The organism is Paenibacillus sp. ALE3 (assembly GCF_054113405.1).
On record NZ_CM134214.1, the window covers coordinates 1,276,030 to 1,391,372 of the forward strand.

The 115,343-nt window shown below is 43.9% G+C and carries 104 protein-coding genes, 3 pseudogenes and 1 other annotated feature (2 of these 108 only partly in view); of the genes and pseudogenes, 85 read left to right on the top strand and 22 right to left on the bottom strand.

Features of this window, described 5'->3' with window-relative positions; all coding sequences use genetic code 11:
• From ACXHJ2_RS05835 to ACXHJ2_RS05880, 10 genes and pseudogenes are all read left to right on the top strand, one after another.
• Positions 1-481, top strand: partial view of a hypothetical protein gene (locus ACXHJ2_RS05835; protein WP_238791060.1) — the 3' portion only. The gene continues 29 nt to the left of window position 1, outside the view; 481 of the gene's 510 nt are visible here — the last part of the coding sequence; the start codon falls outside the window, past its left edge; the stop codon is at positions 479-481.
• 618 nt (positions 482-1,099) lie between these two features.
• On the top strand, positions 1,100-2,140 hold the full coding sequence (locus ACXHJ2_RS05840; RefSeq protein WP_165081969.1) for an ABC transporter substrate-binding protein: 1,041 nt from the start codon (positions 1,100-1,102) through the stop codon (positions 2,138-2,140).
• Position 2,141: 1 nt separating this feature from the next.
• The gene (locus ACXHJ2_RS05845; protein WP_058829969.1) at positions 2,142-2,918 is read left to right on the top strand and encodes a (2Fe-2S)-binding protein; all 777 of its coding nucleotides are present in this window, start codon (positions 2,142-2,144) and stop codon (positions 2,916-2,918) included.
• 109 nt (positions 2,919-3,027) lie between these two features.
• Positions 3,028-4,749 carry a helix-turn-helix domain-containing protein gene (locus tag ACXHJ2_RS05850; RefSeq protein WP_165081971.1) on the top strand — a complete coding sequence of 574 codons (1,722 nt, stop codon included), beginning with the start codon at positions 3,028-3,030 and terminating at the stop codon, positions 4,747-4,749.
• Between the two features lie 771 nt (positions 4,750-5,520).
• Positions 5,521-5,871: a hypothetical protein gene (locus tag ACXHJ2_RS05855; RefSeq protein ID WP_165081973.1), complete on the top strand. Its 351-nt coding sequence runs from the start codon at positions 5,521-5,523 to the stop codon at positions 5,869-5,871.
• 221 nt (positions 5,872-6,092) lie between these two features.
• Complete coding sequence (locus ACXHJ2_RS05860; protein ID WP_165081975.1) at positions 6,093-6,461, top strand: hypothetical protein; 369 nt, start codon at positions 6,093-6,095, stop codon at positions 6,459-6,461.
• Between the two features lie 247 nt (positions 6,462-6,708).
• Entirely contained in the window at positions 6,709-6,969 is a 261-nt protein-coding gene (locus ACXHJ2_RS05865; RefSeq protein WP_064962032.1) for a hypothetical protein, read from the top strand.
• Between the two features lie 163 nt (positions 6,970-7,132).
• Complete coding sequence (locus tag ACXHJ2_RS05870) at positions 7,133-8,188, top strand: ankyrin repeat domain-containing protein (RefSeq protein ID WP_165081977.1); 1,056 nt, start codon at positions 7,133-7,135, stop codon at positions 8,186-8,188.
• Positions 8,189-8,579: 391 nt separating this feature from the next.
• A pseudogene (locus tag ACXHJ2_RS05875) lies at positions 8,580-9,025 on the top strand (GNAT family N-acetyltransferase).
• A gap of 114 nt (positions 9,026-9,139) precedes the next feature.
• Complete coding sequence (locus ACXHJ2_RS05880; RefSeq protein ID WP_058830142.1) at positions 9,140-9,595, top strand: NUDIX hydrolase; 456 nt, start codon at positions 9,140-9,142, stop codon at positions 9,593-9,595.
• 242 nt (positions 9,596-9,837) lie between these two features.
• Here the strand turns inward: ACXHJ2_RS05880 and ACXHJ2_RS05885 are convergent, their stop codons facing one another.
• The gene (locus ACXHJ2_RS05885; RefSeq protein WP_058829964.1) at positions 9,838-10,587 is read right to left on the bottom strand and encodes an SDR family oxidoreductase; all 750 of its coding nucleotides are present in this window, start codon (positions 10,585-10,587) and stop codon (positions 9,838-9,840) included.
• 239 nt (positions 10,588-10,826) lie between these two features.
• Between ACXHJ2_RS05885 and ACXHJ2_RS05890 the strand changes: the two genes are divergently transcribed.
• From ACXHJ2_RS05890 to ACXHJ2_RS05930, 9 genes and pseudogenes are all read left to right on the top strand, one after another.
• Positions 10,827-11,396, top strand: a complete 570-nt coding sequence (locus ACXHJ2_RS05890) for a TetR/AcrR family transcriptional regulator (protein ID WP_058829963.1) — start codon at positions 10,827-10,829, stop codon at positions 11,394-11,396.
• Positions 11,397-11,921: 525 nt separating this feature from the next.
• Positions 11,922-12,372, top strand: a pseudogene (locus ACXHJ2_RS05895) (GNAT family N-acetyltransferase).
• A gap of 89 nt (positions 12,373-12,461) precedes the next feature.
• Positions 12,462-12,875, top strand: a complete 414-nt coding sequence (locus tag ACXHJ2_RS05900) for a GNAT family N-acetyltransferase (RefSeq protein ID WP_165081979.1) — start codon at positions 12,462-12,464, stop codon at positions 12,873-12,875.
• Between the two features lie 812 nt (positions 12,876-13,687).
• Complete coding sequence (locus tag ACXHJ2_RS05905) at positions 13,688-14,218, top strand: hypothetical protein (RefSeq protein WP_165081981.1); 531 nt, start codon at positions 13,688-13,690, stop codon at positions 14,216-14,218.
• A 164-nt stretch (positions 14,219-14,382) separates the two neighbouring features.
• Positions 14,383-14,640: a hypothetical protein gene (locus ACXHJ2_RS05910; protein WP_457874664.1), complete on the top strand. Its 258-nt coding sequence runs from the start codon at positions 14,383-14,385 to the stop codon at positions 14,638-14,640.
• Positions 14,641-14,794: 154 nt separating this feature from the next.
• Positions 14,795-15,250 (top strand): DinB family protein, encoded by a 456-nt coding sequence (locus tag ACXHJ2_RS05915; RefSeq protein WP_165081983.1) that lies wholly within the window; start codon positions 14,795-14,797, stop codon positions 15,248-15,250.
• Positions 15,251-15,271: 21 nt separating this feature from the next.
• A complete protein-coding gene (locus tag ACXHJ2_RS05920) occupies positions 15,272-15,895 on the top strand; it encodes a class I SAM-dependent methyltransferase (protein ID WP_165081985.1) in 624 nt (207 codons plus the stop codon).
• A gap of 137 nt (positions 15,896-16,032) precedes the next feature.
• Complete coding sequence (locus tag ACXHJ2_RS05925; RefSeq protein ID WP_165081987.1) at positions 16,033-16,401, top strand: hypothetical protein; 369 nt, start codon at positions 16,033-16,035, stop codon at positions 16,399-16,401.
• Between the two features lie 174 nt (positions 16,402-16,575).
• A complete protein-coding gene (locus ACXHJ2_RS05930; protein ID WP_165081989.1) occupies positions 16,576-17,175 on the top strand; it encodes a YdeI/OmpD-associated family protein in 600 nt (199 codons plus the stop codon).
• 90 nt (positions 17,176-17,265) lie between these two features.
• Here ACXHJ2_RS05930 and ACXHJ2_RS05935 read toward each other — a convergent pair whose 3' ends face one another.
• Both ACXHJ2_RS05935 and ACXHJ2_RS05940 read right to left on the bottom strand, forming a co-directional pair.
• Entirely contained in the window at positions 17,266-18,129 is an 864-nt protein-coding gene (locus ACXHJ2_RS05935) for a sulfurtransferase (protein WP_165081991.1), read from the bottom strand.
• Positions 18,130-18,202: 73 nt separating this feature from the next.
• Positions 18,203-19,147, bottom strand: coding sequence for a DMT family transporter (locus ACXHJ2_RS05940; protein WP_165081993.1), 945 nt, complete (start codon positions 19,145-19,147; stop codon positions 18,203-18,205).
• A gap of 232 nt (positions 19,148-19,379) precedes the next feature.
• Here ACXHJ2_RS05940 and ACXHJ2_RS05945 point away from each other — a divergent pair, with 232 nt between their 5' ends.
• The 7 genes from ACXHJ2_RS05945 to ACXHJ2_RS05975 all read left to right on the top strand — a co-directional run bounded on the left by ACXHJ2_RS05945 (position 19,380) and on the right by ACXHJ2_RS05975 (position 26,399).
• Positions 19,380-20,285, top strand: coding sequence for a hypothetical protein (locus tag ACXHJ2_RS05945; RefSeq protein ID WP_165081995.1), 906 nt, complete (start codon positions 19,380-19,382; stop codon positions 20,283-20,285).
• 212 nt (positions 20,286-20,497) lie between these two features.
• Positions 20,498-21,211 carry a 2,3,4,5-tetrahydropyridine-2,6-dicarboxylate N-acetyltransferase gene (gene dapD, locus ACXHJ2_RS05950; protein ID WP_165081997.1) on the top strand — a complete coding sequence of 238 codons (714 nt, stop codon included), beginning with the start codon at positions 20,498-20,500 and terminating at the stop codon, positions 21,209-21,211.
• A gap of 182 nt (positions 21,212-21,393) precedes the next feature.
• Positions 21,394-22,530: an N-acetyldiaminopimelate deacetylase gene (locus tag ACXHJ2_RS05955; RefSeq protein ID WP_165081999.1), complete on the top strand. Its 1,137-nt coding sequence runs from the start codon at positions 21,394-21,396 to the stop codon at positions 22,528-22,530.
• A gap of 76 nt (positions 22,531-22,606) precedes the next feature.
• Positions 22,607-23,716, top strand: a complete 1,110-nt coding sequence (locus tag ACXHJ2_RS05960; RefSeq protein WP_142613900.1) for an ABC transporter ATP-binding protein — start codon at positions 22,607-22,609, stop codon at positions 23,714-23,716.
• Complete coding sequence (locus ACXHJ2_RS05965) at positions 23,706-24,518, top strand: ABC transporter permease (protein WP_013372270.1); 813 nt, start codon at positions 23,706-23,708, stop codon at positions 24,516-24,518. Before ACXHJ2_RS05960 ends, ACXHJ2_RS05965 begins: the two co-directional genes overlap by 11 nt.
• Positions 24,508-25,329, top strand: coding sequence for an ABC transporter permease (locus ACXHJ2_RS05970; RefSeq protein WP_013372269.1), 822 nt, complete (start codon positions 24,508-24,510; stop codon positions 25,327-25,329). The genes ACXHJ2_RS05965 and ACXHJ2_RS05970 overlap by 11 nt, the downstream gene beginning before the upstream one ends.
• On the top strand, positions 25,326-26,399 hold the full coding sequence (locus ACXHJ2_RS05975) for an ABC transporter substrate-binding protein (protein WP_165082001.1): 1,074 nt from the start codon (positions 25,326-25,328) through the stop codon (positions 26,397-26,399). Before ACXHJ2_RS05970 ends, ACXHJ2_RS05975 begins: the two co-directional genes overlap by 4 nt.
• A 508-nt stretch (positions 26,400-26,907) precedes the next feature.
• Here ACXHJ2_RS05975 and ACXHJ2_RS05980 read toward each other — a convergent pair.
• Positions 26,908-28,071 (bottom strand): aminotransferase A, encoded by a 1,164-nt coding sequence (locus ACXHJ2_RS05980; RefSeq protein WP_165082003.1) that lies wholly within the window; start codon positions 28,069-28,071, stop codon positions 26,908-26,910.
• A 451-nt stretch (positions 28,072-28,522) separates the two neighbouring features.
• Here ACXHJ2_RS05980 and ACXHJ2_RS05985 point away from each other — a divergent pair, with 451 nt between their 5' ends.
• The 9 genes from ACXHJ2_RS05985 (at position 28,523) to ACXHJ2_RS06025 (ending at position 40,304) form a co-directional block, all read left to right on the top strand.
• On the top strand, positions 28,523-28,924 hold the full coding sequence (locus ACXHJ2_RS05985) for a VOC family protein (protein ID WP_165082005.1): 402 nt from the start codon (positions 28,523-28,525) through the stop codon (positions 28,922-28,924).
• Between the two features lie 109 nt (positions 28,925-29,033).
• Positions 29,034-29,564 carry a GNAT family N-acetyltransferase gene (locus ACXHJ2_RS05990; RefSeq protein ID WP_025675978.1) on the top strand — a complete coding sequence of 177 codons (531 nt, stop codon included), beginning with the start codon at positions 29,034-29,036 and terminating at the stop codon, positions 29,562-29,564.
• A 198-nt stretch (positions 29,565-29,762) separates the two neighbouring features.
• Positions 29,763-31,172 (top strand): aspartate ammonia-lyase, encoded by a 1,410-nt coding sequence (aspA, locus tag ACXHJ2_RS05995; protein ID WP_165082007.1) that lies wholly within the window; start codon positions 29,763-29,765, stop codon positions 31,170-31,172.
• Positions 31,173-31,341: 169 nt separating this feature from the next.
• Positions 31,342-31,932 carry a restriction endonuclease gene (locus ACXHJ2_RS06000; protein WP_165082009.1) on the top strand — a complete coding sequence of 197 codons (591 nt, stop codon included), beginning with the start codon at positions 31,342-31,344 and terminating at the stop codon, positions 31,930-31,932.
• A gap of 525 nt (positions 31,933-32,457) precedes the next feature.
• Positions 32,458-32,634, top strand: coding sequence for an FDLD family class I lanthipeptide (locus tag ACXHJ2_RS06005; RefSeq protein WP_165082011.1), 177 nt, complete (start codon positions 32,458-32,460; stop codon positions 32,632-32,634).
• Positions 32,635-32,790: 156 nt separating this feature from the next.
• Positions 32,791-35,985, top strand: a complete 3,195-nt coding sequence (locus tag ACXHJ2_RS06010; RefSeq protein ID WP_165082013.1) for a lantibiotic dehydratase — start codon at positions 32,791-32,793, stop codon at positions 35,983-35,985.
• A complete protein-coding gene (locus tag ACXHJ2_RS06015; RefSeq protein WP_165082015.1) occupies positions 35,982-37,859 on the top strand; it encodes an ABC transporter ATP-binding protein in 1,878 nt (625 codons plus the stop codon). The genes ACXHJ2_RS06010 and ACXHJ2_RS06015 overlap by 4 nt, the downstream gene beginning before the upstream one ends.
• Positions 37,856-39,238: a lanthionine synthetase C family protein gene (locus ACXHJ2_RS06020; protein ID WP_165082017.1), complete on the top strand. Its 1,383-nt coding sequence runs from the start codon at positions 37,856-37,858 to the stop codon at positions 39,236-39,238. The genes ACXHJ2_RS06015 and ACXHJ2_RS06020 overlap by 4 nt, the downstream gene beginning before the upstream one ends.
• Positions 39,239-39,707: 469 nt before the next feature.
• Positions 39,708-40,304, top strand: a complete 597-nt coding sequence (locus ACXHJ2_RS06025; protein ID WP_165082019.1) for a restriction endonuclease — start codon at positions 39,708-39,710, stop codon at positions 40,302-40,304.
• A gap of 89 nt (positions 40,305-40,393) precedes the next feature.
• Here ACXHJ2_RS06025 and ACXHJ2_RS06030 read toward each other — a convergent pair whose 3' ends face one another.
• Positions 40,394-43,570 carry a bifunctional cytochrome P450/NADPH--P450 reductase gene (locus ACXHJ2_RS06030; RefSeq protein WP_165082021.1) on the bottom strand — a complete coding sequence of 1,059 codons (3,177 nt, stop codon included), beginning with the start codon at positions 43,568-43,570 and terminating at the stop codon, positions 40,394-40,396.
• A gap of 296 nt (positions 43,571-43,866) precedes the next feature.
• Here ACXHJ2_RS06030 and ACXHJ2_RS06035 point away from each other — a divergent pair, with 296 nt between their 5' ends.
• The 6 genes from ACXHJ2_RS06035 to ACXHJ2_RS06060 all read left to right on the top strand — a co-directional run bounded on the left by ACXHJ2_RS06035 (position 43,867) and on the right by ACXHJ2_RS06060 (position 51,896).
• Positions 43,867-44,871, top strand: coding sequence for a BMP family lipoprotein (locus ACXHJ2_RS06035; protein WP_165082023.1), 1,005 nt, complete (start codon positions 43,867-43,869; stop codon positions 44,869-44,871).
• Between the two features lie 27 nt (positions 44,872-44,898).
• Positions 44,899-46,563, top strand: a complete 1,665-nt coding sequence (locus tag ACXHJ2_RS06040; RefSeq protein WP_165082025.1) for a methyl-accepting chemotaxis protein — start codon at positions 44,899-44,901, stop codon at positions 46,561-46,563.
• Between the two features lie 205 nt (positions 46,564-46,768).
• A complete protein-coding gene (locus ACXHJ2_RS06045) occupies positions 46,769-49,210 on the top strand; it encodes an AraC family transcriptional regulator (protein ID WP_165082027.1) in 2,442 nt (813 codons plus the stop codon).
• 129 nt (positions 49,211-49,339) lie between these two features.
• The gene (locus ACXHJ2_RS06050) at positions 49,340-50,347 is read left to right on the top strand and encodes a tripartite tricarboxylate transporter substrate binding protein (protein WP_025675910.1); all 1,008 of its coding nucleotides are present in this window, start codon (positions 49,340-49,342) and stop codon (positions 50,345-50,347) included.
• Between the two features lie 48 nt (positions 50,348-50,395).
• On the top strand, positions 50,396-51,397 hold the full coding sequence (gene kdgT, locus ACXHJ2_RS06055; protein WP_165082029.1) for a 2-keto-3-deoxygluconate transporter: 1,002 nt from the start codon (positions 50,396-50,398) through the stop codon (positions 51,395-51,397).
• A gap of 145 nt (positions 51,398-51,542) precedes the next feature.
• The gene (locus ACXHJ2_RS06060) at positions 51,543-51,896 is read left to right on the top strand and encodes a hypothetical protein (protein ID WP_013372255.1); all 354 of its coding nucleotides are present in this window, start codon (positions 51,543-51,545) and stop codon (positions 51,894-51,896) included.
• Positions 51,897-51,978: 82 nt separating this feature from the next.
• Here the strand turns inward: ACXHJ2_RS06060 and ACXHJ2_RS06065 are convergent, their stop codons facing one another.
• Entirely contained in the window at positions 51,979-52,461 is a 483-nt protein-coding gene (locus ACXHJ2_RS06065) for a helical membrane plugin domain-containing protein (protein WP_165082031.1), read from the bottom strand.
• Positions 52,462-52,473: 12 nt separating this feature from the next.
• On the bottom strand, positions 52,474-55,416 hold the full coding sequence (fdhF, locus tag ACXHJ2_RS06070; RefSeq protein WP_165082033.1) for a formate dehydrogenase subunit alpha: 2,943 nt from the start codon (positions 55,414-55,416) through the stop codon (positions 52,474-52,476).
• A gap of 617 nt (positions 55,417-56,033) precedes the next feature.
• Here fdhF and moaA point away from each other — a divergent pair.
• The 11 genes from moaA to ACXHJ2_RS06125 all read left to right on the top strand — a co-directional run bounded on the left by moaA (position 56,034) and on the right by ACXHJ2_RS06125 (position 64,476).
• A complete protein-coding gene (gene moaA, locus ACXHJ2_RS06075) occupies positions 56,034-57,047 on the top strand; it encodes a GTP 3',8-cyclase MoaA (RefSeq protein ID WP_016324579.1) in 1,014 nt (337 codons plus the stop codon).
• 40 nt (positions 57,048-57,087) lie between these two features.
• Positions 57,088-57,900, top strand: coding sequence for a formate dehydrogenase accessory sulfurtransferase FdhD (gene fdhD / locus ACXHJ2_RS06080; RefSeq protein ID WP_013372251.1), 813 nt, complete (start codon positions 57,088-57,090; stop codon positions 57,898-57,900).
• Between the two features lie 135 nt (positions 57,901-58,035).
• On the top strand, positions 58,036-58,284 hold the full coding sequence (gene moaD / locus ACXHJ2_RS06085; RefSeq protein WP_025675143.1) for a molybdopterin converting factor subunit 1: 249 nt from the start codon (positions 58,036-58,038) through the stop codon (positions 58,282-58,284).
• Positions 58,285-58,346: 62 nt separating this feature from the next.
• The gene (locus ACXHJ2_RS06090; RefSeq protein ID WP_165082035.1) at positions 58,347-59,051 is read left to right on the top strand and encodes a molybdenum cofactor biosynthesis protein; all 705 of its coding nucleotides are present in this window, start codon (positions 58,347-58,349) and stop codon (positions 59,049-59,051) included.
• A gap of 89 nt (positions 59,052-59,140) precedes the next feature.
• Positions 59,141-60,220, top strand: a complete 1,080-nt coding sequence (locus ACXHJ2_RS06095; protein WP_446724839.1) for a thiazole biosynthesis adenylyltransferase ThiF — start codon at positions 59,141-59,143, stop codon at positions 60,218-60,220.
• 74 nt (positions 60,221-60,294) lie between these two features.
• Positions 60,295-61,110 carry a molybdate ABC transporter substrate-binding protein gene (gene modA / locus ACXHJ2_RS06100; RefSeq protein WP_165082037.1) on the top strand — a complete coding sequence of 272 codons (816 nt, stop codon included), beginning with the start codon at positions 60,295-60,297 and terminating at the stop codon, positions 61,108-61,110.
• Positions 61,111-61,137: 27 nt separating this feature from the next.
• Positions 61,138-61,803, top strand: coding sequence for a molybdate ABC transporter permease subunit (gene modB / locus ACXHJ2_RS06105; protein ID WP_129549667.1), 666 nt, complete (start codon positions 61,138-61,140; stop codon positions 61,801-61,803).
• A gap of 184 nt (positions 61,804-61,987) precedes the next feature.
• Positions 61,988-62,335 (top strand): Na-translocating system protein MpsC family protein, encoded by a 348-nt coding sequence (locus tag ACXHJ2_RS06110; RefSeq protein ID WP_013372245.1) that lies wholly within the window; start codon positions 61,988-61,990, stop codon positions 62,333-62,335.
• Positions 62,336-62,440: 105 nt separating this feature from the next.
• Entirely contained in the window at positions 62,441-63,178 is a 738-nt protein-coding gene (locus ACXHJ2_RS06115; RefSeq protein ID WP_165082039.1) for a tRNA(His) guanylyltransferase Thg1 family protein, read from the top strand.
• 3 nt (positions 63,179-63,181) lie between these two features.
• On the top strand, positions 63,182-63,619 hold the full coding sequence (locus ACXHJ2_RS06120; protein ID WP_013372243.1) for an AAA family ATPase: 438 nt from the start codon (positions 63,182-63,184) through the stop codon (positions 63,617-63,619).
• A 26-nt stretch (positions 63,620-63,645) separates the two neighbouring features.
• Positions 63,646-64,476: a hypothetical protein gene (locus tag ACXHJ2_RS06125; RefSeq protein ID WP_013372242.1), complete on the top strand. Its 831-nt coding sequence runs from the start codon at positions 63,646-63,648 to the stop codon at positions 64,474-64,476.
• Between the two features lie 37 nt (positions 64,477-64,513).
• Here ACXHJ2_RS06125 and ACXHJ2_RS06130 read toward each other — a convergent pair whose 3' ends face one another.
• On the bottom strand, positions 64,514-65,002 hold the full coding sequence (locus ACXHJ2_RS06130; protein ID WP_013372241.1) for a hypothetical protein: 489 nt from the start codon (positions 65,000-65,002) through the stop codon (positions 64,514-64,516).
• Positions 65,003-65,336: 334 nt separating this feature from the next.
• Here ACXHJ2_RS06130 and ACXHJ2_RS06135 point away from each other — a divergent pair, with 334 nt between their 5' ends.
• From ACXHJ2_RS06135 to ACXHJ2_RS06145, 3 genes are all read left to right on the top strand, one after another.
• Positions 65,337-66,803, top strand: coding sequence for an Ig-like domain-containing protein (locus tag ACXHJ2_RS06135; RefSeq protein WP_165082041.1), 1,467 nt, complete (start codon positions 65,337-65,339; stop codon positions 66,801-66,803).
• Positions 66,804-67,015: 212 nt separating this feature from the next.
• The gene (locus ACXHJ2_RS06140) at positions 67,016-67,894 is read left to right on the top strand and encodes a hypothetical protein (RefSeq protein ID WP_165082043.1); all 879 of its coding nucleotides are present in this window, start codon (positions 67,016-67,018) and stop codon (positions 67,892-67,894) included.
• A gap of 229 nt (positions 67,895-68,123) precedes the next feature.
• Positions 68,124-72,716 carry an OmpL47-type beta-barrel domain-containing protein gene (locus tag ACXHJ2_RS06145; RefSeq protein ID WP_165082044.1) on the top strand — a complete coding sequence of 1,531 codons (4,593 nt, stop codon included), beginning with the start codon at positions 68,124-68,126 and terminating at the stop codon, positions 72,714-72,716.
• 1,482 nt (positions 72,717-74,198) lie between these two features.
• Here the strand turns inward: ACXHJ2_RS06145 and ACXHJ2_RS06150 are convergent.
• Positions 74,199-74,810, bottom strand: a complete 612-nt coding sequence (locus ACXHJ2_RS06150) for a TetR/AcrR family transcriptional regulator (protein WP_013372237.1) — start codon at positions 74,808-74,810, stop codon at positions 74,199-74,201.
• 236 nt (positions 74,811-75,046) lie between these two features.
• On the opposite strand from ACXHJ2_RS06150, the gene ACXHJ2_RS06155 reads away from it, so the two are divergent.
• A protein-coding gene (locus ACXHJ2_RS06155) for an IS3 family transposase (protein ID WP_264218416.1) occupies positions 75,047-76,191 on the top strand; the annotation gives its coding sequence in 2 pieces (ribosomal slippage) (positions 75,047-75,320 and positions 75,320-76,191; 1,146 coding nt in all).
• Between the two features lie 69 nt (positions 76,192-76,260).
• Here the strand turns inward: ACXHJ2_RS06155 and ACXHJ2_RS06160 are convergent.
• From ACXHJ2_RS06160 to aiiA, 4 genes are read right to left on the bottom strand one after another with little or no spacing between them, the layout of a single operon-like run.
• Positions 76,261-76,452: a hypothetical protein gene (locus ACXHJ2_RS06160; RefSeq protein ID WP_165079543.1), complete on the bottom strand. Its 192-nt coding sequence runs from the start codon at positions 76,450-76,452 to the stop codon at positions 76,261-76,263.
• Between the two features lie 29 nt (positions 76,453-76,481).
• On the bottom strand, positions 76,482-77,870 hold the full coding sequence (locus ACXHJ2_RS06165) for an amidase (protein ID WP_165079544.1): 1,389 nt from the start codon (positions 77,868-77,870) through the stop codon (positions 76,482-76,484).
• A 45-nt stretch (positions 77,871-77,915) separates the two neighbouring features.
• Complete coding sequence (locus tag ACXHJ2_RS06170) at positions 77,916-79,238, bottom strand: MFS transporter (RefSeq protein ID WP_058710252.1); 1,323 nt, start codon at positions 79,236-79,238, stop codon at positions 77,916-77,918.
• Positions 79,239-79,252: 14 nt separating this feature from the next.
• A complete protein-coding gene (gene aiiA, locus ACXHJ2_RS06175; RefSeq protein ID WP_165079545.1) occupies positions 79,253-80,011 on the bottom strand; it encodes a quorum-quenching N-acyl homoserine lactonase AiiA in 759 nt (252 codons plus the stop codon).
• Positions 80,012-80,208: 197 nt separating this feature from the next.
• On the opposite strand from aiiA, the gene ACXHJ2_RS06180 reads away from it, so the two are divergent.
• From ACXHJ2_RS06180 to ACXHJ2_RS06190, 3 genes are all read left to right on the top strand, one after another.
• A complete protein-coding gene (locus ACXHJ2_RS06180) occupies positions 80,209-80,421 on the top strand; it encodes a hypothetical protein (RefSeq protein ID WP_457874671.1) in 213 nt (70 codons plus the stop codon).
• 144 nt (positions 80,422-80,565) lie between these two features.
• Complete coding sequence (locus ACXHJ2_RS06185; protein WP_013372230.1) at positions 80,566-80,880, top strand: hypothetical protein; 315 nt, start codon at positions 80,566-80,568, stop codon at positions 80,878-80,880.
• 56 nt (positions 80,881-80,936) lie between these two features.
• The gene (locus tag ACXHJ2_RS06190; protein WP_165079546.1) at positions 80,937-81,143 is read left to right on the top strand and encodes a hypothetical protein; all 207 of its coding nucleotides are present in this window, start codon (positions 80,937-80,939) and stop codon (positions 81,141-81,143) included.
• Positions 81,144-81,274: 131 nt separating this feature from the next.
• Here ACXHJ2_RS06190 and ACXHJ2_RS06195 read toward each other — a convergent pair whose 3' ends face one another.
• Positions 81,275-81,742 carry a discoidin domain-containing protein gene (locus ACXHJ2_RS06195; RefSeq protein ID WP_225164785.1) on the bottom strand — a complete coding sequence of 156 codons (468 nt, stop codon included), beginning with the start codon at positions 81,740-81,742 and terminating at the stop codon, positions 81,275-81,277.
• 314 nt (positions 81,743-82,056) lie between these two features.
• On the opposite strand from ACXHJ2_RS06195, the gene ACXHJ2_RS06200 reads away from it, so the two are divergent.
• Positions 82,057-82,428 carry a hypothetical protein gene (locus ACXHJ2_RS06200; RefSeq protein WP_025675174.1) on the top strand — a complete coding sequence of 124 codons (372 nt, stop codon included), beginning with the start codon at positions 82,057-82,059 and terminating at the stop codon, positions 82,426-82,428.
• A gap of 210 nt (positions 82,429-82,638) precedes the next feature.
• On the top strand, positions 82,639-83,340 hold the full coding sequence (sigK, locus tag ACXHJ2_RS06205) for an RNA polymerase sporulation sigma factor SigK (protein ID WP_025365394.1): 702 nt from the start codon (positions 82,639-82,641) through the stop codon (positions 83,338-83,340).
• 344 nt (positions 83,341-83,684) lie between these two features.
• On the opposite strand, the gene ACXHJ2_RS06210 is transcribed toward sigK, so the two are convergent.
• Together ACXHJ2_RS06210 and ACXHJ2_RS06215 are read right to left on the bottom strand one after the other, a co-directional pair.
• On the bottom strand, positions 83,685-84,659 hold the full coding sequence (locus ACXHJ2_RS06210; RefSeq protein ID WP_031461833.1) for an alpha/beta hydrolase: 975 nt from the start codon (positions 84,657-84,659) through the stop codon (positions 83,685-83,687).
• Positions 84,656-85,285, bottom strand: coding sequence for a TetR/AcrR family transcriptional regulator (locus tag ACXHJ2_RS06215; protein WP_090738707.1), 630 nt, complete (start codon positions 85,283-85,285; stop codon positions 84,656-84,658). The genes ACXHJ2_RS06210 and ACXHJ2_RS06215 overlap by 4 nt, the downstream gene beginning before the upstream one ends.
• 221 nt (positions 85,286-85,506) lie before the next feature.
• Between ACXHJ2_RS06215 and ACXHJ2_RS06220 the strand changes: the two are divergent.
• Both ACXHJ2_RS06220 and ACXHJ2_RS06225 read left to right on the top strand, forming a co-directional pair.
• Positions 85,507-85,733 (top strand): annotated as a pseudogene (locus ACXHJ2_RS06220) (sigma factor); the annotation flags it as partial.
• A gap of 155 nt (positions 85,734-85,888) precedes the next feature.
• Positions 85,889-86,350, top strand: a complete 462-nt coding sequence (locus tag ACXHJ2_RS06225; RefSeq protein ID WP_165079547.1) for a 2-thiouracil desulfurase family protein — start codon at positions 85,889-85,891, stop codon at positions 86,348-86,350.
• Positions 86,351-86,454: 104 nt separating this feature from the next.
• Here the strand turns inward: ACXHJ2_RS06225 and ACXHJ2_RS06230 are convergent, their stop codons facing one another.
• Positions 86,455-87,204 (bottom strand): YdcF family protein, encoded by a 750-nt coding sequence (locus ACXHJ2_RS06230; protein ID WP_165079548.1) that lies wholly within the window; start codon positions 87,202-87,204, stop codon positions 86,455-86,457.
• A gap of 147 nt (positions 87,205-87,351) precedes the next feature.
• On the opposite strand from ACXHJ2_RS06230, the gene ACXHJ2_RS06235 reads away from it, so the two are divergent.
• The 5 genes from ACXHJ2_RS06235 to ACXHJ2_RS06255 all read left to right on the top strand — a co-directional run bounded on the left by ACXHJ2_RS06235 (position 87,352) and on the right by ACXHJ2_RS06255 (position 92,971).
• Positions 87,352-88,239, top strand: coding sequence for a DMT family transporter (locus tag ACXHJ2_RS06235; protein ID WP_013372220.1), 888 nt, complete (start codon positions 87,352-87,354; stop codon positions 88,237-88,239).
• Between the two features lie 165 nt (positions 88,240-88,404).
• Positions 88,405-89,181: an NAD-dependent epimerase/dehydratase family protein gene (locus tag ACXHJ2_RS06240; protein WP_165079549.1), complete on the top strand. Its 777-nt coding sequence runs from the start codon at positions 88,405-88,407 to the stop codon at positions 89,179-89,181.
• A 232-nt stretch (positions 89,182-89,413) separates the two neighbouring features.
• Complete coding sequence (locus ACXHJ2_RS06245) at positions 89,414-90,406, top strand: ABC transporter permease (protein WP_013372218.1); 993 nt, start codon at positions 89,414-89,416, stop codon at positions 90,404-90,406.
• Between the two features lie 18 nt (positions 90,407-90,424).
• Entirely contained in the window at positions 90,425-91,318 is an 894-nt protein-coding gene (locus tag ACXHJ2_RS06250; protein ID WP_058829923.1) for a carbohydrate ABC transporter permease, read from the top strand.
• Positions 91,319-91,429: 111 nt separating this feature from the next.
• Complete coding sequence (locus ACXHJ2_RS06255) at positions 91,430-92,971, top strand: extracellular solute-binding protein (protein ID WP_165079550.1); 1,542 nt, start codon at positions 91,430-91,432, stop codon at positions 92,969-92,971.
• A gap of 73 nt (positions 92,972-93,044) precedes the next feature.
• Here the strand turns inward: ACXHJ2_RS06255 and ACXHJ2_RS06260 are convergent, their stop codons facing one another.
• Entirely contained in the window at positions 93,045-95,306 is a 2,262-nt protein-coding gene (locus tag ACXHJ2_RS06260) for a helix-turn-helix domain-containing protein (protein WP_165079551.1), read from the bottom strand.
• Between the two features lie 230 nt (positions 95,307-95,536).
• Positions 95,537-96,250, bottom strand: coding sequence for an expansin EXLX1 family cellulose-binding protein (locus ACXHJ2_RS06265; protein WP_165079552.1), 714 nt, complete (start codon positions 96,248-96,250; stop codon positions 95,537-95,539).
• A 350-nt stretch (positions 96,251-96,600) separates the two neighbouring features.
• On the opposite strand from ACXHJ2_RS06265, the gene ACXHJ2_RS06270 reads away from it, so the two are divergent.
• Entirely contained in the window at positions 96,601-97,317 is a 717-nt protein-coding gene (locus ACXHJ2_RS06270) for a metal-dependent hydrolase (RefSeq protein ID WP_058710248.1), read from the top strand.
• 94 nt (positions 97,318-97,411) lie between these two features.
• Here ACXHJ2_RS06270 and ACXHJ2_RS06275 read toward each other — a convergent pair whose 3' ends face one another.
• On the bottom strand, positions 97,412-98,491 hold the full coding sequence (locus tag ACXHJ2_RS06275) for a M42 family metallopeptidase (protein ID WP_165079553.1): 1,080 nt from the start codon (positions 98,489-98,491) through the stop codon (positions 97,412-97,414).
• Positions 98,492-98,675: 184 nt separating this feature from the next.
• On the opposite strand from ACXHJ2_RS06275, the gene spoVAC reads away from it, so the two are divergent.
• The 15 genes from spoVAC to ACXHJ2_RS06350 all read left to right on the top strand — a co-directional run bounded on the left by spoVAC (position 98,676) and on the right by ACXHJ2_RS06350 (position 111,571).
• The gene (gene spoVAC / locus ACXHJ2_RS06280; RefSeq protein ID WP_016821646.1) at positions 98,676-99,182 is read left to right on the top strand and encodes a stage V sporulation protein AC; all 507 of its coding nucleotides are present in this window, start codon (positions 98,676-98,678) and stop codon (positions 99,180-99,182) included.
• Complete coding sequence (spoVAD, locus tag ACXHJ2_RS06285) at positions 99,179-100,201, top strand: stage V sporulation protein AD (protein ID WP_013372210.1); 1,023 nt, start codon at positions 99,179-99,181, stop codon at positions 100,199-100,201. Before spoVAC ends, spoVAD begins: the two co-directional genes overlap by 4 nt.
• Entirely contained in the window at positions 100,198-100,554 is a 357-nt protein-coding gene (gene spoVAE / locus ACXHJ2_RS06290; protein WP_013372209.1) for a stage V sporulation protein AE, read from the top strand. The genes spoVAD and spoVAE overlap by 4 nt, the downstream gene beginning before the upstream one ends.
• A gap of 216 nt (positions 100,555-100,770) precedes the next feature.
• On the top strand, positions 100,771-101,730 hold the full coding sequence (locus ACXHJ2_RS06295) for an AAA family ATPase (protein WP_165079554.1): 960 nt from the start codon (positions 100,771-100,773) through the stop codon (positions 101,728-101,730).
• A 3-nt stretch (positions 101,731-101,733) separates the two neighbouring features.
• Positions 101,734-102,981 carry a DUF58 domain-containing protein gene (locus tag ACXHJ2_RS06300; protein ID WP_165079555.1) on the top strand — a complete coding sequence of 416 codons (1,248 nt, stop codon included), beginning with the start codon at positions 101,734-101,736 and terminating at the stop codon, positions 102,979-102,981.
• A complete protein-coding gene (locus ACXHJ2_RS06305) occupies positions 102,978-105,224 on the top strand; it encodes a transglutaminase domain-containing protein (RefSeq protein WP_165079556.1) in 2,247 nt (748 codons plus the stop codon). Before ACXHJ2_RS06300 ends, ACXHJ2_RS06305 begins: the two co-directional genes overlap by 4 nt.
• Positions 105,225-105,366: 142 nt before the next feature.
• Positions 105,367-105,897: a YqeG family HAD IIIA-type phosphatase gene (locus tag ACXHJ2_RS06310; protein ID WP_165079557.1), complete on the top strand. Its 531-nt coding sequence runs from the start codon at positions 105,367-105,369 to the stop codon at positions 105,895-105,897.
• Positions 105,890-107,017, top strand: coding sequence for a ribosome biogenesis GTPase YqeH (gene yqeH / locus ACXHJ2_RS06315; RefSeq protein WP_013372204.1), 1,128 nt, complete (start codon positions 105,890-105,892; stop codon positions 107,015-107,017). Before ACXHJ2_RS06310 ends, yqeH begins: the two co-directional genes overlap by 8 nt.
• A gap of 105 nt (positions 107,018-107,122) precedes the next feature.
• Positions 107,123-107,992, top strand: a complete 870-nt coding sequence (aroE, locus tag ACXHJ2_RS06320; RefSeq protein ID WP_025675591.1) for a shikimate dehydrogenase — start codon at positions 107,123-107,125, stop codon at positions 107,990-107,992.
• Positions 107,993-108,060: 68 nt separating this feature from the next.
• On the top strand, positions 108,061-108,357 hold the full coding sequence (yhbY, locus tag ACXHJ2_RS06325; RefSeq protein ID WP_013372202.1) for a ribosome assembly RNA-binding protein YhbY: 297 nt from the start codon (positions 108,061-108,063) through the stop codon (positions 108,355-108,357).
• Between the two features lie 17 nt (positions 108,358-108,374).
• Positions 108,375-108,965 (top strand): nicotinate-nucleotide adenylyltransferase, encoded by a 591-nt coding sequence (nadD, locus tag ACXHJ2_RS06330; protein ID WP_013372201.1) that lies wholly within the window; start codon positions 108,375-108,377, stop codon positions 108,963-108,965.
• The gene (yqeK, locus tag ACXHJ2_RS06335) at positions 108,949-109,545 is read left to right on the top strand and encodes a bis(5'-nucleosyl)-tetraphosphatase (symmetrical) YqeK (RefSeq protein ID WP_013372200.1); all 597 of its coding nucleotides are present in this window, start codon (positions 108,949-108,951) and stop codon (positions 109,543-109,545) included. The genes nadD and yqeK overlap by 17 nt, the downstream gene beginning before the upstream one ends.
• Positions 109,542-109,889 carry a ribosome silencing factor gene (gene rsfS, locus ACXHJ2_RS06340; RefSeq protein ID WP_013372199.1) on the top strand — a complete coding sequence of 116 codons (348 nt, stop codon included), beginning with the start codon at positions 109,542-109,544 and terminating at the stop codon, positions 109,887-109,889. The genes yqeK and rsfS overlap by 4 nt, the downstream gene beginning before the upstream one ends.
• The gene (locus ACXHJ2_RS06345; protein ID WP_013372198.1) at positions 109,886-110,794 is read left to right on the top strand and encodes a CvfB family protein; all 909 of its coding nucleotides are present in this window, start codon (positions 109,886-109,888) and stop codon (positions 110,792-110,794) included. Before rsfS ends, ACXHJ2_RS06345 begins: the two co-directional genes overlap by 4 nt.
• A 3-nt stretch (positions 110,795-110,797) precedes the next feature.
• A complete protein-coding gene (locus tag ACXHJ2_RS06350) occupies positions 110,798-111,571 on the top strand; it encodes a class I SAM-dependent DNA methyltransferase (RefSeq protein ID WP_031461818.1) in 774 nt (257 codons plus the stop codon).
• A 72-nt stretch (positions 111,572-111,643) separates the two neighbouring features.
• Here ACXHJ2_RS06350 and ACXHJ2_RS06355 read toward each other — a convergent pair whose 3' ends face one another.
• On the bottom strand, positions 111,644-112,033 hold the full coding sequence (locus ACXHJ2_RS06355; protein ID WP_031461817.1) for a tautomerase family protein: 390 nt from the start codon (positions 112,031-112,033) through the stop codon (positions 111,644-111,646).
• Positions 112,034-112,212: 179 nt separating this feature from the next.
• Positions 112,213-112,471, top strand: a binding site (T-box leader).
• A gap of 61 nt (positions 112,472-112,532) precedes the next feature.
• Here ACXHJ2_RS06355 and leuS point away from each other — a divergent pair.
• On the top strand, positions 112,533-114,971 hold the full coding sequence (gene leuS / locus ACXHJ2_RS06360; protein WP_016821632.1) for a leucine--tRNA ligase: 2,439 nt from the start codon (positions 112,533-112,535) through the stop codon (positions 114,969-114,971).
• Here leuS and comER read toward each other — a convergent pair.
• Positions 114,952-115,343: the end of a late competence protein ComER gene (comER, locus tag ACXHJ2_RS06365; protein ID WP_025365377.1), read on the bottom strand. The gene runs 454 nt beyond the window's last position; only the last 392 of its 846 coding nucleotides appear in the window; its start codon lies beyond the right edge, outside the window; the stop codon is at positions 114,952-114,954. The two genes, leuS and comER, sit on opposite strands and share 20 nt — an antisense overlap.

Genomic DNA, 115,343 nt, shown 5'->3' on the forward strand with positions numbered 1-115,343 from the left:
GAGCTGGATTGATACACATAAAATTATGGATAGAACCTTAGAAGGTTTTTGGGTAACATTCAATAACTACATGAAAGAATGCCCAGAAGAAATTAGTTTGTTTTTTGATGAATTGAATCTAGAAGATATTAAGCCTTCAATAGATACAATTGAGTATAAAACTATTTTTCATTCCGATTATCAGATTGCAGACAGTCACTATTCCCAGCAGGTTATATCTACGTTAGACATTTACTACAAAAAAAAGAGAATAGGTTATTATAGAATGTTCTTTTATACCGATGGCGAATGCTTTGACGATAGCCTAGTTACGGAATGGACAGGCTGGTATATAACATTGAAACTTGAAGCGTTAATTGAACTTCAACAAGAAATTAAAAATGAATTGGTAAAAAATAAGATCAAAGAAGATGAAATCGAAAAAATCTATAATTTAATAGATAAACAAATATCTAAAATCAAGGTTCAAATCCATAAATAATTGTAGGTAGAAAGTTCCAAGAAGATGTGGCATCACATAACATAATATTCAAGCTGCGGCTCCGTTGGAGCCTAGGTCTGTGAGAAGGAGTTCAGGGAAGCATTTCAGCAGACACCCCCTAACGGGTTCATAAATACAAGAACGTTATAGGAGATACTTGATAAAGGGAGAAAGCAAAATGTTTTAGAAATATCTGCGGACGAAAGGGTATTAAAGATATATGTTTCACCGAATATGGCTTATGAATCCAAAGGAACATTTTATGAGTTTCCACATTCAGAATTTAATGAAGAGTACCCACAAATTTATCATACAAATCTCTGTTGTAGTTTCAATGGAACAAATGGATATGGAATGTACATTGATGCAAGAGGTAGAAATCAATAAAAAGAAAAAATGGGAGATTCTTGGTTTTGTTGGCTTGATACAATAGACGATGATTATGCAGTAATTAGTAAAAGAGCTGATAGAATTGTAAATGAAGATATAGCGGTTTACATGTCGTATTAGTCCGGCTGAAATGTCGCAAAAGTATATGGTAACGCGATGTGGAGATATATTATACTCGCCTTATATTTCGATAATGAAAATCATTATCATACATAAGGAGGATTCACCATGAATAAAGGAACAAAGAGGCAAGCTGCCAGAAGCATGGCACACGCTGACCATAAATCACGATTTTTAATGGGCTGGATGCTGGCCCTTGTTCTTGTACTGACGGCTTGCGGTGCCGGAGCAGGTACAAATGGCGGCAATGAGTCTGCTACAACTCCAACGGACACGCCTTCGAATGAAGCGCCTCAGACTGCCGGAGCCTTCCCGGTTACGATCTTGCATAAGAAGGGTGAGTATACGCTTAACGAGAAGCCCAAAAAAATTGCTGTGCTTGATGTCAAATTTCTGGATCAATTGCTAGCCATTGGCGAGCAACCGGCAGGCAGTGTTATCGCTGAAGGCAATACCACATTTCCAGAATATTTAGGCGATAAGCCGGGTGACGTACAGGTTTTAGGTACACGGGACAAGCCCAATCTGGAAGCGATTGTAGCATTGGCCCCGGATCTTATTTTAATGACTGATTTTCAAGAGAAAGAGTATGAGCGTGTAAGCAAAATAGCACCCACAATCGTACTTGACTTCTACGAGGATTGGCGAGATACGTTAGCTACGGTGGCTGCGATCACAGGTAAGCAGGCAGAGGCAGAAACTGTGCGTAAGGCTTATGAGGACAAAATTGCAGGACTGAAGGAGAAGCTGTCGGAGAAGTTGGGAGAGGAAACGGTAGCACTTATTCGACCGAGAAAAGAAGGCATTCGTGTTCATGGTCTTGAGCATCGTACAGGCGGGATTCTGTATGAGGATTTGGGCTTAAAAATGCCTGCATTAGTCCAGAAGATCAAAGATGATACCTCCGTTGAAATCTCGATGGAGAAAGTTCCTGAGATTGGAGCAGATCATTATTTTGTTCTGTCTGATGAGTTGTTTGCGGCAGAGGCAGAGGCTTTGGATAGCAGCTCAGTATGGAAATCCCTTGATGCAGTCAAAAATAACCGTGCATATGATGTTAATTCTACACTTTGGATCGCTTATTATGGCCCACTTGCAATTAATATTATTGTAGATCAGGCATCGGAAGCACTGTTGGGATCGAATTAAAATGGACCATTATCTATCGACTGACTTATGGCAGCAAACGGCGGATGAACACTCGATTCGGCTTGGTGAGCCGTCTGAAGATAATGTCCGTATTATTGCTTTGAGTCAACTACATGAAGAAGCTGCATGCCGAGAGTATTTAAGCTGGCTTCAAGAGTATATTGGTGCGCCTGACATGAGGGTAGCCGCTTCGATGTTAGCTAAGCGAATCGGCTACCTGTGGATTGCTCCGTTACTGACCGCGATGAGCGTTCATCATCAGTATGTTTCTTTTCGGCTAGACAACAGCTTTCTCTATCATCCGACGCTCACAGCTAATGAGGGGGAGACGCGTTTTCCTTTTCTGGCTATAAACGGGCTTCGGGCAGAAGCACTAACGGGAGACAGGGAAGTATGGCGGGAAAAGGTGGTAAAGGAGATGTTTGCGTTACACCTTGCACCGCTGTTAAAGACGCTTGCTGCGATTGCTCCTCTTTCGATGAGTATCCTTTGGGAGAATATCATGATACGCATTGTCCCATTATATACTCCTGAAGTAGACAATGCTGAGCAAGAAAGTCAGCACATCCAGGCAGATTTTTCATATCTGACGCAAGGAGCGCCCGGGCATTTGTTCGGTGTAAAAAGAAATCCGTTCACTCGGTTCACAAAAAATAAGGACAGCATTCCAGCCGTGAAAAGCAAGCGTACCACCTGTTGTTTTTATTACCAGATGTCAGGGGAATATTGCAGAAAATGTCCGAAAATTGACAATGAGAATAAATCTCAATTAAAATGACAACAGCAACAATTTTACTTTTGCTAACAGGCCTGGTTGTAGTTAATTGGTTAAGCCCAGTCATGCGAGTCACTCTAGCAAAGGATGCTATTGTCAGGAGATGAGAGAAATGCCGCTACAAGAACAGACAAGTCTATGGAGTGATACAACGATCAAGATGCTTGACGAGTATAGCGGTACTTTGCAGACAGGCAGTGTTCTTCGCGAAACGGAATTAACTTCTAATGTGTTGTTGCTGGCATACGGAGGGGAAGGGGAGCTTGCAATGAATGGTGAGGTTTGCCACATTGGAGCTTCTTTTGTTGGTCATGTTGTTAAGGGGACATCCTTAACGCTGACGGCTAGATCAGACGACATTTATTATATCGTGATCATGTACAAGGCTTCTTCCATGGAGGGAGCCTCTCTTGTTTTGCCCTCATATCGCAAACACCCGTTGCGCACTTCATTTGTGCAAAATTCGGTAACCCAAGCAGAATGGATTGAGAATGCAGAGAAAATCGTTGCCAAATGGCGTCGTGGCGAAGGGATGGAACGTTTTCATGCCAATGCGTTGCTTCAGGGTATGATCTACGAACTGATCATGGATTACGAACGTGGTCATGGAGGAGAAGCGTCTGACATGGTGGATGTTGTCGCTTCATATATAGCGTCGCATTATCGCCAGAATCTGAAGCTTAAAGAGCTGGCAGCCCTTGCTGGATGCAGCTTAAGACAGCTGCAGCGACGATTCAAACAAGAGAAGCAGCTCGGACTGATTGAGTATGTCATTCAGTTGCGCATGGAGAGTGCATCGCGGATGCTGCGTCATACGGATGCTCCCATCGGTGAAATTGCTGACAGAATGGGCTATCGCGACATGTATTATTTCAGTAGGGCGTTTAAGAAATATTATGGCGTCCCTCCGCTGCGTTATAGGCTTGATGCCGCTTCGAAAACAGATATAGACTATGCCCATTCCTTGCAGCGGAACCACACAGCTTCTTCATATGAGTCGGCTCAAGGCTCGGTGATATGCCATATGCGAGGGGAATACTATGTTATCGGATCTCCGAAGCGTATCGCTGTACTCGATGTGCAATATGCCGATCATTTGCTTGCGCTGGGGCTCTCTCCAGCAGGTAGTGTAGGACTAGGAAGTGCAGTGTTACATTTCCCTCAAATGATCAGGGCAGGACTTCAGAATACCGAATTACTCGGAACATATGAGTATCCCGACCTGCTTGCATTGGAACGACTGTCTCCAGATCTGATTATTTGCACCGAGGTGCATGATCAGCACTATGAACAGTTAAGCCGGATCGCTCCAGTTCTCATGTTTAAGCGCAATGAAAACTGGCAGACCATTCTGAAGCTGTTCGGTGAACTGACAGACAAACGAGAAGAGGCAAAGCGTATTATAGCGGATTATCACCGACGAACCACATTGCTGTCCGAAGAACTTGCTCCCGTACTGGCAGGCAAGAGCGTGGCACTGATCCGTCCGCTGGATTCTCTGGTTCGCGTGCATTCTGCCTCTCATCGTACAGGGGCTGTACTGTACCGTGATCTAGGTCTGCCTGTTCCGTTATTTGTGGCAGATACCTCCGACACGGCCTATCACATCTCAGTTGACAGACTACCGGCTGTACATGCCAGCCATTACTTCTTGCTTAGCCATGAACTCATGCAGGAGGAAATATCGGCGACAGAGCAACGTGTCTGGGGAATGCTTGATACCGTTGAGCGCCAGCACATACACGCGGTCGATGCCGCGACATGGATCGGCTGTTATGGACCCACTGGCATCAATGGCATTGTGGATCAGATCGCTCAGGCTTTGTTGGCTTGATGGGGGAAGAAGTTGCTACTTGTGCGCATAGAGATTTTAACAGGAACTAAAGACAGTTCATCTTTGCCTTATGTCATAGAGGGAAAGTTGAACTGTTTTTTTGCCAATCCATCAGATAACATCATATCCACGCATCGGAGCCTGGCGGTTCCTCGGTCCGGCAAAGAGGATTGCCAGGGAGCGGGGGCAGGCGGACACATACGCACGACGGCCGCTCATTTCGTTCGCATAAGTCAGAGGAACATCGTGAACACAGAAACGTTATATGCTAGAAATGATGGACAACAAATAGAATAAAAGAAAAATGTAAGAAAATAGATGGGAACACTCGGTTCTCAGAAGTAAACACAGGTAAAATATGGATACAATTGACTCTTGGGTGGGTATGGTTTTCCTTCGAAAAGTGAGACCATGGATGTAAAAGATGCGGTGACTCTAATGTACTATTTTGAACATCTATTCTTGCACTTTTAACATGCATCAATAACAACAAGAGAAAGTAAAAAACCACCTAAAGGTTAAGAGCCGAAGGTGGGTTTTTATTACCTGAGACTTAGAAGGGAATAAACCCTCCAAGCCAATTGTAATGACCAGATGTTGACCGTAATTGGTCTTTCTTTAAGTGTGCTAACAGATGAAAAAAGATGAATTAAAGAAAAAATTAGATAAGTGAAGTGAAAAGCAAGTTAGTAAGCAAACTCATATGCAAATACTATGCAACAATTTTAAAAATCTATTAAAACAAAGAAAAGAAAATGAGGGATATGCCCAATGACATTACAGGACCTATTTAATGAAAAACCAACTCAATTGTGGAACAAAAGAATGGTTGAATACGGAGATGACCTTTTTACGGAAGAGAGATTATTAATGTCTGATAAAGTCCTGAATAACTATCTAAACCAATTAATATTATTACAAGAAACTAAACATCCTGAAAGTATTATGAAGGCTGTAGAAGAAATTGTAATTTCTTTTAATGAATTGAATGAATCGAACGATTATTTTATTGAAACGATGGAACGTGAAGAATTGGCTGAATTTATAGACAAGGTAGCAAGACTAGCTGGATTAGAAATTGAGGAAGATCAGGATATTACAGAAGAATGGAGAGAATGGTGATGGTGAATTAAACAGGATTTCTAAGTAGATTCAATGAATTCATGGTACCTTTGTATAACATCACATCCAAGCATCGTCGCATACGCCCTCGGCCCGGCAGAAGTTGAGAAGCCATGAAGTAGAATCAGCCGAACATATCCGGCATACGCCGGACGTCTTGAATTCAGAAACGTTACGTGAAATCAGCTAGGTATAAAAGATTATATTTAGGAGCAAGTACTATGGAGCGAATTTACAAGCATATCAAGGAATACACAGATCAGGAAATAAAAGATATTTTAACTCGTCAAGAAGTAGAAGAACTTCTATATTTACCACTTTCAGTTGGAATGTATCATCACAATTGGAAGTTTGCTCAAGATATATGTCTTAAATCAGCACAACATGCTAATCCAAATGTAAGAGCGAATTCTGTATTGGGATTAGCACATATAGCAAGAACTAAAAAACAGTTAGATAAAAGACTAGTAAAACCAATCATTTTGAAAGAATTAAAAAATAATATAGAACATAAAGGAATAATATTAGATGCTATAAGTGATATAAATTTATTCATGAAGTGGGAACTAGCAAGGAAGCATAATTATTAGTTGGCTCGAAGAAGAACTGACCTCATATAACATCGCATCTACGCTGCGGGCGTTGCCCTTGATTCACTAGAAGTGGAAAGCAGAGAAGCCGGGATCAACTCACAACCCTGCGAAGCTAAGTCCGTTGGAACCGGCACTTTGCGCCTTAAGCCTCTCGGATTCGTAGATACAAGAACGTTATGTGAAAGGGAAGCAAAAATCAGTTTTTAAAACAGCTAAAAAAATCCAAAAGAGGGGGGATAGTACAATGAAGTTTAGCTATAAGAATTTCTCCTGTGACACTGAGATTTATTACAAAGATAAGGACATAATAGTTAGATTTTTCGATAGCTCCAAAGAACAAGAAGAAGATGACATAATTGACCCTGGGTATGGCTATCTTTGTTTGAAATATAAAGGAGATGCAGCACTCTTAAGTGGATTTCTAGATGAAGATGTTTTCTCATCAGATGACTATATAGATGCAGCAATTAGTTTTATTGAAGTCTTAAGTAATTCCGTCGTATAACATAATATTCAAGCACGACTCCTTCGGAGCCTTGGTCTGCGAGATGGATTTCAGAGCGCAATTTTTATTAATACTACAGAAATTAAAAAAAGATGGTAAAATGTGGAGTTTATATGGTGATGAAGAAAATTTATAAACTCTGACATAAGGAGAGAAAATACATATGGGTAAGAAGAAAAAAAACCTACCGAAAAATTTTGATGAACTAATTAATGTAGGTGACATATCAGCACTAAAAGAGGTATTTACCCGATGCGAATTGGATGCCCGTGGCGGTTCTAGTAAATCAACAGCCTTGTGCTTTTACCAAGTACCGAATGAATTGGTTCGCTGGCTCGTGGAACAGGGTGCTGATATAAATGCTAGAGACAATTACGGAAAAACGCCTTTGCACAAACATGCAATGAGTTGGTGTGGTAATACTGAGTTGCTGCTTGATTTGGGTGCAGATGTAGAAGCCGTTGATTATCAAAACGAGACTCCTTTATTTGCCGCTACAGGTTCATTTAAACCAAAGGTGGTTTACACGTTGGTTACTAAAGGCGCAAATATCAGCGCAAAAAATAAGATGGGACAGACTCCATTAGAGAAAGCTTTGGCATTGTGCAAAAACGCGGATATTGTCAATACGGCGGAAGTTGCCGATATTTTGCTTAACGCTGGAACAACTGTAACGCCGGAAATGAAAGATTCTATTAAGCGAATCGGAAATAACTTTGAATTTCACAGAGAAGGCTTTAATAAAGAATATTTGAATCAAACCGATGAGGCACTTTTACGTCTATATGAGCTATTTGATGTTCCCCCAGTAGAGAAGCGAAAGACGCACGACGGCGTCTCTTCAATAATAGTATCAACAAAAGGATGGCAGGCGCAACATAATGAACTCTGGAGTTTACTAATTCCTTCAAAGGGACATGCGAAAACCGTACAAGGTGAGGTTATCCGTATTACTGGTAAAGTGTCATACGAAATTTTAGATAATGGTGGTATTAACTGGGATAACCAATATCGTAAAATGCTCAATAGTTTGATACATTACTTTAGCTTGGGTACACCATTAAATCCCGCTTCACTTAAGGAAGCAGTAACATTAGTGAAAGAACTTCATAACGGAATTGGTAGTGATGAACCTGCGAGACTGTGTGAACTGGCAGTGCATTGGGTACTCAGCAATCCGAATCCTATTACTTTGGAAGAGCCTGAATATAAGCGATAATATAGTTCGAATTATCACCGTATATAATAAGCTTTTTTACGCAAATACATTCCCTTTTTCTAAGCACTTTCTAACTAAGAAAGAGGGATATTATTTTAATTCAATACAATAAGAAATGTCAAGAACCAAGTAAATAAAGTAATTAATGAAGTGCGTTGTAGAGTAACTCGAAGAAGGCAATCATTATCTGATAACAATATGTTCACGCTTCGAGGCTTATGCCCCTTGGTCTGCTGGAGGCATTTCGAAGAAATCGTATCAGGCTGACAACTCCTGCACCACTTAGCTGCATCGCAGCCAGTCGCTCTTCTCCTTTAAGGTGGTGAGGATTCGTGAATACAAGATCGTTAGACGAAACCCGTGCAAGAAAAAAATAATGGAGGTATGTTTGGTGCTGACATTAGAAAAAGCTAGAAAAAATGATGCACAAAAACTTGCTGAAATACAAAAGGTCAGTTTTGAGGATGAATCAAAGCATTTTAATAATAATGAAACCGTTGGGCCAATAGAATATGACTTAAGTTGGCAAGAAGACATGATGCAAAATTGCGAATATTTCAAGGTACTCTTTAATGGAGAAATAATAGGGGGGCTATGATATTTGTAGAATGTAATCAAGTGCATAATCTAGAAAGGATCTTTATTGATCCCAACTTTAAAAATCAAGGAATCGGAACAAAGGTGATGGAGAAAATTGAAAGTAAATTTCCAGGCAGCACTGAATGGTGGCTGGATACTCCTAGCTGGAGTATGAAGAATCATCACTTCTATTCAAAGTGTGGGTTTACTAAGGTTAGAGAAGAAGGTGACATATATATTTTTAAAAAGACTCTATAAACTTATTTTTGTGACTTAATCAGAGATTCACAATTATCATATAACGTTAAATTCAAGCAGTGGCTCCTAACGGAGCCTTGGTCTGTTGGAGGATCTCAAAGGGGCGTGAAGATATTGAATTACATAAAAGAATTAAGAGAGTTAGTAGGTACCCGACCTATAATTATGGCAGGAGCATGTGTGATACTCATAGATGATGAGGGACGATTACTATTGCAACAAAGAACTGATAATGGTCTATGGGGATTACCAGGAGGTTCAATGGAGCCTGGCGAGAGTATGAAGGAGGTTGCAAGCCGGGAACTTTTTGAAGAGGTAGGCTTAGAAGCTGAAGAGTTAGAATTACTTGATATATTTTCAGGCCCGGAACTCTACTATCGATATCCTCATGGAGATGAAGTATATAACGTAGTTGCAGCTTATATATGTAAAGAATACAGTGGAATAATTAGAGGCGATGGAAATGAAGTACAAGATGTACAATTTTTTGATTTAAACAAGATACCCAATCAAATAAGTCCTCCTGACCTACCGATAATAACAAGATTTTTAAATGAAGTAAGATCATGAAAATATTTTTTTAGTAAATCGAGGATGTCCCCGACATCACCTAACAAAGGGCTGCTTGAACTTCGGGAATACCCAACGTTATGTGAAATCAACAAAATTATTTAAGAGGTAAACATGGGTGTGACTGCTTGGCGTTTTCTCTTATTCCACATGCAAGTTGCAGTAAAATGAACATGAAGTAGACGGAGATGAGTGTTTACTTCATGTTCGCCTAAATTTTTGCAAATTGAATTACAGATGGATCAATGGATCTTTGGAGGTTCAGAATTCATCGTATCGTTAAGCTGGGTCACAAAAACACCTTCTTTCGGACCAGGGTTATTTCGAAACATTTTCGCTTCTTCCACCAGAACTTCGTCTGTATCCGTGCCAAGTATCTTTATTGTTGCATCAATGAATGAATCAAGTGGCATCGCACGCGGTTCATCGTTGTTGCTTTGAACCCATGGGGGCACAATTTCTATTACTTTTACCGATGTGTCTTTAAGCATGTACCTTTGGGACAGCGTATAGGTGTGAAGTGCTGCCTTCGTCGCGGAGTATACAGCAGTTGTCGCTAACGGTACAAATCCAAGTATTGAAGTCGTGTTGATGACAACCGCTTCTTCTTTGGCCTTCAAATGCTCGATGAATGCAGAAGTCAACCGAATGGGACCTAGCAAGTTTGTAGTGACAGTCGAAATCAAAACATCCTCATCGATCATGCCCGCCGCGTCATCGGACTGTATGATGCCGGCGTTGTTAATCAAGACATTAACATCCGGGTATTCTTCGATTAACTGCTTGGCGGTCGCCTTTATGCTGGCAGGATCTTGTACATTCAATTCCACTGCGGACATGCCGGGATTCGCTTTAATCGTCTCCTCCAGACGCTCTTTACGTCGACCGGAGATAATAACTTTATTTCCAAGATTGTGGAGAGCTTCTGCTAACGCACGTCCAATTCCCGAACCGCCGCCTGTAATAAAAATCGTGTTTCCTGTAAGTTTCAATTTTTAAACCTCCTAATTCAATATGATTTAAATAATTCAAAAAATTGTAAAACAATAGATTTCATGATTACAGCTCCTCTAGAATTGAACATATGTTGAATCATCAACATAAATTTTATAAAGTGAATGTATCAGAGCGGTATGTGGGGTTCAATGGTTAAAACAAGCGTGGTTGTTGATTTTTCAACAGAGGACTTCGAAATGTTCATTTTTTCGGATGGTACAAAGGGGAGAAGGATATGGACAGGCGTATTCAAAAATCGAGGCAAGCCATTATTGATGCTTTTATGAGACTGATGTCAGAAAAGGAATTCGAGAGAATTACGATCAATCAAATTGCGGAGGAAGCGAATGTCAATCGCGGAACGGTTTATTTGCATTTCGCTGATAAGTACGATCTGCGCGATCAATGCATGGAAGCTCAAATTAAAGAGTTACTACGCAATTGTATGTCTGAAGATAACTTCTTTCATCTCCCTTCCAAAACCGCACTACTGCGTACGTTTGAATATTTGGAGCAGCATGCTTCATTCTACTCTATAATGCTGACGAACAAGGGAAGTACGGTTTTTCGAAACCAAATAGAGACAATGTTTCGGCAAAGTCTGAGCGAGCATCTGGATTCGATCAACCTCGATCAGGAAATGAACAGGGACATTATGGTGCAATTTTTAATTTCAGCGGCAGTGGGGGTATTGGAATGGTGGATTACCCGTTCGATGCCGTATCCAGCATCGGTCATGGTTGAACAATTTTGGAAATTGCTGAATTGTGGTGTCGAGGGAAACGAACCAACATCGTCCATTTGAGTCTCTAAATTTGAGGCTTTTTTGAGGCTGGCACCCATAATGAAGCGAATTCAAGTTGCATCTCTAATGGAGCCTCGGTCTGCGAGTTGGGTTTCGAAGAGGGATTTCAGCAGACAGACCCTTTGGGTTCATGAATACAGAAACGCTATCAGAAATTCTTGAATTACTAAAAACATAATAATTAGATCTCAAAAGTACTAAAAACTATAGTATAAAGAACGCGAAAGATCTGAGGTCATTTTATGGATATACTCTTTGCCAATTATGGGATTAATATAATTCGAAGAGATGCATATGAACTAATAATCAAACTACAAAATGAAAAAAGACCATATAAAAAAAATTCGCTAATAAAAAAATTGCAGATTGATTTTGAATGCATAGTGAAGAAGTTCGGTAACTTCTGATAACATAATATTCAAGCATAAGAATCCTCACGGAGCCTTGACCTGCTGGGATGGAGTTCGAGGAGGCAATTCAGCAGACAACCCTGGAAAAAATAAAAAGACAATGGAGGTATGTTGGGTGCTGACATTAGAAAAAGCTAGAAAAAATGATGCACAAAAACTTGCTGAAATACAAAAGGCCAGTTTTGAGGATGAGTCAAAGCATTTTAATAATAATGAAACCGTTTGGCAAATAGGATATGACTCCATAAGTTGGCAAGAAGAGATGATGCAAAATTGCGAATATTTCAAGATACTCTTTAATGGAGAAATAATCGGGGGGAGCTATGATATTTGTAGAGTGTAATCAAGTGCATAATTTAGGAAGAATCTTTATTGATCCAAATTTTAAAAATCAAGGAATCGGAACGAAGGTGATGGAGAAAATTGAAAGTGAATTCTCAGATAGCACTGAATGGTGGCTGGATACTCCTAGCTGGAGTGTGAAGAATCATCACTTTTATTCAAAGTGTGGGTTTACTAAGGTTAGAGAAGAAGGTGATTCATACATTTTTAAAAAAACTTTATAAACTTATGTAATGTACAAACGTTATGATACATCAGTGCTAAGTGCTACCAAGAAGATATTCAATGAAAAGAGGGAAAGGAAGGACTTACAATGCAGATTGATTTTGCAATTGAATCAGATTATGAGTATATCTCGTTAAGAGACATGCACATACATAAGACACTGATAAGACCCAAAATAAAAGAAAATGAAATCCTAATAATCAGAAAATACAATCAAGAAATAGGTTGGATGAGATACGGATTTTTTTGGGACAACACACCATTTATGAATATGATATGGATAGATGAGGAGTACAGAGGAACAGGTATTGGTAAAGAAGTTGTCCACTATTGGGAAGAATTAATGAAACAAAAAGGACTTGAAATGGTTATGACCTCAACACAGTCGAATGAAGGAGCTCAACATTTTTATAGGAAGCTTGGATATAGAGATGCTGGATGCTTAATGCTTGAGAACGAACCTCTGGAAATAATATTGACAAAGGAGTTGAACAAGAATTGACGTTGAGGAAATCAATGTAAAAAGCATTTTAAGAAGAGAGTGCTAATATATGTGGTGTATTTCTTCCAATATAGAACTAAAAAAGGCATTGACTTTAAAAGACTACAGAGATTTTTTAATAGAGTAATCCAGAATAGACAAGATCAAATAATATTAAACAAGGATTGAAGAATATATTAAATAAGAACTAGAGGTATCACATAACATCGTTTTCCTGAAAGTGAAAGTCAGGTAGACAATCCTGCGAGGTTAAGAACCGAAGCTAGCCAGTCGCTACACTTCTTTAAGCTACTCGGGTTCAGGAACGCAAGAACGTTATTAGACATAATTGCTGATAAAGTAATGTTGAGGTGAATGATGAAAGTATTTCGAAAAAAAGCAATCCCAATCATTGTTAGACATTATCAATTCATTTGCATTGTTGACGAGAAGCCTTATGAGGTATTGTTTAGAGCTTATTCAAGGAAGTATAAAACTTCTTTTATTGAAATTTCGTTCGACTGGAAAGAATGTTATTACATTAACTTGTATAGACCTTTAATAAAATCCATATTAATTGAATATTGTATAAAGCTTGGTTGGATATATGATAAACCGAAGCAAATTCTAAGAATAAAGGACAGTAGAAAAATTGTTCAAGAACTATCATTAAGGGATTATGATTACAAATAAATGTTGGCATTTTCATGCGAAGCAATTTTGTCTACGATTAAGAGAATTGCTTATAGATAGTTGATTGAGAATTATAAACAGCTCGAAGGCGAGGATCATAAAGGGCTGATTTTGTAAGTTGAAAAGTGTTGGAGGATAGTATGGCGAACACCATTTCATTACCAAAACAATTAAATGATGTAGTTGAACCCATAGGTATGTCAAATGGATTAACTTCAGTTTTTATCGAAATCTTAGCTATTAGTGGATCACTACTAGCTAAAACGAATCGAGAAAAAGAATTAATTATTTGGCTAGCACAAAGAGATCAGTCTGTAGTTGGAATAGGAACAGTTGGTTTTGATATTGATGAAATGCCTTGGACTATAGACTCTTTTGAAAGTGAGAAAGATTTTATACTAGATACTATTTCAAACGCAGCAGATGGCTTAGGGTGGGAGAAATTAAGCTATAAACCACGGCAAGATTGGGTTATTAATTGTTTGAATCAATTTGGCTTAATGATTAATGCATTCAATAAAGAAGATGTTGACATAAATAATTATACAGAATGGTCAGAGATTGAAGAGGGGGATGATAACCCTACAATTCCAAGAGGGTATCCTAAATGCCAAAAACATGATATCTATTTAAATTGTCATGGATGTATACTTTGCAATAATGGAAGCTGAATTAAGGACTGTAGGTATTTCATGAAGATGGTAACAATCATATAACATAATATTCATGCTTCGGGTCATGCAGAGCTCTTGGTTTGCCAGAGAGATTTTAAAGAAGCCAGAGCAGACAGCAACCCCTGAGGGAGTTCATGAATATAAGAAATATTAGGCGAAATATGGTGGTCATACAACAAGTTCAGGGAGAAACGATGAAAATATCCTTAAATAAAGTAGATGAAAATAGACTTGATGTGCTGTCAGTAGATATGGAAATTGACATAAGAAAAGAAAACAAAAATATAACAAGACATTCTGGGCGAATGGTCCATGTTATTGATTGGAGGATAGCTTTATATATAAACGGAATGCAATTGCATCACTTGAGAATGCAGCATCCAATAAAGTTATTCAAAAAAGTAATTTTAAGTTTGTAGGAGAGATAGAAATAGATGCTGAAAGATATAATCATTATAGAATTCATAAAAAATAGAATTCAGAAAAAATTTTTAGCAAACCCCACTTTTGGGGTTCATGAATACAAATACATTATTCTAACTAACTCAAATCTGAAAAGAGGGGTCTGAAACCATGAATGAGAAGTCGCAGTTACTAGAGGAGTTCAAGGAATGGATATGTTTTGTTTCTGAGATTCGTGAAATGGATTGGCAAATAAAGATTGCCGAAGATAAATGGTCAGTTCACGATATCGTAAGTCATATATTGCTGTGGGATAAATACTTTTATGAAGCAGCCATAAATCCGATATTAAATAATACACCTTTGACATTAACACACATTGATTTTGACAGATTTAATCAGGATGCTGTTGAATATGGAAAAACAAAAACCAAGGAAGAATTAATTGAAATGACTATTCAGTACCGTAACATGATATTGCAGAGTATAGAGAGTTTTGAAGACGACAAGTTTACTAAAGAATATGCTGACGGGAAGTTTACTATACTATCATATTTAAGAGATTTTATCTGGCATGATCAACATCATATAAGACAGATTGATGAGCTTAAAAGAAGTGCTATGTGAGTATATAGGCAGGTGAATAATATGAGAGATTATTGGAACAAAAGGTTTGCTGAAGAAGGAATGATTTGGGGTTGTGAACCAAGTCAAACTGTAACCCAAGCTATAGATTTGTTCAAAAAGAATAATGCACATAATATTTTGGTTCCTGGGGCTGGGTATGGGAGAAATACCAAGATGTTCTCTTCTTATTTTGAGGTTGATGGAATTGAGATATCTAGTTCAGCTATAAATCTAGCAAAAGAATGGGATTTAAAAACGAATTTTATTCAAGAATCGGTGTTAGAGTTTCGTACAAGCAAAAGGTATGACGGCATATATTGTTATGATTTATTACATTTATTTTTGTTAGAAGACCGAAAAAAACTGATACAGAATTGTGTGATGCATTTGAAGGAACAGGGAGTGATGTATTTTACGTGTTTTTCTGATCGCGATTTTAATAATGGTGTGGGTAGGAACGTTGAGGAAGGAACATATGAGTACAAGAAAGGGAAATATGCTCACTTCTTTACTGAAGAAAATTTAATAGAACATTTTAATGATTTGAATATATTAGAAATGGGTTCCATAAGAGAATGTCTGACACATACAGAAAAACAACAAGAATATGAATTAAGATATGTAGTTGTTCAAAATATTGGATAGCTATTGCGGGGAAGCAATTCAACAGATACATCAACCGCTTAACTGCCGCAAGTAACAGACGGACTATTAGTCCTAAAGCGCTGGGACATCATGAATACAGATCGTTATATGTAATTGGAAGCGAAGGGAATAAAAAAATGAGAATGCAAGACAAACCGATAGTAAGTGTTATAGGCTTGGGATTATTTAGTCTGTCACTAGTGGTGCACATTTGTTTTAAATCAATAAGAACAACGGATGATGTAGGGATGGGGATATTATTGTCTCTAGTAAATGCCATATTTCTAGTCTTTCCATTGCTATGGGGAGTATTGGGTGCGGTAGAATTCTCAAGAATAATGAGTTGGAGTGAGAAAATAAAAGAAAGAGAAGTGAACGAAGAAGTAGATTTAGATAAATACAAGAAAAAAATTAAGATATATCTATGTATAAACGTAGTTTATTTATTGCTAGTTATATGTCAATTGGGTTATGTAATTTATAGGTGGGATGAGGTGAACATATAATAAATATAGCGATGTAACGGCTATTCTTCAATTGACTGAATTCGTATAATAAAAATATACGTTTCGGCTTTGCCCTTGATATCGTGATTTCTTCTACATTTAGTATCGAAAATCGGTTTTCTGTAAATTAATATACATAAACATTATGAGTAAATTAATAAGGGGGGAGCAAACATGACAAATAGAGAGGAAATAAATCCTAAAGTTGATGCATATTTAGATAAAGTGAAAAAATGGAAGGCAGAAATGGAGAAGTTGAGAGCGATCATGCTTGACTGCCAGCTCACTGAAGAATTGAAGTGGGGTAAACCATGTTACATGTTTCAGAATAGTAACATAGCTATAATACAAGGATTTAAAGAACACTGTGCGCTTATGTTTTTCAAAGGTGCTTTGTTAAAAGACCCCAATGGTATTCTAATCAAACCTGGGGAGGATACACAGGCGGGGCGCCAGATTCGGTTCACTAATGTTGAAGAAATCATAGAGATGGAAGCCATTTTGAAGGTCTATATTAATGAAGCCATTGAAGTGGAAAAAGCCGGTTTAAAAGTGGATTTCAAAAAGAATACAGAACTCATATTTCCTGAGGAATTTCAGGCTAAATTAGATGAAGATCCTGCCTTGAAAACTGCTTTTGCTGCATTGACGCCGGGACGACAAAGAGCATACGTTATGCATTTTTCTGCGCCCAAGCAATCTAAAACTCGGGAATCAAGGATTGAAAAATGTATGCAGGACATTCTCAATGGAAAGGGATTAAACGATCGATAAATTCGATGAGAGAAAAAACACACTGCCATGAGCTCAATCGCTTAAGGCAGTGTGTTTGTCTTTAGAACCTGTATATCTGTTAAAAATGGATTATTCCTGTCCGGTAGCCACCGGATTTTCCTCATAGCTGATCCAATCGCTCCAGCTCCCCGGATAGAGTCTTACATTACTAAATCCTGCCTCATTCAAAGCCAGAACATTCGGACAGGCGGATACGCCTGATCCGCAATATACGATGATCTCAGCGTTCTGATCAAGGTCTGAGAAATGCTGTTTTAACTGCTCTGCGTTTTTAAATGACCCCTTTTCATCCAAGACCTCTTTCCAGAAGAAATTCACTGCACCGGGGATATGCCCCGCTGCTTGATCTATGGGCTCTTCCAGCCCCAGGTAGCGCGGACGCTCTCTGGAGTCGATCAATATAGGTGAAAAACCGATATAGGAGCCAACAGGAACAGAAGTTTTGGATATACGTTGTACTTCTTTCATACTTGTGAGCATTTGTGGCTGAACATTTGGCACAAAGGTCGAGGGAATGCGAATCGGCTGGTCTGCCGTAACGGGGAATTTTGCTTCCTTCCAAGCTCTGTAGCCTTCTTCCAGTACGTACACCTGTTCATGCCCAAGATAGCGCAGGAGCCACCAGAAGCGGGAGGCCATCATACCTCCCTGGTCATCATAAGCGACGATGCGTGAACCTGCATTGATCCCGGCACGGCTCAGACGTGCAGCAAGTGTATCCACGTCAGGTAATGGATGGCGACCACCATGCTCGCCTAGAGGAGCGGTAAGGTCTTCCTCCAAATCGAAGTGAACCGCCCCTGGGATATGGTCTTCATTAAATTCGTTCCGTCCAGCCCCGGCTTGTCCGAGCACGGAACGGCAGTCGGCAATGATTATATCAGGTTCGTACAATCGGGCCAGCAACCAGCGTTTGGATACGATGGATTTCATAGAGGATTCGCCTTCCTTTTTTTAATAGTAAATTTAATCCATTGAGTATGGTTTATGAAAATGGGGTAATAAGCTAAGAGTTAGCCTTCAGGGGGTGCTCAGTGCCGGGCAACTCACTTTGGTGGACAACTTGCTTTTTAAAATCCGCTCCGTATCGGATAAAAACCCATACCCCGAACAGGATAAAAAAGCCTGCACCAAATTGCAAAGTAGACAACCTCTCCCCGAGCAGCACCCAAGCCAGCAGGGAAGAAATAACGGGCTCACCGAGTACCGCCATCGACACCGCAGTGGCGTTAATGTATTTGAGTAGCCAGTTAAACAGGTAATGTCCGAACAGCGTAGGTACAATGGCAAGCAGCAGGAACAGCCCCCATTCCCGTGGTGCATATCCAGTAAAAGGTATAGCATTGACCACATTATACAGCGCTAGCGATGTGGCTGCGATGATAAAAACCCAAAAATTATAGACAAAAGCGCTCAAATGCTCGCGCAGATGCTTGCCCATCAGCATATGGATGGACACGGCGACCATACCCAAAAAGGACAGTGCATCGCCGAGTAGGGCTTGTCCTGAGACATGAAAATCTCCTGCACCGATGGCCAGTGAGCCGACAAAGGCCATGCCCATTCCGAAGAGCATAGCACGATTCGTGCCTGTCCGGAAAAACAAAAAAGAACCGAGCATGACAAGGATCGGTTCCAATGTCATAATAACAGTAGAGCTTGCAACGGTGGTCAGTCGCAGCGAGCCCATCCACAGCAAGAAATGCAGCCCTAGCGCGATACCGGACCAGAGGATCATCATCCACTGCTTGCGAGTGAGGCTGAATAGCTCGGTGCGGTATTTCCAGACCAATGGCAGCATCAGAAGATTGGTCAGGTACAAACGGTACATAGCAATGACGGACACCTCGGCTTCAGACCATCTGACGAAGATCGAGGAGAACGAAATAGCGATAATACCTATGACGTATAATAATTCAAAGGAAAACGACGGTTTGTGTGCTTGATTCATGTGGCAGCTCCATCCGTATGGAAGAAAATAAATATGCTAATATTCCTTCTAACGGTATCTCGAAAATGAGGTTTAATACAGCTCATTATACCGTACCTGGCATCCCCATGGTATTAGGATTTTGCAAAATCCTGAGAATATAATAAACGGGAGCAAGAGGAAGGATTTTAAGTGAGATGCTGCATAGAACTTTTGCTGCACAAGCTCGTCTATCAAAGTGGAGGTGGATTTTATGAAAAAACATAACACATTTTCAATCATACTACTGACTGTCGTGGCAGTGCTGGCTCTATCAGCCTGTGGCACGAAACCGCAAACCAACAACAATACACCTCAAGGAGCAGATCAACCGCAAACGCAACAGCCGCAAGTCGCACCAGAGCCGGTCGCCGAGTCGCAGGTTAAAAAAGGCACAGGTGTATACAACGGAGCTGCTGATCCGCATACGGTAGAGATTGAAACCAATGGCGAAGCCCAATCCTTCCAACTGGGGGAAGGACTGGATACAGTAATTGCTGGACTTAAGGAAGGTGATCCAGTAGCGTTTGAATATACCGAAAAAGCAGTAGAGGGCGACGCGACAGCGAAGCAACTGACTTTAACGAAAATACAAAAGACAGAGGCTTCAACAGATAGCAGTCAAAACGGAAGCTCTGGTCAACAAGTAGGCGGGGATCGCGCGAAAACTCAAACTTTTGAGCTTAACCTTGAAGGGAAAAAGGAAAAGCAGACAGCAACTTTGGCAAAGGGAGAGGGCTATTCGCTGTATGTGTTTGATCCGATGTCCCTGTTTCCCGATCAAAACCGTGTCGCTTTAGCGGTAGATGATAACTACTACGCCGAAATTACGAAGCTGCCCTCCGACTTTAATCTGGATAAGCTTCAAAAAGAAGGCGAAAAGGACCTGGCTTCCATAGGCAAGGTGCAAAAGCTGGACAAAGCAGCCGTGCCTCAAGCGCTGACCAGTAGCCGCCTGTTCTTGCAAGCGAACAGTTCGAAGATCACCCAACAATATATTGTTGTGGAAAATACTACGGGCGCTTTTAGCGTGAAAGTGAACATTCCACAAGGGGAACCTGCGGAAGGATTCGAATCCTTCATTTATACATCGCTGGAGAGCCTGCAAGCTAATAAATAAGCCTGATTTCAAGTCAGACGGTCACTAGCTTATTATCATGAATTTAAGGCACTCAAACGACCGAGACTTGTTATTATAGGTACTAGGTTAGCACTCTGAAGGTCTAATCTGTAATTGCGAGACCTGCACTTTTGTGCTATAAAGGATGAGAGAATAAGATCATTCCGGCTTGCGAAGTCGTATGAAGCGATGAAGGAGTTGTTAGATTTACTATGTCCATCGAAATGAATACACAAGAAGTCATCAACGTGATTAAAAACAGCAAGAAAAAGACGCCTGTTAAAGTATATGTAAAAGGAGCTTTGGCTTCCGCATCTTTTGGCGAGAATGTTCAAGCTTTTATTTCTGGAGACAGCGGTGTGGTATTTGGTGATTGGGCCGATATCAAGCCGGTACTGGATAGCGTAGACGCGAAAGAAGAAGATTATGTAGTGGAAAATGACCGCCGTAACTCCGCTGTTCCAATGTTGGATCTGAAAGGCATTAATGCACGCATTGAGCCAGGCGCCTATATCCGCGATATGGTGGGCATTGGTAACAACGCCGTCATTATGATGGGCGCAGTGATTAACATTGGCGTTACGATTGGTGAAGGCACCATGATTGATATGAATGCTGTACTGGGCGGTCGTGTTAAAGTCGGCAACATGTGCCACATCGGTGCAGGCGTTGTCCTTGCAGGTGTCATTGAGCCACCGTCCGCACAGCCTGTTATCGTAGAAGACGAAGTATTGATCGGTGCGAACTCGGTTGTACTGGAAGGCGTACGCATTGGTAAAGGTGCAGTTGTTGCAGCCGGAGCGGTTGTAACTGAAGATGTGCCTCCATACTCCGTAGTAGCTGGTACACCTGCACGTGTAATCAAACAGGTCGATGACAAGACCAAATCCAAAACTGAGATTTTGAAAGAACTGCGCGTTCTGTAAGAAGGCAACGTTTTTTAGGTACCAAAGGTGAACGATTCCTTGTCAGGAGCATAATACACTGACAGCATAACATAGGGACGAAGCACAACGGACAAGGCTCGGCGGCTGCGCCGGGCTTTTGTCCTTTTATTCTTTTGCCCGATAAGAGCTGATGAGCTATAAAAAGGAGGCGTAGCAGCAAAATGAGCACAGCCGATGATCGTTCTTTTGTTCAAATACGAAGGGATCTGCATCAAATTCCCGAGCCAGGGTTTGAGGAATATAAAACACAACGATACTTGCTGAACTACTTGGAAACGCTCCCTCAGGAGCGGCTGGACATTCGTACGTGGCGTACGGGCGTGTTAGTACTTATTCATGGAACGGCTCCTGAGCGCCGCTATGGATATCGTTGTGATATGGATGGTTTACCGATTGAGGAAGAGACAGGTTACGATTTCCGTTCGACTCATCCCGGCTACATGCATGCTTGTGGACACGACTTACATATGACGATTGGATTGGGAATTGTGACTCACTTTGCGAGCCATCCGATGAAGGATGATCTGGTCGTGTTGTTTCAACCAGCTGAGGAAGGACCTGGTGGAGCCTTGCCTATGCGGGACAGCACGGAGCTGGCCGACTGGATGCCGGATGAAATTGTCGCATTGCATGTTGCACCAGAATATCCTGTAGGCACCATAGCCACTCGCCCGGGCATCCTATTTGCCAATACATCGGAGCTTTTCATCGACCTCAAGGGTACGGGGGGGCATGCGGCGTATCCACACAAGGCGAATGATATGGTAGTGGCTGCTTGTCAGCTAGTGGGACAATTACAGACGGTGGTAGCCCGTAATGTGAATCCACTGGATGCAGCGGTCATTACGGTTGGTAAGGTTAGCGGAGGCACGAAGCAGAATATTATCGCGGAAACCGCCCGTTTGGAAGGTACGATCCGAACGTTGTCTGCCGATACGATGACGCTGGTTAAATCGCGGATTGAGGCGCTGGTGCGTGGTGTGGAAGCTGGATTTGAATGCCAAGCGAAGATTCATTACGGCTCCAATTATCTGCAAGTATACAATGAAGCCAAGGTGACTGAGGAATTCATGAAATGGGTTAGTAATCGGCAGGATGTGCAGCTTGTTGAATGCGGAGAAGCGATGACCGGAGAGGACTTCGGGTATTTTCTGGAACGAATTCCTGGCCTGATGTTCTGGCTTGGCGTGGATACGCCTTATGGCTTGCACCATGCTAAGCTGGAGCCTGCAGAGGAAGCCATCGAGGTAGCTATCCGTGTGCTGACAGACTATTTTACATGGAAGTCACAAGGGTGAATGATACAGCCTGAATAATTATGTTTAATGTAGAGAATGTAATGGAATGAAGTCGAATTTTTTGAAGGAGGGTGTTATGGGAGAGCAAACCATCATCCGATTTGAACGGGTGACCAAACAATATGACAACGATCCCCCAGTGCTGGCGGATGTCAGCTTTGAGATTGAGCGTGGCAAATTCTATACACTGCTGGGTCCTTCCGGCTGTGGTAAAACGACGATTCTGCGTATGATTGCAGGTTTTGCAGAGCCGACAGAGGGCTCTATTTATTTGAATGGAAAACTCATTAATCGTGTTCCAGCCAACGAGCGGCAGGTCAATACGGTTTTTCAGGATTATGCGCTATTTCCACATCTGAATGTGTTTGAAAATGTCGCTTTTGGTCTGCGGATTAAAAAGATGAACAAAAAGGACATTCAGGAGAAGGTGACACAGGCGTTGTCCTTTGTCAATCTGGAAGGCTACGGCGAACGGGAAATTTCTGAAATGTCCGGGGGACAGCGTCAGCGTGTAGCTATTGCACGGGCTATCGTCAATGAGCCTGATGTTCTCTTGCTGGATGAACCATTGTCGGCACTGGATTTAAAGCTGCGGACAGAGATGCAGTATATTTTGCGTGAGATGCAGCAGCGTCTTGGAATCACTTTTATATTCGTTACGCATGATCAGGAGGAAGCGCTGGCCATGTCAGACGAAATTTTTGTCATGAACAAAGGCAAGATCGAGCAAAGCGGTACGCCAAATGATATCTATGATGAGCCGATTAATCGGTTTGTGGCTGATTTTATCGGCGAATCAAATATTGTTCCTGGACGTATGATTGCGGATTATCAAGTGGAATTCAACGGTCGACAGTTTGAATGTGTCGACGGAGGATTGCGTCCGAACGAACCGATTGAAATTGTGATCCGTCCCGAGGACTTGGAGATTACTAGTGTTGCTGAAGGCAAGCTGCGTGTTAAGGTGGATACCCAATTGTTCCGTGGAGTTCACTATGAAATAAGCTGCTATGATGATTCAGGACAGGAATGGCTGGTGCATTCTACCAAAAAGGCGGAGCTGGGCAGTGAAATTGGTCTGAAATTTGACCCGGAAGCCATTCATGTCATGCGGTTTGGGGAGACAGAAGAAGAATTTGATCGGCGTCTGGAAGCCTATGAAGAGGTAGAACAGCATGTCCGGTAATACTAGAGCAGCGTACCTGCTGCCTTACTATTTATGGATTGTGCTGTTCGTGGCAGCTCCAGTTGTACTTGTATTTTACTATTCACTGTTTGATGTGGATGGTCATCTCACATTCAGCAACTACGCTCAGTTCCTGACACCTGTTTATTTAAGCATGACGCTTAGCTCGTTTTGGTATGCATTTCTCATCACTGTATTTTCACTGCTCGTGGCGTATCCGGCGGCATATTTGCTTACTCGCACCAAGCATAAGCAACTGTGGCTGTTGCTCATTATTTTGCCGACCTGGATTAACCTGTTGCTCAAAACGTATGCTTTTATCGGGATTTTCGGGACTTATGGTCCGGTAAATGCGGTATTAGGCATGGTTGGGTTGGGCGGTCAGCAAATATTGTTTACCAGCTCCAGCTTTGTGTTTGTATCTGTTTATATTTTTGTGCCTTTTATGATTTTGCCCATCTATAATGCGTTGGAAGGTTTGAATCCTTCACTGCTGGATGCAGCCCGTGATTTGGGGGCCTCCAAATGGACCGCATTTCGCAGGGTTATTTTTCCGTTAACACTTTCGGGTGTGCGGTCTGGTTGTATGGCTGTGTTTATTCCAGCGTTGTCGCTGTTTATGATTACCCGTCTGATTGCAGGTAACCGTGTGATTACGCTGGGGACGGCGATAGAGCAGCATTTTCTAGTTACTCAGGACTGGGGTATGGGCTCAACAGTGGCTGTGTTCCTGATTTTGGCGATGGCGATCATTATGCTGCTCACCTCGCGAACGAAACGGAGGGTGCGGCATGGTAAATAAAAACCGATTCGGGAATATATATTTGGTGATTGTTTTTCTCGTGTTGTATGCGCCTATCTTGTATTTGATGTACTATTCCTTCAACAGCGGCGGGACTATGCACGAGTTTGAAGGCTTTACACTTCAATATTACAAAGAGGTGTTTGCAGACACCCGCTTGATCATTATTGTTATTAACACCTTAGTAATCGCTTTGCTGTCGTCTGCGTTGGCTACGATTATTGGTATCATGGGTGCGCTGGCTATCCATCAGATGCAGAACCGTCGAGTCAAAAATACGTTGTTGTCGCTCAACAATGTACTGATCGTGAACCCGGACGTCATTATTGGCGCTTCCTTCCTCATTTTGTTCACGATGGTTGGCATTAAGCTGGGTTTTTACTCTGTTTTGTTATCCCATATTGCGTTTAGTGTGCCGATTGCGGTCATTATGATTTTGCCGCGGCTTCAGGAAATGAGCCCATCCCTGGTGGACGCTGCGCGTGATTTGGGTGCCAGCCGGCTGGATGTGCTGACCAAGGTGATTTTGCCCTTTATCAAGCCAGGAATTTATGCAGGCTTTTTTATGGCGTTAACGTACTCGCTGGATGATTTTGCGGTGACCTTTTTTGTGACAGGCAGTGGCTATTCGACCTTATCGGTGGAAATATACTCACGGGCCCGTCAAGGGGTTTCCTTGTCCATCAATGCACTGTCCACGCTCATATTCCTGTTTACTGTGCTGCTGGTGGTGGGCTATTACTTTATTATGCGCAAGGCGAATCGTAATGGTAAAAAAGAGCCTGCGGCGGAAATGGGGGTGCCTAGATGAAGTCGCTTGTGCGCGTGTTTCTGTCCATTTTCATCATCTCGTTTGGTCTGATGGGCGTGGCAGCCTGGTTGAACTCTAGTCAAGGCTACTCCGGTGGTAACACACTGACGGTGTACAACTGGGGAGACTACATTGATCCTGAGCTGCTGGAACGGTTTCAGAAGGAGACGGGGATTACCGTCATTTATCAGACATTTGATTCCAATGAGGCGATGCTGACGAAAATCGAGCAGGGAGGAACTTCGTTTGATGTAGCGGTTCCCTCGGAATACGCTTTGGCTAAAATGAAGCAGGAGCACTTGTTGCTCCCGTTGGACCATAGCAAGCTACCGAATTTGAAGCATGTAGATTCTCATTATCTAAACCTTTCGTTTGATCCAAATAATCAATATTCGGTTCCGTATTTTTGGGGGACAGTCGGGATTGTGTTTAACCCGGAGCTGACCAAAGGCATTGATTTTCATAGCTGGGATGGCCTATGGGACCCGAAGCTGCGTAATAACCTGTTGCTGGTTGATGGAGCTAGGGAGATTATGGGCATGTCGCTGAACAGTCTCCACTATTCCTTGAATGATACAAACCAGACGCATTTGCAGCAAGCTTTGACGAAGCTAGAGAAGCTAGCACCTAATGTCAAGGCTGTGGTTGGCGACGAGATTAAAATGCTGCTGGCCAATGAGGAAGCTGCTGCCGGAGTTGTATGGTCCGGTGATGCGTCCGAAATTATGGATCAGAACGATAAGCTGGATTACGTCGTGCCAGATGAAGGGTCCAACCTGTGGTTTGATAATATAGTTATTCCAAAAACGGCTACCCATGTGGATGCGGCTCATAAATTTATCAATTTTATGATGCAGCCCGATGTAGCCGCTCAAAATGCTGAATTTGTGGGTTATTCCACACCAAACAAGGATGCAAAGAAATTGCTGCCTGAAGATATTTCTGGCGATGAGCGGTTCTATCCTCCATCTGAAATTACAGATAAGCTTGAAGTATACGATAACCTAGGCAAGCGAATGCTCGCTCATTATAACGAATTGTTCCTGCAATTCAAAATGCATTTAAAGTAGGAGAGTGGCGTGTGGATACGGGGTGGTGCTTTAAAGGCCGCTGCGGAGGCGGATGGTGCTTACCATCGCTGTTAAATTCCGATTTTTATGTTACGCATAAAGGTGAAAATCGGAATTTAAAGGCGACCGCTTCGCTTGTCCAGCACCATTCCGCCCCCTTCGCTGTGCCGTGCTTAAAGCAACGTACCCATGAATCCCACGCCGACGGTGAGGGAGTAGTGAGAGCAAACAGGCCCTTGAACCACCCGTGTAGGTGATTCAAGGGCCTGTTTTGTGTACTCACCGCGTGAGGGGGTGAGTAATGTTTTTAACCCTACCACTCCACACACGTTAGATAATTGTGGGACTTTAAGGCGGACAGTGAAGCGAAGCGGGCCATTTGAATCTGTAGAAGCGGCAGCGTTCGCCTTTGCTGTGGGATTCATACCTATAAGCGTTTATACAATTAAAGAATCCCCCAGCAACAGCGATCGGAAGATCAAATGGACTGCGTAGCGCCTCTCCCACCTTAACTCCTCACAATTCCCCTAACAAACCTCTCTATTTTATCCAACCCTTGCTCCAGTATATCCTGTCCGTAAGCGTAAGATAAGCGAATATAACCTTCGCCATAGGAAGAAAAAGCATCTCCCGGCACGACGGCTACTCCTTGCTCTTCCAGCAGCTTCAAGGTGAAGTCCATTGAGCTTAATCCAAAATGGGCGATGGAAGGGAAAAGATAGAAGGCTCCTTCAGGCTTCTCCAGCGGAATCCCCATATCTGTCAGTCTTCCGTGTACATAGTCACGGCGTTTGCGGTACTCTTCGCGCATCGGAAGTGCATCATCCACCCCAACGGTCAGGGCTTCCAGTGCTGCATATTGGCTAATTGAGCTAGCACAGGTCACGTTGTACTGATGTACTTTGACCATGTGCTGTGTAATCTCGGCGGGGGCAAGTGTAAAACCAATGCGCCATCCTGTCATGGAATGTGATTTGGAGAGACCGTTAATGACGATGGTACGCTCCCGCATACCTGGAAGAGTTGCAATAGATACGTGCGGTGTATCGTAAATAAGTTCGCTGTATATTTCATCTGAAATGATAAACAGATCGCGTTCCTTAAGTAAATCGGCGACTGCTTCCAGTTCTTGGTGACTCATCACCCGTCCGGTTGGATTCGAAGGATAGCCGAGAATGACTGCTTTTGTCCGCTCAGTCAGATAAGGCTCCAGTACCTCTGCCGTTAGCTTGAATCCGCTGTTGCGGGTGTCAGCCAACACTGGAATGCCACCTGACAAACGGATCAATGGCTCATATCCTGGGTAAATCGGCACAGGTAGAACAACTTCGTCTCCGGGTGACAAAATTGTGCGCAGGGTAATATCCAGCGCTTCACTGGCTCCGTTCGTCACGATAACCTCATCTTGTCCACGGTAATTCAGGCCGTATTTGCGGGCTACAAACGCTGCTGCAGCTTCTCGTAATTCCGGCAGTCCCGGATTAGGTGTATAAGTGGTTCGGCCTTCATCAATCGCCCGATGGGCAGCTTCCATAATATGCGCAGGGGTAGGGAAATCCGGCTGCCCAATCGTTAATGACAGAGTTCCGGGTAATGCGGCAACTTTATTGGCGATTTTGCGGATGCCGCTGATTTGAATATTTTTGACCTGGTCGTTAAGCAAATGCTCCATAGCGTGTGTGCCACCTTTTTCTGTATTAGAACAAGTTTACAATAATATGATCTGATTATGCTACGGCAAGAAGAATTCATTTTACATATTTAAGGTACTAAATTGGCTAATTTGTGGTATCTTAAATATAGGATATGTTTGTAAGCGTAATCATAGAAAAAAAGAAGAGAGGGGAGCTTCTATATTCAAGAGTTGGATGATCGAGTGGATCAGGATGAAAAAACATCTGAAGCCATTTTGATGTACTAGCCTAGTCATGGTGTAAAGCTAGGAGATAAGGTAAGCATTGGTAGTTCGGTGAAAAACACACGGAAAGAGCGTAGGCAAGCAAGCCAATTGACTTATCGACCATAGAACTATGTAAATGTCAGATTGATTGACTTTGTGAGATAGTTAAGTTATCTTTTGTGGAGAAGTCGTATGCTAAAGTAAAAGGAAGAGGTGAAGCGTCATGGGAGTAACAGCTAAACAAATCTTTGTGAATTTACCAGTTAAAAACCTGCAACACTCCATTGATTTTTTCACTACCATCGGATTTGAATTCAACGCTCAGTTCACGGATGAACATGCAACCTGCATGGTTGTTAGTGAGCATATTTTTGTCATGCTATTGGTTGAAGAACGTTTTAAAGCATTCACTACAAAGGAAATTTCAGATGCCACGAAAAGCACAGAAGCGATTGTTGCTCTTTCGGTGGAGAGCCGAGAAAAGGTAGACGAGATCGTCCGCAAAGCTTTTGAAGCAGGAGGCAAACCCTCAAATGAGCCTCAAGATCATGGTTTTATGTATGGATGGAGCTTTCAGGATTTGGATGGTCATCTGTGGGAGTTCTTTTATATGGAAGAGCAGTAATAGAAGTAAGGGTAATTAAGTAAACGAAGTATGATGGTAAGTAATCTGTCCTAAAAAGATAGTTTACTTTCTTTCTTGCATGTTATCGAACTCATCAGGAGGAATTACAATGTCTAACGAAGTGAGAATATACCCTGTTCAAGTGCTCAGCGAAACATTGTCAGATTCACTAAGCAGGCTGTTGATTGACGTGGTTGCTGATGGTGCATCTATAGGTTTCTTACCACCCCTAGGGTATCAGGAGGCAGCAGCTTATTGGAACAGTGTGCTTGAGGACGGTGTAGTACTGTGGATTGCCGAGAAGGACGGAGTACCTGTTGGGACGGTTCAGCTTCAGTTAGCCCAAAAAGCAAACGCTACACATCGTGCGGAAATTGCAAAGCTTATGGTGCATCCGTCTGGACGCAGGCTTGGGATCGCACGACAGTTAATGAAGGCAGCTGAAGAAGAGGCAGTGCGTCAGAATAGAACTCTACTGGTACTGGATACGCGGGTGGGAGATCCTTCTAATAGATTATACGAGTCGATCGGGTTTGTGGAAGCTGGTGTTATTCCGAACTACGCTCAATCAGCCGATGGTCAGCTGCACGCCACTCGATATTATTATAAGCCTTTAAATCCGTATTCCAGTCATTGCTGAGCATTTGCCGAATAACCGTGGTATTTACGGGTAATCATAACTTGTCATAGGATTACATAACCTTTTTCCGCGTTTATTCGACTGGTAAAGCACGGGAATTGGAACGTATAATGAAGAGGAGATCAGAAAAGGTCTTTTTTGTCATTTGACTGTACCGAATTGAAGAACGTAGCAAACACAGCGGAGGAATCAAAGAATATGAGGCTGGAGCATGATTTTTTAGGAACCAAGGAAGTGCCGTCAGATGCTTATTACGGTGTACAAACTCTAAGAGCAAAAGAAAATTTTCCAATTACAGGCCAACGATTGCATCCTGAGTTGATTAAAGCCATGGCGATTGTAAAAAAGGGAGCAGCGACGGTAAACATGGAACTAACCCGTCTACATCGCTCCAAAGCAGAGGCCATTATTCAGGCTGCTGACGAGATTATTCAAGGACAGTTGCATGATCATTTTATCGTCGATCCGATTCAGGGCGGCGCAGGCACGTCCATTAATATGAATACAAATGAAGTGATTGCGAACCGCGCGCTGGAGCTGATCGGCAAGCAGCGAGGAGACTATCAGGAAATCAGTCCTAATAATCACGTTAATATGGCGCAATCGACAAACGATGCTTTTCCTACGGCCGTACATTTGGCTGTATTAAGTATGATTGATAAGCTGTTAGTCACCATGAGTGAGCTTCAGGAAGCATTTTCTCGCAAGGCCAACGAGTTTGATAGTGTGATCAAAATGGGTAGAACCCACTTGCAGGATGCAGTACCGATCCGATTAGGGCAGGAGTTTCAGGCTTATGCGCGTGTACTGGGCCGTGATATCGGACGCGTCCGTGCGACCAAGGAGCACCTGCTAACGATTAATATGGGTGCAACAGCGGTGGGTACTGGCTTGAACGCAGACCGCCACTATATTCAGCGTGTCGCTGAGGTACTGGCTGAGGTCAGTGGCTTTCCTGTGGAAGCAGATGAACATCTCGTAGATGCCACACAAAATACGGATGCCTATACTGAAGTGTCTGCTGCCTTAAAGATTTGTATGATGAATATGTCCAAGGTGGCTAATGACATCCGCTTGATGGCTTCTGGACCTCGTGCTGGTCTGGGAGAATTGAGTCTGCCTGCTCGTCAGCCAGGATCATCCATTATGCCGGGCAAGGTAAATCCAGTCATGTGTGAGGTCATTAACCAAATTGCTTTTCAGGTCATTGGTAATGATCATACAATCTGCTTGGCTTCGGAGGCGGGCCAACTGGAGCTGAACGTGATGGAGCCTGTACTTGTCTATAATTTGCTGCAATCGCTGGAAATTATGAAGCAGGGCTTCCACGTTTTCCGTGTTCATTGTGTGGAAGGAATTGAAGCAAATGTGGAGCGGTGCCGTGAATATGTAGAGAACAGCGTAGGTATTATTACAGCGCTCAATCCGCACCTCGGATATGAGGTAGTATCACGCATTGCCCGCGAAGCAATTACGACTGGCAAATCGGTACGTGAATTGTGTCTGCTGTATAATGTACTGACTGAGGAAGAATTAGACATTATATTGGACCCGTACCAGATGACTCAGCCTGGTATTGCAGGAGAATCTTTGCTGAATCGTGAATAATATTGCGGAGTTTAGAATGTAGGCAACTTTGAGATAAAATGAAGGCAGCCCCGTCGAATTCGGCGGGGTTGCTTTTGTGTAAAACTGTGTCAATGTGATAGGAGTGGTAACGGTAACCCTACTAAGGAAAATACCGCTTGCATACCTGCTGTAGAAAAGGGGAAGAGAAATGCTGCTGGAGCAATTATCGGCATATAAGGAATTAGGAATAGGACTTATTGTATTACTATTACTGCTTGTGCTCACCATCAGGGGGATGATACGTGGTCGTCGGAACCGGATATTGCGTGATCTGGACCCGCGTAAAATTGGAATTCAGGATATAGATCGTATGGAGGATGGCTCGGAATTTGAGCTTTATTTGCAGCGGCTATTATCCGCACTTGGCTATAAGGACATTTATAAAACAACCAGCAGCCGCGATTTTGGAGCAGATCTGGTATTTACAGACCGTGAAGGCGCCAGAGTCGTAATTCAGGCCAAGCGTTATGCTGTACAACATCCGGTCGGCTTGGGGGCTGTACAGGAAATTTATACTTCCATGCGTTATTATGCGGCCGATAAGTCTGTTGTCATCACCTCCGGACGTTACACGGAATCCTGTAAAACACTTGCTGCTGTCAACGGGGTTAAATTATTGGACCGCAATGATTTGGTGGATATGATTGACCTGTTCAAAGCCAAACGTCGTGAGGAGGTCATGGAACGTATAGAAAGTAGGGTAGAGGTGGTCGTTTCCAAATGGAGTAAAACCAAATAGAAGTATATGAGGAGTGAAACGGGTATTAGGGACAGGTGTTCCTGTCCCCTTTCTGAAATACTCTTAACTATATGGCTAGATACATATAAATAATTGTGTTTGAACGGTGTGGACAATAAAGATAGGAGAGGTAATCAAGTAATGTGCTTGAAACTAGAAAGTTTTAAGCTATATTTACAAAAATAAAAATTGATATAAATGTATTTTGTTCTTTATATATTCAAAAAATATAATAATGTGTAAAATTAACTTTCCATTCCTTGAGCATAGAGTTATATATTTTTGTTTGTATATAAATTATATACAAATTTTACAGAAGTTTAGGTTATGGATTTTACGTAAGTAACTAGCAGCTGATAGCCTAAACAATAATAAAAGTAAAGATGTATATGAGAATATTCCAACAGATGACGATCAGTTGGGATATTGTTCATATAAATTAACTTCGAAGAGATAGCATAAAGAAATCATTAGTGATAATCATCACATCTATGAAAACAAGTTGAATGAGAGGAGGAAAACAAAATGGCAAACGATGCTTTTGATTTGGATGTACAAGTGAATAAGTCTAAGGGATCTATAGAACCACAAGCTTGGAATAGCATAGCAGCATGTTCCGCTGCTGCGTGCCAGGGCGAGCGCACATCCAATTGTCATACCAACAAATTATGTGTAACAAACTTTGAAACTTGGTGCTGCTAAGATTTTTGATGTGTATAATTCGGAGTATTTGTTTAACTTTGGAACAGGAAAATGGAAGAGAAAAGGGGCCTTCAAGTCCCTTTTCTCTTCTATTGTAAGGTAAATTATTCTTAGAGATTGCATATGCACAAGATAGTCCGGGGAGGCGAGGAATTAATGAATCATCAGCGATATGTTTACAAAGCATTTGATTTCTTTTTACTGCGAACGCCTGTCCTGTCATTTGACGATTATACATCATGTTTCCCTGAGGAATGGGGGAGTCTGGAAGATCTGAAAGCCTACACCGTGAGACGTATAATTGAATTGTCTAACGACCCTGTAATCAAGGAAGCCATTGCCGTTTCCAGTCCGAGTCTACACGAATCCTTATTTCGTTTACAAGATGTGGACGATCCGCGCAAGCAAGAGCAGGTACTTAAAGGATTCATGCGATATGTACTAAGAATGATGACCCGTCCGACGCCATTTGGTTTATTTTCAGGCGTTTCTGTGGGACACTTTGGTGAGTCTTCTCAATTGTATCTCAAGAATACGCAGGCTCATCGCAAACGGGCGAGACCTGATATGGAATGGGTATTGAAAATTATTGAAAAGATAGAAAATATTCCGGAAGTATTATGCCAGCTTCGTCTCCATAGCAACCCTTTAATCTATCGGCAAGGAAACCGGGCGAAAATTCCTTATACAACTAGATATGGAAAATTAATAAAAGGGGAAAACGATAGCGTATCGGTGAAGGCATCCGCTGTTTTTGATTATATTATGGAGGCCTGCGCTCATCCGGTAGTATATTCAACATTGGTTAAGCTTGTTATGGAACGTTTTTCAGAGGCGGACGAAGGAAGGGTTGATCCCTATATTCGGCAACTTTTTGAACAAGAGTTTCTTATTTCTGAGCTACGGCCCTCGACCATAAAGTCAGATCCTTTTATTCATATTTTGAATATTATCGATCCGTTAAACGGAATGGACGATCTAAAGTTGCTGCTGCAAAGTATTCATCAGGATATCCAATTGTACAATGAACTTCCTATCGGGGAAGGTGAGAAGCACCTAAAGTTGCTCCGGCAAAAGATGAGTGAAGTTTCGGACATTGAAATGTCCACTTTGCAGGTCGATTTATCACTGAAGGACCATTCCATTATTCTGAATGAATATATTCGTAAGGATGTTGAACGGGTGGCCGAATTATTGTCCCAGCTCACTCCCCAAACCGATCCTCATCTCAAGGAATACGCTGATGAGTTTTCAGAAAAGTATGGATATGGTAGAGAGGTGCCATTGCTGGAACTATTAGATGAAGAAATGGGTTTGGGCGCGCCTGCGACCTACCATCAACCTCAGAGTCGGCGCAGGTCTTTAAAAACGGAAAAAAGCGCCACAACGCAAGCCAATCGGGAACAGCTTCTTTTTCAATGGTTTGTATCCTCCATACATAAAGGCAATTATGAACTGAATCTTACGGATGAAATGATTGGGCAGCTTACACATACTGAGGATTCCATTACCCGTCCGACATTGCCTTCTATGGAACTATACTTCTTATTGAATACCCGCGACCAGCAAGCGCTTAATCGAGGAGACTACACATTACTGCTCGGACCAAACCCTGGGTCGAATGGTGCGGGAAAAACGTTTGGACGTTTTATGGATTTGTTGGGTACACCGTTTAAAGAGGAATTCCAAGCTATTCATCAGGAAGAGCAAAGTCTGTACCCTGATAAAATTTGGGCTGAGGTATCCTATTTACCTTGCTCTGGAAGAACAACGAATGTTATTCTTATTGAAAATTTTCGAGACTATGAGATTGCAATCGGCACCAGTCAGGCTCTACCGGACGATCGGCAAATTCAAGTATCAGATTTAGTTGTGGGGCTGCGTGATGATCACTTCTACTTAAAATCTCGCAAACACAATCGGGAAGTCATACCGACAATCGGACATATGCTCAATTATCATCAAGCTCCTAATGTATACCGATTCTTGATTGAGGTCGGTCTAGCAGGATTCGGACAATGGAGCACAATGAACTGGGGAATTATTGCGCAGGCTCCGTTTACTCCTCGTTTGCGGTACAAAAATATCATTTTTACTCCGGCAACATGGAGAATGGGGTTTCGCCAGGACAAAAACAAACCACTGAGTATGGAAGCCCTGAAAAAAGCGGTGCACCAATTCTGCTTAGAATGGAAGGTACCTCGGTATGTCTACTTGATTCAATCCGATCATCGCATTTTGTTAGATTTGGAGCATCCCTTACACATCGAAGAACTATATAGAGAATTAAAATCCGGTAACTCGATTGTTCTCATTGAACACACTGGTGGATTCGAAGAATTACCTATTCATTGTAGTGAAGGTAGACTGACAGCGGAATTCGTATTTCCTCTAGTTCGACGGCCAGTCGTTGCTTTGGATACTCTTCAGGAGGTCGCGACAACTTCAGAAGATGTGGAACTAGCCCATTCTACACAGCCAGTAAATTTTGCTCAACGAGTACATTTTCCGGGTAGTTTATGGTTCTATGCGAAGCTATACGGAGTGGAAAGCAGGCAAAATGAGTTTATTGGTTTATATTGGGATGAGTGTACTCGGCAAGCAAAGGAGTCGGGTATAGTTGAGTATGGATATTATATTCGTTATGCAGATCCAGAATCCCATATTCGTGTTAGATTCAAAATATCTAGTGAGAGAGTAGTTGCTGACTTTTTTACCATGTTTCATGATTGGACAAAAGTGTGGATACAAGAAGGATTGATGACCAGATTTGTTATCGATACCTATGAACCGGAAATTGAGCGTTATGGAGGACCAGAATTAATGGGGTTAGCGGAGTCTATGTTCGCCGATGATAGCGAGGTTGCCGCTAGACTTATTCGTTTGAATCGTTTTCAACAAAATAAATTAGATTTAGATTTTGTAGCTGTGTGGAGTGTAATCTATTTGTTGCATCAATTAGGTTTTAGCGAAGCAGAAAGTTACGACGTTCTTAATCAAAAATATGACATAAGGGAGTTCCTAGGCGAATTTCGCAAAGAACGTAGGCTTTATTTGGATTTCTTGGATAAAACATTTGCACAGGGCCAAGGTCAATCTCAGAATCAAATTAATGATATTCTAGATTTATTTAAGATCAGGGAAACAACAGCTTATTGTTATCAACAAAAAATTTTAGAACAAGAAAAGCAGAGTTCTTTAATGAATACGAAAGAGGATATTTTATTCAGTATCATTCATATGCATTTGAATCGCTTACTTGGAATTGATCGATATAGAGAACGGAAAATCATGATCATGGCTCGTCACGCAATGAATAGCCTCGTTCACTATCATAGGAAAGTAACATGAAAAATATGGGTAATGGAAATAATGGATTGCACTCCGCTTGGAAATCAGTGAAGAGTGGTCTTAAGCTGCTTCGGTTAATTTTTAGTACTAATAAACGTTATCTCATTCTCAGTATTATGTTCTATTTTATTCAAGGGGTCACACCGATTTTCACCCTGGCTGTTATGCAAAATGTACTAAATAAAGTTTCAATTGCTTTGCAACAAGGCGCTGGTTTAGTAATCATACCGTTTGGTTGGTTTGTATTGGTTTATGTTGTGAAAAATATAGTAAATGCCGCACAGGATTATGTGGAAGGAAACCTGGAAGCTGTTCTTTCCAAATCATTGAACATTATGATTTGTGAAAAATCAACTCGATTGGGATTAGGGGATTATGAAAATGCGACTATTAATGACCAGTTGAAACGTGCCTCTCAAGAGGCTTCTTATCGTCCGTATCAACTTTACACTCAAATGGCGGGGATTGTATCAAGTCTTATTACTATGATATCCTCTGCAATTTGGCTGATTTTATGGAAGTGGTGGGTTGTTCTTATTCTACTAATTGTATCAGTGTTATCTTTATATTCTTTATTTAAAATTAATCGTGAACAGTTTCAAATATACATGGATCGGACTCCACAGTATCGACAATCTTGGTATATGACTTATTTATTAACGAATGATCGTGCGGTAAAAGAAGTGAAAATTTTTCAATTAGGTCCATATCTATTGGAACGTTACTCCAACTTACTGGAAAGTTTTTTTAAGGTCGATCGTCGAATGTTAGGTAGGCTCACCCGCTTCACTTTGATGTATAACTTGCTTGAGCTCGGAGTAATGTTATGGTTTGTATGGATGGCAATGAAGGAAACTTTGCTTACTAATATAATGATTGGTAGCTTATACGGGTATATTCAAGCCATAATGTTAACGCAAAGCCAAATTCAGATGATGATGCGTGGTATTTCACAATTTTCGCAAAATAATCTTTATATTGAACAATTGTTTTTGTTTTTAAAACTACCCACCTCAGATCCTGTATATCATCAAAAAGATCTGAGTTACATGCAACCTTCGGGAGTCGGGCAGGATTTCCATATTGAACAAATTGCATTTGAAGGGGTCTCTTTCAAATATCCAGGACAGTCCAGATATGCATTAAACAAGGTTAGGTTGTCATTGTCCAAAGGTGAGACAGTTGCAATTGTAGGTAAAAACGGATCAGGTAAGACGACTTTAATGAAAATTTTGATGCAATTGTATGCAGATTACAGCGGAACAATTAGTGTAAATGGTTGTAATATTAAGAACTATGAACTAGCGGACATTCAACGAAAAATAGGAGTAGTGTTTCAGGATTTTATGCAGTATGAAATGTCTGCTCGCCATAATATAGGCTTTGGCGATTTGGGACAACTTGAGGAGGATGGGACATTGATGGATGCCGCAAGGTATGCTGCTATGGATGACGTGATCCAAAAGCTACCACATGGCCTGAATACTCAACTTGGTAAATGGTTTGAGGAGGGGCACCAGCTTTCAGGAGGTCAATGGCAGCGGCTGGCGATAGCGCGTGCTTTTGTTAGGAAGGCGGATGTGTATATCTTGGATGAGCCAAGCTCTTTTTTAGATCCTGTAGCCGAACGTGATTTGCTAGAACTGTTTTTGGATTTAATGAAGGATAGAATTGGAATCTTTATTACACATCGTATTTCCTCGGCAAGGCTTGCTCATCACATTGTTGTTATGGAGGATGGACAAATCATAGAGCAGGGAACCCATGAGTACCTTGTAAGATTAGGTGGTGTCTATTTAGAAATGTATCAGGTACAAGCCAGTTCATTTGCCGCTGATGCTGTGACGAACATGGGAGGTGTCTTTCAGTCATGACATCTGCTCAATTGCCATTTAGTTCATGGCGTCCCTTGTCAGGTGAAATAAGAGAACGAGTGGTCAAGGTATTGGATTCCATCGGAGAACGGTATAGGAATCCGGAAGAGGTTTGTTTACGTTCTAAAAGTATACCTACATTAGAAGTGGACGGATTTGAAATAGAAAGATGGAATGATGGGATTTTAAGTAATGGTTATCCAGGAATTTGTTTATTACTGGCTCAGTTGGATTTATTATACCCAGAGGATGGATGGGATCAGACTGGACATATGTATTTAGAAAAGCTTCAAAAGCTTATGGAAGAAATGGGGATGTATGATCTATCCCTATATAGCGGATTAGCAGGTGTGCTAATAGGTATTCGGGCTTTATCACGGGGTGGAACACGATACCAGTCTATGTTGAATCAAGTGGCCTCATGGTTTGAAGAATTAGCGGCTGAAAGAATACCATTATATATGGAACAATGGCATTCAGGGCACCTGAAAATGAGTGATTATGATACAATTATGGGTTTTACAGGAATCGGCCGTATTATTCTTTTTTTTTACGAACGGCCCAAAATGAAAGAGCTATGGGGGCAAATTGTTGGGTGCTTTCAACTTTTTTGTGGAGATAAAAATTGGGAGGGACAACGTATTCCCTTTTGGCATATTTGCGCAGAGCATCAGTTTTTACAGGACGAGAAGAGGCAATATCCTAAAGGTAACTTTAATCTAAGCTTATCCCATGGTATAGCAGGACCGCTAGCATTAATGAGTATATCTGTCTTACAGGGGGTTACCTCGAAAGAAGTAAACAAGGAAATTCCCACGTTGGCAGAATGGCTCACTAAATGGCAGATTGAAAGCCAGGTAGGGACGATATGGCCTGGTAAGGTATCTTTTGAAGAATGGGAACAATCTGAATTGTCCGTTGGAAACACTCAATATCAAAGGGATTCTTGGTGCTATGGTGCTCCAGGAATTGCGCGTTCAATTTGGTTGGCCGGTAAGGCTTTACAAAATGATGAATGGATATCCTTGGGATTGAAAGCTTATCTGGACATCGAAAATCGAATAGATCAAAATGGTGGGATGGCTTCCGCTACAGTATGTCACGGTCTTGGTGGCTTGCTTCATCTGCTTCAACGGATGTACTCCGATACAGGCAACGAAAGGCTAGGAGCACTGCGTGATCTGCTTGTGGAGCGAGTATTAGATATGTTTGATCCAAACTCTATATTTGGTTATTACGATGTGAATTTTCTGAATGGAGATTATAAAAACATAGATGAAGCGGGATTTTTAACGGGGACTGCAGGTATTGCTCTTGTCCTCGCCTCATTGATTAGTGATAGAAGTCCAGAATGGGATGCTGTACTAATGATTCGTTAACCTAATTGTTAGATAAACTGGCACAAAACCGTGTCAGTTTTTTGTTTTATGCATAGTAAAAGTGATTCAGAAGAAAATTATGCTCGCAATCTCTTTCCCTAAATTGTTTTTACTTGTTACAACAAGTTTATAGAGAAACTCTTATAAAAAATATGCTTCTAATAACCGATATAAATATGTTGGAAATTTCCAAATTAGGATGAAGTGATAAGTCATGAAAAAAAGCAAGTCGTATTATTAACTTTTAGGTGGATTCCCATGGTTATAATCTTTGCATTATTGCTAAGTGCATGTGGGCAATCGGCCGCACAAACCAAGTAAGTTGGCAACTTTGAGATAAAATAAAGGCAGCCCCGTCGAATTCGGCGGGGTTGCTTTGTGTAAAACTGTGTCAGTGTGATAGGTGGTAACGGTAAGCCTACTAAGGAATATACCGCTTGCATACCTGCTGTAGAAAAGGGGAAGAGGAATGCTGCTGGAGCAATTATCGGCATATAAGGAATTAGGAATAGGACTTATTGTATTACTATTACTGCTTGTGCTCACCATCAGGGGGATGATACGTGGTCGTCGGAATCGGATTTTACGTGATCTGGACCCGCGTAAAATTGGAATTCAGGATATAGATCGTATGGAAGACGGCTCGGAATTTGAGCTTTATTTGCAGCGGCTATTATCCGCACTTGGCTATAAGGACATTTATAAAACAACCAGCAGCCGGGATTTTGGAGCAGATCTGGTATTTACAGACCGAGAAGGCGCCAGAGTCGTAATTCAGGCCAAGCGTTATGCTGTACAACATCCAGTCGGCTTGGGGGCTGTACAGGAAATTTACACTTCCATGCGTTATTATGCGGCCGATAAGTCTGTTGTCATCACCTCCGGACGTTACACGGAATCCTGTAAAATACTTGCTGCGGTCAACGGGGTTAAATTATTGGACCGCAATGATTTGGTGGATATGATTGACCTGTTCAAAGCCAAACGTCGTGACGAGGTCATGGAACGTATAGAAAGTAAAACCGACGTGGTTGCCTCCAAATGGTGGAGCAAGAGCAAATCATAAAAGGGACTGAACTACTAGCCAACGAGATCGATGCCTGGTAGTCAGCCCCTTTTATTTTTTACATGATGGATCTTTATATACCGTTATCATCAGATGCCTGTCCAGACATCCTTGGCATAGCGTTTTTCCTGTTGGAGATGATCCAACCATTGCTGCGCTTCTTCTTTACTTGTATGGTGTACATCCGCGTAGGCCGCACAGAGCGTGTCTTCAACGTCGGGGGCCATCCGGCTACCATCACCGCATACATACAGATGCGCTCCTTCATCAAGCAAGTGAATCAGAGTGTCTGCATCTTCGTTCATGACGTGTTGTACATACCTTTTAGGTTGACCAGGCAGACGTGAAAAGGCTGTATGAACCGTAACGATTCCTTCCTGCTCCCAGGCTTGCAACTCTTGCTTGTATAGATAATCGAGCTTTGGATCACGGCAGCCATAGTATAAATGAGCCTCGCCGAGCTGTTCTCCTCTCTCCTTAAGCACATGGCGTGTTTGGAGAAATCCGCGGAATGGGGCAACACCAGTACCCGGACCGACCATGATGACAGGCACGGTCGGGTCTTCTGGCAAACGGAAGCCAGACTGAGGCTTTCGCACAAAAATGACAACCGGATCACCTGGCTGGAGCTGTGCCAAATAATTGGAGGCAATACCAAGGTATTCGCCCTTTCCACTACGGGCTGGTCCACGCACAACGCTCACAGTTATACTCGCCGAATTCTCCGATTCAAGCGGAGAACTGGAGATGGAGTAGTATCTAGGCTTGAGTGGTGGTAACAGCGAGATGAAGTTTTCAAATGGCAGCTCACAGGCTGGATACTTCTCCAGAATATCTAGCATCGTGACACGCTTCTTTCGTATCTCTTGATCAAAGGTGGTATCCTCTAGCAAAGCTTCGATTTCTTTCTTGTGAGGGGGACACACTGTAAAGGATGCCAGTTGCCGTAGCTGGGCTCTGGTTGCCGATTCTTGCAGTTCCACACTGAGAGTGAGCAAATCTCCTACACTGACAGGCCGATCTAAGGGGAGATGTGCCGCATCCCGGTCACTGCCTCTCAATACGATGTAGTTTTGATCCTGTAACTTAAAGCGTTGCATTACCCTATTCACCAGCAAAGCAGGATTACGCGGCAAAACACCCAGATGATCACCCTCGCGGTAGGACAATCCGGTTGGTAATTGGATCTCCAGATGCCGTGTACTGCGTTCACTTTCAGCAGCGTGCAATTCACGATTCACGGTAACAATGGCAGTAGCTGCCTCATAGTTGGCCGCCAGAGGAGCGCTAAGTACGTCGCTTACAAACTCTATGCTCAGACTGCTGGTGTCCTGTGGTTCTGTATCACTGTGCTCTATCCCGAAAGCATTCAGCAATTCCGGCCATAAGCCGTGGTTCCAGGCTTCCCAATCCTTCTCGAAGTCACCACTAGCGTCGCCCTCGCCGCGATCATACAGTCGTTTTGCCCCTTTGGCAGCCAGCAGTTCATCGATCATCCTTGGAATGCGCTGATACGTGCTGGCCCAATTCCGGTCACCGCAACCAAAGACAGCGTACCTTATGCCTGCCAATTGTCCCTCATCTACCTCCTTCAACCATTCTACGAAGGCATCAGCATTATCCGGCGGATGCCCGTTATAAGATGCGGTCGTAATAAGTACCACGCCTTCTTTAGGCAAATGGTCCACATGATCATTCAGAGTTGCTATGCTGCTGTTGAAACCCCAATTCCGACCTAAATCGGCTAGTTCACCTGCAAGTCCCTCAGCTGTACCTAGATTCGAGCCGTATAAAGACAACAAAGAAGTATCATGCTTTTCGGCATGGGGGGCTGCAACTTTTTGTTCCTCCTTTTCATGAAGTTCTTGAGCGGCACCTGGCAGCATGATGGTAGTCTGTGTGCTGCGCGGACGTACTTGAATGGTGAAGCCTTCAGGCTTGAGTGTGAGCGTCTCTTTGACTTTCAACTCATAATGAGTATGATCAATCAGCTCAAAATGTTTCAGTACCATACCCAGCACAAGGGTGGCCTCCTGTAAGGCAAACTGTTGTCCAATACAAGCACGTTGACCGTTGCCAAACGGCTTATAAGCATCTTGTGGGATGACGGATGGGTCCTCAAAGCGTTCCGGTCTAAATTCCTCAACATCTTCACCCCAAGCCTCAGTATCACGGTGCAGTTTCGGGATGAGTACATTGACACTGTCGCCTTTTTTAAGCGGATAGGTTCCGTCGAGCAGTGTATCTTCTTTGGCAAAGAGAGAGAAGGCGGGCGCTGTCGGCCATAGTCGCAGAGCTTCATTCAGTATCATCCTTATGTACTTGAGCTCACGCACCTGAGTATAGGAAGGCAGCGAATCGGTCAGCACGCGATCTACTTCTTCATAGGCTTTAGTTAGCGTTCGTGGATTTTTAAGCAAATAGTAAATGGCAAAGGATAAAAGCCCACTGGTCGTTTCATGACCGGCGATGAGAAAGGTGATGATCTGATAACGGATATTTTCATCATCCAGCGTTTCACCTGTTTCCGGGTCCTTGCCTTCCAGCATACGTGCCAGTAAATCCTCTTCACCTTGGTTGCCCAGGGTTTTGCGTTCTTGAATAATGCTGTCCACTAGAGAGAACATCGTTTCGATGTCGTGTTTAAACTGTTTTTTCTTCGATAACATCAGCTTGTTTTGCAAATTGAGGCGCTGCAACTGACCCATTGCTTCATCCAGTGCGCGTGTCATACTGGTCACGAACGGATGGGGCTGGTCACGGTAAAAGCTGTTAAAGCGATAATTAAAGCCGCATAATCCGATGGTATCCAAAGTCAGCCGGGTCATATCTTCCGGTACCTCTACACTTTCATCTGGATTGAGCCGAGACCATTTCTGTACCAGCTGAACAGCAAGATCAAGCATCATATTGTGGTAACCCTTCATAGCCCGCTGACTGAAGCTTGGTAGCAATATTTGGTGGGCCTTGCGCCAGTTCGGTTCCTCAGTCCAGCTTGTGAATAGTCCGTCTCCGGCAAAAGCTCGTACTTTTTGTAAAGGAGCCCACACCTGTTTGTCGAAACGGGATTCATCACAAGCATCTGCGACCAGCTTATGACCGGAAATATAAATGTTCGTTCCTTCAGGCAGATCCATGCGAAAGATGGGACCGTGCTCATTAGCAAGCTTAACCAGAGACTGGACAGGGGCATGTGTATCGATCAAGGGCAGATTTCCTAAGGGACCATATGTTTTAGGCTGCGGAATTGAATTTGTTGAAGTCATTCTAAATGTAGCTCCTTTCAGTTTCAACATAGAGTGATGGTTTCAGTTTCAAAATACCTAAGTTTTTCAATGGAAATTACACTTTAATCTTTCGAGATAAACGGAAATAAATGAATTTAGACAGTTCGTATAATAAAAACAATGCAAAATATACATTTTTTACATAATAAATAAAGACATCACACTTATCACACTTCTATTAACAATGAATTTACAGAAACTCTTATGAAAAAATATGCTTTTATAACCGATATAAAGATGTTGGGGATTTGCATTTTATGTTGAGGTGATATGTCATGAAGAAAAGAGCTCTATTATTAACTTTTAGGTGGATTCCCATTGTTACGATCTTTGCATTATTGCTAAGTGCATGTGGGCAATCAGACGTACAAACCAAGGCCGAACCCATTAAGGTGGGAATCGTGCTGTCAGATATTGGTCTGGGTGACCAATCTTACAGTGACGCGGCTTTTCGAGGTTTGGTCAAGGCACGGGATGAGGGGAAGATTGTTTTTGAATACCGGGAAATAACTGAGACCAAGACGTATGATGCTGCTTTTAATCAGCTTGTTCAAGAAAAAGCAGATTTAATCATTGGGTTGGGTTATATGGTGAAGGACAGTTTGGAGGCCGTTGCCAAAAAGAATCCAGACCGTAAATTTTTAATCGTGGATGAAACATCGGAATTGCCGAATGTGGCCTCCATTACGTTCAAAGCAGAAGAGGGCAGTTTTATGGCCGGAGTTGTTGCCGGTTTGACGAGTCGTACGGAACAGGTGGGTTTTCTTGGAGGTGCGGAATCTCCTCTGCTGAAAAAGTTTGAAATTGGGTATCGTGCAGGGGTGCAATCAGTCAAACCTAATGCGAAAGTTACGACAACGTATGCAGGAGATTTTGGCAAGCCGGAGCTGGGTACGAAAATTGCAGATGACATGATCAACCAGAATCAGATTGATGTCATTTTTGCAGCAGCAGGGCTAACCGGTGTAGGTGCATTACAGGAAGCGCAGAAGCAGCATAAATTCGCCATCGGGGTCGATAGCGACCAGTTTTTTATTGCGGAAAAAGCGGTAGTGACCTCAATGATTAAAAATGTAGACACTGCAATTTATACAGTAGTCAAAGGCTTTGCAGATCATCAAAGAAAATTTACGGAGAAGGATATGGTGTTTGGACTTGCGGAAGAAGGTATAGGTTTGGCGCCTATTCGTGTCGTGACACTGAATCCGGATCAGCAAAAGGTGATGGATAATTTAATGGAAAAAATCAAATCCGGCACACTTACTGTACCCACCCAATAAATTTTCGCAAACGGAGGATGAATGCTGATGAAACTGCAAGGTAAACTGGTGCTTAACGCGATGATTTCCCTGATCGCTTGCCTGGCTTTAGTAGCTTATATTATTTTTGAATTGTTACGTATTAACGCTCAAAGCAGTAATCTTGTTCCAGCTATGTTGAATGTACAGCAACTTAATGCCTATTTGATTCAGTCGGGGCAGGCGCTGCAAAATTATTCTACTTCCATGACGGAGAGCAACAAAGCCGATGTGCAAAATCAGCTAACTCAGTCTGAAAAAACGATTACTTTGCTTTCACAGGGCATGATGCAGACCGAAGCACAGCAAAAGCGACTGGATACGATTAAAACAAAATTCAGCCAATTGAAAGCAGCAACGGAAAAAGCGATGAGTGCTCAGAACAGCCCAGAATCCAAACGAGAGGCCATGCGTGCCCAGGGGATTCAGAACGATGTATTTATGCTGGATCTACTGACCAAGGCGCGTTACGACCAATACACAGAAGAGTTGACCAAGAGTATTCGTTTTACTTGGCAATTAGCCTTGACAGGCGCAGTTCTACTTCTGGTGGCGGTCGGGCTATATAATACATATACCTCCAGGCAACTTGCCCTTAGAACCCGCAAGTTAACGGATGCAGCGAAGCAAATTGCCGAGGGAAATTTAACCGTTCAACTTCCTCAAACAAAGGGCGCAGATGAGCTAGACGAGCTCAATGAATCTTTCCGTGTTATGATCGGGAACTTGCGCAGCATTGTACTCTCCATTGATCAGGCGGGGAATCGTGTCGATCTGATGGCTCGGAATATTGATCAGCACAATGAGGCCATGAAGGAAATTGTGACACAAGTCAGCACATCAACAGAGGAACTTGCGATAGGCAGTCAGAAAATTGCTGAGGACCTGTCATCGACGGTTGGCGTGGTGGATGATATGCAGCAGAAGTTTGAATCTAATCTGCTGGAGACCACGCAATCCACCGCGTATAGTGAGGATGCTTTGCGTGTCATTGAGCAGGGTGCGCGTGTCATGAGTGATCAAATGCGAATCGTTGCGGAGAATCGTTCAGCAATGTCCGAAGTGGAGCAAACAGTCAGAGAGCTGGAGTCTAATGCAGCCGAGATCACAACTATGACCGGTTATGTATCTGAAATTGCCAGCCAGACGTCGCTCTTATCCTTGAATGCGTCGATTGAGGCTGCACGTGCGGGTGAAGCGGGAAAAGGCTTTGCTGTTGTTGCCAATGAAGTGAAAAAGCTGGCGAGTCAATCTGAATCTGCTGTAAAGAAAATTTATACCGCTGTTGAGGGGATCACGCAGGCTATGGATAAGGTGAAGGCTTCTGTGGAGCAAAGTCAGGAGCTGTTCCGCGAGCAGGAGAAGGCAACCTCCTCTACCGGAGAATCTTTTAGAGAGATTAGTGGCAAAGTGCAGCAAATTGCCGGCCAAGTCAGCAAGTTATCCATAGACATGAATGTATCGCGAGAACTGAGTGTACAGGTGCAGCAAGCTATTGAGAATATTAGCGCAATCACTCAGCAGTCCGCCGCAGGCAGTGAAGAGATTACGGCTTCCACGGTGGAGCAGAAGCGTTCCTTCGAGGAATCGGCTGAGAAGGTAAAGGAGCTTCGCCAGATTCGCGAGGAGATGCAGCGGGAACTGAATCGTTTTCAGGTGGAAAAGACGAGCTAAACACTGTAATACGAATACCTATGCTGCTGACCAATGAAGGCAGGCAGCACGTAAGAAGAAGTTCTACCTTGTATAGGGAGACTTCTTCTTTTTATTTTTAATGATGTGACTTCTGTTAAGTTTGGTTTGTAAAGGCAGGAAATTCCACTTCATGCGTCAAATAGATGTAGAGGTAATATGTCATCTAATATAGAGTAAGAGGAAGATGGACAACGTAGTCCGGAAGGATGAAGTTACAGGAATGTTGCGACTTAAGCTTCGATTGATACTGAAAAATAAGCAGACAAGACTGATCCTGCTGCTCACGCTGTGCGTGTCGCTCGTGATCAGCGTGATCGGCTTGCTATCGTATTCAAGATACCGTGAAGGTTTGGATACCGAGCTGAACACACCTAATATAGAATTGTTGCAAATCAATCTGGATGTGACCAATCGGGCTTTCCGTGAGTCGGATAACAAGGCGCTGGATGCGGCTTATCATCCGGATGTAGAGTCTTTTATACGTATTCATACGGACGGAAAGTCGGTATCCAACAAAGCTTCCGTTATAGATCGGCTTCAGAAATATTTGAAAACCCTTTCTTCGAGCGAAGAAATTTATTCGGTTGAAGTCATTTCTTTGGAGAATCATGCTCTCATCTCCAGCAATTATGGTTATTTGCCCGATTGGAACCAGGCACCGGATACAACCTGGGTTCCCTGGATTCAGAACATTCACAAAAAGCCGCTACTGATTAAGCGAAGATGGTATGGCACGGATCAACAGCATGGCACGATAGAACTACTCTCGCTGGCTAGGCCTATAGTAGAGAATGGACAGGTCATCGGTGCAGTGTTAATCAATTTGGATTACGACCGTTTTTTCTCCAAATTGTATATTCATTTATCCAACTCGCAATACGTCTATGATCTGGAGGGTGAGCTGATCTATCCCAAGCTGAGATCGTCCTTACCCTTAAATGAGATGGGCAGGGTTTTGAAAGAGCTGGATGTGAATCCTTACGCTTATGTAGAAATCGGGGATATGGAATATATGGCGAACCAGACCTTCTCTGATGTCACAGGCTGGCGTCTAGTATCACTCGTGCCGATGGACAAGCTGCTGAAAAATGTCAAGCTGGCGCGCAATATGATGCTGTGGCTGGCCTTGATCTCTATCCTGGCTGGGTGCTCAGCGGTTTACTATTACAGTTATGCCGCTTTTCGCCCCATGAAAAAAATTAATAGTCTCCTGAATTCAGGCAATAAGGGAACACGCCAGGGAGGATTGTATGATTTGGAACCCGTGATTAGCAAGTTGGTTGGAGAATTTCACCGCAAATCTTTGGTGGTAGAGCGAAGCTTGCCGGAGCTGCGATCCAAATATATAGAAGATGTCATCCAGCGTAGAATGGGTATACAGGAAATGCGTACGAAATGGGAACAGTATTTTTCCGATTGGGACCGTAATTCTTTGGTTGTTATGGTCGTGTCGATTGATCGGTATTCTATGTGGACCGCAAGCTTTCCAGAAGAGGACAAAATGCTGCTCAAATATGCGCTGAACAATATTTTGCTGGAGATGCTTGAGCCTCAGTGGAAAGCAGTCAGTGCGCCGGAGGAGGAGAATGGTCTGGTTGTCCTGCTGCAGCTCAGGGAGAGTGTATATGAAGTTGGAGCAGAGGGAGTAGCCAAAGAGAGAACATGGCTTCGTAAGAGCGTTGACAGGCTAATTCAGGTTGTTGGGGAGTATCTTCCCATGACTGTTTCGGTAGGGATCGGCCATAAGGTCATAGATATTCAAGAGGTACGGGCGTCTTTTATACAAGGAAAAGAGGCGCTTAATTTACGTTTGTACGAGGGGTATGGACGTTCACATATGAATATGAGCAGCAACATAAATGTGAAATGGGATTGCACAGTGGATGTGCAATCACAGGATCAGGCTCAGGATGCAAGATTACTGGACCATCGGCGTGTGGATCTGATTCGTGCTGTGGAGTCACAGGAGCCTGGTGCAAGTGCAAAGCTAGTCAGCCAATGGGTAGAAGAACTTCGACACTATAGGACATCTCCAAACCAGGTCTACCTATTTGTTCATGAACTGCTGGAAGATTTGCTAAAATGGTGTGCCACTCAGAGTGTGACACCGCCAGATCAGCTCGCTGATTATCATTGGAATCAGATTCTGACACTAGACCTTCAAGACATTGAGCTTTTGCTGGCCATTATGTTGACTGATATTGAAGAAAAATGGCATGGACGCCAACAGTCCAAAGATTTTGTACGCGTACAAGAGATGATCGACTATATGGAAAACTATCTGCATTTGAACATCGGGCTTCAGGAAATTGCGGATCATGTTCACATGAGCGTGTCCTCGGTGAGCAGTATGTTCAAGGAGGAAACGGGGACTACCGTTTACGATTATTTGACTGGATTACGTGTAAAAAAGGCATGCATATTGCTATGTGAAACACATTTGAAAATTGGTGAAATTGCAGAACAGGTCGGATACCGAAATGAGAACAGCTTTATTCGTGTATTCCGCAAGTATAAACAAGTGACCCCAGGGAAATTCAGACAAATCAACAAATCTTCTAATGAATATGCAGATCGGTCAAAAGATCGGCGCTTTGGTGAAATCGAAGATAAATACGAGGATTAGGCGATAGATGTGGACCTCCACGGTGCGGTACATTGACTTCATGTAAGCGTGAACAATATGTCCGTAAAGGTTGGAGGTGACAACGGGTGCAAGATGGGCCCAGTTCATTTTTGGAGAAGAGGAAGCGTAATGAAGAAAAAGCCATGGCAAAAATATGTGCTGGTTGCGGCAGGAGTGGCTATGCTTTCTGCCTTGAGTATCAGTGAATATGTGGATCACCGTACCCTGCAGGATCACAGTCGTATATTTCCTGCGAAGCCAGTAACGCTTGTCGTTCCATATGCGGCGGGGGGCGGTACAGATATTACCGCAAGAGCGTTGGCTAAAGCCGCCGAAAAGCATCTCGGGCAGCCGATCATCGTCGTTAATCGAACAGGCGGTGGCGGTTCTGTCGGGCTGATGGAGGGAGCTGAGGCGCAGGCGGACGGTTATACCGTAACGTATCTGGTCGCTGAACTGACTACATTACCACATTTGGGACTGCTACCAATCACTTACGAGCGTTTTAAGCCGCTGCTTCAAACCAATATGGACCCTTCTGCCATTACGGTTCGGGCGGATGCGCCTTGGAAGACAGCGGAGGCATTTCTGGAGGATGCTAGGGTCCATCCAGGCAAGCTGAAAATGGGTAATGCAGGCACAGGAAGCATCTGGCACCTCGCTGCCGCGATGCTGGAGCAGAAAAGCGGAGTCCGCTTTACCCATATTCCTTATGAGGGAGCAGGCCCAGCAGTTTCTGCTTTAATGAGTGGATTCGTGGATGCTGTACCCGTCAGCCCCGCAGAAGTAAAGAAATACGTGGACGATGGGAAGCTTCGCATACTGGCGATCCAAGCAGACACTGTTTCGGAAGCGTTTCCAAAAGTGCCGACACTTCAGCAGGCGACTGGGCTACGTGTCCATTTTATCGGCACTTGGAGAGGGCTGGCTGTACCCAAGGATACACCGAATGAGGTGGCTCAAACGTTAGCGGATGCACTGATCAAGGGGACGAAAGATGAGGAATTCAGGGAGGAAATGCGGAAGCATGGGTTAGGGTTGCGTGTCCAGGATGCAGAGGCATTCGCACGTCAACTGAAGGATAGTCATGATACTTTCGCCAAATTAATTCCTGAACTCGGCTTAAGTCGCAAGTAAAACGGCCTTGTTTTTGCATTGGCAAAAACGAAAGGGTTGAATGAAGTTATGAAAATCAAACAAAATATCGATAAAATTCCTGGGGGCATTATGCTGGTGCCGCTGTTTATTGGCGCACTTTTTCATACGTTTACTCCATGGGCAGGCGACTATTTTGGATCTTTTACCAAGGGATTGATGACCGGTACGGTGCCCATTTTGGCAGTGTGGTTTTTTTGTATGGGTGCTTCCATAGATGTGCGAGCGACAGGCACTGTTTTGCGTAAATCAGGAACGCTCGTATTGACTAAAATCGCAGTCGCCTGGATCGTGGCGATCATAGCGTCCAGATTGCTGCCTGTTGGCGGCGTAGAAAGTGGGCTATTTGCAGGTTTGTCGGTGCTGGCGCTGATCTCGGCTATGGATATGACGAACGGCGGGCTCTATGCCTCCATTATGCAGCAGTATGGCTCCAAGGAAGAGGCAGGAGCATTTGTGCTGATGTCACTGGAATCGGGCCCGTTGGTGACCATGCTTATTCTAGGTAGTACCGGACTGGCCGTTTTTGAACCGCAAACATTTGTCGGTGCCGTATTACCATTTTTGGTCGGCTTTATGTTGGGCAATCTGGATCATGATTTCCGTAAATATTTTGGAAACGCGACACAGGCTCTGATTCCATTTTTTGGTTTTGCACTGGGGTGTTCTATTGACCTGAGTGTTATTGTTCAGACAGGCGTACTAGGTATTTTGTTGGGCATTTTTGTCATTATCATTACAGGTATTCCGCTGATTCTGGCGGACAAATATATTGGTGGTGGCAATGGTACGGCAGGAATTGCAGCCTCCAGCACAGCAGGTGCAGCGGTAGCCAATCCAGTCATTGTTGCCAATATCAAACCTGAATTTTTGCCTGTTGCACAATCTGCAACAGCATTAGTAGCCGCTTCGGTCATAGTGACCTCTATTTTGGTGCCAATTCTGACGGCATACTGGGCCAATTATATGAAGCGCAAGGGGGAGTCCAAAGGAGCGGGACCTGTAACTCCAGGGGCGAATGTACCTAAATAAAGTTTGAATAATGAGGGCTCAATTCATCGACGTTACCATTACCCGGGAAATGTTGTGTCAGTTGCAGTTACACCTTATATCCTGACATGATAAAACTTGTCCTAAAACGCTTCTGCCAACATACATATGTAAGCAGAGGAGCGTGATGGAATTGGAAAACAAGGTGCGTCGCTATTACCAGTTAAAGCAAAAGCAAAAAGAAATTGAAGGCGAACTGGCTGATTTGCGTAATGACATTACCGCTCATTGTGCAGAGCAGGAAGTATCCGATTGGGAAATTGGCAACTACAGAGTCAGGATTGTACAGCAGCACCGCAAGGAATACGATCATGCGAAATTGTATGATGCATTGCCCGATCCTCAACTATGGCGCTTGTTTTCAAAACCGGATTCTTCAAAAATTGCCAGCTTGCTAAAGCTTAAGGTCATCGCAGACGAGCAAATAAAAGATGCCGTTTCTCATAAAACGGTGACGTTGTTGCAAGTGGATAAAAAGTAAATAAAAAGAGCTGTCCCCGTTTACGGAGCCAGCTCTTTTTATTGAATGTGGTTAGTAGTCTTCCAACTATTCATCTATTAAGCTATTGATCAGACAAACCTTTTCCCATGCCTTTGAGAAAATGAATACCGAACCCCATTGCCCGGTTTACATCCGGGTCATTCATGGCCTTCATAAGATCACGCAGCCGCGTCTTTTTATTCTGCTTTAGATGCTCTTCGGCTTCATTCAGGCCCGTAGTGACGCTGCTTGCCAGTTTTTTCATCAGCTCGGGGTCTACCTCAGACAGCATCCCTGCTGCACCCATCAGATTATTGATCATGTTCGTCACAGGCTTGCGCGTCGCTTGTCCTACAGCGATTTTGGCGATGGCTTCTTTGGCTTTTAGCATAGACTGGGCTGCTTCGAGAAGACCGCTGTCATGCAGCTCCCGTACAATCTCAAGTGTCTTCTGCAATGCCGCCCCATTGTCCGCAAGATCGGCAGTCAGTTGATCCAGGGATTGTTTTTGCCGTTCTTCTGCTGTCAAAATACGTTTTCTCACAATTGAAATAGGCTTAGCCATGGTTTGACCTCCTTATTTTTGATCTACCAAATCGACGTAACCGGGACGATTCCACTTACGGTTCACTTCAACCCCATTTTGCGGATGCCGCTTTTTATAACGTGGATTGATATGAGGCAGTGGATTTTGACCATCGATCTCCAAAATTTGCATCCGTACTTTGGTTTGTTTATAGGCTGGTGTACGGGTGATGATATCAAATGCTCCACCAGTTAATAGATTGACAGCACCCTCATGGCTGGTACAGTGCATTGGCACATAAATTTCAGTTCCCTGTACCCGGTCCGTCACCAGAACACGTAGCTTGACCGCACCATAGGGAGATTCCAGCCGAACCAGCGATCCGTCTGTAACTCCACGCTCCTCAGCCAACTCAGGGGACACTTCCACAAATACTCTTGGAAGTTTGAGCTGAAGGCCTGTTGACTTTGTCGTCATATTTCCTTCATGAAATTGTTCGAGCAGTCGACCATTATTTAAGGTCAGATCGAATTCAGCAGGATACTCTTTTGGTGGTATATATTCGAAAAGTCCCAAGCGTGCTTTTTTATCTGGAAAGTTAAAGCCGTTGGTGTGCAGAAGCGGTGTGTTGCTACCCTCCGGCGATCCCCAATGGAAGCTGTTCCAGCCTTCCAATACGTCATAATTACATTGGGAGAAAAATGGAGTGAGCGCCGCCATTTCCTCAAAAATTTCACTCGGATGACTGTAATTCCAATCAAATCCCATGTGCTTGGCAAATTGGCTGAAAATCCACCAATCCGGTTTGCTGTCTCCTACAGGGCGGAGCGCCTCGTATAAACGCTGTACACGACGTTCGGTGTTCGTGAAGGTTCCGTCCTTTTCGAGTGAAGGTACGGCTGGCAAAATGACATCAGCGAATTCAGCTGTCTTGCTCAGAAATACATCCTGAACGACAAGGAAATCCAAATTCGCCAGCATTTCTTGGGTATGGTTGGAGTCCGCATCCACCCATGCCATTTCTTCTCCAGCGATATACATACCTTTGAGCTTACCCGTCTCAATGGCTTCCAGCATTTGAATGTTATCCAGTCCGCGTTGGCTTGGAATTTGTACGCCGTAGGCCGCTTCGAACTTGGAACGAATGGCATCATTCGTTACGGGCTGATAGCCAGGGAAAATATCTGGCATCGTACCCATATCGGCAGCGCCCTGCACATTGTTATGACCACGAAGCGGATATGCGCCTGCACCCGGACGCATAAAGTTGCCAGTCACCAGCAGCAGGTTGGCAATTGCAATCGAAGTGTAGGAGCCTGCGATGTTTTGTGTCACGCCCATACCCCAGCAAATGGCCGTGCCATCCGCTTCGTGAATCATGGTTGCTACCTGAATCAGCGTCTCTTTGGAAATGCCAGTTTCCTGTTCGGCGAATTCCAAGGTGAAGTTCTCCAGTAATTTCAAATATTCAGGATAGAAATTTACATGTTCCTCAATGAATTTAGCATCATGCCAGTTTTGCTCAATGATGTATTTGGCTACAGCGGATAACCATACATAATCCGTACCTTGCTTCGGACGCATGAACAGATCTGCGCGTTCTGCCATTTCATGTTTGCGCAGGTCCACCGAGATCAGCTTTTGACCATGCAGCTTATGCGCACGTTTGATACGGGTAGCCAGCACAGGATGTCCTTCTCCCGGCGCACAGCCGACCAGTATGACCAAACCTGCTGAGGCAATGTCTTTAATCGTACCGCTGTCTCCGCCGATGCCTCCGGTGTATTGTAGCCCCCATGATGCAGGAGATTGGCAATACCGTGAGCAGTTATCAACGTTATTCGTTTGGAAGACCTGACGAGCCAGCTTTTGCATCAGATAATTTTCTTCATTGGTAAATTTGGACGAGGAAATAAAGCCGAGTGCTTCGCCGCCGTAGGTTTCTTTGATCGCTCCCATTTTACTGGCCATCAGGCTCAAGGCTTCTTCCCAGGTTGCCTCCACGAATTCGTCTCCTTGACGAATTAATGGCGAGGTCAAACGCTGATCGCTATTAACAAAATCCCAACCGAATTTCCCCTTGACGCAGGTCGAGATGCCGTTAACAGGCCCCTTAGAGGTGGGCTGTACCTTCAAAATTTTGCGGTCTTTGGTCCAAACCTCAAAGCTACAACCTACACCACAAAACGTACAGACGGTTTTTGTTTTTTTCGTACGGGTTTCACGCATCGCTGCTTCAGCTTCCGAAATCGCAAAAATCCCGCTGTAGCCCGGTTCCACTTCCTTAATTAAGTCCACCATGGGATTTAACAAATCTTTATTTATGCCGCTCATGAATCCAGCTTCTCCCAGCATGGATTTTTCCATCAAGGCGTTGCATGGGCAGACCGTTACACACTGACCGCAGCTGACACAGGAGGAATCGTTAATTGCAACCCCATCGTCCCAGATCACGCGAGGACGTTCAGCTTCCCAGTCAAGGGACAATGTTTCATTGACCTGAAGGTTCTGACATACCTCTACACATTGGCCGCATGCAATACATTGATTGGGATCATAGCGGTAAAAAGGGTGGGACATATCCACTTCTGTGGGATCAACTTTTGGTCGATACGGATATTTTTGATGCTCAATTTCCATAAGCTCTGCAGTGTTATGCAAGGTACAATTACCGTTGTTGTTATCGCACACTGTGCAGTAGAGGAGGTGATTTTCCAGCAAACGATCCATAGCCTCGGTTTGAGCTGCTTTTGCGCGATCTGAATGTAGATGAATATTCATTCCATTCGTAGCAAGTGTTGAACAGGAGCGCACAAGCTTTCCGTCTACTTCCACGATACATGTGTCACAGGTGCGGATCGGATCCACTTCGGGAACGTAACACAGTTGGGGATGGGCAATATTGTTTTCGTTGATTACTTCAAGAATGGTTGCATTGCTATTCGTTTTCAGTTCCTGTCCGTTTAATGTAATTTTGATCGTACTATCCGTCACGGTTCAGGCTCCTTTCAGATTTTGAATTTTAAAATTGGGAACAAAAAAACTCCACCATAAACACAAGTGCTCGTGTTTAAGCACTTGTGTTTATGGTGGAGTAGTGACCAAGCTCTAGGTCCTGGAGGCCAATCCGCCATAGGAGTATGTATTAATACCAGACAGTACGCGCCATCTGTATATCAATAAATTGAATATGTCATTTTCTGCATGTCATCTGGTGTAACTATAGCGTAAAATTTAAGATAGTTCAACGGTGATTTATTAAAAGGTGATTTATTAAAATTTTTAATCGATAATGATTATCAATTGAGAACGCGAAAAATCATTGACAAACGTTCCAGGATTGCTAACAATAGGAATGTATCTATTTGAGAGCATTCGTGAATGGAGTGTACGTGAGAATCGCGTATATTTTATTTGGCGCAGCGCTTGTTAGTTTGATTTTTCTATATCACATGATGTGAGGATTCGTAAAATCCTGATGTAGATAAATTAACCGGCATTTAGCAGATTCTTCGGTATTCATAAGCGAAGAAGTTGTTGTGATGCCGGTTTTTTGGTTCAGTTTAGAGTTTAAAGAGGTTTATTAATGAAGACGGATTGAGGTGAACGGGATGGCGAACCGCAGCGACGATCAATGGAATCGTCCGTTACGGGACTTGAGAATATCCGTCATAGACCGATGTAATTTTCGGTGCCGATATTGTATGCCTGAAGAAATATTTGGCCATGACTATCCGTTTTTGCCAAAAGAAAAAATATTGACCTTTGCGGAAATTACCCGCCTTTCTCGTATCTTTGTCTCGCTGGGTGTTACAAAGCTGCGCATTACTGGTGGTGAGCCGTTGCTGAGAAAAGATCTGTCCTCGCTCATTCATTCGTTAACTCAACTCGATGGGGTTGAAGATATTGCTATGACGACGAACGGTGTCTTTTTGCCTAAGTATGCAGCGTCACTGCGAGAGGCGGGGCTGAAGAGAGTGACAGTTAGTCTGGATTCGCTTGATGATGATCGATTCCGCCGAATGAACGGGGGGAGAAGCAGTGTAAAGGCGGTGCTGGAAGGTATTGAGGCTGCAGCTCAAGCGGGAATGCAGGTGAAAATAAATATGGTCGTACAAAAGGGCTTTAACGATCAGGATATCGTGCCCATGGCCGACTATTTTCAAAAGAAAAAGCATATTTTGCGCTTTGTTGAATTTATGGATGTAGGCAACACCAATGGCTGGAAATTGGATCAGGTTGTTTCCAAGCAGCAGATCATTGAAACGATCCACGAGCACATGCCGTTAGAACCTGTTCCACCCCAATACAAAGGTGAGGTAGCGACGCGCTATAGGTATCTGGACAGAGACGGGGAAATTGGCATTATTTCATCCGTTACGGACGCTTTCTGCTCCACATGTACACGGGCGAGAATTTCTGCTGAGGGCTCCTTGTACACATGCCTGTTTGCGTCTAAAGGGTACAAGCTTCGCACGATGCTGCGGTCCGAGCAATCCGATGATGAGATTAGATCTTACATTGAGCGTGTATGGAGAGGACGTACCGACCGCTATTCAGAGGAACGGTTGACTCATACAAAGCAAGCATCGTCCAAAATTGAAATGTCACATATCGGCGGGTGAACCAAAGAGCCAGCCTGTCAGAAACAAGGGAGTTGAGCACATGGAAAAGCCGGCTGAGGTAAAACGCGAGATCCTACGTTACCGGGACGGTCAGATCAAGCGTTTTGAAGACACAGTGGTGACGGAGTATCCGGTGACCATTAAAATCAATCAGCAGGAATTTGCCACCATGGTTTGTACACCAGAGTATGTAGAGGATATGGCAGTAGGCTTTTTGGCCTCTGAAGGCGTCATTCAACGGTATGATGATATCGAAGATATTTGGGTTCAGGAAAAAGAAGGATTTGTTCATATTAAAACCCGTCGGATGAATGAGTTTTATCAAAACTTTCATTCCAAACGATACATTACCTCCTGCTGCGGAAAAAGTAGACAGGGATTTTACTTTATAAATGATGCCAAAGTGGCAAAAAGAATGAATGATGCCCATGTTACGGTATCTTTTGATGACTGTTTTCGGCTGATGAATTTGATGCAAACCTCGGCACATACGTTTCAGGAGACTGGTGGCGTTCACAATGCTGCGCTGTGTGATAAAGACGGAATAATCCTGTCCAGAATGGATATCGGCCGACACAATGCGCTCGATAAAATCTATGGGTACTGCCTAAAGCATGATATTATATTACAAGATAAAATCATCGTATTCAGTGGGCGCATCTCGTCTGAAATTTTGTTGAAGGTTGCAAAAATTGGTTGTGAGGTTGTTTTGTCCAAGTCAGCTCCCACAGAGCTTGCACTTGAATTGGCAGAGGATCTCGGGATTACTACCGTCGGTTTTATACGAAGTCGTTCTTTGAACGTGTACACGCACACGGAGCGGATTGATGAACTGGTAGAATCTAAAATATAATATAAAAAATAATCAATGTAGACCATCATCGTTAACCAGCATGGAATAAAACCTTTCGAGGTATTAGTTCATGTTGGTTTTTCTTGGTGTATATGCGATGGTCAGTCCTTGTACTGAAAGGGGGGAACCTACTTAATGAACTATCATATTCAAGTATTTGCCGGACTTGCAGAACTGATGGGAAAGCCTATGATCACGGTGTCTGCTGATCAGGAAACGATGACCGTCAACGAATTAAAAGACTTGCTGTCCAAATATTTCCCTGAAGCAGCGGCCCAGTTGCAGGGGGCTTTTGTTGCCAGAAATCAAGCCTACGCCGCTCCTGAGGATCTGGTTAGTATACATGATGAGATTGCGATTATTCCTCCGGTTTCAGGAGGATGAGTTTCAATAACAGACTAGGTGAATTCGATAGATAGGGTGTATTAAAGGGGGTCAGATGCATAATGCAATATCATATTCAATTATTCGCAGGTATGGCGGAACAATTTGGTGACGTGATCACTGTGGAACTTTCACAGGAAACGGTGACCATTGCAGACATTCGAACAAGGCTGAATGAGCTGTACCCGGAGATAGCTTCACAACTGTCTAGTTCTTTTTTTACCCATCATAAGAAGTTGGCTTCTCCAGATGAACTTGTGCTTCCATCAGACGCAATTGCTCTTCATCAGTCAGCACCCGGAATGGAGACAGTCGTTTCAAAATGTGGCTTATACGCTATTACCTACGATCCGATTGATGCTGATGAGGTAACCTCCAAGGTACACGACCCTTCACATGGGGCTTCATTGACCTTTAATGGTACGACTCGGGAATTTACACAAGGTCAGCGAACGGTGCTGCTTGAATATGAAGCATATGTGCCGATGGCCATGAACACGATGAAGCAGATAGGTGACGAAATTGCAGATCGTTGGCCGTCAACGCGCACTGCTATTACACATCGGCTTGGTACGGTAAGGATTGGAGAGACCAGTGTCGTGATTGCTGTTTCTGCTGCGCACCGTGATGCTTGCTACGAGGCCAGTCGCCATGCCATTGAACGCTTGAAGCAAATCGTACCGATTTGGAAAAAGGAAGTGTGGGAGGACGGCTCGGAGTGGAAGGGGCACCAGCTAGGTGGCTGGAATCCTCATAACACCCCATAACTTCGAGTTAGGCGGGACATCTGGGCTTTTATCTTGTCTGATCAACTTGCAGCAATTAATGGATAAGAAGTATGGGGGCGTAAATTAACATGTCTGAAATGAAAAAGGACCCAATAACAGATGCTGATGCAAAAGCACACACGCAGGCGTCTCACGCCCGATATTCAAGGCAGGAATTATTCGGAAAAATCGGGCCGACAGGACAAAAAAATATCCGCAGCAAGCATGTATTAATGGTAGGTGCTGGAGCACTGGGAACTGCGAACGCGGACATGCTGGTGCGAGCGGGCATCGGACGGTTGACGTTGGTAGACCGAGATTATGTAGACTGGAGCAACCTGCAACGCCAGCAGCTCTACGACGAAGCGGATGCCCATGAACAGATACCCAAGGCAGTGGCCGCCCAGAGGCGATTGCAGCAAATCAATTCGGACGTGGACATCCGTGCGCTAGTCCAAGATGTATCACTGGAGGAAATCGGCGATATTGCCGCAGGGGTAGACCTCATCGTAGATGCCACTGATAATTTCGATACACGTCTGCTTTTGAACGATTACGCTGTAAAGCACCAAATCCCCTGGATTTATGGAGCGTGTGTTGGTAGCTACGGGACAACCTTTACGATCGTTCCAGGACAGACACCCTGTCTGCATTGTCTGCTCGGAACTGTACCGCTCGGCGGTGCCACCTGTGATACGGTCGGTATCATTAGTCCAGCTGTACAAATGGTGGCAGCTTACCAAAGTGCCGAAGCATTGAAGCTGCTGACTGGGGACAATTCAGCCTTACAAGGCAAGCTGATTTCCTTCGATCTATGGAGTAATCAACATCAGGCCATCCAGATCAGCGCCATGAAAAAAATAGATTGTCCGACATGTGGTGAGCATCCAGTGTATCCATTTCTACAATCGGAGCATCAGGCTAAAACGGCTGTACTGTGCGGACGTGATACGGTTCAGATCCGACCAGTCACGCGTGCTGTACGTGATCTGAACGAAGCGGCACGCCTGCTATCCCGCCAAGGGGGCAAAGTGGAGCATAATCCATATCTAGTATCCGTTGTCATTGGAGCGCATCGGTTGGTTCTTTTTCAGGATGGACGTGTTCTGATCCATGGCACCAAGGATATCGCCGAGGCAAGATCTATTTATCACAAATATTTGGGTTGACCCAATAGATTTGGACCGTTATGAGATTGCATTGTCAACTCATTTCGGAATTTAGAGGACAGGGGAAAAACAAATTGAAAAAGAGATTCGGGTACATATTCACGTTTGTTGGATTGTTGGCATGGGTTCTGGCTGGGTGTTCGTCTCCGGCTGCTGTACAGTCGACACCGTCCGCACCCAAAACAGAGTTGATTGTATCTGCCGCTGCGAGTCTTCAAGATAGTCTGAATACGCTCAAGGATCAATATGAAAAGCAGCACCCAGATATCAAGCTTACCTTTAACTATGCTTCATCCGGTACTTTACAAAAACAAATTGAGCAGGGTGCACCCGCTGACGTATTTATATCGGCAGGCATGAAGCAAATGAAGGCTTTAACCGATGCTTCATTAGTGGAAAAAGATAGCGTACTGCTTCAAAATAAACTGGTTGTGGTTGTTCCGCAAGATAAGGCGAACAGCACGGATAATAAAAGTATTACACTCAATGATCTGACAAATCCTTCTTTCCTAAAGCTTGCTGTTGGGGAGCCTACTACCGTTCCAGCCGGACAATATTCCAAAGAATCGCTGACAAAGGCCGGGTTGTGGGACAAGCTGGAACCGGAAATGGTATTCGCCAAAGACGTAAGACAGGTATTAAACTATGTTGAAACAGGCAATGCCGATGCTGGACTCGTTTATTTGACGGATGCCAAATCATCCGATAAAACAGTCGTAGCACTAGAAGTACCTGAGGAATTGCATGCACCTATCCTGTATCCAGAAGGTATTGTAAAAGCAACCAAACACAGCAAAGAAGCAGGCGAGTTCGTCGATTTTCTGCGTACAGATGAAGCCATGAGCGTATTCAGTAAAGATGGATTTTCAGCTCCAACAGAAAAGAAATAGAATTCACAGATAAAGGAGGGGGTCCCGTTGGATTGGTCGGCTTTTCTTCCTCCGGTTATCGTATCTGTCAAAGTCGCTGTCGTTGCCAGCATTATTGTCTTTTTATTAGCTACTGTGGTAGCTCGGATGATGGCGAACTGCTCGCTGCGGAGAGGAACCAGCGTGATTGAGACCGTCCTACTTCTTCCGCTCGTTTTGCCGCCCACTGTTGTCGGCTTTATATTGCTCATCTTGCTGGGAAGGAAAAGCTGGATTGGCACTGCCTTTGAAAGCCTGTTCCAGCAGACCATTGTATTTACGTGGGGAGCCGCAGTGGTGGCGGCCGTAGTTGTTGCTTTTCCACTGGCTTATCGGACGATCAAAGCAGGCTTTGAAGCTGTAGATCCCGAGGTAGAGCAGGCTGCACGTGCGCAAGGTGCCAATGAATGGCAAGTGTTTCGCCATATTACGGTGCCTCTTGCCTACCGACCGCTCATTTCAGGATACATTCTCGGATTTGCCCGAGGGTTAGGGGAGTTTGGAGCTACGCTGATGCTTGCGGGTAATATTCCTGAACAGACTCAAACCCTGCCTACGGCGATTTACACCGCGTCCGAGGTCGGAAATATGACACTCTCCTGGAGTTGGGTAGCCGTCATTATTTTATTCTCTTTTATCATGTTGATGCTGTCGAATCGATTGGTGAAAGATTAGTCTGTTTGGATTCAGTAATATACGCAGTCTGTCCGATCGGGCGGGCTGTGTTTTCTTTTCTATGCGTCCAATGGTAAGCATGTTCCAAGAATCACTTTCGCTTAATCTCTGTTTTATATGATAGGAATCGGTTATGATGGAAATAGTAACAAGGATTTTAGTAGATTTAGGAGAGCGGTGCGATATGAGAAAGGAAACGGGTTTTAACGAAATTATTCGAAAAGTACGTAAAGAGCTATTTGGAAAAGGCCCGGAACGCATACATACAACCTTTGTAGATAATATGGCCATCACAATGCTATACGGCAATTTAACTCCATCCGAAAAATTTCTTGCACAAGAGGTTGCAGGAAGAGAGATGGTGCATGCAGCTCGAACCAAAATGGTACAAAAAATCTATCCTGTACAGTTCAATAAAGAACTGGAGGAGTATATGGATTCCCGCTTACTGCATCTTTTTTCAGATATTAAAGTGGAGGAGGATATAGCCATCTCCGTTTTTGTGTTCGAGGATAATATTGCTGTGAAATAAAAAGAAATTGGAACCCACAATATCCATATTGTTGGAGAGTTCGGCTGCACCTTTGATTGATTTCGATGTTTGGATGCAATGAAAAGTGAAGGAGCTACATAGTTTATGAAAAAAGATGATTTTGGAAATAGAATGAAGGAATATGAAAATGCTTATAGATTAAGTCTGCCCCGCCGTTTACCCGTAATTATCAGAATCGATGGTGCTCATTTTCATACTTTTACACGTGGGATGACGAAACCTTTTGATGAAAAGTTAATCTTTGCATTATGGGAGACGTGCAAATATTTGGCTTATAATATTATGGGCTGTAAACTGGTGTACCATCAGAGTGATGAAATCTCTCTGCTTCTTACGAATTATGACAAATTAACGACACAATCATGGTTTGAAAATAATCTTCAAAAGATGGTGTCTATATCTGCCTCTTTGGCTACTGCCAAATTTAATGAGGAAATCCAGAAAGTTTATCCGGATAAGCCTCTAGCCACTTTTGATGCAAGAGCATGGGTTTTGCCTCACGATGAGGTTGCCAACTACTTTCTATGGAGACAACAAGATGCTACTAAAAACAGCATTTCTATGGTAGCTCAAGCTCATTTTAAGCATTCAGAACTACAAGGATTGAACGGAAGTCAGCTCCAAGACAAGCTTTTTGTGGAAAAAGGACTGAACTGGAACGACCTTCCGGTCTGGGAAAAGCGGGGAATCTGTATTACCAAACAACAGTATAACAAAGGAGAAGCCGTCAGAAGCAAGTGGGATGTTGATCATGACACGCCAATCTTTTCACAAAATAGAGATTATATTAACCAATATGTATACCTGAACAAGGATGTGTGAGGTTTGGAGTGTGTCATTTTTATAGGAATTCAGGCTTCGGGCAAATCGACTTTTTATAAAGAACGATTCTTCAAAACACATATGCGAATAAATCTTGATATGCTTAAAACACGAAATAGGGAAAATATGTACCTTCAGACCTCCATCGAAACGATGCAGCGTTTTGTAGTGGACAATACAAATCCCACAGTCGAAGAACGAAAGAAATATATAGATGCTTGTAAAAACAAGGGATTTAAAATCATTGGCTACTACTTTGAACCTGATTATGCTGAATCTATTAAGCGTAATGAGCAGCGCACAGGCAAAGAGTATATTCCTGAAATCGGTATTAAAAGTGTAATGAGTAAACTAGAGGTCCCAAGTTACGAAGAAGGATTTGATGAAATTTACAGCGTGATTTCGAGTGAGGGGACGTTTCGGATCGAAAAGCAACCATAGAACCGTATAATTTAGGAGGAGCATCCATGAACATACCAGAGAGATTTATCAAACGTTTTCCAGCATACGAGGACGTATTTGCCAGCGATCTTGAACATCACCGCAAACACTTTCTGCCAATTTGCTCGATTAATCTCCAATTTTTATTTCCAGAGCAGGACGAGTGGCTTCATTTTGTTTCCGTAAAAGAAATCCACGAAGGCTGTGTGGGTGAAAATACTCAGCAATTTCATACCTTATATACCAAGGAAGATATGCTGGGATTCGATGTAATTGACGGCAAATACAAATTCGAAGCAGACTGGAATTATTTTAGTCTTCATCAGAAAGCGCAGCTGGAAGCTACCTATGAAGCGCTGAAATCTACCGGGGATAAAGCGTACCTACGTATGAAGAGAGAAGTCATGGCGTTGGACGGACTGGAGCAGGTGTACACAGCTAATGAACAAGATTACGAAGCTCGCAAAGCATTTTTCTTAGAAAATAATAAAATCTATCCTTATTCCTCCTTTGGAGAGGCCAAAAAGTCTGTGGAAGAGCTCACCCACGATTTTGAGGAAAAGCAATCCAGTGGTTGGGGGCTAAGCTTTCCCGAAGTCAACGGTATTCTGGATGATATTGCATTTCAGTCTGATGAGGCTCAAAGCTACATCAAGGAATATGACGAATCCTTGGAAGAGATGCTTAAGTTCGAGCAAACTAACTTGCTTCATGTGCCTAAACGTACCAATGGTGAGACATTTACATATATCGGTTCTTTCACCGGGTATTATTTTCAAGCGTTTGGAGCTGATACGGTTTACTTATTTTATGATCGAGAATTAAAGAAAGCGGTAATTTGCTTCGAGTATTCCTAGGATATAGAAAAAGCTCCCCAGACGGGAGCTTTAAGATTTATTTCTTATTGATCTTCACGTCGTGCTCTTTGGCAAGTGTGTTAACCTGTTCACCAAAATCTCTGAATAGCTTTTTACCCTCGCTTAGCTTGGTATTACCCTCATTAATTAAGTTCAGATCCCCTTTTTCCAACGCATCGACCATCGTAATGAGTGCTTCCTTTTGAGTGCTAACTGCCTTGATGTAGGTTTCGTGGACAGCTCGTACCTCAGGAGTTTCCGTCTTTACTGCTTCAACCTTATCCAGGTATTTGGTGTATTCTGGGATAATATCATCTCGTAACGTATTATATAGTGTTTCATCATCTGTGAAGTTATCCCCTGTCACGGATTCATATTTTTCAGTTACTGCTTTTTCATCTTGTGCTAACGGAAGCATTCCGTCATTCACATAGGTAATTAAATCTTTTTTTACTGGATCGGTAGAGCAAGCTGACAAAATTGAAAAGCAACACAATACTAGCATAAATACGGTGAGTTTTTTCATCTGTATTCCCCTTTTTTATGTATGTTTATGGGTAATTCGACGCTCATATAGGCTAAAAGTACTACCCATATCTATTTATTATATCGTATAAACAAGAGATTGGTAGGGTTTTTATGGTAAAATAGTGTCTAAAATAAGTTTATTGTCCCAGAATTATCATATAATCTATTGACTCTAGGGGTTTCTATTTTAGGGAATGAAGACTAAAAAATATTTACTCAATATATTCCATTAGAACCAAGAATGTTTTATGATAGAGACAACAGCCTAGAATTGCCCTGGTTCTCCAGGGAATAGCGGGAATTCCTTAAACCATTTGAGAGGGGATTTCAGTATGAAGAGGTTCATAAAGGCTATTTCAGTTATGCTAAGCTTGATGCTCCTGTTTGCTTTTGGGATGACTGCAAACGCGAGTCAAGGCACAGAGATGAACAAGGAAAAACAAGCTGTTGAAGCTGATTCCAGTTTTCAGCTAACAACGAATAACGAAGATGTTATTGAGCATCTAACCCGGGTGGACAAGCCTGAAGGTATTACATCCTCAGTTTATAACATGCAGGAAAATATCAATTTCAAAGCACCAGAGACATTCTCTTTGAAAAAGGAGACCCTTCCTTCCCTGAAAGCAAGTCCAACGGTAGCTACAGCTTCCTCTGCTACGTACTCCGGTACGATTACAGAAGAGGGAGGCACGCAGTTTTTATATCCGATTTATGTGAAGCCAGGTGAATTGTTGCAGGCACAGTTGGATGGTCCATTTTCAGAACAGCTTGACTATGACTTATACTTGTACGAATTTGATATGACGACAGGGGATATCAACCCCAATGCTATTGATGCCTCCACCTACGGGACCTATTTTAACAAGTATGAACATGGGTCTGCATCACTTCCTGAAAATGTAGGAAGCCGCAATGCTACCGGATCTGAAAAAGCTTATGCGATTGCCGTCCATTCCAAAAAAGGATCGAGCATAAATGACCCTTTCTATTTAACTGTGGATGTAAGCTCTCAATATGATGCCTATGAACCAGATGAGAGTGCTTTTCATGCCTACAACTTTACATTTAGTACAGGGGGAGCTACCCTTAATTCACGCTCTATTCATTCAGGAATTGACAACGATTGGTATCAAATCACAATTCCTGCGAATCGCAATTATGATGGTTTGAATGTCAAATTAGACAGCACTTCGGAAAGCTACGGTTACAAAGCGGAAGTTTACGGGGCTCTTAGTGGCAACCAAATGGTACTTTTACCGCAAACCAATCATAATGTTACCTTGAATACGGGAACCTACTATGTGCGAGTGTACACCACAAATCAGTTTTCAGCTGATCACTTATATGCACTGACACTTAAACCAGTACTTCGGGCTGGTAAAATTGTAATTAACGGATACGACTCTAAAAACGGTCCGAATGACTATCCATCCTACTCTTACGGTCGCCATTATCGGGTTAATGGAAATACCAACCTGACTGTAAAGGGTGTCGTTACTACAACGGATAATTATCCAGTAGCAAATGCGCCAGTTAATGTGACATGGTTGAACCAGAACTGGACTGAAAGCAGCGGGAATCGAACTCGTACAGGCACTGGGTATACGGATCAAAATGGAGCCTTTAGTGTGACCCTTTCTCTACCGCATTCTACGGGAAGTATTGCGGAATACTTGTCTGGACCTATAAGCTTTACACATTATTATGATCTTTCAGGTGTAGCTGCCCAGGTGTCAGGTACTTCGCTTACAGCCACAGATATTGTATATCACTTTGCTTATAGCATTTATGGCGGTTGATGTACTGTTCTATTAAGCAGTGACAGCGTCAGCTTGTTTATTTTAACAATTTACATTCAGAGTCAGGAGCTTGTTTCAAAAATTGTTCATTTTTAGGACAAAGCATATATTCATTCCATATATGCTTTGTCCGATATATATAGCGACAGGGTTACATTAGATTGTACATACGCCTTAGATTGCCTGTTACAAACATGACAGGAGGAAACAGGATGAATTTTGAACCTCTTAGAGCACAACAAGCGGTTCTTAGCTCTGGTAGCCTACGGATAGACCCGGCAAGCAAGCAAGTTCCATCCCCCCAGCTACATGAAGAAAAACTCTCCAGGTTCGTCGTTCAGGATTCTGTAGAGATTAGTGAAGCCGGCAGACAATTGGCTGAAGGGGCCATCGTGTCGCATGCTGCCAAGTATTTTGGCACAACACAGATCAATGATGCATTAAACCGAGTTTTGGAAGATCAGCCGGAAGAAGTGTCCAATGCAGTATACAACATGATTCAATCCAATTTTATCGTCGACGGAACGGTAACGGATGAGAAGCAGCGCGCGGTGCTGCTGGAAATGGGAGTTTCCCAATCCAAGTATATTGCAGATCGTTACATGGAAGGCGATAAAGCCAAGGAATTTATGAAAACCATGAACCAGATAGCTGGTATTGCCTTGACACGAACTATGGATTCAGAGACCGGGGATATTAGCTACACGACTCCAGCAGATCGTCCGATAGGTGCCCCTGAGGATTACGTTAAACTATCGGAAGTGATGAAACAGGTAGATCCTCAAAAATATACTGCGTTCATGAATGACATCAAAGGTGGAGGAAATGGATTAAGCCAGCTGTTGAGTTTTGCACAAAAGGTTCCTCAAAACCCCGATTGGATTAATAAATACAAAGAGCGTACAGAACAGACTGAAGAGCTGTTAAATAAACCACAATTAACGAATCAGTTTGACAAAGCGGATACATCCTCAGCTTCTGCGTTTATGAACAGTATGCAAAATCTTCTTAAGGAATCTTCTCCTGCTCAGGACTCTTACATGCAGAATATGCGGGGATTTTTTCGGAACTTGGGTGTTCAGGTTGATTAAAACTTCAAAACGATCGCTGAGATGAGAAATTCGAGAATTTATCACAGTTCATTTTGTTGTTCTGTTTACATCCTGCTTGGAACAAAGTATAATAGCTTCAAAACATACTCGTGAACTTGAGGAAGCACCTCAAACTTAGGCATTATTGCCTTTGTTTGAGGTGCTTTTTCTATTTTAGCCCAATCGAGTACGTAAACTATTGAAAATAAAATATAGAAAGGAGAAGTGTATGTATCGAAAAAATAAACGAAAGGTTAGAAAGCACTGCAAATGGGTGTATGGAGTTCTGGCTTTACTCCTCTTATTGATGACCATTCCCATATTCCCGCAAAGGGTATCAGCTTCTACCCAAGAAATCATGGGAGGTCCTTTTTGCCAAAACAATTTGCCGGGTGGAGGCGATAGTTGGGGCTCTTGGTCAGGAAGTGGGATAGGAGCAACGGAAGTATACACTGGCACGGGTTCGGCAAGGTATAAATGTGATGGGACTACACAACCGACAAATCGTTTTATTGATATTGGAAGATCTATTAAGGCTTCGGATTACAGGATTTTTGTTTACATTGAAGGGTCTTATCATACCGATATATATTCATCTAACGCTGCTGCGGGTGACAGTTGGAGACCTAACGGTACGAATTTATATACATGGACTAATGTAACGAAATTCTATGCCGATAGCGATTACCAGGGAAAATGGATAGATATCACCGACTCTATTACACTAAGGGATGTTCGATATTTTAGAGCGATGGGAACTAGTCAACAGACAAGTAATGAAATATCCAGGTTTGGAATCCGTATTATTCCCAAATCAGACTTGATGCCTAAACCACCCCAGATTCATGAAGGCGCAGAGGGACAGGCTGTTACAGGGTGGACCAGAGAGCCTGTAACCGTGTGGATCAATGGGGATGTGGCTCCTGAAGGACTAAAATACTATGAATATAGCCTGAATGGAGGAGGATTTCAGCAATATACCGGGCCCTTCACTGTCTATGATCATGGTGTAAATACAATTTATGCCCGAACAGTGGACGTGAATAATCAGTATAGCGGTCTTTCCTCCGCGAATGTCCGAATAGACAGAATGCCACCAACTCCCCCGATTATAAACACAACAGGAAACAGTAATGAATATACCATTTCATTACAACCGGGTGCAGACGATTATTCTGGACTAGCCCATACTCAATTTCGGTTGACTGGCGTTGTAAATCAGGATTGGCGGGAATACGGTGGAGTGTTTCATGTGAACCAGGATGGCAAAAGCACGATTTATGCTCGTTCCATCGATAGCGTCGGTAATGTGAGCCGAGAGGTAAGCAAGGAAGTCACGATTGATAAAAAGGGGCCGACAGCTCCAGTTATACGGGCTAGCGAAACGGGTCCAACGAACCGTGATGTGAATATTTCCATTGAGTCAGGAAGTGACTCTACAAATGGAATTAAGATGACGCAGTATCGTTTGAGTCCAACAGGGGAGTGGCTGACATACAATGGCACTTTTACATTAGATGCAGAAGGGAGTTATGAGCTAACAGCGCGGACGATCAATAATCTTGAGGTGTCTAGTCCCATTGTGACTCAATCGGTCCTGATTGATCGTACCAAACCAACCCCTCCGAAAGTTACGTTTTCTGAGGTGACGAATCCTACCCGATATATCAATAAACCAGTACAATTTACGCTCTCGGGTGCAACGGATACTACAGCCGTACATTATGAATATCAATTGGGTTCTGGCGCTTATATACCTGGTTCATCGGGAATATTAAATAGTTCGGGGATTGTAGAAGTAACTGCTCAAGCTGTGGATGCAGCTGGAAATCGAAGCGTTCCGGTGACTGCAAAAACTTATATCGATTTGGAACGGCCGAGCATCCAATTGACACCCAACTCGCGTGAATGGAAAGATGCCCATATTGACGTGAGGATACAATATGCTGACCAGCATTCGGGGATTGAACCATCGACAATGCAGTATAAAATTACGAACAGCCCCGATTCACCCGAAAACTGGGAGGCTGCAGCCGGACCAATAGTCGAGCTGGATCTTTCAAATGAAGGTGAATGGTATGTCCATGCGAAGGTGAAAGACCAAGCAGGAAACATGTATGAAACGGTCAGCAGTGTACTTCGCATTCAAAAGCAACCGCAGTCGGTTGTTTTGTCAGCGATAGCCGTACGCAACACAGAGGTTGATTTGCAATGGACTCTTCCCTCCGGTCTTGACGATGGTTATGTTTATACAGTCCGGAATCTAACAACAAATGAGGTTTGGGATGTTAACCATCCGACAAACTCTTTTACAGAAACAGGGCTACAAGGAGGTCGGGAATATGAGTATGAACTGCGTTGCAGTAATCATGTAGGGGGCAATGCCTATTCCAATCGAGTGCATGTATTAACGTTACCTGATGCCCCAGATCACGTCCAGTTGCGACCGGTCTCTCGTCATTCATCAGAAATCATGGCCGACTTTACACCAGTTTTTTCAGCTAATAAATATAATATTACAGCAGCGGACGCAAGTACGGGAGAAATCATATATAAGGATACGGTTACACAGGATGTGTATAACTCAATTAAGGGCATGGAGCCTGGTAAGTATTACGAAGTTTCTGTATCCGCTATTAACGACACGGGAGAGGGGGCAGCAAAACATGTATCTTTTTTAAGTCTACCAGACAGTCCAAGCGGGTTCCGAAATGTAACCATAAGAGAAAATGGAATCGACTTGAAGTGGAATTCTGTAATCACTGCCACTTACTACGCCCTAGAGCGAGACGAGGTCTCGGTTTATAACGATGTGTACACAGAATTCACCGACACTGAGCTTCAGGCGGGAACGGAGTATAACTATCTTATATCTGCCGAAAATGCAACAGGATTTGGAGACTACGCTCATCTCGGCGTTATGACATTGCCAGATCGGGTAACTACACTTTCAAGTGTAACCAAGGATGTATATTCTGTTGGTGTTGTCTGGCAAGATGTGCCGGGGGCTGAAGGGTACATCTTGAATGTTAACGAAGAACCAAACGTGCAGATTCCGCGTGGTATCCGTTCATATACTTTTGAGGGCTTGCCAGCAGGCAGATCTGCCAATATTAAAATTCGGGCTTACAATCGAAGTGGTACGGGTCGGGATACATCTATCAACGTAGTAACACTACCTAATTCACCTATACAACTTGCAGCTGTAGATGTTCGCGAGCATAATGCCACATTGATATGGGCTCCGGTTGATGGGGCAACTCAATATAAGGTAACAATCAACGGTCAAAATTATTATAGTACGGAAGCACGGGTAGTTGTATCTGGTTTAGCAGGTGGGAAAAACTACGATTTTCAAGTGAGCAGTGGGAACAGCAGTGGTTACAGCCCACCAGCGTTGGGTCAACTGCTGACGCTTCCGCCTCAGGTACAAAATCTAAAAGTCACGGAACTTGGGAATGGAAGGATTTCACTGACCTGGGATGCAATCAAGAGCACTTCACAATATGCTGTAATCCGCAAAGATACAGGAGAAATTTTTAACACTAGAAAGGCTAATATTATACTTTCAGACATCCAGCCCGGTATAATTTACTCGTTTAGTATACAGGCGATGAATACAACGGGGGAAGGCGGCATAATTCCTCTTACGTATCGCGCGTTGCCAGGTCAAATAGCAGATCGTAGCTTGGTTGTTAAAAGCGTAACGGATACCGATCTGCTTATTACGTGGCAAGAAGCTCCAGGTGCAGATGCTTATAATGTCTATAAAAATGAGATGCTTATCGGTCATACGATTGCTCATGAGTTTAAAGTAGACGGTTTAGACAGTTCTACATTGTCTCGTATTACTGTTAAGCCAGTGAACACAAGCGGTGAAGGTAAGCGAACAGAAGGTCAGGTAGAGACGCTACCGTCTCCAGCGTTTGCGTTTTCGAAGACAGAAACAACGAATAGTGAATTTATCATCCATTGGGAGTCAGAACATGAAAATGATATTTTCGTCCTCGCAAGTGAAGAAGGAACTGAGCTATATCGTGGCAAGGATCGAGGTTTTATCTGGAGACAACTGAGAGAGAAGCAATTGTATACCGTTCAACTTTGGGCAGAAAATAGTCAAGGAAAACGCACGAAGGCAAAACAAGCAAACGGCAAAACTACAGGGAACACTGTGGATACAGGTGGTGGAGCAGGAGGCGCAGGGAGTGCAAAACCGATTCAGACTGTTGTAGAGGAGCCGACAGAAACAAAAACAGAGTTCTTTCAAGGCTTAACAATCGAGACGAAGCCAAATCATTTTAGTGACATCGAGCGGGTATTTAATAGAGAGAAAATAAATGCGCTTGCCGATTTGGGCGTAGTGAAGGGGACATCCAGCACGCTTTTTGAACCAAACAGACCTGTAACACGTATGGAATTCACTTCGATGCTTGTTCGTTCTCTAAAATTACCGCTCGAAACGGATATGGCTCTAGAATTCGAGGATATTAATCCATCGGCGTGGTACGTTGATCTACTCAAAACAGCAATTAAGGATCAAGTCGCTCGAGGTTTTAGTAGCAAAGTATTTGGTCCAGATCGGGTTATAAACCGGGAGCAGGCTGCTAAAATGGTGAATAACATTATTAAGGCAACACCACAGCAAGAAAGCAGTGTATACTCAGATTCCTCTCAAATTGTAGAGTGGGCCAGGAAGGATGTACTTGGCCTAACCGAGATTAATTTAGTGCAAGGATATCCAGATGGCAGCTTCCGTGCCAAACAGGAAGTTACGCGTGCGGAAGCTGCTGAGATGATTTATAATATGCTTCAAATGAAATAACCAAAACTAGGGAGGGGGGCTGTGAGTAACGGTAATAATTGAGACTGATTTGGTTGATAACTGAGACATTTTTGGGTATATGTTTGAGACATTTTTAAACCAGTAAAAACAAAACCCCTTGTTTCTACTGGTTTTTTTGTGTTTCTATTTACTATATCTAACCTATATATGTTAACATATGGTACAAGGTCAGAAATATAATAGGCATTCCGTCTGTACAGTATGTTGAATGGAATACGGGATTGATACCTCAGATAACATGTGGAAATCAATTAATGACTGGGTTGGTATGATTGAGAGAACACGGGAGATTCTAAAGAATACACAATCGGTGAGTGAAATAGCACGTCGACTAGGAAGGTCCAATAATACTGTGTACAAGATCATGGGATATTTAAATAAAAATAAGCTTTTGTCAAGGGAGTTATCTAAAAAATTCGGTCCAACCAGAACATGTAGTAGTGATTTGGTACAGATTTTAGAGGGCTTTTAAATTGGGAGGGTAAACTCGGATTACCACAGAACTCAAGAGCGATTTTAGGTTGGAATATTAACGTTCTACTATTATTTATTTGATCCTGCTGTGCAACGGTATTTTATATTTAATGCCCTATTTGATAAAGAACATTATCAAAGGAAAACAATAGAACGTCAGAATTATAACAGTGCTGAACTTGTAGATCAATTGGAGAAAGCTCTTCAAACATTTGTGTATGAAAATCTTAAAATATCTCATAAGGCAATTGCTCGATATCTAAAAATTCCATTTTCTTCCTTGGAAGTGCGGACTGGGTAATAGAATCTCTAAAGCAATTAGAAAGCAAAACCACAATAAGAAAAAGTTAAAGGAAAAATATCTTTGGTCACTTGCAAATGAGTACATCAAAACACACGACCATGAACAAATTACATTAAGGGATGTAGTCACATTTTTAGGGATGTCTTATAGCAATATAATCACGAATTATAACGAATTAAACAATAAAATAACTTCAAAAATAGAAGAAACTAAAGAGAAACTAAGACAGGAAAGAATCAATAAATATAAGGCTGATGTAGACTTCGTGATTTCCGATTTGCTCCAAAAAGCCGGCCGGATAACAGATTGTACAGTATTAGAATACACGGGGGTATCTTACCATACTTTATATAAATCTATGCCCGAAGTATTACTGTATATCCGTAAGGAGAAAGATAGACTAAATTTTAATAAAATCCCCAAGTGCTGTACAAATCTCTTCAACTCGCATAGCAGCCATTGGCAGAAAAAAGGGTTGTCCCATAAGTCATAAAAATGACCAGGGACGTCCTATTCTCCAATTGTAAAACAATAAGAAACCGTTCCTGGGTAAAATGGAGGTACCACCCGACCATTTGAAAGAATATGGTTTCTTTGTGCATTCAATATACCATTATGAGATAAAAAGAGGAGTTACGCAGGACTATCCCTCATCCATGTTATGTGGCTTTGTGGCCCCTCAATTAATGTCTATTAGCTCTTAAACCTTCAATAAATATGCGGTGTAATCCATCAAGAACTCGTTGGCTTGTAAAGCCTTCATCTTGGAGATGGTAATCGATATTGTGAAGCACGGCCAGCAGGGCTTCAATAGTATATGAAATGTCCACCCCGGATACGTCTCCCTGTTCAACGGCCTCATTTAGCAGATTTCTGCTTATATTGCGCATCCATTGACATAACGGAGATTGTAACGGACGATGCCCGGTTGAGGCCCGGCTCACCTCACAAAGCCAAGGAACTTTCGCTTCTAAAAAAGAGACATATCTTACGATTACATGGTAAAGCCGGTCCAAGGCAGCGGTTTCTGGGGATTGATCAAGAAATGCTTGAACTTCATCAAACAAAGGTTGGTATTCTTCATACGCGATCTCCTGACATATGTCGCCCTTATCCGAGTAGCGGCGGTATAGGCTTGCTTGTCCTACTCCCGCAGTCTTCGCAATCTGATGCATATTGACATTGTAAACACCGTTTTTGATGAAAAGTTCTCTAGCCGCCGCCAAAATTCGTCTTCGGTTTAACTCCTCTCTGGGAATTTTCAGAGAGACAGATTGCGATTCTGAATTCACCATAAACATCTCCCTTCATCATTAATTTAACTGTTATTTAACACGAAAAACGGACAATATGTCCGTTTTTCGTGTATAGGACATGTTGTCCGTCTTCATAATTATAATACATTTCGTGAAAAATTAAAAATACATTCATTTGGGGGGACTGACCCCTTAACGTGAGACAAATCAAAACACCTTCAAGAGAATGCAACCATGTCGTAAGATATGGAGACAACCTTGGAGGTGTTTTTTCGTTGGCAACAAGAGTCAGTTATCCATTAGAGGTTAAAATGAAGGCGATTGAAATGAGAATGGCTGGTATACCAGTCAAAGAAATCATGGAGCAATTAAACATACGAAACAAGACACAAGTGGAAACTTGGATGAGATGGTACCGTAGTGGCGAGCAAAACCGTTTAGAGCAGCCTGTAGGTAAGCAATACAGCTACGGCAAAGGACCCGAATACACTTCGGAATTAGAGAAGGTCCAGGCTGAGAACAGGTTTTTGAGACAACAACTAGAGTTGCTAAAAAAGTACAGGGTACTGGAGAGGAGGTATCGTCAAAGATCGTAATGGAGTGGATAGAGTCGATCCGAGGGGAAGTGAGTGTGAAGCAAGCTTGTGCATGGATAGGAATCTCTCGCGCCACGTACTATCGCTGGAAGGCGGAGTATGTGAGCAAACTTGAGGACCACTTGGTAGAGAAAATCCGCGAACTCTGTATCCAGCATAAATATCGTTATGGATACCGGAAAATCACCGCCTTGCTTCGGAGGGAGTATGCGGTAAACCACAAACGCGTGCAACGGATTATGCAGCGTGAAGGGCTGCAATGTCGTGTCAAAGCGAAGAAACGGAAACCTACTGGGCAACCCATTCATATCGCGGGGCATCTGCTAAAGCGACAGTTTGAAGCAGATACGCCTATGCAAAAACTTGTAACAGACATTACGTATTTGCCATTTGGAGGAAAAATGTTGTATCTGTCGAGTATTTTAGACTTGTTTAACGGAGAGATTGTGGCATACAGTATAGCTGACAAGCAGGACACCGCATTTGTGCTTGATACCCTTGGTCAGTTGCCATCTCTACCAGGTGCAATACTTCATAGCGATCAAGGCAGCGTCTACACATCCTTGGCCTACCAGGAAGCGGTAAAAGGAAAAGGCATTACCATGAGTATGTCCCGTAAAGGAACGCCTGCTGATAATGCCCCCATCGAATCGTTTCATTCCACACTAAAGTCTGAAACGTTCTACCTCGAAGGTTTAACCTGTACGACGACGGCAATCGTCGAGCAGACCGTTCGAGAGTACATCCTTTACTATAACTCAATTCGCATTCAAACAAAACTAAACAACCAGTCGCCGGTTCATTTCCGACAACTGGCTGCTTAAACTTGGAAGGTGTTTTGATCCCTGTCTCACAAACAGGGGTCAGTCCATGGGTGACCGATGAGCTTTTTTTTATTTCTTGGTATAGTGCTTTTTGTAAATTGGAGGCAAATGTGGTTCAATGCCCGATAGGTCCAGTTCCTTTAAACTTGCGATCGTATGAATAAACTGCTCGTATGCTTTTTTCTTGTCGCTCGTCGTATCTGTTCCGGTTACGGTTGATGCTTTCCTGCTAACTTCAGAGTTAAATTGCTTTTGATCCATAGATTACCCTCCATCAAATATAGTCAGGCTTACAAATCCGGATGTCTCTTGTGCCAGTCTGTATTCATTTCATAAGTATTGCCGATACCTAGTACTGTCGCTTCTTCGAAGGGGCGGCCAATCAATTGCATATTAATCGGCGGACCGGAAGGTGAGAAGCCGCAAGGCATGCTCAGGCTAGGCAAGCCAGTCAAATTGGTCGGAACCGTAAATGAGTTCAATCTGAATACACTAGCATCATCATCTGCACGCGGCGCAGTGATCGGTGTTGCCGGCGTCAACAAGATGTCGATTCCGGACAATGCATTCAAAAAATCATTGACAATTAGTTGCCGGGCCCGCTGAGACTGAAGGTAAATGGAAGCCGGAATATCTCTACTGCTTTCAAGAAACATTCGGACGTCCGGTCCATACTGTTCCAATTCTGTCTCAAGCCACTTCTCGTGGTACGAGTACATTTCCGTCATCATAATGGCCATCGTCGCACTTCTAACATGTTTGATCAGGGGCAGGCTAACTTCGATGATTTCTGCTCCCAGTTCTCGGAATTTATTGATAGCGGCCTTCATCGCAGCTTCCACTTCCGGCATCAAATCCTCGTAATAGTAGCTTGTCGGCAATCCGATACGCACACCCCTGAGACCATTCGGATACATCTTGATACCTGGCGCAGGCAGATCGACAGTCGATTCATCCTTTGGATCGAAGCCAGACATCACATCCAAGCACAGGGACGCATCCATGACACAGCGGGTTAACGGACCCGGGTGGTCCAATGACCAGGCCATTGGAATGATACCATACCGACTGACCCGACCGTACGTCGGCTTCATCCCTACGACACCGCACAAAGCAGCGGGTATGCGGATCGAACCTCCGGTATCCGAGCCTGTGCCCAGATAAGTAAGTCCAGCCGCTAAAGCAGAAGCCGAACCGCCGCTTGAACCTCCCGCTACAAGTTCAGTGTTCCACGGATTGAGGCAAGGACCGAAGTGCGGGCTAGTTGTTGTCAATCCCGCAGCGAACTCGTGAGTCTGTACTTTGCCTAGCAGAACTGTTCCAGCCTCATGTAGCTTAGCTGCAACCGTCGAATCGTAATCGGGGACGAAGCTGTTCAATATTTTTGAACCGGCAGTTGTTCGGATCCCTTTAGTGTAATATAGATCCTTATGAACGATGGGAATCCCGTGAAGGGGCCCTTTGTACCGACCATGCATAATATCGCGTTCCGATTGCTTCGCTTGTTCAATCGCCAGTTCGGACGTTTGGGTAACGAAAACGTTCAGTTTCGGATTCAAACGTTCGATGCGGTGAAGCGCATGTTCTGTAATCTCTACCGGGGATATTTTCCTTGTTCGGATCCCCTCGGTCAGCTCATGAATAGCAGCAAAGGACAGTTGGGAATTTAATTTACTCATCTATTCATCCTCCATATCTTTCGGACATGTCGTAAGTCTACCAAACTAATTACCATAGCTTCCGCTAGGATTTGCTTTTCTTGCGAATAAGTATGTCAGGATTGCCAACAGGGAAATGGTAAAATAAACAACAAAAAAAGGCATCTTTAGATCAATCAGTCGGCCGACCAGCGCAGGGCCGAATGCTCCGCCTAGGAGATAGGCCAGTGTGAAAATACCCATCCCCACACCCAGCTCAGCCGAACGGAGTGTCGTCGAAACTAAATTGCTGCTAGAGGTGAGGACACCGTTGAATCCAATCATAAGGATAATGATCAATAAAGCGTCGATCCATGGCGGCAAATGTACGGATACCCCCAGTAGTATAAATCCGCTGACGACGAGACTTTGCGATATGACAAGCACGCGGGAGCTTCCGAAACGATCTGTCCAACCTCCGATCCGGGATCCGAGCAAGGCTGCACAGACGGCACCGGGAAGCATCAGCAGACCGATTTTACTAGTTGGTAAATGAAAGGAATTCTTCATCATGACAGGAAGAGTAAAGGTTAACCCCGTGTTGCATACGAAGGTAAGGAATCCAATCCCTAGAATTCGTCGGTAAGGAGCATTTTTCATGAAAGATGCATCGATAAATGGATGTTCTTTTTTCTGAATATGAGTACCGAACCATAGAAGAACTGCTGCTCCTGCAATGAGCATAAACCAATAGTTCGTAACCCCTAGCAACACCAACGCCAGTCCCGCGGAGAACAAAACAGCTCCGAGAAAATCGAATGAACCGCGGTCGTGTTTCTTGTCAGGAACATACTTGAATATCAAAGGGATAACAAATAGGCTCAGACTGGACACGATGAACAAAGCACGCCAACCAAAGTATTGCTCCACGAAACCGCCGAACACAGGCCCGAAGCCGGAAGCAAAGGCAATCGTGGCGGATAAGGTTCCCAGCACCCGTCCCTTGACTGTAGGCTTAAAATACAGGGTTACTGCCGCATAAGACAGGGGAGAGATGGATGAGGCCCCTGCTGCCTGCAGCAGTCTTCCAATGATGACTTGCAAGTATGAAGCTGCAAAAAAGCCGATCATAGAGCCGAAAGCTAAAAGGATTAAACCAATGACATACAGCTGGCGAAAGGAAAAGGACTCCGTTAACTTACCGTAAGTACCGGCGCCGATAGCCATCAAAATGCTGTAACCGACCATAACCCAGCTCACCTGCGAGGAGGTCAGGGCAAAGTCAGCGGAAATCGAAGGTATAGACAAATTAAACATGGTCATATTGATGTTTCCGAAAATAATGAGCAAGCAAAGTGTCCCCATTAATTTCCGCTCATTGCCGGATAAAGCCATTGATTGAGTATCCATAGCCTGTCCCTCCATTACAGGAAGTCAGGAAAGGTGCGGCTATTTTGCGCCTGGTCTCTATCGTGTCCCAAGAAAACATAGGACGGCCGAACATCCTGAATTAACTCCTGCATGCGAGTAATCGATTTGGCAGCCATCTCTTGATCGAATGTCAAGAACGGTACGCTATTCTCGAAGTTCTCCCGAGTATAAGCAACATCAATTGTCAGTAGCACTGGACCCGACTTTTCCGTTGTGACAAGGACTGATTGATGGCCAGGGGAATGACCCGGAGTGAATAAAATTTGAACCCCCGGAATCAATTCATGGTCACCCTCAATGATTTGATATTGTAAATCGGGCAGCCTGCACTCTAATGGAGAGTAATCCTCATTGTTTATGGCCGCATCATACTCTGCCCTTTGAATAAGGATCGGCGTATTGCGGAAATGCCCGTTTCCCCCAGAATGATCCAAGTGTAAATGGGAGCTAATGACCATTTGAATATCGTCAGGTCGATAACCGACACGCTTTAACACATTTACGATCGAGTCGCCGTCAGACATGTTGGGGACGACGCGCCCTTCACGTCTAGTCCCCTTGTAGTAATCGGGATTGTTGATAAAAGCGTCGGACATTCCCGTATCGATGAGTATCGGCCCGCTGGTCGTTTCCAATAGAAAAGACCACACAGGCATTCCGACTAATTTCCCGGGGGCAAGGGTTCGATTAACTGCCGATTGATCTAGGAAACATTCACCTACAGGTAAAAAATACAACTTTTTGATATACATCCCATTTTCACCCTTTATGTTATAAATTCGGACAATTTGTCCGTTTTTTTGATTATATCGGACAAATTGTCCGATGTCAATTTGTCATCGGCGGTTGGGCTTCGGCAAAAGCCTTACACCTGCAACAAGTAAAGATTGATTGAATAACTGCTACGGGCTGTGGAGTCGATCAATTGGACTTAATTAATAAGGAAAGGATGAGTTTTATGAAACTAAGCCTAAGTCGAAAAGCTAATCTTGAAGGTATGCTGATAGGAGATCAAGTTACAATTGGAGGGCCGGCGGTAGAGGAGAACATCCGGTTTGAAGTATGGAGAAATGAATCGGGATTTGAAATTAAGGTTTTTGATCGATTGGGGAAGTGGCCAGCCTGCAGCCGGGTGCAGGTCGATATGTATGCCAATAATTGAGGACTTGAAAAGGGGGATTTTTTATATGTATACCAATACCCGGAAAGATTCTTTCGAAACCTGAGACACAGATATGATATCTTTTTGAATGCCGAAAAGAAGCCTGACCGTCTCATAATGCTCAAGTACCTGGTGGACGAGCTCATGGACAATAAGATAGATATTCATCTATATCATTTTGGTATGTATCTGCTCTACCCTTACGCATCCCGGAAGCAAGAAGATGCAGAGGCAGTTGGCAAAAAGCGATCCGAGTTTATTAGTCATCTGCCACGATTTGAATTGAAAAGCAACGATGAATTTGTATCTGAAGTGTGGTCCGATTTAATCTTACGACGGTACCCCGAAGTAGGAGAGGAAATTGTGACAGTGCCCTCTTTTAGTCAGCTTAGAATACTATTTACAGCGGATAACTTCGGAATCACACCGGAACATATTATTAGGATGCGGATTGGATAGAACCGATCCCTGGGCTGGAACTGAAAGTCAGGAAGTGGGTTGGGGAGAAGGACCCGATGACTCCGCAGCCGAAAAAAGATGGAATGATTGAAGATCTGATTACACTTGGACACAAAGGCAGCAGCAATGGCCTGCGGCATTTTGTTGCCGGTAAGCCGATCCAAGCGGGTAGCTACATGGAGGTTAAATTTGGGGGGCGGCTGGATACCAGGGAGATACGAGTGATCATATTAGAGTGTGATTATGTTATTGTTGGAGGATAAGTCTCAGTATAAAGCAAGAAAGTATCACTTATAACTAGAAATTTTAGGAATGTAAGAATAACTTTTGTCTCAAGTATAGCCTTTACTCATAGGGGCGTTGTCCAGCCCCCTTTTTTGTATTTTGTACTGGCTTATTCCGCAATAGCGGGATTTATATTGGACGCTCTGTAGGCAGGAACGCCATTGATTAGCGCGGTTCTTAGTTGAATGTATCGGATACCATAATAGGTGGTTGTATTATTCAATCCAGAGGAAAGTACAGCTATTTTATAATATGAAAAAGGAATTTCATTACTAAACTGATAGGTTATTTTTGCAGTGCTTGGTACAGCCTCGACTTGTCCTAACCTATACCAGTTTTCTCCGTCACTCGAGCCATGAAACGAAAACGAAAGTATAAAAGCGCGAGAAGGTGGCTGGGCTAAGAGGATATCATTGATCGTTTTTCCCGTATCTAATTTGAAGATGATTTCCCCACCTTTACCACTTAAGCTGCTCTCCCAATAGAGATTATTATCGATCAAAACATTTTTCGGAAAAGTATTTTTGGTATCTCCATTCGTTGAAACGTTATCTTCAGCTATAACGACAGGTTCCATGGAAAACGAATAACTATCTGGATTTTGTATGAAACTCTCAATGAATGTATTCCTTAATTAAAAAAGGCATAATCATAAATGAGTGGCCAAGCATTATAATAGCAACCAGTTATTTCATGACTATACTAGCAATGGACGGGATAAGAACCTACGTAATTAAAAAATTCAAACGATATAGGAGGAAATAAGAAAAGGGTGCTATTTTCGGGTCTTTAACAAGCTCATTCTAAAGGCTAGGCTGATTTATATCGAAAAAGATTGAGAGAAACAATATAAATAACTATTTTAGGTGCGAGAAGGAGAATGTATAGAATATGAAAATATACACTTATTATTTGGCAAATGGCGTATTCCCTTTGGATTGGGAAGTTTGTTTTAGCACTGTTGAGGAATACAAGACCCAGTTATTTGAGAAGTATACCGCTTCCCAAGAGTCCAATGATTTTGTAATAGGTGGATTTCATGTGCTTACCGATAAAATAGATGCAATTCTGAATTATGCTTTAGAGGATTTTCGAAAAGAATTTCCTTATAATTATGAGTTGCGTTGTCCCGCTATGATCTTCCCGTTGCCAAGAGGCGATGAGAGTAATGGTGCTGAGTTCGCTATTATTTTAAAACGAGATGAGGATGGAGATACGATAGTCTATTCCCCACTTCCATTGTCATATTTAGAAAAAAGTTAATACTCTACTGAAAGAAAATGGGGAAATCAAGTCTCTAAGTTTCAAATTAAGTATTGGAGATTGCTCCAGAAAGATATCCGGAAAATTGTTACGGAGCAGTTTTCGGAGTACAGGCACGGATGGGCACCTGCCTACATACAATAAACAGACCGCAAGCCCGGTAAGTAACAAAGGCCGGTAAGTTCGCAACTACCTCAGGAGGTGTCATCCGTGCCCGGACTATTTAGTGCTATCGCTCTGTTCATCAAGGAATTGACGCTACTCGTTTCCTACGTGAAAAACAACGCCTTTCCGCAGCCATTGACTGAGAAAGAGGAAGCTCGACACCTAAAGCTGTTTGCCGAAGGCAACGCACATTCCCGTAACACACTTATTGAACATAACCTAAGGCTGGTGGCCCATATTGTAAAAAAATTCGATAACACCGGCGAAGATTTGGAGGATCTTATATCCATCGGCACCATTGGACTGATCAAAGCTATTGAAAGCTTTCAGACCGGAAAAGGAACAAAACTGGCAACATTTGCAGCCCGTTGTATAGAAAATGAGATTCTGATGCATTTAAGGTCCCTGAAAAAGACACGCAAAGACGTATCTCTCCACGATCCTATAGGGACTGACAAGGAAGGCAACGAGATTACTTTAATTGATATCCTTGGTTCCGAGGCGGACGATATTGTAGATAAGGTACAGCTCAAAATCGAGAAGAGCAAAATCTATCGCAATCTGGATATTTTAGATGACCGTGAAAAAGAAGTGGTGATTGGCCGATTTGGTCTGGAAGCTGGAGGAGAAGAACGAACACAGAGGGAAATTGCACGAGAACTGGGAATTTCACGCTCGTATGTGTCACGAATTGAAAAGCGCGCGCTGATGAAGTTGTACCATGAATTTTACAAGCAGAAGGGATAATGGATAAGGAGATATTTGAAGCCGCGTTGCTCTTGTAGAGAACGCGTTGTTTTCTAGTTCATTTATTCAATTCCGAGTCTTTATTCAAATGATCTCCAAAAAGGATCTTCTCCTGACCAGCAAACAGCATACACTTGTCTTTTGTCTTTATCAACATGCTCTGTACTCGTACTACCGTTTTTTTTCGCTTAAATAATAGCTATTTTGCTATGTATTTTCATTTAAAACGCAAATAAAAGCCTGTAGTGGTTTTCTGCACTACAGGCTAAAAATGCTTGATATTATTGGGTATTTTTACTTCGTCAGGACAAGCTTTTTCGCTAGTCGGCTCTCTTGGATTGAATTTATTTTCCTACATACTCATCCAAAAAGCGATCTACTCTTTTGAAATATTCAGTGGGGTAATGGTTGATGGCATCGATGTGCTCCGTATTTTGCGGGTACCATACTTCTGCTTTTGGGTTATCTTTTAAGGACTCGTAAATAATTTCTGTATTTTTATAACTGATTTGCTGATCTCCAGTACCATGAATGAGCATAACTGGCTTGTCTTGCATCTTTTTTACCGCATTCATAGGAGATATGGAATCAAGATCAACCTTAAAGACCCAATTTGCCATCCATGTCGATGTATAACTGAATGGAAATGCAGGTAGACCTGAAAAGTAGGGCAAACCCTCTCTCAGAAATAGACCAGCATTACGAAAAGGACTATCCGCAATTACGGCTTTGATGTCATCACTTTCACTTGCGGCTAGCAGAGAAGTAGCAGCACCCATTGAAAAGCCGATAACTCCAATGTTATCACCCGTATGGTCTCTGGATTTTAAGTAGCTTACAGCTCCTAGCAAATCGTATTTTTCATTGAGGCCCAGTGTAATCAAGTCACCATCGGATTTACCTTGCGAGCTGAGGTCAAATGCCAATACATTGTAGCCTTTCGGAACGAAATGCTCTACTAACTTTTGGGTCCGCCCTTTGACTAAACGATTGCTCGTATATCCATGGACGACAACAATCGTCTTATCACTTGGTTTACCAGAAAGACCACTTGCAGGAAAGAATGTACCTCTAATCGTATTATCATTTTTCAAACTCTTGAACTCGATCTCTTCGTAGGGTGTTTTATCGATATTCAATTCGTAGCTGACATTAGTGTCTCTAGGATGGTGCAACAAGGTGTCTACTACTTTATAAGATATAAAAAATACAAGAGCCATTACAAGCAGAAGCACGATTCCTAGGCTCCATAAAATTTTCTTCCGTTTTTTCACACGAACGTTAAATGTCAGATCGGGTTGTAATGATGTTTGACTCATTCAGACTCCTCCGGTTTTTCTTTAGGTTGTATGGGTGCGAACAAATAAAAGGCATGCTCCTTCAGATTTTCCCACTCAGGATGCTGAATAATACTTTCTCCAAGAGTTAAGCCCACTCCATTTAAGAAAGAGATATAGGCACGAGAGATCATTGCTGGAGAAAAGCATTTGTTGAATTCTCCCATTAACTGTCCCTTGGCATAGATGCATTCGATCGCATCTGTCATTACCTTTACACTTTCAAGGACCTTCTGTGTAAGTTCAGGGAATCTTATTCGTTGTCCTAAGACAGATTGAACAAGCCGCAATTCATTTATATAGGAGTAGATATGGTTGAATTGTTCTGCCACCATGCTCTTAATCAATACGCCTGGTGTCCCTTCTTTTTTTAGACAAGCAAGCGATTTCACCTGAATATCAGCAAGCGGCTCAAGGACTGCGGCGTAGAATAAAGCTTCTTTGCTAGGAAAATATTGGAAAATGGTTCCAGGAGTCACTCCCACACTCTGAGCAATGATAGCCATTGTGGTATTAGAATATCCACTTTCTGCGAACAGGACAACAGCTTCTTCTAGGATACGTTTACGCCGCTCCAGTCTTTTTTCTTCATTGATGGGTCTTGCCAAATGTATTCCCCTTTCTTTAAACTAAACTTTCATTAATTAAATGATTGATTATTTAATTAATAATATATCTAAAATTACGACTTATAGCAAGAGTGAATTTATTTTATTTACGAGCAGGATGAACCTCAACATATAAAAATAAGCCGGAGTGCTGCCCAATATGCGCCTCAGGCTTGTTTTTATCAGATTATTTTGGATGAGTTAAACGTTCCGCCTTCCTTAAATTCGATAACACCGGCGAAGATTTGAAGGATCTTATATCCATCGGTACCATCGGACTGATCAAGGTCATTAAAAGCTTTCAGAATGGGAAAGGCACCAAGTTAGCAATATTTGCAGCTCGTTGTATAGAAAATGAGATCCTGATGCATTTGCAATCTCTGAAAAAAACACGCAAAGACGTATCACTCCATGATCCTATAGGGACTGAAAGGAAGGCAACGAGATTTGAATACAGGATTATGATTATGTCATCAGCTGGACAAATATCCTGACGGAGCGCGGACGTAGTGGCGAGTCTAAATTTTCGCACGATGACTCTTTGAGAAAATTTGTTTATACTTTAATTACTTAATATGAAAGCAATGGATATGAGGTGAACTAATGATTCTGGTAAGTTCATGTTTGGCAGGCATGAAGGTGCGATATAACGGGACGGATAGCCTGGATGTACATATTCAGAAGTTGGTAGAGGAAAAAAAGGCAATGACGATCTGCCCTGAGCTACTTGGGGGCTTTATGACGCCGAGAGAGCCTGCTGAGATTGTTGGAGGGACAGGGGAGGATGTGCTGAGTGGCACAGCCAAGGTGATCGAGTTTTCAGGCAAGGATGTCAGTGATATGTACATTAGAGGTGCGTACGAAGCTCTGCATATAGCCAGAGAGGTTAACGCGTCACTTATTGTTTTAAAAGAAAATAGTCCGTCCTGTGGGTCGGCAGCGATCTATAATGGGGCATTCGAAAACCGTAAAATCGCAGGCAACGGGGTAACCTCGGCTTTGTTAAAAAGGGAAGGCTTTAAAGTTATTTCAGAAGAACAAATATCGGAAATTTTCTTGCATTAGAATATGTAATGGTAGATCAAGCGTCTTGATCGCTTACTGGCTTATAAACTGCGGGCGCAAGACGCTTGTTTGTGCTGTGTCCGTTTTACACCTGTGTATCAACATTATTTAAGCTTTAACGCCAAAATTCCTAAATACTCTTTGAGGGCTGTCCCGGTTGTAGATATGGCCCCAGCAGACGGTGAGAGCTTGGCAGCATACAGTGACAATTTTTCACTTGCCAGATAGTCGGTTGGATAAGCTGTCGTTTGCATACCTGCGCGCTGAAATTCCAGTGCAGCACGTGGCATATGGAATGCGGAGGTCACCAGAATAGGTTTTGTGAGCTGGTGCTGTTTTAGGATTTTGGAGGTATATACGGCATTTTGCTGTGTATTCAAGGAACGATTTTCAATGAAAATATCCTTTGCCGGAATACCGAGTCCTAATAGCTGCCTCTGCGCAATATTCGCTTCATTACCACTGTCTCCAAACACTTGTCCACCGGAAAAAAGGATAGGTAGACCTGTTGCTTCATGCAGTCTAGCCGCAGTGAGCAGTCGGTTGGCCGCAGACCCTAGCAGATTACCTTGTCCATTGATGTCGGGAGTTCCCTCTGTAGCTCCGCCCCCAAGTACGACAATAACATCCCCTTGAACAGTAAGGGGCTGTGGGTACTGCTTTTCTAGGCTACGGATTAACACATCTCCAACCAAATTGGTCGATGAAATATACAGCAGCAATGTGACAAGGAGCAGTACAATCGCAGGTTTACGCGCCCGTTTCCATAGCCAGATTACAAGCCCTGCCATCACGAGGATAAACAAACCGGGAGGAAGCACGAAGCTGTATAGAAATTTGATGAAATAAATCAAGTGCTGATAACCTCCTATCCTTATAAGTTTTATCTATTGGATACATTGTAACATAGGCAATTGACTGGATTCCTCTGTTGATAAAGTTGTCTTGTAGGCGTAATATATAAAATCTAGTGATTTTTTTCATAGAGGAGCGAGAGCATCATGGGAGAGTTAACGACAGCCAAGCGGATAATGATGATCGCGCTACTGGTTGTATTGTGGGGCATTTCTTGGCCCATCTATAAAGTTGCACTGGAATACACGCCGCCCCTTTTGTTTGCAGGGCTACGCACACTGTTGGGTGGTCTGCTATTGGGAGCGATTTTAGCACCGAGATGGAATCGTATTCGCTGGAAAGAAAATTGGCGAGTGTATGCTATTTCAGGTATTTTTAACGTAGTCCTGTTTTATGGTTTGCAAACAGTAGGGCTTATGTATGTTCCATCTGGCTTGTTCTCTGTGCTGGTATATCTTCAGCCGGTGCTGGTCGGCATTTTTGCATGGATGTGGCTGGGAGAATCAATGTCCAAACTCAAGGTGATTGGATTGATCATTGGCTTTCTAGGTGTGGCAGCTGTCAGTGTCGGAGGGTTTTCAGGACATGTGGCTATCGCAGGTGTAATCATCGCCATTATTACAGCAGTGAGCTGGGCGTTGGGAACCGTATATGTGAAAAAGGTCAACCAGCGTGTGGATTCGTTGTGGCTGGTCGCATTTCAATGTACGCTTGGAGGCATCGTGTTAACAGGAGCTGGATCGGTTACGGAAAGCTGGTCGGACATCGTGTGGAATGTTCCGTATGTGTCAGGGCTGGTATTCGGAACTGTGCTGGGAATTTCACTATCCTGGCTGCTGTATTTCACGTTGGTCAATTCGGGGGATGCCAGTAAGGTCGCTTCCTATACGTTTTTGGTGCCTGTGATTTCAGTATTTGTCAGTTCTATGCTGCTTCACGAATCGATTACGGCTTTTCTGCTAATCGGTCTGGTATTAATCGGCTTTAGCATTTATCTGGTTAATCGCAGAGTGAGGGTAGTGCGGCAAGCTTGAAATTAATATCTTAAAAAAGCAACAAGTAAGGACTCTGCTCAGGTAGCAGGGTCTTTTTTTATAGGTGACAGAATGCAGTGAATGACGGTACAAGGTTCCCTCTCTAGGTAGTTGGTTAAGCTATGGATGACGGCACACTGTCAAAGAAGAAGGGAGATGCGGACGATGGCACGGAAATTGTTGATTACAGGAGCGGCGGGCACAATTGGAAAAGTACTCTATGAAGGGCTAAAAGCGGAAGGGCAATATGAAATAACCGCCGCTGATGTGAAGAGGGATGAAGAAGCAGGGATTATCGAACTGGATATACATGATGCTGCAAGATTGGCTGAGCTTACACACGGAGTGGATACGGTACTACATTTTGCATGGATTAAGGATGAAGGGGACTTCCTCGGCAAAGTGCTGTCTGGCAATGTAAGCGGAGCTTATAAGCTGTATGAAGCTGCGGTTAAAAATGGGGTAAAACGCATTATTTTTGCCAGTTCCAATCATGCTACAGGGTTTTATAAGGTTGGCGAAACCATAGATGTAGAAGATCCCTACCGACCAGATAGTTTTTATGGATTGAGTAAGTGCTACATTGAACTGCTAGGACGGCTATATGCCGATCAGGGCAAAATATCTTCAATTAATATCCGCATCGGTAATTTTCCTGGGGATGATCGACCGCATTCGGAGCGCGCTGCTCATATTTGGATCTCTGAGCGCGATATGATCCATCTGACCGTCTGCTGTATCGAGGCCCCTTCAGAGATGAATTATCTTAACTTGTATGGGACATCAGCCAATACGGATAATTATTATGATATTGGCTACTTGGAAAAACGAATCGGATATAAGCCGCAGGATAATGCTGCTGAGTTGCTGGAGCATGCCAAGAAAATTGGATTTCATGTGAAACAAGATGAAACCACTTTTCAGGGTGGACAAAAGGAATAGAGCAGATTGTCCAAATGTGCTTTATATTAGCTTAAGGCGTCGATCAGGCGCCTCATATTACACAAAACTTCACAAATATCCGAATTGTTCACTCCTCTAGACACTCCTTTGTTCATGAAGCATGAGAGGCTTCACTTTTCACTTTGAATGCGCTTACATAATATATAGTTATACGGCGGCGATGCTACAAACCTTGCAGTCGGTAATGTATATAGAGGGGGAGTGACTCACATTGAATCAGCCTATGCCCAAAAATTCTGCAATGCTTACGACGGATTCCCGCTTGAACGGTAGGCTGGGAACAGGTAGGAAACACGGTTTCTTCTATGAACTGATCCGCAATCGAGTATTATTTCTGATGTTGTTGCCCACTTTAATCTTTTTCTTCATAAATTCGTACATTCCTATGGTCGGCATCTATTATGCATTTACCCAGTTCGACTTCAATACCAGCCTTTTTGAGGCCCAGTTCGTCGGACTCCAGAATTTTCGCTTTCTATGGCAATCCGGCACGCTGACAAAATTGACATTGAATACGGTTGGATACAACGCGGCTTTTATCTTACTCGGCAACGTGTTAGCGATTGTCCTTGCCATTTTACTGAATGAGTTGCGAGGTCGCTACTTTAAAAAGATCACTCAATCTGTGATGTTTCTGCCATATTTTGTTTCCTTCGTTATTCTAAGTGTCATCGTGTATAACATATTTAATTATGATAATGGTTTTCTGAACACGCTGCTGCTGCAATTCGGCGGTGAACGCGTGGATGTGTATAACAAACCATGGGTGTGGATTTTCTTGATTATCCTGTTCTATTTGTGGAAAAATCTCGGCTACAGTATGGTAATCTACCTGGCAGCGATTACAGGGATCAGTGACGAATATTATGAGGCAGCTAAAATAGACGGAGCTAACATTTTTCAACGAATCTGGTACATTACCGTTCCTATGCTCAAGTCAACATTCGTTGTGCTGTTGTTATTTGCGCTGGGTAGTATTATGAAAGGACAATTTGATCTATTCTATCAGTTAATTGGTAATAACGGAGTGCTGTACAATACGACAGATATTTTGGACACTTATGTGTATCGTTCCTTGAAAGTGACTTTTGATGTGGGTATGGCTTCGGCGGCAGGCGTGTACCAATCCTTGTTCGGATTTGTACTGATTATGACCGTGAACTATATCATCCGCAAGTTGAACGACGAATATGCCTTATTCTAGAAAGGAGGACCGAAGCGGATGGCGATCAAAGAGGATGTATACACTCGGATTTTTAAAATCATTTCTTATGTGGTTATCATTGTGGCATCCATTGCTTGTTTACTCCCGTTCCTACTTATTATCTCGGCTTCACTAACCAGTAATGAATCGATTATCAGGGATGGCTATCACTTTATTCCACAGCAATTCTCGCTGGAAGGATACCGGACGGTGTTCACCTTTCCTGAAGAGGTGTTGCGGGCATATGGGGTGACGATTTTTACCACGGTTGTAGGTACGACGCTGGGCCTGTTCCTGATGACAATGGCGGGATATGTGCTGGCACGCAAAGATTTTAAATACCGCAATGCGTTTTCATTCTATATTTACTTTACGACGTTGTTTGGAGGCGGCTTGGTACCTTGGTACATCATGCTTACGAAGTATTTAGGATTGCTCGATACGTATACAGTGCTTATTTTTCCGGGATTGATGACTCCATTTCTGATTATTTTGATGAAAAATTTCATTCGTTCCTCCATGCCGGAAGAGCTGTTCGAGTCTGCTAAAATTGATGGTGCGGGTGATTTTAAAATTTATTATCGAATTGTACTGCCTTTATCTACACCAGGTATTGCCACTGTGGGGCTGTTTCTGGCCTTGGCTTACTGGAATGACTGGTTCTCGTCCTCACTCTTTATTAATGACCCGCATAAATACCAGTTGCAATACTATCTGTACAATGTAATTAACTCCATGCAATTTATTGCTCAAATGGGTGCAGGTACCGGCGTGTCCCTTTCCAACGATATGCCGACAGAGTCGACTAAAATGGCAATGGCAATCGTGGTTACGGGCCCCATTTTACTACTGTACCCGTTCATTCAGCGTTACTTTGTCAAGGGATTAACCATTGGTGCGGTAAAAGGATAAAACGGAACTATAGAGCTGGGATGGCATGACGTGCTGACGGCGTGCCATCTAAGCAGCATCTTTTGTAAGCGTTTTATTTAAACAGAATACCATTTCAAAGGGAGGATTCACATGACATTCACAAAGAAAAGAAAACAACGCATGTCCATCCTGATTGCAGTAATGGTTATCATGGCGCTCTTAGCCGGGTGTGGGGGCGGTAGTGGAAACAGCGCACAAACAGCAAATGGAGAGGATGATAAAGCCCAGAAAGTACAGCTGCAATTTTATATGCTGGGTGATGCTCCTAAGGACCTGCCTACCATTGAGGCAGAGATCAATAAGTTGGCGGAGAAAGATCTGAATGCCACCGTCAAATTTAACTATACGACGTGGACAGACTGGGATCAGAAATATAAGCTGTTATTGTCTTCGGGTCAGCCTATCGACCTGATCTTCACTGCAGATTGGACGCAGTATCAGGCCTATGCCAAGAAGGGCGCATTCCTGCCATTAGACGATCTGCTGCCTAAGGCCGCACCTGCCTTGCAAAAATTTGTGCCTCAGGACATGTGGGATGGGGTTAAAATCGGAGGCAAAATTTATACCGTACCTGGTACGTATAAAGAATATGTCACAAACGGTTTTGTATGGCGCGAGGATTTACGCGAAAAGTACAATTTGCCTAAACCTACAGACATCAAAAGTTATGAGGCTTACATGGATGGCATACGTCAGCATGAGTCTAGTATGAAGCCCGTATCTTTGAACAGCGATATCAAGGGAAATTTGCATGATCGATATACCGAATTAGTAACAAAGAGTGTGGGTGCTTTGCCTTATGGCATTGGTATCAAATATGAAAAACCAACAGAGGTATATAAATATTGGGGCTCAGATGAACAAAAAGAAGAGCTGAATACTTACAAACGCTGGGCCGATAAAGGATTCATTCCTAAAAACGTATTAAACGTAAAAGATACGCTTCAGGATCAAGTCACTTCTGGTAAAGCAGCGAGTATTTTTGGCGACAATCCAACCCGCTTTAATGATATGGTCATTAAGCTCAAAGCATCCCACCCGGACTGGAAGCTAGAGTACTATCCATTCCCGCTGACCACGGGCTATGCAACTCCGGTGCATCCGATTCATAATGGCTTTGCAATTCCAAAAAGCAGTCCGAACCCAGCTCGCGCATTGGCCTTTTATGAAAAGCTTGTAACGGACAAACGCTATAACCTGCTTACGCAATATGGCATCGAAGGCAAAAACTACGAAGTCAAAGATGGTTACTATCATATGATAGGTAGCGGTAGTACGAATGGATTTTCCCGAGAAGGCATGAACAGCTGGGCTTGGCGTAACCCGGAATACATGCTGTTTGATTCAGGTTTTGACCGTGTGAAGAAGATTTTTGCCGAGCTGGATAAAATCCAGAAGCCTGATCTGTTTACTGGCTTTGCAGAGGACTATACGACCTACCAAGCAGAAAAAGCGGCATTGGAACAGGTCGAGAAGCAGTATCTGTATCCACTTCAAGCTGGGCTGATCGACAACGTTGATCAAGGCCTTGAGACCTTCTTGCACAAGGCGAACCAAGCTGGTTTGGAGAAAATTCAAACTGAATATACCAAGCAATGGGAAGCCTATGTGAAGGAGAAGGGGATCAAGTAAAACGTAAAGGGCTGTGATCTAAAGTAGAAAAGCAAGTCTCCAGAAAGATGGAGGCTTGCTTTTTTGATGTCGCCTATTGCGCATTCGCTTTAGAACGGCGAAAATCTGTGGGTGTCACGCCCAAGCTGCGTTTGAACATACGGTGGAAATAAGAACTGCTTGCAAATCCGGTTTGTTCTGCCACTTCAGCCACCGACCAGTCGGTCTGTTCCAGCAGCTCGCAGGCTTTGCGAATACGGAGTTGCTGGATGACGTCTACGATGGTGGACATGGTTTGTTGCTTATAAAGCCTACTTACATAAATTGGAGACAAATCCAACTCTTCCGCAATCTGATTGAGACAGAAATTAGGATCTGTATAGGCCTGTTCCATTCGCTCATTGATCTGTTGCACCAAGCGTTCTTGCTTCGTATTTCGTTTTTCCGCTAGACTGGAGCGAATCTGATCAAAGACCAATTGGTAATGATCAATAAGATCCTCGGCGGTCTCTAATCGATCTGCGGATGGTAATTCAGGTTTAGATTCGATAGCAAATCCATTGAGTTCACTTATATGCCGAACGGCATTATTCACACTCATGATGAGCCGGGATATTGCCACCCGAACAGAGGAAAACGGATATTTCTCCATATGCATCAACAGATCTTTGAACATCCGGTGCGTATCCTCCGTATGACCAGATAGCAGCGTATCCAGCAATTTTTTTTCTTTATCCGATGGATACACATAAGTATTTTGGACATCTTCATCTGTAGTGTTTCGTGCATTAATAATACAGCCATGACCCTGAAAAAAACGGTGCATAGATGCGTTCTCTACCTGACGGTACAGCAGATGTAGCCGTTCTGGTTGATTGGTAATCGCGCTGTAGGTTAGTGATACACTCAGCTTCAAATATTCAAAACAAGCTTCACGTATTTGGCGTAATAGGGTCTCCAGTAGTACCGTGTCTGTATGTTCGGCGGGGTCTAGAATATTGAGCATCAGCAGGACGCTATCCTCATCCATATCAACGGTTTCCACCCGGTATGCCTGCCCGCATATTTCGGAAGCGATATTCATGATGGCAAACTTGTAGGGTAGCAGATCAGGTCCACGCTCGCTTTGCCATCGGGCATATTCATCTATGCGCAGGAGTACAAGGCGATAGTCTTTGTCGAACTGGAACGTAATCCCAAGCTCGCGCAGTCGTTCCGGTTCTTCACCAGCAGGAAGATTTCGGATTCCCCGAATCACATTCCGTAAAATGTTTTGCCGGATCGTATACATACTGTTGCGTTTTTCCGATTCCAGTGAATTCATATGCACAACAATTTGGCCAATAGGCGTATACAACATTTTGGACAGCAGCCAGGAAGCCACAAATCCTGCCATTCCGATGATGGCTGCGATCAGTACCATGGCATTACGAATAACACTTGCCATTTTAATAACGCTTTCATATGGTGTGACACTAATATACTGCCAACCTAGTCCATCCGGGGAAGTATAGGAAATCAGTGATCTTTTACCATGAAATTCTTCTACAAAATAGCCTGTTTCCTGTTTTTTGACTCTGGTATGCAGCCATAGCTGTTCTTTTTCGTTCAAAGCTTCGTCTGTCAACGTCGTCCCAGATAACAGTCTGCCTTGATCGTCTAAAATATAAGCGGTCCCGCCTGAGACGGGGCTCGCCGCCATTTCCTTGTTCATCCAGGCCGCCGATACATTCACAATCACTGCCGAATTTATCGCTTCGTTCGAGTTGATTGCGTCATAACATAAATACGTATAGGCTGCGATGTCTGGGCTTGCTTGCTCTAGGCCAGCTCCGGAGTCTGAGGCAGACAGCAACGGATACGTACGTGGGATAGGCGTAAAGGGTTTGTAGTCCTGATAATGATCGAGCACGCGAATGATATCTGTATCAGCCAGTTCATGTTTGCTGAATAACCCGTTTTGGCCTTGTGATGACGCAATGTAGAAAGTGTCACTTTTAGGGTTATACACATAAATGGATTCAATATACGGCATGGAGTTAAGATAATTATTTAATTCGGTCATGGCAGCGGTTACATCATATACATTGGGTTTGGGATAATACAACAGCTTGGATAGGGTACTGCTGCGATACATTTGGAATGCCAACGATTGAGCAATAGATGTCATGTTGATGACCTCTTTGCTTCTCAACGTCAAGCTATTGTGATTGGCTTCGAACGCCTGCTCCTTTTCCACGCGAATATAGTAGAAATAATATACAGTGGTGGATACCAGCAACGTTAGTGTTATACATAACGTAATGCTGACCAGCAATTTGCTGTGTAGCTTGTGATGCTTTTTGAAATTGCTCATATGAACAGGCCTCCTGTCTGTGTGAACGTAGCTGTAAAGTACACCCTATTTATGTATTCATTATACGTATGATTTTATGAACAGGACAGTGAACAAACCGATTCTTTGTGAAAAATAATGATTTTTTCGTAAAAAGACCGGGAACACGGATACGCAAACTAGATTGCGTCGGTTCCCGGCCTGTTTTATTGGTTCAAATGAAACGAAGTAAAGATGAGGCGGCATTTCAATTAGTCAGGAAATTGAACATTACCTTTAACGATATAGGCTTGGCCTGTGCCATTTTCCGCTAGAGCTGGGATGGTATCATTCAGTACGACACCGCGAATGTCCGTAATCCGTATTTTCAGAGGCTGCTTTCCTAAGTTAGTACCCAGAAAGTGGTTGTAATCCTGTTTTTCAAGATTAAGCCATTGCCCGTTTTGTTGGACCTCCATTTTTAAGACCGGATATTTATGATTGCGTACTTGAATGGCTGCCCACCATTGGCTACTGCCTTCTTTAATGCGGTAAGAGACATTGCCGCTAACCGGAGCTTTGACAACTTTCCATGAAATATTGATTTTTCCATCTTTTTGATTGCCGATCAGGTTGAAGGCATTCGGAGATAGATCAAGTGCGCCACTCGGACCCTCAGGATATAAATCTGTTACATAGACGGTCGTTTTTCCTTTGGGGCCTTGTACTTCCAGATAAGCTCCAGCTAATGCGGCTTTGATTCCGTTATAATTCAGTTGTGTGGGGTTAAGCGCTGTAATTTTGGCATCAGAAGGGATAGGGTCAAGCAGTAATGCTCCTCCAGAGTAACCTGATCCTGTATATGTGGCGTACCCGGTGTATGTATCATTCCAGGCAGCTGAAGCGGGCAGGGCGAACAATACGACACTTAGCAACGATGTCAGACCGATAGTTTTGAACTTTTGAAACAGAGATTTTTCTCGCATAATCATTTCCTCCTTGTTCATTTAATAGATTTATATAGTAAATATAAACACTATATTACCTAATATTCCAAATTGTACAATAGGACTTTGAGGCAAAAAGAAAATGTTGGGAATATTTGTCGACCTACCTATGGGCCATATGGTGTGTTTTTTAAGAAATGGCTGTACAGATAAAAAATAAGGGGAGGGTTAAGTAATGAGGGCGAAACTAGGACTTTTGGATGAAGTCTTTTAAATAGAATAAGCGAACTATTGTTCTCGTTTTGATTGTCGTATACAATCGAATCATGCTGATTCAAATAGAGTGATGTCGACTCTGTGTATGCTGCAACGAAAGGATGTTATGCATCATGATGGGAAGAGCCCATTTAATTATTGGAACCGGGGTCTCCCTGTCGGTATTAGCCTTAAGTGGATACGAAGTGACTCCGGCTGCCGTGGCAGCCGCTGTGGTTGGTTCATTGCTACCTGATATTGACGAGCCTAACTCCATGCTTGTTAGCCGTGCGTTACCGAACAAAATGCTTAGACTCGTACAGCTTCTAATGATTGGGGCTGCGGGTTGGGTGTTTTTCACCCGTTTGGCTCCGCCGCCCTGGAATCTTGTTTTGGCTTTGCTGATGATCAGCGCTTCTTTTATGCCTTCACGGTCTATGCGTAAAGTTATCATTTTTCTAATTGGTATCGGCCTAGCCTGGTATGGGGAATCATATGCACCGTGGAATTATATCGCCGGGTGTCTGCTGATCATATGTACGCTTGTTCCGCACCGAGGATTGACGCACACGGTGTATGGCACAGTAGCATGGACCGCGCTGCTTTATGGTACGACACGTTTGCATGGCGATAGTATATGGCTGGCTGGAGGGATAGCGTACTTACTGCATTTATTGGCAGATTCCTTGACGAATAACGGGATTAAGCCTTTGCCACCATTCAAATGGAAGCTACGATTTAGATTAATGAGTACCGGAACCCGGAAGGGAACAAAGGTAGAAAATATCTGTATTACTTTAACAGCTGTACTTGTAGTGATTGCTTTACTTCGGTACAAACATTTAATTTGAGATCTTCTATTTTTTCTTCTATTAAAAAAACAGTCAAGTACACGTTGTATGTGTCTTGACTGTTTTTTTATAGCTTCCTATTCTCTGTTACTTCTTAAGCTCGTTCAATAATGGTATTCAGCGTTGTGCGATCCAGATTTTGAACCAGCTTAATGATCAGTTCCTTGGCCGCATCATAATCATCAGTATGAATAATGGACGAGGAAGTATGGATGTACCGTCCACATATGCCGATGACGGTGGATGGCACACCAATTCCGCTCAAGTGCACTTGACCAGCATCCGTTCCCCCAGTGGAGATAAAATATTGGTACTTGATTTTGTGGGTATCCGCCATATCTTGCACATACTCCACAATCCCGCGGTGTGTAATCATACCTGGATCAAATACCCGCAACAGTGCTCCTTTACCAAGCTGTCCGTATGCATTCGGATCTCCACCCATATCGTTGGCAGCACTGCAATCCAGTGCGAAGAAAATATCCGGCTGAATCAGATTGGCAGCTGTGCGCGCACCGCGCAGTCCCACTTCCTCCTGCACAGTAGCTCCTGCATACAATGTATTGGGAAGCTGGTCCTTTTCCTTATGTAATGCCTCCAACAGCTCAAGCGCCAGGCCTACACCATATCGATTGTCCCATGCTTTAGCCATGATTTTTTTGGGATTCGCAAGTGGAGTGAAGTCACAGATCGGGGCAATAGCCGTTCCGGGTACAATCCCCAGATCTTGCGCCTCCTGTCTGCTGTCTACGCCGATATCCAGGTACATATGCTTGATGTCCATCGGCTTGCTGCGTTGCGCTTCATCAAGCAAATGTGGTGAGACAGATCCAACTACACCAATGATTGGGCCATTTGGGGTCAATACTTGAAGACGTTGTGACATGATGGCTTGGCTCCACCAGCCTCCAACCGGCTGAAAACGAATCATTCCATTTTCCGTGATGCCATTCACAATAAAACCAACTTCATCCAGATGTCCTGCGACCATTACACGTGGTCCACTTTCTTGCCCGCGTAGCACACCAAAAAGACTGCCCAAACGGTCCTGCACGATTTCATCCGTATAACCGGATATTCGTTCTTTAACCCATGCCCGCAGCTCTCGCTCATGTCCAGGAATAGAAGGGAACTCTGTTAAGTTTTTAAACAATTCCAATGTTTTTGCTTCCATGATGTATACCTCACTCCTTATTAATTAACCAGTGGTCGTCATATATTCAGTATGAATGGATTTGTACGGAATGTCCACGATATCATTTTCCTGACATAACATTTCCCCTAAAAGCTCATAATGTTAAGGAGCCAAGCAATCTGAACCGCCAAGCGCGGAACTTACGAATAAGGGGTGGTGAATGATGCCAGCTAAGTCAGGACAGCGCGGTTTTCGTACCAATTCGTCGCCGTTGTCCATAAATGAGAAAGACTATCAAAGTGTTTCCCAAAAGCATGAACCTTCCAGAAAAGTATTTGCCAATTGTGTGCGTGCTTTCCTGGTTGGAGGCGTCATCTGTGTGATTGGGCAGGCGATCCAGGAAGCCTTTATGGCAGGTATGCATATTCCCGCCAAAGAGGCTGCGGCACCGACTGCATCCATGATGATCTTGTTGTCTGTTATATTAACTTGCATCGGGGTCTACGATAAGATTGCCCAATGGGCAGGAGCGGGAACCGCTGTACCGATTACAGGTTTTGCGAACTCGATGTGTTCAGCTGCATTGGAGTATCGTTCCGAGGGATTGGTACTTGGAGTTGGCGCAAATATGTTCAAGCTGGCAGGCTCAGTTGTCGTATTCGGTGTTGTGGCCGCATTTATCGTAGGCGTTATATACGCGATCCTCGGTGTGGGGGGCAACCACTTATGAGAAGACAGGGAGGACAAACCTGGAAGTTTGAGTCGAGACCGCGCATCATTGGTAGTGCAACTGTTGTAGGCCCGGATGAAGGAGAGGGGCCGTTGTCCACAGATTTCGATTATATTTATGACAATATCGAAATAAACGAGAAAACATGGGAAAAGGCGGAACGAAGATTAATTGAGCATTCTACAGAGCTTGCGTTAATTAATTCCAATTTAAACAAAGAGGAAGTACAATTTTTCATCAGTGGTGATCTGATGAATCAGATTGTCAGCAGCTCATTTTCGGCTAGCAAGCTGGCTATTCCCTATTTAGGCGTTTTTGGAGCCTGCTCAACGTCGATGGAAAGCTTGGCTTTAGCTGCACTTATTGTGGATTCAGAGGCGGGCGACTACGTGATGGCGGGTACAACCAGCCATAACTGTACCGTGGAAAAGCAATTCCGCTATCCTAATGAATACGGAGCACAGAAGCCCCCCACAGCCCAGTATACGGTTACCGGTTCCGGTGCGGCTATTGTGGGACATGCGAAGTCAGGGACGGTGGTGGATTGTGCTACCATTGGGCGTGTAATGGATATGGGCATTAAAGATCCCTTTAATATGGGCGGAGCCATGGCTCCAGCGGCGGCGGACACGCTTTTGTCTCATTTTCGAGATACAGGCAGGGACCCAGGCTACTATGATCTTATTGTAACAGGGGATTTAGCCTCTGTAGGGCTGCCGATTGCCAAAGAGCTGCTCAAAAAAGATGGATTCGATATGAATCAAACGGAATTTAATGATTGCGGTTTACTGATTTACGACATCAATAAGCAAAAGAAGGTCATTGCAGGTGGAAGTGGTTGTGGATGCTCGGCTGTTGTAACCTATGGGCATCTGTTAAAGCGGATCGAAAAGGGAGAACTACAAAAGGTGCTGGTCGTGGCGACCGGGGCGTTATTATCTCCTTTGACTACACAGCAGGGTGAAAGCATTCCTTGTGTTGCACATGCTGTAGCTTTTGAAGCGGGAGGAAAAGTATGATATTTCTATGGGCTTTTTTAGTAGGCGGTGCCATTTGTGTCGTGGGTCAGTTGATGATGGATGTTATCAAAATGACTCCGGCACACACAATGAGTACGTTGGTGGTAGCAGGTGCAATTGCGGATGCTGTCGGAATATATGATCCGCTTATCAAATTTGCCGGAGCGGGTGCGACGATTCCAATTACCAGCTTTGGTAACTCACTCGTACACGGTGCATTAACCGAATTGGAAAAGGACGGATGGCTTGGTGTCATTACAGGGATCTTTAGTCTGACCAGTGCAGGGATTTCCTCAGCGATTATTTTCTCTTTTCTGGCATGCTTGTTTGTTCGTCCAAAAGGAAGCATATAAAAGCAGGGTGCTTTAAATAGGACAAAAGTAAAATAAACTGTTTACAATCAACCCTTCGGATTTGATAGCCGAAGGGTTTTTGACTGTTTCGAAAAACATGTACGTGCAAGAGAAGATGGAGCTTGAATAATATGGGCAGGGAGTTAAGTGTACTCTATGTCCACCTTCATGTACAATAATAGGAAACATGTTGCTATCTAGGAGGTTTACAGAGTTATGCCCGTGCGTCAAGAATCTGTGCAGATTGTATCTGCAATACGTTCTAATCTGGAATCATGCATATTAGGGAAATCCTTTGAAATAAAATTACTGCTTACGGCTATGCTGGCGGGTGGACACATTCTGATCGAGGACGTTCCGGGTACGGGGAAAACGCAAATGATCAAGGCTCTTGCTAAATCCATGCGTGGTGATTATCGCCGCGTTCAATGTAATCCTGATATTCTACCGAGCGATATTACAGGGGTATCTATATTTCATCCACGGGACGAGCGTTTTTATTTCCGTCCGGGTCCAGTTATGACTAACATTTTACTGGCAGACGAAATTAACCGGGCGACGACGAAAACCCAGTCAGCTCTGCTGGAGGTTATGGAAGAACGAAGTGTGACGGTGGATGGGGACACTCATATGTTGCCTCATCCTTTTATGCTGTGTGCCACTCAAAATCCAATTGATTTTGAAGGTACTTATATGCTGCCGGAAGCACAATTAGATCGTTTTATGCTCAAAATCAGCTTGGGCTATCCTGATTTGGAGACGGAGCGAAACATGCTGCTTCATCATCAGACGGGCCAGCCAGCAGACCGTCTGAAGGCTGTAGCACATATGGAACAGATTGCTGACATCCAGCAGGAAATCAGAGATATCTATATGGATGAAGCGGTGACGTCCTATTTACTCGATATTGTGCGTGCGACGAGAGAACATCCATCCGTGTTGCTGGGAGCTAGTCCACGCGCCGCACTTGCTTTTGTAATGGCTGCCAAGGCATACGCTTTTCAGGATAACCGTGACTATGTGCTGCCTGATGATGTGAAGGCGCTGGCACCTTATGTGCTGACGCACCGTTTGCTGCTTCGTCCCGAAGCACGCCTCGATAGCTCCAACGCCCAGTCCGTGCTGCAGTCTGTTCTCCGACAGGTTCATGTACCCGTACGAATGGAGCGTTCTTAGGGAATGAACATGGTCAAAAGGAAGCGCAGGCTTCCCCGGCTATCAGGTCGCATCTGGCTTATGTTGCTTATATGGGTGGTGTGCCTGCTTTATTTGTTGTTTCAGGGTGGCAAAACATCGGTCATGCTGTTGTCAATGGTTACGCTGTTAATCGTTTATCTGTGGATGGTTGGTCTGAGTGGAGTTCGTCGCGTTCAGGGCCATCGGCAGCTTTCGCAAGGCTCGAAGTTCGGGGAACTACTGCATGCGGGAGATCAGGTACACGTAAAGCTCAGTCTGAGCATTCCGGGCTTTCTTCCGTTACCCTATGTCATTGTTCGCGAGGTGCTCAAGCGGCATACGGGGGAATCCTGGTCGTTTGAAGACAGTGTCATCCCCAGTATGAAAGGGGGCGGCCAGCTTACATTTCAAACCCCTGCTTTAGAACGAGGAAGCTACTATTTTGAGGAAACCGAATGTGTGAGCGAGGACATCTTTGGCCTGTTGGAGCACAAGGGCAGGTTGAATGCACGTGGTGAATTTCGGGTGCTCCCCCGAACGGTATTTATCCCCTACTGGCAGATCAATGATCGCCGTTCAAGGATGTCTGGACCGCAGACCGTTCAAACTCGAACGCGTCGTGAAACGACACAAATCAACGGTGTGCGGGATTATGTATATGGAGATCGGTTTTCACGCATCCACTGGAATGCAACGGCTCGTACAGGTAGTTGGAAATCCAAGGAATTTGAGCATGAGACGGTTCCCAAAACGATGCTTGTGCTCGACGTACAAACAAAGCATTATGTAAACGCCGATCAGTTTGAGCTAGCTGTATCTTCTACCGCTTCATTGCTGGAATATGGTGGACGGGAGCGGATGGGGGTCGGACTGTGTACAGCTGGAGAGAAGGGGACTGTTTTTCAGCCAAGTGAGCAGACGATGGAACGACAACGAATGATGCATCACTTGGTAGACATTCACACTACTTCGCAGGGTAGCTTGATGACCGCTGTAGAGAGCTGTGTGCGCCAGTTTCCGCAAGGTTGCTATTTTATATTGATTAGTCCACTGAAGGATTATCAGGCGCTGGAGCTTCTCCGTTGGGCTGATACGCGGGGGATGACCCCGTGCCACGTCTATATCGGGGAAGGTTCTGCCGAGGGAGAAGCTGAAAAGTGGATGAGCATGCTTCGTGCAAGGGGAATTAAGGGCTACGATGTTGAGAGCCTCGAAGAGCTCCCGGCTGTAATGGGGGGAGGGACACAATGAAAACCTGGTTACAATCGTTAAAGAGCTCCTGGGCCCTCGCCTTTACTTTCTTGTGGATTATTATTATTGCCATGCAATGGGTGTCTTTTGCTTCCGAATTGTGGCTGGAAGAGACAAGAGCACTTGTACTGACGACCATTACAATGCTGGCGCTAGTGAAGATTTTACTACCATTCCGTCCATGGATTGAATTTATCGTTAAGGCGGTAACGCTGTTTTTTATTTTGTATCGGACATTAGTGTCTTACTCCATTATTATCCCCTTCGGTGGGGTAGCCAATCGTCTGGATCAATTTATATCTAACATGTCTCCTTATGTTTGGTTCTCCCTCATTGCTTGGCTAGTCATTGAAATGGTGCCGCTCATCGTTACAACGAAGCAGCGGATTCTAGTTTTTGTGGGCATCAATATCGCAGCTCTGGCGGTGCTTGATTCCTTCACACCAACTGTGCTGTGGGAGGAGGTTGCCTGGATCGTCTTTGCTGGTATGGGATGGCTAGTGACACAGCATTTGCAGTATTTTCGTCAGCATTATCCTCAAGGATGGAAGCATATTCGGCGTTATCCGTATAAAATTGCGGCCAATATTGCCGTCATTTTTGCGCTAATTATTATGGCAGGTGTGAATATGCCCGAGGTACAGCCTGCTTTGACGGACCCCTATACAGCGTGGACCCAGCGTATTAGCTCAACCACCGCCGGAACCACCAATGGATCTGGGGCGCTGAATCAGCGCATGAACACTGCATCGGGTTATAGTCGCCAGGATAATCGGTTGGGTGGAGGTTTTAATTTTGATTATTCGCCCGTTATGACTATCACAACTAATCAGCGAAGCTATTGGCGGGGAGAAACAAAACGAATCTATTCCGGTACAGGCTGGAGTGACGGTGGGAACGATGATCTAACGCCAAATGAGGTGCCGATGACCGCTGAGCTTGAAAACACACAAGAAACGCGGCATTCTACTGAACAAGTCGTGCAGACCGTTACAATGCAAAATGATCAGAGCTACCCGGTTCTGTTTGGTGCCTATTCGGTGCATCGTGTCCAATCGGTGGATAGAGATTCACGGGCAAACGGGTTGCGTTGGAACCCGCAACAGGCAGAACTTCTTTGGAATCCATCTTCACGAAGAACTGCTTATCCTAAAACGTATACCTTGGTATCTCATGTTCCTGTAATCCCTGAGAAAGAACTGCGTACAAAAAGTTTTAATGAGTTGTACGGAAAAAGCAAACAGGAAGCCTATTTGCAAATTCCAGACGAATTGCCGCAGCGGGTTCGTGATTTGGCTCGGAACGTAACGTCAACGGCCAAAACGCCGTATGAAAAAGTCGGATTGTTACAGCAGTATTTACAGCAAAATTATGCCTATACGAATAATCCGGATCTTTCGCGGAAAAGAAGCAGGGATTTCGTGGATGCCTTTCTGTTTGAGATTCGGGAGGGCTACTGCGATTATTATTCCACTTCATTAGTCATGATGGCTCGCTCCGTTGGGGTTCCAGCTCGTTGGGTCAAAGGGTATGCACCTGGCCAGCAGACATTTTCCGATGATGCAACAACGGGCGATGGTGACGAAAGTATGTCCTCTTACTCCGTGACAAATGCGGATGCTCACTCCTGGGCAGAAGTATACTTAGGCGAATATGGCTGGGTTCCGGTAGAAGCTACGCCCGGCTTTGATATGCCGTTACTCACAGAGCAGGAGGATACAAAGACTCCAGACGCCTCAGAGGTCAAAGATCAGCCAGAACCAGAGCAGCCTGAGCAGACCCCGCAGATGGATCCAGGGGAAGGATTTAAGATTCATCCTGTAATCATAGGCTCTGCTGTTGCCATTCTTCTGCTGTGGGTAGCTTATATCTTCTGGCGTAATCGGGCAGACATTCACTTTTACCTGCTGCGTTTACGGACAGGTAAGCCGCTGACCCCAGATGAAAAGGTGGTCGTCGAAACTGAACACTGGTTACGGTACATGCGAAGGAAAGGCTTTGTCCGTGCCAGTCATGAGACACTGAGGGAATCAGTCGACAGATGGTCACAAGAAGCACCGGAACGCGCTGCGATTTTACATCAGTTGCTAGGACGCTTTGAACAAGCGCGTTATAGTCCTTCGTCGGTAACCGCGGAGGATTGGCGTAGTGTTCGCCAGCAAGCCTCCCTATTGCAGAAGGGACCCTGGATGAAACGATGGGCTGGACGAAGAGCAAAGTCTGATCAGAAGGATGAAGGCTAGTCTGTTTTTACTTGGTTTGATGCCGCAATTTTTAATCTTAATCTATATGTTTAGTAAAAAGCTGTCCGTTTGATGCGGATAGCTTTTTACTAAGCCATAGTAATATGGTATAGTTTGTCGTATGAAACTGAGGTGACCGACGTTGTTTGAAATGCTGATGCCCAAATTACGGGTGAATACCGTCTTTGATATTGATCTTGAAGGCTTGTATGCTCGAGGATATCGCGGCATTATTACGGATCTGGATAACACGCTGGTTGGTGCAAAAGCGCCGAACGCAACTCCCGAGCTGGTGGCCTGGTTTGAAAAGGTCAAACAGGCGGGTTTTAAGCTTGTCATCGTGTCTAATAACAATATGGACCGTGTATCCGTGTTTGCTACGCCTTTGGACATTGAATTTATACATGCCGCCCGGAAGCCATCCAACTCGTCCTTTCGTAGAGCCATTCGTATGATGGGGCTTACTCCGGAAGAGACTATTATGGTCGGGGATCAAATGTTGACGGACGTGTTGGGAGGCAACCGAATGGGATTGCATACCGTTCTGGTACTACCGATATCCATTCATGATGAAGGAGTCATGACCCGATTTAATCGACGGTTGGAGCGAATCGCGCTCACAAGGTTACGTAAGAAAGGCTTATGGCTTGAGGAGGAAAAGAAGAATGACTGAAAGACCTGACGGCGGAACTGCCGTCAAATGTAGTGGCTGCGGTATTGTCATGCAGACCACTGGCCCGGACCTTCCGGGATATATTCCGGAAAAATTATTAACTCGCGAACCAGTCATCTGTCAGCGTTGCTTCCGGATCAAAAACTATAATGAAACGTCTTCGGTGACGGTAGATCAAGATGAATTTTTGAAGCTGCTTAGTCAGATTGGGGACAAGGATGCGCTCGTCATCCACATTGTAGATATTTTTGACTTTGAAGGCAGCTTGATTTCCGGTCTACAGCGTTTTGTAGGCTCGAATCCGGTTGTACTGGCAGTTAATAAGACCGATTTGTTGCCTAAGGTGACAAACTGGAACAAGGTACGTAACTGGGTACAAAAGCAAGCGAAGGAGCAAGGGCTACGCACGGAAGAAATCGTACTGTGCTCAGCTAAAAAAAATCAGGGCTTTGACCGTCTGCTGGATGTGGTATCTGAACTGCGTGGTAACCGCGATGTATATGTGGTCGGAGCCACAAATGTGGGTAAATCCACGCTCATTAACCGCTTGATTCGTGATTACAGCGATATGGAGCAGGAACTCACAACATCCCGTTACCCAGGAACTACACTCGATATGGTGAATATTCCGCTCGACGACGGCAAGCACATTATTGATACTCCGGGTATTGTGTACCCTTGGCGGTTCAGTGAAATCGTCTCCCGCCAGGACCTGAGCGCAATTATGCCGGACAAGCCGCTGAAGCCTGCTGCATATCAGCTTGATGCCGGACAAACATTGTTTTTCGGCGGTATGGCCCGATTTGATTTCGTAGATGGTCAGCACCAATCATTTACCTGCTACATTAACGGTGGTCTTAAAATACATCGTACGAAGCTGGAGCGAGCTGATCAGTTGTTCGCTGATCATGCCGGGGAGTTATTGTCTCCGCCAACACGTGATCAATTGGCAGAGATGCCGGAATGGACCAGACATGAGTTCCGTGTTCCACGCAAATCTCCATCGGACATCTATATATCCGGTTTGGGATGGATTAGGGTAAATAGCGAGAACGGAGCTCTGGTAGCGGTTCATGCTCCTCGGGGAGTCCGTGTGCTTTTGCGGCCTGCGTTGATTTAACAATGCTGTAACCAAGTGATAGGGCGGCAAGGAACACAACCTGGTTCCTGCCGCCATTCATGTATTTGAGCGGCCTAATATTTTGCAATATGGGGGAGAACAACGATGAGCAGCGGGGAGTCTGGAGCGATCGAACGAGATCTTGTACTATTGGGCGTATTGGGTGATCCGATCAAGCACTCCAAATCGCCCCTTATGCATAAAATAGCTTTACAGGCAGCGGGGATTGATGGAGATTTTGTACCTCTTCATGTCACACCGGATCAGCTGGAGGATGCCGTGAAGGGGATTCGTGCTTTGCATTTCCGCGGAGTCAATGTGACGATTCCCCATAAGGTTGAGATTATGAAATATCTGGATGAGATTGATGAAGGGGCCAGGCTCATTGGCGCTGTCAATACGATAGTGAATGACAATGGGCGGCTCAAGGGCTATAATACGGACGGAATTGGCTACGTGCGTTCCCTCAAAGAAGAGACTTCTGTCGAGTTAAAGGGTGCAAGAATTGCTGTTTTAGGAGCCGGTGGGGCTGCTCGGGGCGTGATTCATGCCCTGTTGGAGGAGCATCCTGAATCGGTCATTATTCTGAACCGAACACGTGACAAAGCTGAACAACTGGCATTGGAGTGGACGACAGAAGCAATTCCAGTAATGGGCTATTCCAACGAGGAAGCTAGGAATGTGCTTACGACAGTGGATGTGTTGATTAATACAACCTCGGTGGGAATGTCTCCTTTATCTGATGAGCTTCCAGTGGAAACGAGTCTGATTCCGGAAGGAATCATTGTGAGTGATTTGATCTATAACCCGCTGGAAACGAGACTTTTACGCGAAAGCCGTGAACAGCGCGGCTGCACTGTACATGGAGGTTTGGGCATGTTTGTGTACCAAGGGGCAGTGGCTTTTGAGTATTTTACGGGGGTGGCCCCTGCAGTAGACCAAATGAGAGCGGCTGTGCTGAGAAGCCTGTCGTAAATCGGATTATACATTAAAATTATGGAAATGCCGCATTGCATATGTGGCGACGAAGGGGTTAAATATACATGTTAACAGGTAAACAAAAAAGATATCTGCGCTCTATGGCGCATCATTTGGACCCAGTTTTTCAAGTAGGTAAAAACGGTACGAATGAGCATCTTATGCGTCACATCAATGATGCGATTGAAAAGCGTGAGCTGATGAAAGTACAAATTTTGAACAACTGTTTGGACGACAAACATGAAATTGCGGAAGAACTGGCAGCAGAGACGGGTTCCGAGCTTGTACAGCTTATTGGAAGCACCATTATTTTGTACAAGGAATCTCGTGATCATAAGCAAATCGAGTTGCCTAGAGGATAATACGCGGGGAGAAAATTATGAAAATCGGTATTATGGGTGGTACATTTGACCCGATTCATATTGGACATCTGCTGGCTGGAGAAGCGGCAAGAGATGCCTATGAGCTGGATCAAGTATGGTTTATGCCTTCTCATATTCCTCCGCACAAGCATCAAGCGGGGGCAAGCGGCAAGGAGCGTCTGGAGATGACAAGTGAAGCGGTGGCGGGTCATCCTGCTTTTGAAGTGCTGGATATTGAAGTGCTTCGCGGGGGGGTATCCTATACCATTGACACGATCAAGAAGCTTCAGGAGCTGCATCCTGCTGTAGATTTTTATTTTATTATTGGTGCGGATATGGTGAACTACTTGCCTCATTGGCAGGGAATTGAGGAATTGGCGCAGCGGATTTGTTTTATTGGGGTGCGGCGACCAGGCTTCCAGCTTGCGTTGGATGAGTTGCCACATTATTTGCAGGACAAGGTACTGCTGGCAGATATGCCAGTGGTGGACATTTCTTCGACGGATATACGGGAGCGTGCTGCAGAAGGCCGTACCATTCGTTATCTTGTGCCTGATCGTGTACATGACTATATTACAAGGGGCGGTTTGTATGAAGTACAGCCGTGAGCAGCTAATGGAAGCCGTATCTGGTCAGATGCCTGAAAAACGCTGGAAACACACGCTGGGTGTTATGCATACCTCTGTAGAGCTTGCAAAACGTTATGGGGCAGACCCGGATAAGGCGGAACTGGCGGCTATTTTGCATGATGTGGCGAAATATTGGCCTGTTCAACAGATGGAAGAAGTGATTCGTAACTATCCTGAATGTGATCAGGAGCTATTGGAGCATGATAAGCAGCTCTGGCATTCAGAGGTAGGGTACTGCGTTGCAGCAAGAGATTACGGAGTGGATGATCCGGAAATAAGGAACGCAATCCGCTGGCATACATCAGGACGTGTAGGTATGAGCCTGCTGGACAAAGTCGTGTGTTTGGCTGATTACATCGAACCAGGGCGGGATTTCCCCGGGGTTGAACATATCCGCAAACAGGCAAAGAAAAGTTTGGAGCAGGGCCTTATTGCTGGATTTGACTCTACAATTTCATTGTTGCTGGAAAAGCAAAAGGTTATTTTTCCGCTGACGGTCTTGTCGCGCAATGACTTGATTCAACAGCTAAAACAGAAAAAAACGGAGGTTCATGAATGACCCTAACGAATGAGAAATTAATGCAAACGGCGGTTGAGGCCGCTAATGATAAAAAGGCAATGAATATTGTCGCATTGGATTTGCGTGGAGTATCGCTAGTCGCGGATTATTTTGTAATCTGCCACGGTAATTCGGATACACAAGTACAGGCGATTGTAACCGAAATTCGCAAACGCGCTCATGATGAAGGTGTAGCCATCAAAGGGATCGAAGGAATGGATTCTGCTCGCTGGGTTCTAATGGATTTGGGAGATGTTGTAGTGCATGTCTTCCATCGCGACGAACGCGAATATTACAACATTGAACGACTCTGGTCGGATGCTAAGGTTGTGGAGAAGGTATGAGTTTGATCGCTGGTACTTATGTCACCATTATGGTGGATCGTGAAGTATCGCCTTTCGGCTACTTCCTTACCGTCGGCGAGCAGGATGTGTTGCTGCATTATACGGAGCTGACTCGTGAAATCGAGGTGGGTGAACGGCTGGAGGTATTTATCTTCCACGATACAGAGGACCGTTTGGCTGCAACTATGAAAAAACCGTTCTTGTCTTTGGGAGAAATGGCAAAGCTCGAGGTGGCCGATGTGCATCCGCGTTTGGGATGTTTCCTGGAGATGGGACTGGGTCGTCAACTTTTGCTGCCGATTCGTGAGTTGCCAGAAAACCGGGATCTGCATCCTCGTGTGGGTGACTACGTGTATGCCATTATGGAGCATGACAAACAAGGCAGACTGCGAGCTAAGCTGGCAGGGGAGCAGGAACTGGCTCCATTGTGCTTCCATGCTCCTAGTTCGTGGCTTAATACATGGGTGCAGGCGACGGTGTACAAGCCGCTTCAGATGGGCACATTCGTCCTGGTGGACGGGGGTGTGCTTGGTTTTGGTGCAATAGGGATGATTCATTCCTCGGAACGTAACCGTATGCTTCGCTTGGGCGAGGAGGTTAAGGTACGGGTCACGCTTGTTCGCGAAGATGGTCGGGTCAATCTGGCGATGTCGCCACGCAAGGAAGTAGGCCGTGATGAGGATGCAGATCGGTTAATTGCATTTCTGAAGGAACGTCCGGGTGGCGGCATGCCATATTCTGACGCAACGCCGCCGGATATTATCAAACAACGGTTTGGTATCAGTAAATCCGCCTTCAAGCGTGCGATGGGCAAGCTGATGAAGGAAGGACTGGTTACACAAAAAGAAAACTGGACCTACCTGGTGGAGACAATGCCTAAACCAAAGGACGGGAATGGGGAATAAAAGATGGCTTCTTACCGCAAGTTTGCCTATGTGTATGATGAGCTAATGCAGGACATGCCGTACCCGGACTGGTTGCGCTTTGCACGGCAGGCTTGGGATCGATACGGTATGCCACATACAGTGGCCGAGCTGGGCTGCGGAACGGGCTCAATTACGATTCCACTGGTTAACTCGGGCTTCGAGGTGGCTGGCATCGATTTATCCTCTGACATGCTGGCAGTAGCCCGTCGCAAAATGGAAACCACTCCTCAAGGACAGCGATTGTTTCGTGAGGGAAGCGTTCGCTGGATACAGCAGGATATGCGAGAATGGATTTTACCGGAGCCCGTGGATTCTGTCATTTCTTTTTGCGATTGCCTGAATTATTTACTTGAGGAAGAAGATATCATTTCTACTTTTCGCAGAACGTATGCTGGTCTGAAGCCTGGTGGAACCTTTCTGTTTGATGTACATCACCCCCAGACATTTTTGCGTTATGATGAAGAACAACCATTCGTACTGGATGAACGCTCTATTTCGTATATCTGGACATGCGCATTGGACACTCCCCGTTGTGAAATTGAGCATCATCTCAGTATCTTTGCGAAAGCAGAACATGAAGGACGCGATCTGTACCAGCGTTTTGAGGAAATTCATGTACAGCGTGCTTATGATCCAGCCTGGATGAAGGCAGAATTGTCCAAAGTGGGTTTTCGTGATGTGAAGGTATATGCAGATTTTGAATGGGTAGAAGCAGCAGATGACGCGGCGAGACTTTTTTATGTCGCTGTAAAATAGCTAGGATTCATTGAGCTAATATAGAAAAAGAAAGACGCTTTTCATGAAGTCATGAAGGGCGTCTTTTTGCTCTCATATATTCACTTTATAGTTCAGCTGAAGTTCATCACCCGGTACACCCCGAATGCCCCAATTCTGTTTCGGGGTTTCAAATATAGTAATTTCAAGATCCTGTGGAGAAATACCCAAAAGATCGTTAATTCTTTGAAATAACAGATTGATGAGTTGCTTCTTAGCTTCTGTCGTTCTGCCTTCGAAGATACTGATTTCAATAATGGTGTATGCGTCGGAGCGACCATCTGCATATATAAAATCTTCATGATTCATAGGGAAAAAACGATGAAACCTCTTGTCTGGAGGATAATTGAACGCATCCACCACGGCAGAGTGAATCACCTCTGAAAGTTGCTTTTTAATCGGATTTAGCTTCTCTTTTGTCCCGAAAATTTTAATCTGTGCCATGTCTCCACTCACCTTTCTAATCTCATCTCAACTTGAACCATTGCAACTTGGAGTTATTATAAAACATTCGTATTCATGTGTCATGGACAACTAGTATGAAGATGGCGCTTCGTATCAAATGTAGCCCTTATTTGACTTTTTTCGCGGTTTTCAATATAATAGTGCCATTATTAACGGTTAAATAATCGCTGATGAGGAATAGTAGTTTTGTCTGGACATGTAGAGAGCCGGCGGGTGGTGCAAGCCGGTTGACAGTGCAAAGCGAACTCACCTCGGAGATATGCGTCCAACGCAGGAAAGCACCTATATAGGTGTCAGTATCCTGTTATTAATACGCATCGGATCACCTCCGTTATCAGGTGCAAAGGGAGTAGAATGCGAAGAACGCTTTCTGCTAACTAGGGTGGTACCACGGGAATATAACCTCTCGTCCCTAGCGCTGACACGCTACGGGATGCAGAGGTTTTTTTGTTGCATACCGTTTGAGGAGGAAAAGACAATGACAGACACACAGCCGAAGCACGGCTATCAACCGCAAAGTATTGAACCAAAATGGCAGAAATATTGGGATGAGAACAAAACGTTCCGCACTGGGGAAGAACCGGGTAAACCGAAGTTTTATGCTTTGGATATGTTTCCGTATCCGTCTGGAGCTGGTCTGCATGTAGGCCACCCGGAGGGATATACAGCTACAGATATTGTTTCACGTTATAAAAGAATGCGTGGCTACAACGTACTGCATCCGATGGGTTGGGACGCCTTTGGTCTGCCTGCCGAACAGCATGCGCTGGATACAGGCGAGCACCCACGCGAAATTACGGTGAAGAACGTAAATAACTTCCGCCGTCAAATCAAATCACTTGGCTTTTCATATGACTGGGATCGTGAAATCAGCACAACTGATCCTGATTATTACAAATGGACACAGTGGATTTTCATCCAGCTGTACAAGCGTGGCCTCGCTTATGTAGCTGAAGTGCCCGTGAACTGGTGCCCAGCACTGGGAACGGTACTGGCGAATGAAGAAGTAATTGATGGTAAGAGTGAGCGTGGCGGTCATCCGGTTATCCGCAAACCCATGCGTCAATGGATGCTGAAAATTACGGAATACGCCGATCGTTTGCTTGACGATCTGGAGGAACTGGACTGGTCCGAAAGCATTAAGGATATGCAGCGGAACTGGATTGGTAAGTCTACCGGGGCAGAGGTTCATTTTCCAATTGAAGGCTATGACGAACAACTCACAGTATTTACAACCCGTCCAGATACATTGTTCGGTGCAAGCTACTGTGTGCTGGCCCCAGAGCAGGAATTGGTGGATATGATCACTACACCTGAGCAAAAGGACGCTGTACAACAGTATCGTGAACAAGCTGCTCGGAAAAGTGACCTGGAGCGTACGGATCTGGCCAAAGATAAAACAGGCGTATTCACAGGAGCTTATGCAGTGAACCCGGTGAACGGCGAAAAGCTGCCAATCTGGATTGCCGACTATGTACTGGCAGGCTACGGAACAGGTGCAATTATGGCAGTACCGGGCCATGATACACGTGACTGGGAATTTGCCAAGAAGTTCGGATTGAAAATCACTGAGGTCGTTCAAGGTGGAGACGTGGACAAAGAGCCATACACCGAGGATGGTCCGCATGTCAATTCAGGCCTGCTGAATGGACTGACCAATGAGGAAGCTATTCCGAAAATGATTGAATGGCTCGAAGCTGAGGGTAAGGGGCAGGGCAAAGTAACCTATCGTCTGCGTGACTGGCTGTTCAGCCGCCAACGTTATTGGGGCGAGCCGATTCCAGTAATTCATCTAGAAGATGGAACGATTAAAACAGTTCCTGAGGATCAACTGCCGCTCGTACTGCCAGAGATGGACAATATCAAGCCTTCAGGTACAGGTGAATCCCCACTGGCGAATGCGACAGATTGGGTAGAAACCGTTGATCCTGAAACAGGTATGAAAGCACGTCGCGAGACAAATACGATGCCGCAATGGGCAGGAAGCTGCTGGTACTACCTGCGCTTTATTGATCCAAAAAATGATAAAGAGCTTGTGTCCAAAGAGAAACAGCGCGAATGGATGCCTGTTGACCTGTATATTGGCGGAGCGGAACATGCGGTTCTTCACTTGCTGTATGCCCGTTTCTGGCACAAGGTGCTGTATGATATCGGCGTAGTGGAAACGAAAGAGCCTTTCTATAAGCTGGTCAACCAGGGTATGATTCTAGGCAACAATAATGAAAAAATGAGTAAATCACGCGGTAATGTCATCAATCCAGATGATATTGTTAATACGTTTGGCGCCGATACGCTGCGTATTTATGAGATGTTTATGGGGCCGCTGGAAGCGACCAAGCCATGGAATGAGAATGGGGTAGAGGGAGCGCATCGTTTTCTGTCCCGCGTATGGCGCCTGTTTGTTTCCGAGGATGGTAGCCTGAACGAAAAAATTAAAAATGACGGCGGTAGCGACGAGTTCAAACGGACCTGGCATAAAACGCTGAAAAAGGTAACCGAGGACCTGGATGCATTGCGTTTCAATACAGCGATCAGCCAGCTGATGATCTTCACCAATGATGCATACAAAGCAGACCTTCTGCCGCGTGCAGCGATGGAAAACTTCGTGCAAATGTTGTCGCCGCTTGCACCGCATCTAGCCGAGGAACTGTGGCAGCTGCTGGGACACAACGAGAGCATTACCTACGCGGCTTGGCCTGCCTATGATGAAGCATGGACGGTAGACGCTGAAGTGGAAATTGTCATTCAGATGAATGGTAAAATCGTACAGCGTGCAACGATTGCCAAAGACCTTGATGCCAAAGCGATGGAAACTTTTGCATTGTCGCTGGACAGCGTTCAGGAAGCACTGGCTGGTAAAACGGTTCGCAAGGTAATTGCTGTTCCGGGTAAGCTGGTTAATATTGTTGCCGGTTAATCGGCTTTAAGCCGAAGGAGGCATCTATCTTTTGCATGTCCTCTTCATACTTGTTGTGCGTGACCCGTATTAGCTCAGGGAAGACACTATGCAGGCTGATGTCTAACAACGCAAGAGCTTCAGCGGTTATACCTCCGGGAACCGCTACTCTTGCTTGTAACTCGGCTGGTGTCATCCCGCCTTCCGTGAGCAGCTTTCCAGTGCCGATGATCATTTCACCGGCCAATGCGCATAGTTCTGTACGGTCTATACCCGTAGCTTGAACTGCGGCTTGAATCCATTGGTCCATAAAAAAGGCCAAGAAAGCAGGGCCGCAGCTCGAAAAATCCGATGTGATCCGTGTATGAGACTCTTTAACCCGAATTGGCCTGC

Coding starts and splice junctions, on each gene's coding strand:
- ACXHJ2_RS05980 (WP_165082003.1), bottom strand. CDS start 28,071: ATGGAGCATTTGCTTAACGACCAGGTCAAAAATATTCAAATCAGCGGC.
- ACXHJ2_RS06235 (WP_013372220.1), top strand. CDS start 87,352: ATGGGAGAGTTAACGACAGCCAAGCGGATAATGATGATCGCGCTACTG.
- ACXHJ2_RS06350 (WP_031461818.1), top strand. CDS start 110,798: ATGGCTTCTTACCGCAAGTTTGCCTATGTGTATGATGAGCTAATGCAG.
- ACXHJ2_RS06260 (WP_165079551.1), bottom strand. CDS start 95,306: ATGAGCAATTTCAAAAAGCATCACAAGCTACACAGCAAATTGCTGGTC.
- yqeH (WP_013372204.1), top strand. CDS start 105,890: ATGACTGAAAGACCTGACGGCGGAACTGCCGTCAAATGTAGTGGCTGC.
- ACXHJ2_RS05845 (WP_058829969.1), top strand. CDS start 2,142: ATGGACCATTATCTATCGACTGACTTATGGCAGCAAACGGCGGATGAA.
- ACXHJ2_RS06095 (WP_446724839.1), top strand. CDS start 59,141: ATGTCTGAAATGAAAAAGGACCCAATAACAGATGCTGATGCAAAAGCA.
- ACXHJ2_RS06195 (WP_225164785.1), bottom strand. CDS start 81,742: ATGGAACCTGTCGTTATAGCTGAAGATAACGTTTCAACGAATGGAGAT.
- ACXHJ2_RS05945 (WP_165081995.1), top strand. CDS start 19,380: ATGAAAAAACATAACACATTTTCAATCATACTACTGACTGTCGTGGCA.
- ACXHJ2_RS05975 (WP_165082001.1), top strand. CDS start 25,326: ATGAAGTCGCTTGTGCGCGTGTTTCTGTCCATTTTCATCATCTCGTTT.
- ACXHJ2_RS06190 (WP_165079546.1), top strand. CDS start 80,937: ATGACTCCGCAGCCGAAAAAAGATGGAATGATTGAAGATCTGATTACA.
- moaD (WP_025675143.1), top strand. CDS start 58,036: ATGAACTATCATATTCAAGTATTTGCCGGACTTGCAGAACTGATGGGA.
- yqeK (WP_013372200.1), top strand. CDS start 108,949: ATGAAGTACAGCCGTGAGCAGCTAATGGAAGCCGTATCTGGTCAGATG.
- ACXHJ2_RS06345 (WP_013372198.1), top strand. CDS start 109,886: ATGAGTTTGATCGCTGGTACTTATGTCACCATTATGGTGGATCGTGAA.
- nadD (WP_013372201.1), top strand. CDS start 108,375: ATGAAAATCGGTATTATGGGTGGTACATTTGACCCGATTCATATTGGA.
- ACXHJ2_RS05970 (WP_013372269.1), top strand. CDS start 24,508: ATGGTAAATAAAAACCGATTCGGGAATATATATTTGGTGATTGTTTTT.
- ACXHJ2_RS06005 (WP_165082011.1), top strand. CDS start 32,458: ATGGCAAACGATGCTTTTGATTTGGATGTACAAGTGAATAAGTCTAAG.
- ACXHJ2_RS05990 (WP_025675978.1), top strand. CDS start 29,034: ATGTCTAACGAAGTGAGAATATACCCTGTTCAAGTGCTCAGCGAAACA.
- ACXHJ2_RS05925 (WP_165081987.1), top strand. CDS start 16,033: ATGAGAATGCAAGACAAACCGATAGTAAGTGTTATAGGCTTGGGATTA.
- ACXHJ2_RS05920 (WP_165081985.1), top strand. CDS start 15,272: ATGAGAGATTATTGGAACAAAAGGTTTGCTGAAGAAGGAATGATTTGG.
- ACXHJ2_RS06025 (WP_165082019.1), top strand. CDS start 39,708: ATGCTGCTGGAGCAATTATCGGCATATAAGGAATTAGGAATAGGACTT.
- aiiA (WP_165079545.1), bottom strand. CDS start 80,011: ATGTATATCAAAAAGTTGTATTTTTTACCTGTAGGTGAATGTTTCCTA.
- dapD (WP_165081997.1), top strand. CDS start 20,498: ATGTCCATCGAAATGAATACACAAGAAGTCATCAACGTGATTAAAAAC.
- ACXHJ2_RS05870 (WP_165081977.1), top strand. CDS start 7,133: ATGGGTAAGAAGAAAAAAAACCTACCGAAAAATTTTGATGAACTAATT.
- kdgT (WP_165082029.1), top strand. CDS start 50,396: ATGAAAATCAAACAAAATATCGATAAAATTCCTGGGGGCATTATGCTG.
- ACXHJ2_RS05965 (WP_013372270.1), top strand. CDS start 23,706: ATGTCCGGTAATACTAGAGCAGCGTACCTGCTGCCTTACTATTTATGG.
- ACXHJ2_RS06130 (WP_013372241.1), bottom strand. CDS start 65,002: ATGAAAAAACTCACCGTATTTATGCTAGTATTGTGTTGCTTTTCAATT.
- ACXHJ2_RS06060 (WP_013372255.1), top strand. CDS start 51,543: ATGGAATTGGAAAACAAGGTGCGTCGCTATTACCAGTTAAAGCAAAAG.
- ACXHJ2_RS06140 (WP_165082043.1), top strand. CDS start 67,016: ATGAATTTTGAACCTCTTAGAGCACAACAAGCGGTTCTTAGCTCTGGT.
- ACXHJ2_RS06305 (WP_165079556.1), top strand. CDS start 102,978: ATGAAAACCTGGTTACAATCGTTAAAGAGCTCCTGGGCCCTCGCCTTT.
- ACXHJ2_RS06265 (WP_165079552.1), bottom strand. CDS start 96,250: ATGCGAGAAAAATCTCTGTTTCAAAAGTTCAAAACTATCGGTCTGACA.
- rsfS (WP_013372199.1), top strand. CDS start 109,542: ATGACCCTAACGAATGAGAAATTAATGCAAACGGCGGTTGAGGCCGCT.
- ACXHJ2_RS06170 (WP_058710252.1), bottom strand. CDS start 79,238: ATGGATACTCAATCAATGGCTTTATCCGGCAATGAGCGGAAATTAATG.
- ACXHJ2_RS06020 (WP_165082017.1), top strand. CDS start 37,856: ATGACATCTGCTCAATTGCCATTTAGTTCATGGCGTCCCTTGTCAGGT.
- ACXHJ2_RS06045 (WP_165082027.1), top strand. CDS start 46,769: ATGGACAACGTAGTCCGGAAGGATGAAGTTACAGGAATGTTGCGACTT.
- ACXHJ2_RS06210 (WP_031461833.1), bottom strand. CDS start 84,659: ATGAGTCAAACATCATTACAACCCGATCTGACATTTAACGTTCGTGTG.
- aroE (WP_025675591.1), top strand. CDS start 107,123: ATGAGCAGCGGGGAGTCTGGAGCGATCGAACGAGATCTTGTACTATTG.
- ACXHJ2_RS06250 (WP_058829923.1), top strand. CDS start 90,425: ATGGCGATCAAAGAGGATGTATACACTCGGATTTTTAAAATCATTTCT.
- ACXHJ2_RS06180 (WP_457874671.1), top strand. CDS start 80,209: ATGAGTTTTATGAAACTAAGCCTAAGTCGAAAAGCTAATCTTGAAGGT.
- spoVAC (WP_016821646.1), top strand. CDS start 98,676: ATGCCAGCTAAGTCAGGACAGCGCGGTTTTCGTACCAATTCGTCGCCG.
- ACXHJ2_RS06145 (WP_165082044.1), top strand. CDS start 68,124: ATGTATCGAAAAAATAAACGAAAGGTTAGAAAGCACTGCAAATGGGTG.
- ACXHJ2_RS05890 (WP_058829963.1), top strand. CDS start 10,827: ATGGACAGGCGTATTCAAAAATCGAGGCAAGCCATTATTGATGCTTTT.
- ACXHJ2_RS06090 (WP_165082035.1), top strand. CDS start 58,347: ATGCAATATCATATTCAATTATTCGCAGGTATGGCGGAACAATTTGGT.
- ACXHJ2_RS06010 (WP_165082013.1), top strand. CDS start 32,791: ATGAATCATCAGCGATATGTTTACAAAGCATTTGATTTCTTTTTACTG.
- ACXHJ2_RS05910 (WP_457874664.1), top strand. CDS start 14,383: ATGGTGGTCATACAACAAGTTCAGGGAGAAACGATGAAAATATCCTTA.
- moaA (WP_016324579.1), top strand. CDS start 56,034: ATGGCGAACCGCAGCGACGATCAATGGAATCGTCCGTTACGGGACTTG.
- ACXHJ2_RS05960 (WP_142613900.1), top strand. CDS start 22,607: ATGGGAGAGCAAACCATCATCCGATTTGAACGGGTGACCAAACAATAT.
- ACXHJ2_RS06185 (WP_013372230.1), top strand. CDS start 80,566: ATGGACAATAAGATAGATATTCATCTATATCATTTTGGTATGTATCTG.
- spoVAD (WP_013372210.1), top strand. CDS start 99,179: ATGAGAAGACAGGGAGGACAAACCTGGAAGTTTGAGTCGAGACCGCGC.
- ACXHJ2_RS06115 (WP_165082039.1), top strand. CDS start 62,441: ATGAAAAAAGATGATTTTGGAAATAGAATGAAGGAATATGAAAATGCT.
- ACXHJ2_RS06255 (WP_165079550.1), top strand. CDS start 91,430: ATGACATTCACAAAGAAAAGAAAACAACGCATGTCCATCCTGATTGCA.
- ACXHJ2_RS05985 (WP_165082005.1), top strand. CDS start 28,523: ATGGGAGTAACAGCTAAACAAATCTTTGTGAATTTACCAGTTAAAAAC.
- ACXHJ2_RS06355 (WP_031461817.1), bottom strand. CDS start 112,033: ATGGCACAGATTAAAATTTTCGGGACAAAAGAGAAGCTAAATCCGATT.
- ACXHJ2_RS05930 (WP_165081989.1), top strand. CDS start 16,576: ATGACAAATAGAGAGGAAATAAATCCTAAAGTTGATGCATATTTAGAT.
- ACXHJ2_RS06300 (WP_165079555.1), top strand. CDS start 101,734: ATGAACATGGTCAAAAGGAAGCGCAGGCTTCCCCGGCTATCAGGTCGC.
- ACXHJ2_RS06150 (WP_013372237.1), bottom strand. CDS start 74,810: ATGGTGAATTCAGAATCGCAATCTGTCTCTCTGAAAATTCCCAGAGAG.
- ACXHJ2_RS05855 (WP_165081973.1), top strand. CDS start 5,521: ATGACATTACAGGACCTATTTAATGAAAAACCAACTCAATTGTGGAAC.
- ACXHJ2_RS06270 (WP_058710248.1), top strand. CDS start 96,601: ATGATGGGAAGAGCCCATTTAATTATTGGAACCGGGGTCTCCCTGTCG.
- ACXHJ2_RS06040 (WP_165082025.1), top strand. CDS start 44,899: ATGAAACTGCAAGGTAAACTGGTGCTTAACGCGATGATTTCCCTGATC.
- ACXHJ2_RS06160 (WP_165079543.1), bottom strand. CDS start 76,452: ATGGATCAAAAGCAATTTAACTCTGAAGTTAGCAGGAAAGCATCAACC.
- ACXHJ2_RS05915 (WP_165081983.1), top strand. CDS start 14,795: ATGAATGAGAAGTCGCAGTTACTAGAGGAGTTCAAGGAATGGATATGT.
- ACXHJ2_RS05935 (WP_165081991.1), bottom strand. CDS start 18,129: ATGAAATCCATCGTATCCAAACGCTGGTTGCTGGCCCGATTGTACGAA.
- ACXHJ2_RS06000 (WP_165082009.1), top strand. CDS start 31,342: ATGCTGCTGGAGCAATTATCGGCATATAAGGAATTAGGAATAGGACTT.
- ACXHJ2_RS06030 (WP_165082021.1), bottom strand. CDS start 43,570: ATGACTTCAACAAATTCAATTCCGCAGCCTAAAACATATGGTCCCTTA.
- ACXHJ2_RS06240 (WP_165079549.1), top strand. CDS start 88,405: ATGGCACGGAAATTGTTGATTACAGGAGCGGCGGGCACAATTGGAAAA.
- ACXHJ2_RS06050 (WP_025675910.1), top strand. CDS start 49,340: ATGAAGAAAAAGCCATGGCAAAAATATGTGCTGGTTGCGGCAGGAGTG.
- ACXHJ2_RS05840 (WP_165081969.1), top strand. CDS start 1,100: ATGAATAAAGGAACAAAGAGGCAAGCTGCCAGAAGCATGGCACACGCT.
- ACXHJ2_RS06165 (WP_165079544.1), bottom strand. CDS start 77,870: ATGAGTAAATTAAATTCCCAACTGTCCTTTGCTGCTATTCATGAGCTG.
- ACXHJ2_RS06015 (WP_165082015.1), top strand. CDS start 35,982: ATGAAAAATATGGGTAATGGAAATAATGGATTGCACTCCGCTTGGAAA.
- ACXHJ2_RS05955 (WP_165081999.1), top strand. CDS start 21,394: ATGAGCACAGCCGATGATCGTTCTTTTGTTCAAATACGAAGGGATCTG.
- ACXHJ2_RS06065 (WP_165082031.1), bottom strand. CDS start 52,461: ATGGCTAAGCCTATTTCAATTGTGAGAAAACGTATTTTGACAGCAGAA.
- ACXHJ2_RS05865 (WP_064962032.1), top strand. CDS start 6,709: ATGAAGTTTAGCTATAAGAATTTCTCCTGTGACACTGAGATTTATTAC.
- ACXHJ2_RS05905 (WP_165081981.1), top strand. CDS start 13,688: ATGGCGAACACCATTTCATTACCAAAACAATTAAATGATGTAGTTGAA.
- ACXHJ2_RS06135 (WP_165082041.1), top strand. CDS start 65,337: ATGAAGAGGTTCATAAAGGCTATTTCAGTTATGCTAAGCTTGATGCTC.
- ACXHJ2_RS06125 (WP_013372242.1), top strand. CDS start 63,646: ATGAACATACCAGAGAGATTTATCAAACGTTTTCCAGCATACGAGGAC.
- ACXHJ2_RS05850 (WP_165081971.1), top strand. CDS start 3,028: ATGCCGCTACAAGAACAGACAAGTCTATGGAGTGATACAACGATCAAG.
- ACXHJ2_RS05940 (WP_165081993.1), bottom strand. CDS start 19,147: ATGAATCAAGCACACAAACCGTCGTTTTCCTTTGAATTATTATACGTC.
- ACXHJ2_RS06295 (WP_165079554.1), top strand. CDS start 100,771: ATGCCCGTGCGTCAAGAATCTGTGCAGATTGTATCTGCAATACGTTCT.
- ACXHJ2_RS06275 (WP_165079553.1), bottom strand. CDS start 98,491: ATGGAAGCAAAAACATTGGAATTGTTTAAAAACTTAACAGAGTTCCCT.
- yhbY (WP_013372202.1), top strand. CDS start 108,061: ATGTTAACAGGTAAACAAAAAAGATATCTGCGCTCTATGGCGCATCAT.
- ACXHJ2_RS06110 (WP_013372245.1), top strand. CDS start 61,988: ATGAGAAAGGAAACGGGTTTTAACGAAATTATTCGAAAAGTACGTAAA.
- leuS (WP_016821632.1), top strand. CDS start 112,533: ATGACAGACACACAGCCGAAGCACGGCTATCAACCGCAAAGTATTGAA.
- spoVAE (WP_013372209.1), top strand. CDS start 100,198: ATGATATTTCTATGGGCTTTTTTAGTAGGCGGTGCCATTTGTGTCGTG.
- ACXHJ2_RS05900 (WP_165081979.1), top strand. CDS start 12,462: ATGCAGATTGATTTTGCAATTGAATCAGATTATGAGTATATCTCGTTA.
- ACXHJ2_RS06035 (WP_165082023.1), top strand. CDS start 43,867: ATGAAGAAAAGAGCTCTATTATTAACTTTTAGGTGGATTCCCATTGTT.
- aspA (WP_165082007.1), top strand. CDS start 29,763: ATGAGGCTGGAGCATGATTTTTTAGGAACCAAGGAAGTGCCGTCAGAT.
- ACXHJ2_RS05860 (WP_165081975.1), top strand. CDS start 6,093: ATGGAGCGAATTTACAAGCATATCAAGGAATACACAGATCAGGAAATA.
- ACXHJ2_RS06200 (WP_025675174.1), top strand. CDS start 82,057: ATGAAAATATACACTTATTATTTGGCAAATGGCGTATTCCCTTTGGAT.
- fdhD (WP_013372251.1), top strand. CDS start 57,088: ATGGAAAAGCCGGCTGAGGTAAAACGCGAGATCCTACGTTACCGGGAC.
- ACXHJ2_RS06225 (WP_165079547.1), top strand. CDS start 85,889: ATGATTCTGGTAAGTTCATGTTTGGCAGGCATGAAGGTGCGATATAAC.